Annotated in this window: 99 protein-coding genes (1 of these 99 cut by a window edge); 48 read left to right on the top strand and 51 right to left on the bottom strand. The window is 71.6% G+C overall.

Features of this window, described 5'->3' with window-relative positions:
• Positions 1-80: 80 nt before the first annotated feature.
• The 5 genes from aceB to uraD form a co-directional block, all read right to left on the bottom strand.
• Positions 81-1628 (bottom strand): malate synthase A, encoded by a 1548-nt coding sequence (gene aceB, locus QLQ12_RS23120; protein WP_282762404.1) that lies wholly within the window; start codon positions 1626-1628, stop codon positions 81-83.
• Positions 1629-1731: 103 nt separating this feature from the next.
• Complete coding sequence (locus QLQ12_RS23125) at positions 1732-3072, bottom strand: 8-oxoguanine deaminase (protein ID WP_282762405.1); 1341 nt, start codon at positions 3070-3072, stop codon at positions 1732-1734.
• On the bottom strand, positions 3072-3932 hold the full coding sequence (gene pucL / locus QLQ12_RS23130; protein ID WP_282762406.1) for a factor-independent urate hydroxylase: 861 nt from the start codon (positions 3930-3932) through the stop codon (positions 3072-3074). Before pucL ends, QLQ12_RS23125 begins: the two co-directional genes overlap by 1 nt.
• A 5-nt stretch (positions 3933-3937) precedes the next feature.
• Positions 3938-4297: a hydroxyisourate hydrolase gene (gene uraH, locus QLQ12_RS23135; protein WP_282762407.1), complete on the bottom strand. Its 360-nt coding sequence runs from the start codon at positions 4295-4297 to the stop codon at positions 3938-3940.
• Positions 4287-4793 carry a 2-oxo-4-hydroxy-4-carboxy-5-ureidoimidazoline decarboxylase gene (gene uraD / locus QLQ12_RS23140; protein WP_282762409.1) on the bottom strand — a complete coding sequence of 169 codons (507 nt, stop codon included), beginning with the start codon at positions 4791-4793 and terminating at the stop codon, positions 4287-4289. The genes uraH and uraD overlap by 11 nt, the downstream gene beginning before the upstream one ends.
• A gap of 308 nt (positions 4794-5101) precedes the next feature.
• Between uraD and QLQ12_RS23145 the strand changes: the two genes are divergently transcribed.
• On the top strand, positions 5102-7888 hold the full coding sequence (locus QLQ12_RS23145; RefSeq protein ID WP_282762410.1) for an ATP-dependent RNA helicase: 2787 nt from the start codon (positions 5102-5104) through the stop codon (positions 7886-7888).
• 638 nt (positions 7889-8526) lie between these two features.
• On the opposite strand, the gene QLQ12_RS23150 is transcribed toward QLQ12_RS23145, so the two are convergent.
• The 8 genes from QLQ12_RS23150 to glgX all read right to left on the bottom strand — a co-directional run bounded on the left by QLQ12_RS23150 (position 8527) and on the right by glgX (position 20999).
• Positions 8527-11346, bottom strand: coding sequence for a putative bifunctional diguanylate cyclase/phosphodiesterase (locus QLQ12_RS23150; protein WP_282762411.1), 2820 nt, complete (start codon positions 11344-11346; stop codon positions 8527-8529).
• 45 nt (positions 11347-11391) lie between these two features.
• Complete coding sequence (locus QLQ12_RS23155; RefSeq protein WP_282762412.1) at positions 11392-12114, bottom strand: PP2C family protein-serine/threonine phosphatase; 723 nt, start codon at positions 12112-12114, stop codon at positions 11392-11394.
• 81 nt (positions 12115-12195) lie between these two features.
• Positions 12196-13257 carry a hypothetical protein gene (locus QLQ12_RS23160; RefSeq protein ID WP_282762413.1) on the bottom strand — a complete coding sequence of 354 codons (1062 nt, stop codon included), beginning with the start codon at positions 13255-13257 and terminating at the stop codon, positions 12196-12198.
• A complete protein-coding gene (locus QLQ12_RS23165) occupies positions 13254-14435 on the bottom strand; it encodes a transporter substrate-binding domain-containing protein (RefSeq protein ID WP_282762414.1) in 1182 nt (393 codons plus the stop codon). Before QLQ12_RS23165 ends, QLQ12_RS23160 begins: the two co-directional genes overlap by 4 nt.
• Before the next feature lie 44 nt (positions 14436-14479).
• On the bottom strand, positions 14480-14854 hold the full coding sequence (yidD, locus tag QLQ12_RS23170; RefSeq protein WP_282762415.1) for a membrane protein insertion efficiency factor YidD: 375 nt from the start codon (positions 14852-14854) through the stop codon (positions 14480-14482).
• Positions 14855-14881: 27 nt separating this feature from the next.
• Positions 14882-16612 (bottom strand): malto-oligosyltrehalose trehalohydrolase, encoded by a 1731-nt coding sequence (gene treZ / locus QLQ12_RS23175; RefSeq protein WP_282762416.1) that lies wholly within the window; start codon positions 16610-16612, stop codon positions 14882-14884.
• Complete coding sequence (gene treY / locus QLQ12_RS23180) at positions 16609-18888, bottom strand: malto-oligosyltrehalose synthase (RefSeq protein ID WP_282762418.1); 2280 nt, start codon at positions 18886-18888, stop codon at positions 16609-16611. Before treY ends, treZ begins: the two co-directional genes overlap by 4 nt.
• Positions 18888-20999, bottom strand: coding sequence for a glycogen debranching protein GlgX (glgX, locus tag QLQ12_RS23185; protein WP_282762419.1), 2112 nt, complete (start codon positions 20997-20999; stop codon positions 18888-18890). The genes treY and glgX overlap by 1 nt, the downstream gene beginning before the upstream one ends.
• Before the next feature lie 208 nt (positions 21000-21207).
• On the opposite strand from glgX, the gene QLQ12_RS23190 reads away from it, so the two are divergent.
• Positions 21208-23256: an amylo-alpha-1,6-glucosidase gene (locus tag QLQ12_RS23190; protein ID WP_282762420.1), complete on the top strand. Its 2049-nt coding sequence runs from the start codon at positions 21208-21210 to the stop codon at positions 23254-23256.
• A gap of 115 nt (positions 23257-23371) precedes the next feature.
• Positions 23372-24679 carry a glycosyltransferase family 4 protein gene (locus QLQ12_RS23195; RefSeq protein WP_282762422.1) on the top strand — a complete coding sequence of 436 codons (1308 nt, stop codon included), beginning with the start codon at positions 23372-23374 and terminating at the stop codon, positions 24677-24679.
• A 128-nt stretch (positions 24680-24807) separates the two neighbouring features.
• Here the strand turns inward: QLQ12_RS23195 and QLQ12_RS23200 are convergent, their stop codons facing one another.
• Genes QLQ12_RS23200 through QLQ12_RS23220 form a run of 5 tightly spaced genes read right to left on the bottom strand, consistent with a single transcriptional unit; the run spans position 24808 to position 28833 of the window.
• Positions 24808-25740 (bottom strand): ketopantoate reductase family protein, encoded by a 933-nt coding sequence (locus tag QLQ12_RS23200; RefSeq protein ID WP_282762423.1) that lies wholly within the window; start codon positions 25738-25740, stop codon positions 24808-24810.
• Positions 25737-26000, bottom strand: coding sequence for a UBP-type zinc finger domain-containing protein (locus tag QLQ12_RS23205; protein WP_282762424.1), 264 nt, complete (start codon positions 25998-26000; stop codon positions 25737-25739). The genes QLQ12_RS23200 and QLQ12_RS23205 overlap by 4 nt, the downstream gene beginning before the upstream one ends.
• Positions 25997-27571, bottom strand: a complete 1575-nt coding sequence (locus QLQ12_RS23210) for a Na+/H+ antiporter (RefSeq protein ID WP_282762425.1) — start codon at positions 27569-27571, stop codon at positions 25997-25999. The genes QLQ12_RS23205 and QLQ12_RS23210 overlap by 4 nt, the downstream gene beginning before the upstream one ends.
• A 34-nt stretch (positions 27572-27605) precedes the next feature.
• Entirely contained in the window at positions 27606-28196 is a 591-nt protein-coding gene (locus QLQ12_RS23215) for a fibronectin type III domain-containing protein (RefSeq protein WP_282762427.1), read from the bottom strand.
• Positions 28197-28227: 31 nt separating this feature from the next.
• Positions 28228-28833, bottom strand: a complete 606-nt coding sequence (locus QLQ12_RS23220; protein ID WP_282762599.1) for an EcsC family protein — start codon at positions 28831-28833, stop codon at positions 28228-28230.
• A 283-nt stretch (positions 28834-29116) separates the two neighbouring features.
• Here QLQ12_RS23220 and QLQ12_RS23225 point away from each other — a divergent pair, with 283 nt between their 5' ends.
• Entirely contained in the window at positions 29117-30022 is a 906-nt protein-coding gene (locus tag QLQ12_RS23225; protein ID WP_282762428.1) for a proteasome assembly chaperone family protein, read from the top strand.
• A 21-nt stretch (positions 30023-30043) separates the two neighbouring features.
• Here the strand turns inward: QLQ12_RS23225 and QLQ12_RS23230 are convergent, their stop codons facing one another.
• Together QLQ12_RS23230 and QLQ12_RS23235 are read right to left on the bottom strand one after the other, a co-directional pair.
• On the bottom strand, positions 30044-30787 hold the full coding sequence (locus QLQ12_RS23230; protein WP_282762429.1) for an alpha/beta hydrolase: 744 nt from the start codon (positions 30785-30787) through the stop codon (positions 30044-30046).
• A gap of 169 nt (positions 30788-30956) precedes the next feature.
• The gene (locus QLQ12_RS23235) at positions 30957-31340 is read right to left on the bottom strand and encodes a nuclear transport factor 2 family protein (RefSeq protein ID WP_282762430.1); all 384 of its coding nucleotides are present in this window, start codon (positions 31338-31340) and stop codon (positions 30957-30959) included.
• A gap of 290 nt (positions 31341-31630) precedes the next feature.
• On the opposite strand from QLQ12_RS23235, the gene QLQ12_RS23240 reads away from it, so the two are divergent.
• From QLQ12_RS23240 to QLQ12_RS23265, 6 genes are all read left to right on the top strand, one after another.
• Positions 31631-32305, top strand: a complete 675-nt coding sequence (locus QLQ12_RS23240; RefSeq protein ID WP_407651542.1) for a hypothetical protein — start codon at positions 31631-31633, stop codon at positions 32303-32305.
• 378 nt (positions 32306-32683) lie between these two features.
• Positions 32684-33865, top strand: a complete 1182-nt coding sequence (locus QLQ12_RS23245) for an EamA family transporter (RefSeq protein WP_282762432.1) — start codon at positions 32684-32686, stop codon at positions 33863-33865.
• Positions 33866-34435: 570 nt separating this feature from the next.
• The gene (locus QLQ12_RS23250; RefSeq protein WP_282762433.1) at positions 34436-35722 is read left to right on the top strand and encodes a sensor histidine kinase; all 1287 of its coding nucleotides are present in this window, start codon (positions 34436-34438) and stop codon (positions 35720-35722) included.
• Positions 35719-36408: a response regulator transcription factor gene (locus tag QLQ12_RS23255; RefSeq protein WP_282762434.1), complete on the top strand. Its 690-nt coding sequence runs from the start codon at positions 35719-35721 to the stop codon at positions 36406-36408. The genes QLQ12_RS23250 and QLQ12_RS23255 overlap by 4 nt, the downstream gene beginning before the upstream one ends.
• A gap of 84 nt (positions 36409-36492) precedes the next feature.
• A complete protein-coding gene (locus QLQ12_RS23260; RefSeq protein WP_282762435.1) occupies positions 36493-36909 on the top strand; it encodes a DUF6463 family protein in 417 nt (138 codons plus the stop codon).
• Positions 36906-37502 (top strand): DUF2867 domain-containing protein, encoded by a 597-nt coding sequence (locus tag QLQ12_RS23265; RefSeq protein ID WP_282762436.1) that lies wholly within the window; start codon positions 36906-36908, stop codon positions 37500-37502. Before QLQ12_RS23260 ends, QLQ12_RS23265 begins: the two co-directional genes overlap by 4 nt.
• A 12-nt stretch (positions 37503-37514) precedes the next feature.
• On the opposite strand, the gene QLQ12_RS23270 is transcribed toward QLQ12_RS23265, so the two are convergent.
• Positions 37515-38168, bottom strand: coding sequence for a DNA-binding domain-containing protein (locus QLQ12_RS23270; protein WP_282762437.1), 654 nt, complete (start codon positions 38166-38168; stop codon positions 37515-37517).
• A 427-nt stretch (positions 38169-38595) separates the two neighbouring features.
• Between QLQ12_RS23270 and QLQ12_RS23275 the strand changes: the two genes are divergently transcribed.
• The 3 genes from QLQ12_RS23275 to QLQ12_RS23285 all read left to right on the top strand — a co-directional run bounded on the left by QLQ12_RS23275 (position 38596) and on the right by QLQ12_RS23285 (position 43178).
• A complete protein-coding gene (locus QLQ12_RS23275; protein ID WP_282762438.1) occupies positions 38596-39591 on the top strand; it encodes a TolB family protein in 996 nt (331 codons plus the stop codon).
• A 627-nt stretch (positions 39592-40218) separates the two neighbouring features.
• On the top strand, positions 40219-40836 hold the full coding sequence (trmB, locus tag QLQ12_RS23280) for a tRNA (guanosine(46)-N7)-methyltransferase TrmB (RefSeq protein WP_407651539.1): 618 nt from the start codon (positions 40219-40221) through the stop codon (positions 40834-40836).
• Positions 40837-40994: 158 nt separating this feature from the next.
• A complete protein-coding gene (locus tag QLQ12_RS23285) occupies positions 40995-43178 on the top strand; it encodes an ATP-binding protein (RefSeq protein WP_282762440.1) in 2184 nt (727 codons plus the stop codon).
• 101 nt (positions 43179-43279) lie between these two features.
• Here QLQ12_RS23285 and QLQ12_RS23290 read toward each other — a convergent pair whose 3' ends face one another.
• From QLQ12_RS23290 to QLQ12_RS23300, 3 genes are all read right to left on the bottom strand, one after another.
• Positions 43280-43864 (bottom strand): hypothetical protein, encoded by a 585-nt coding sequence (locus QLQ12_RS23290; protein ID WP_282762441.1) that lies wholly within the window; start codon positions 43862-43864, stop codon positions 43280-43282.
• Positions 43865-43923: 59 nt separating this feature from the next.
• Positions 43924-45720: a gamma-glutamyltransferase gene (ggt, locus tag QLQ12_RS23295; protein ID WP_282762442.1), complete on the bottom strand. Its 1797-nt coding sequence runs from the start codon at positions 45718-45720 to the stop codon at positions 43924-43926.
• 114 nt (positions 45721-45834) lie between these two features.
• The gene (locus QLQ12_RS23300; RefSeq protein ID WP_282762443.1) at positions 45835-47355 is read right to left on the bottom strand and encodes an alpha/beta hydrolase; all 1521 of its coding nucleotides are present in this window, start codon (positions 47353-47355) and stop codon (positions 45835-45837) included.
• Between the two features lie 106 nt (positions 47356-47461).
• On the opposite strand from QLQ12_RS23300, the gene QLQ12_RS23305 reads away from it, so the two are divergent.
• On the top strand, positions 47462-48556 hold the full coding sequence (locus tag QLQ12_RS23305; protein ID WP_282762444.1) for a PQQ-dependent sugar dehydrogenase: 1095 nt from the start codon (positions 47462-47464) through the stop codon (positions 48554-48556).
• Positions 48557-48560: 4 nt separating this feature from the next.
• Here QLQ12_RS23305 and QLQ12_RS23310 read toward each other — a convergent pair whose 3' ends face one another.
• From QLQ12_RS23310 to QLQ12_RS23325, 4 genes are all read right to left on the bottom strand, one after another.
• Positions 48561-48809: a hypothetical protein gene (locus tag QLQ12_RS23310; protein WP_282762445.1), complete on the bottom strand. Its 249-nt coding sequence runs from the start codon at positions 48807-48809 to the stop codon at positions 48561-48563.
• Between the two features lie 85 nt (positions 48810-48894).
• Positions 48895-49155, bottom strand: a complete 261-nt coding sequence (locus QLQ12_RS23315) for a hypothetical protein (RefSeq protein ID WP_282762446.1) — start codon at positions 49153-49155, stop codon at positions 48895-48897.
• Positions 49156-49168: 13 nt separating this feature from the next.
• Complete coding sequence (locus QLQ12_RS23320; protein WP_282762447.1) at positions 49169-50797, bottom strand: sodium:solute symporter family protein; 1629 nt, start codon at positions 50795-50797, stop codon at positions 49169-49171.
• A 60-nt stretch (positions 50798-50857) separates the two neighbouring features.
• The gene (locus QLQ12_RS23325) at positions 50858-51511 is read right to left on the bottom strand and encodes an HAD family hydrolase (protein ID WP_282762448.1); all 654 of its coding nucleotides are present in this window, start codon (positions 51509-51511) and stop codon (positions 50858-50860) included.
• Positions 51512-51750: 239 nt separating this feature from the next.
• On the opposite strand from QLQ12_RS23325, the gene QLQ12_RS23330 reads away from it, so the two are divergent.
• Positions 51751-53067, top strand: coding sequence for a glycosyltransferase (locus QLQ12_RS23330; protein WP_282762449.1), 1317 nt, complete (start codon positions 51751-51753; stop codon positions 53065-53067).
• A 15-nt stretch (positions 53068-53082) separates the two neighbouring features.
• On the opposite strand, the gene fgd is transcribed toward QLQ12_RS23330, so the two are convergent.
• The gene (gene fgd / locus QLQ12_RS23335; protein ID WP_282762450.1) at positions 53083-54081 is read right to left on the bottom strand and encodes a glucose-6-phosphate dehydrogenase (coenzyme-F420); all 999 of its coding nucleotides are present in this window, start codon (positions 54079-54081) and stop codon (positions 53083-53085) included.
• 118 nt (positions 54082-54199) lie between these two features.
• Positions 54200-56029, bottom strand: coding sequence for a sigma-70 family RNA polymerase sigma factor (locus QLQ12_RS23340; protein WP_282762451.1), 1830 nt, complete (start codon positions 56027-56029; stop codon positions 54200-54202).
• A gap of 137 nt (positions 56030-56166) precedes the next feature.
• On the opposite strand from QLQ12_RS23340, the gene QLQ12_RS23345 reads away from it, so the two are divergent.
• The 4 genes from QLQ12_RS23345 to QLQ12_RS23360 all read left to right on the top strand — a co-directional run bounded on the left by QLQ12_RS23345 (position 56167) and on the right by QLQ12_RS23360 (position 59273).
• Complete coding sequence (locus QLQ12_RS23345) at positions 56167-56559, top strand: ATP-binding protein (RefSeq protein WP_282762452.1); 393 nt, start codon at positions 56167-56169, stop codon at positions 56557-56559.
• Positions 56560-56699: 140 nt separating this feature from the next.
• Positions 56700-57842: a PP2C family protein-serine/threonine phosphatase gene (locus QLQ12_RS23350; protein ID WP_282762453.1), complete on the top strand. Its 1143-nt coding sequence runs from the start codon at positions 56700-56702 to the stop codon at positions 57840-57842.
• Positions 57843-57921: 79 nt separating this feature from the next.
• Positions 57922-58380: a MarR family transcriptional regulator gene (locus QLQ12_RS23355; RefSeq protein WP_282762454.1), complete on the top strand. Its 459-nt coding sequence runs from the start codon at positions 57922-57924 to the stop codon at positions 58378-58380.
• A 14-nt stretch (positions 58381-58394) separates the two neighbouring features.
• Complete coding sequence (locus QLQ12_RS23360) at positions 58395-59273, top strand: LLM class flavin-dependent oxidoreductase (RefSeq protein WP_282762455.1); 879 nt, start codon at positions 58395-58397, stop codon at positions 59271-59273.
• A gap of 158 nt (positions 59274-59431) precedes the next feature.
• Here QLQ12_RS23360 and QLQ12_RS23365 read toward each other — a convergent pair whose 3' ends face one another.
• Positions 59432-59782 carry a histone-like nucleoid-structuring protein Lsr2 gene (locus QLQ12_RS23365; RefSeq protein ID WP_282762601.1) on the bottom strand — a complete coding sequence of 117 codons (351 nt, stop codon included), beginning with the start codon at positions 59780-59782 and terminating at the stop codon, positions 59432-59434.
• A gap of 185 nt (positions 59783-59967) precedes the next feature.
• Here QLQ12_RS23365 and QLQ12_RS23370 point away from each other — a divergent pair, with 185 nt between their 5' ends.
• Complete coding sequence (locus tag QLQ12_RS23370) at positions 59968-60399, top strand: hypothetical protein (RefSeq protein WP_282762456.1); 432 nt, start codon at positions 59968-59970, stop codon at positions 60397-60399.
• The gene (locus tag QLQ12_RS23375) at positions 60396-61727 is read left to right on the top strand and encodes a D-alanyl-D-alanine carboxypeptidase family protein (RefSeq protein ID WP_282762457.1); all 1332 of its coding nucleotides are present in this window, start codon (positions 60396-60398) and stop codon (positions 61725-61727) included. The genes QLQ12_RS23370 and QLQ12_RS23375 overlap by 4 nt, the downstream gene beginning before the upstream one ends.
• Here the strand turns inward: QLQ12_RS23375 and QLQ12_RS23380 are convergent.
• Positions 61724-62224 (bottom strand): DUF456 domain-containing protein, encoded by a 501-nt coding sequence (locus QLQ12_RS23380; protein WP_282762458.1) that lies wholly within the window; start codon positions 62222-62224, stop codon positions 61724-61726. The two genes, QLQ12_RS23375 and QLQ12_RS23380, sit on opposite strands and share 4 nt — an antisense overlap.
• 204 nt (positions 62225-62428) lie before the next feature.
• Here QLQ12_RS23380 and QLQ12_RS23385 point away from each other — a divergent pair, with 204 nt between their 5' ends.
• Positions 62429-63355: a sigma-70 family RNA polymerase sigma factor gene (locus QLQ12_RS23385; RefSeq protein ID WP_282762459.1), complete on the top strand. Its 927-nt coding sequence runs from the start codon at positions 62429-62431 to the stop codon at positions 63353-63355.
• Between the two features lie 92 nt (positions 63356-63447).
• On the opposite strand, the gene QLQ12_RS23390 is transcribed toward QLQ12_RS23385, so the two are convergent.
• The gene (locus QLQ12_RS23390) at positions 63448-65769 is read right to left on the bottom strand and encodes a HelD family protein (protein ID WP_282762460.1); all 2322 of its coding nucleotides are present in this window, start codon (positions 65767-65769) and stop codon (positions 63448-63450) included.
• 238 nt (positions 65770-66007) lie between these two features.
• On the opposite strand from QLQ12_RS23390, the gene QLQ12_RS23395 reads away from it, so the two are divergent.
• Complete coding sequence (locus QLQ12_RS23395) at positions 66008-66526, top strand: hypothetical protein (RefSeq protein WP_282762461.1); 519 nt, start codon at positions 66008-66010, stop codon at positions 66524-66526.
• Between the two features lie 56 nt (positions 66527-66582).
• Here the strand turns inward: QLQ12_RS23395 and QLQ12_RS23400 are convergent, their stop codons facing one another.
• Positions 66583-67437, bottom strand: coding sequence for a sigma-70 family RNA polymerase sigma factor (locus QLQ12_RS23400; protein ID WP_282762462.1), 855 nt, complete (start codon positions 67435-67437; stop codon positions 66583-66585).
• Positions 67438-67596: 159 nt separating this feature from the next.
• Here QLQ12_RS23400 and QLQ12_RS23405 point away from each other — a divergent pair, with 159 nt between their 5' ends.
• On the top strand, positions 67597-69210 hold the full coding sequence (locus tag QLQ12_RS23405; RefSeq protein WP_282762463.1) for a DEAD/DEAH box helicase: 1614 nt from the start codon (positions 67597-67599) through the stop codon (positions 69208-69210).
• Between the two features lie 206 nt (positions 69211-69416).
• Here the strand turns inward: QLQ12_RS23405 and QLQ12_RS23410 are convergent, their stop codons facing one another.
• Positions 69417-70067, bottom strand: a complete 651-nt coding sequence (locus QLQ12_RS23410; protein WP_282762464.1) for a hypothetical protein — start codon at positions 70065-70067, stop codon at positions 69417-69419.
• Between the two features lie 17 nt (positions 70068-70084).
• Here QLQ12_RS23410 and QLQ12_RS23415 point away from each other — a divergent pair, with 17 nt between their 5' ends.
• Positions 70085-70261: a hypothetical protein gene (locus QLQ12_RS23415; protein ID WP_282762465.1), complete on the top strand. Its 177-nt coding sequence runs from the start codon at positions 70085-70087 to the stop codon at positions 70259-70261.
• A 16-nt stretch (positions 70262-70277) separates the two neighbouring features.
• Here the strand turns inward: QLQ12_RS23415 and QLQ12_RS23420 are convergent, their stop codons facing one another.
• The 3 genes from QLQ12_RS23420 to QLQ12_RS23430 form a co-directional block, all read right to left on the bottom strand.
• Positions 70278-71345, bottom strand: a complete 1068-nt coding sequence (locus tag QLQ12_RS23420; protein ID WP_282762466.1) for an App1 family protein — start codon at positions 71343-71345, stop codon at positions 70278-70280.
• 96 nt (positions 71346-71441) lie between these two features.
• Positions 71442-72140 (bottom strand): hypothetical protein, encoded by a 699-nt coding sequence (locus QLQ12_RS23425; protein WP_282762467.1) that lies wholly within the window; start codon positions 72138-72140, stop codon positions 71442-71444.
• Positions 72141-72197: 57 nt separating this feature from the next.
• Positions 72198-72530: a hypothetical protein gene (locus QLQ12_RS23430; protein WP_282762468.1), complete on the bottom strand. Its 333-nt coding sequence runs from the start codon at positions 72528-72530 to the stop codon at positions 72198-72200.
• Positions 72531-72636: 106 nt separating this feature from the next.
• On the opposite strand from QLQ12_RS23430, the gene QLQ12_RS23435 reads away from it, so the two are divergent.
• The 10 genes from QLQ12_RS23435 (at position 72637) to QLQ12_RS23480 (ending at position 83115) form a co-directional block, all read left to right on the top strand.
• A complete protein-coding gene (locus QLQ12_RS23435; protein WP_282762469.1) occupies positions 72637-73512 on the top strand; it encodes an NAD-dependent protein deacetylase in 876 nt (291 codons plus the stop codon).
• A gap of 112 nt (positions 73513-73624) precedes the next feature.
• On the top strand, positions 73625-74617 hold the full coding sequence (locus tag QLQ12_RS23440; protein WP_282762470.1) for a LacI family DNA-binding transcriptional regulator: 993 nt from the start codon (positions 73625-73627) through the stop codon (positions 74615-74617).
• Positions 74618-74785: 168 nt separating this feature from the next.
• Positions 74786-76474 (top strand): ABC transporter substrate-binding protein, encoded by a 1689-nt coding sequence (locus QLQ12_RS23445; RefSeq protein WP_282762472.1) that lies wholly within the window; start codon positions 74786-74788, stop codon positions 76472-76474.
• 81 nt (positions 76475-76555) lie between these two features.
• Positions 76556-77644, top strand: a complete 1089-nt coding sequence (locus tag QLQ12_RS23450; RefSeq protein ID WP_282762474.1) for an ABC transporter ATP-binding protein — start codon at positions 76556-76558, stop codon at positions 77642-77644.
• Positions 77641-78621 carry an ABC transporter permease gene (locus QLQ12_RS23455; protein ID WP_282762476.1) on the top strand — a complete coding sequence of 327 codons (981 nt, stop codon included), beginning with the start codon at positions 77641-77643 and terminating at the stop codon, positions 78619-78621. The genes QLQ12_RS23450 and QLQ12_RS23455 overlap by 4 nt, the downstream gene beginning before the upstream one ends.
• Before the next feature lie 3 nt (positions 78622-78624).
• Entirely contained in the window at positions 78625-79710 is a 1086-nt protein-coding gene (locus QLQ12_RS23460; RefSeq protein ID WP_282762478.1) for an ABC transporter permease, read from the top strand.
• Entirely contained in the window at positions 79707-80714 is a 1008-nt protein-coding gene (locus QLQ12_RS23465; protein ID WP_282762480.1) for an ABC transporter ATP-binding protein, read from the top strand. Before QLQ12_RS23460 ends, QLQ12_RS23465 begins: the two co-directional genes overlap by 4 nt.
• Positions 80714-82033, top strand: a complete 1320-nt coding sequence (locus tag QLQ12_RS23470; RefSeq protein WP_282762483.1) for a GH1 family beta-glucosidase — start codon at positions 80714-80716, stop codon at positions 82031-82033. Before QLQ12_RS23465 ends, QLQ12_RS23470 begins: the two co-directional genes overlap by 1 nt.
• Entirely contained in the window at positions 82030-82854 is an 825-nt protein-coding gene (locus QLQ12_RS23475; RefSeq protein WP_282762485.1) for a class I SAM-dependent methyltransferase, read from the top strand. Before QLQ12_RS23470 ends, QLQ12_RS23475 begins: the two co-directional genes overlap by 4 nt.
• A gap of 51 nt (positions 82855-82905) precedes the next feature.
• Positions 82906-83115: a hypothetical protein gene (locus QLQ12_RS23480; protein WP_282762487.1), complete on the top strand. Its 210-nt coding sequence runs from the start codon at positions 82906-82908 to the stop codon at positions 83113-83115.
• 10 nt (positions 83116-83125) lie between these two features.
• On the opposite strand, the gene QLQ12_RS23485 is transcribed toward QLQ12_RS23480, so the two are convergent.
• The gene (locus QLQ12_RS23485) at positions 83126-83614 is read right to left on the bottom strand and encodes a hypothetical protein (protein WP_282762489.1); all 489 of its coding nucleotides are present in this window, start codon (positions 83612-83614) and stop codon (positions 83126-83128) included.
• Positions 83615-83799: 185 nt separating this feature from the next.
• Here QLQ12_RS23485 and QLQ12_RS23490 point away from each other — a divergent pair, with 185 nt between their 5' ends.
• Positions 83800-84762: an aldo/keto reductase gene (locus tag QLQ12_RS23490; protein WP_282762491.1), complete on the top strand. Its 963-nt coding sequence runs from the start codon at positions 83800-83802 to the stop codon at positions 84760-84762.
• A gap of 27 nt (positions 84763-84789) precedes the next feature.
• On the opposite strand, the gene QLQ12_RS23495 is transcribed toward QLQ12_RS23490, so the two are convergent.
• On the bottom strand, positions 84790-85164 hold the full coding sequence (locus tag QLQ12_RS23495) for a cupin domain-containing protein (RefSeq protein WP_282762493.1): 375 nt from the start codon (positions 85162-85164) through the stop codon (positions 84790-84792).
• Between the two features lie 72 nt (positions 85165-85236).
• On the opposite strand from QLQ12_RS23495, the gene QLQ12_RS23500 reads away from it, so the two are divergent.
• Both QLQ12_RS23500 and QLQ12_RS23505 read left to right on the top strand, forming a co-directional pair.
• On the top strand, positions 85237-85680 hold the full coding sequence (locus QLQ12_RS23500; protein WP_282762495.1) for a MarR family winged helix-turn-helix transcriptional regulator: 444 nt from the start codon (positions 85237-85239) through the stop codon (positions 85678-85680).
• Positions 85681-85822: 142 nt separating this feature from the next.
• Entirely contained in the window at positions 85823-86872 is a 1050-nt protein-coding gene (locus QLQ12_RS23505) for a hypothetical protein (protein ID WP_282762497.1), read from the top strand.
• Positions 86873-86918: 46 nt separating this feature from the next.
• Here the strand turns inward: QLQ12_RS23505 and QLQ12_RS23510 are convergent, their stop codons facing one another.
• From QLQ12_RS23510 to QLQ12_RS23520, 3 genes are all read right to left on the bottom strand, one after another.
• Positions 86919-89438: a DNA gyrase/topoisomerase IV subunit A gene (locus QLQ12_RS23510; protein ID WP_282762499.1), complete on the bottom strand. Its 2520-nt coding sequence runs from the start codon at positions 89436-89438 to the stop codon at positions 86919-86921.
• A 14-nt stretch (positions 89439-89452) separates the two neighbouring features.
• Positions 89453-91510: a DNA gyrase/topoisomerase IV subunit B gene (locus QLQ12_RS23515; RefSeq protein ID WP_282762501.1), complete on the bottom strand. Its 2058-nt coding sequence runs from the start codon at positions 91508-91510 to the stop codon at positions 89453-89455.
• Between the two features lie 138 nt (positions 91511-91648).
• Positions 91649-92257, bottom strand: a complete 609-nt coding sequence (locus QLQ12_RS23520; protein WP_282762503.1) for an adenylate/guanylate cyclase domain-containing protein — start codon at positions 92255-92257, stop codon at positions 91649-91651.
• 175 nt (positions 92258-92432) lie between these two features.
• On the opposite strand from QLQ12_RS23520, the gene QLQ12_RS23525 reads away from it, so the two are divergent.
• Both QLQ12_RS23525 and QLQ12_RS23530 read left to right on the top strand, forming a co-directional pair.
• Positions 92433-95243 (top strand): ATP-binding protein, encoded by a 2811-nt coding sequence (locus QLQ12_RS23525; protein WP_282762505.1) that lies wholly within the window; start codon positions 92433-92435, stop codon positions 95241-95243.
• Positions 95244-95418: 175 nt separating this feature from the next.
• Positions 95419-96189, top strand: a complete 771-nt coding sequence (locus QLQ12_RS23530; protein WP_282762507.1) for a DUF5995 family protein — start codon at positions 95419-95421, stop codon at positions 96187-96189.
• A 2-nt stretch (positions 96190-96191) separates the two neighbouring features.
• Here the strand turns inward: QLQ12_RS23530 and QLQ12_RS23535 are convergent, their stop codons facing one another.
• From QLQ12_RS23535 to QLQ12_RS23545, 3 genes are read right to left on the bottom strand one after another with little or no spacing between them, the layout of a single operon-like run.
• Positions 96192-96692 (bottom strand): hypothetical protein, encoded by a 501-nt coding sequence (locus tag QLQ12_RS23535; protein WP_282762509.1) that lies wholly within the window; start codon positions 96690-96692, stop codon positions 96192-96194.
• Between the two features lie 35 nt (positions 96693-96727).
• On the bottom strand, positions 96728-98083 hold the full coding sequence (locus QLQ12_RS23540; protein WP_282762511.1) for a sensor histidine kinase: 1356 nt from the start codon (positions 98081-98083) through the stop codon (positions 96728-96730).
• Positions 98076-98765: a response regulator transcription factor gene (locus tag QLQ12_RS23545; RefSeq protein ID WP_282762513.1), complete on the bottom strand. Its 690-nt coding sequence runs from the start codon at positions 98763-98765 to the stop codon at positions 98076-98078. Before QLQ12_RS23545 ends, QLQ12_RS23540 begins: the two co-directional genes overlap by 8 nt.
• 600 nt (positions 98766-99365) lie before the next feature.
• Between QLQ12_RS23545 and QLQ12_RS23550 the strand changes: the two genes are divergently transcribed.
• Complete coding sequence (locus tag QLQ12_RS23550; protein WP_282762515.1) at positions 99366-100370, top strand: glutathione S-transferase family protein; 1005 nt, start codon at positions 99366-99368, stop codon at positions 100368-100370.
• A gap of 256 nt (positions 100371-100626) precedes the next feature.
• Here QLQ12_RS23550 and QLQ12_RS23555 read toward each other — a convergent pair whose 3' ends face one another.
• From QLQ12_RS23555 to QLQ12_RS23565, 3 genes are read right to left on the bottom strand one after another with little or no spacing between them, the layout of a single operon-like run.
• Complete coding sequence (locus QLQ12_RS23555) at positions 100627-101070, bottom strand: AAA family ATPase (RefSeq protein WP_328518302.1); 444 nt, start codon at positions 101068-101070, stop codon at positions 100627-100629.
• A 35-nt stretch (positions 101071-101105) separates the two neighbouring features.
• Positions 101106-101801, bottom strand: a complete 696-nt coding sequence (locus tag QLQ12_RS23560) for an AAA family ATPase (protein ID WP_282762605.1) — start codon at positions 101799-101801, stop codon at positions 101106-101108.
• A 10-nt stretch (positions 101802-101811) separates the two neighbouring features.
• Positions 101812-102303 (bottom strand): MarR family winged helix-turn-helix transcriptional regulator, encoded by a 492-nt coding sequence (locus tag QLQ12_RS23565; RefSeq protein WP_407651541.1) that lies wholly within the window; start codon positions 102301-102303, stop codon positions 101812-101814.
• 52 nt (positions 102304-102355) lie between these two features.
• Here QLQ12_RS23565 and QLQ12_RS23570 point away from each other — a divergent pair, with 52 nt between their 5' ends.
• The 6 genes from QLQ12_RS23570 (at position 102356) to QLQ12_RS23595 (ending at position 112409) form a co-directional block, all read left to right on the top strand.
• Positions 102356-103624 carry a DMT family transporter gene (locus tag QLQ12_RS23570; protein ID WP_282762519.1) on the top strand — a complete coding sequence of 423 codons (1269 nt, stop codon included), beginning with the start codon at positions 102356-102358 and terminating at the stop codon, positions 103622-103624.
• A 284-nt stretch (positions 103625-103908) separates the two neighbouring features.
• A complete protein-coding gene (locus QLQ12_RS23575) occupies positions 103909-106851 on the top strand; it encodes an SWIM zinc finger family protein (protein ID WP_282762521.1) in 2943 nt (980 codons plus the stop codon).
• Positions 106848-108002, top strand: a complete 1155-nt coding sequence (locus QLQ12_RS23580; RefSeq protein WP_282762523.1) for an ATP-binding protein — start codon at positions 106848-106850, stop codon at positions 108000-108002. The genes QLQ12_RS23575 and QLQ12_RS23580 overlap by 4 nt, the downstream gene beginning before the upstream one ends.
• Positions 107995-110274: a DUF5682 family protein gene (locus QLQ12_RS23585; RefSeq protein ID WP_282762525.1), complete on the top strand. Its 2280-nt coding sequence runs from the start codon at positions 107995-107997 to the stop codon at positions 110272-110274. The genes QLQ12_RS23580 and QLQ12_RS23585 overlap by 8 nt, the downstream gene beginning before the upstream one ends.
• Positions 110275-110361: 87 nt before the next feature.
• Positions 110362-111543, top strand: coding sequence for a VWA domain-containing protein (locus tag QLQ12_RS23590; RefSeq protein ID WP_282762527.1), 1182 nt, complete (start codon positions 110362-110364; stop codon positions 111541-111543).
• Between the two features lie 104 nt (positions 111544-111647).
• Positions 111648-112409: a class I SAM-dependent methyltransferase gene (locus QLQ12_RS23595; protein WP_282762530.1), complete on the top strand. Its 762-nt coding sequence runs from the start codon at positions 111648-111650 to the stop codon at positions 112407-112409.
• 45 nt (positions 112410-112454) lie between these two features.
• Here QLQ12_RS23595 and QLQ12_RS23600 read toward each other — a convergent pair whose 3' ends face one another.
• The gene (locus tag QLQ12_RS23600) at positions 112455-112685 is read right to left on the bottom strand and encodes a hypothetical protein (RefSeq protein ID WP_282762532.1); all 231 of its coding nucleotides are present in this window, start codon (positions 112683-112685) and stop codon (positions 112455-112457) included.
• A gap of 451 nt (positions 112686-113136) precedes the next feature.
• Between QLQ12_RS23600 and QLQ12_RS23605 the strand changes: the two genes are divergently transcribed.
• Positions 113137-113871, top strand: a complete 735-nt coding sequence (locus QLQ12_RS23605) for a hypothetical protein (protein WP_282762534.1) — start codon at positions 113137-113139, stop codon at positions 113869-113871.
• 66 nt (positions 113872-113937) lie between these two features.
• Here the strand turns inward: QLQ12_RS23605 and QLQ12_RS47400 are convergent, their stop codons facing one another.
• On the bottom strand, positions 113938-114930 hold the 3' portion of the coding sequence (locus QLQ12_RS47400) for a S8 family serine peptidase (protein ID WP_282762536.1). The gene runs 936 nt beyond the window's last position; only the last 993 of its 1929 coding nucleotides appear in the window; the start codon falls outside the window, past its right edge — the gene reads right to left on this strand; the stop codon is at positions 113938-113940.

Below are 114930 nucleotides of genomic sequence, written 5' to 3' on the forward strand. Positions count from 1 at the left end.
CGGGTCCCCCCCCCCCCCACCGCGCGCCTCGTCTGGCGGCGGGGGGGGGGGGGGGGGGCCCCCCCCCCCCCGCCGATCGGTCAGTCGATGGAGTCGTAAGCGGCGGTGGTGAGGAAGTCGGCGAAGTCGTCGGCGAGGGCCACCCGCTCGAACAGCTTGCGCGCGTCGTCATAACGGCCGGCGGTCCAGGCGGCGTCGCCGACCGTCTCGCGGATCTTCGCGAGTTCCTCGTCCTCGATCTGCCCGACCAGTTCGGCGGTGATCGGCGTGCCGTCCTCGAGCTTCACCCCGTTGTGGATCCACTGCCACACCTGGGACCGGGAGATCTCGGCGGTGGCGGCGTCCTCCATCAGGTTGTGGATCGCGACCGCGCCGTTGCCACGCAGCCACGCCTCCAGGTACTGCAGGGCCACATTGACGTTGTTGTGCAGGCCGGCCCGGGTGACCGCGCCGCCGGTGCCAGCCACGTCGAGCAGGTCGGCAGCGTCCACCGCGACGTCCGGCCGCTTCTTGGCGAGCTGGTTCGGCTTGTCGCCGAGCACCCGGCCGAAGATCTCCGCACAGACCGGCACCAGGTCGGGGTGAGCCACCCAGGAACCGTCGAAACCGTCGCCGGCCTCACGCTCCTTGTCCTCACGGACCTTGGTCAGGGCCACCTCGTTGACCGCCGGGTCGCGGCGGCTCGGAATGAACGCGGCCATCCCGCCCATCGCGAACGCGCCACGCTTGTGGCAGGTGGAGACGAGCAGTTCGGAGTACGCCCGCATGAACGGCGCCGTCATCGTCACGGCCGCCCGGTCCGGCAGGATCATGTTCGGGTTGTCGCGGAAGTACTTGATGATGCTGAACAGGTAGTCCCAGCGGCCGGCGTTGAGCCCGGAGATGTGCGGCCGCAGCGCGTGCAGGATCTCCTCCATCTCGAACGCGGCCGGAATGGTCTCGATCAGCACGGTGGCGCGGATGGTGCCGACCGGAATACCGAGGGCTTCCTGCGCGTGGGTGAACACGTCGTTCCAGAGGGCCGCCTCTTTGTGCGACTCCATCTTCGGCAGGTAGAAGTACGGGCCGGAGCCGCGTTCGAGCAGTTCCTTCGCGTTGTGGAAGAAGTACAGCCCGAAGTCGACCAGGGCGCCGACGGCCGGCTCGCCGTCGACCGGGAGGTGCCGCTCATCGAGGTGCCAGCCACGGGGCCGCATCACGATGGTCGGGTACGGGCCGCCGTTCAGCTCGTACGTCTTCTTCTCGGTCTCCAGGGTGATGGTGCGCCGGATCGCGTCGTAGAGGTTCTGCTGGCCGTCGACGACGTTCGACCAGTGCGGTGTGTTCGCGTCCTCCAGGTCGGCCAGCCACACCTTGGCGCCCGAGTTCAGCGCGTTGATCGTCATCTTCCGCTCGGTCGGGCCGGTGATCTCGACCCGCCGGTCCTGAAGGTCCGCCGGCGCGGGCGGGGCGGACCACTCGGCGGCACGAATGTCCGCCGTCTCCGCCAGGAAGCCCAGGGTGGCGCCGGCCGCGATCTCCGCACGGCGCGCGGCGCGCGCCTGGAGGAGCTCGTTACGGCGAGGCCGGAAGCGCCGGTTCAGGTCAGCGACGAACGCCACGGCCTCGTCGGACAGGATCTCGGTCATCGTTGACGATTCCTCTCAGTGTGGTTACTCCCCCGTACCGTAATCGAGCATTATTCATGCTCTCCTCCGGTCCACCACTACCCGGATCCTGTGGTGTTCTTCTCTAAGAAACGTCCAGGAGACGACGGTGTGCCCGGCGGGCCTCAGCGGTCAGGGTGTCGGCGTCGGCGTTGACGAGCTCGCCCCGCTCGACCACCGGGCGGCCGCCGACCAGCGCGAGATCGACCCGGGCCGGAGGGCCGAAGACCAGAGCCGCGACCTTGTCATCGATGCCCTCGTGGCCCAGCCCGTCGAGTTTCCACAACACCAGATCGGCCAGCTTGCCCACCTCGATCGAGCCGAGATCGTCCTGCCGGCCCAGGCAGCGGGCCCCGCCCATGGTGCCCAGGCGCAGCGCCTCCCGGGCGCCCATCGCTTTCGGGCCCCCGCGCAGCCGCGCGGTGTAGAGCGCCTGCCGCATCTCGGCGCCGAGATGCGAGACCTCCTGGGAGGCGGCGCCGTCAACCCCGAGCCCCACCGGTACGCCGTGGTCGAGCAACTCTCGGACCCGGGCCGAACCGGCGCCGAGACGGGCGTTCGAACTCGGGCAGTGCGCGACACCCGTGCCGGTGGCGCCGAGTCTGGCGATCGCCGAGTCGTCCAGGTGCACGCCGTGGGCCAGCCAGACGTCGTCGCCGAGCCAGCCGACGCGTTCCGCGTACTCCACCGGGGTGCAGCCGAACTGCTTGAGGCAGAACTCCTCCTCGTCGTCGGTCTCGGCGAGGTGGGTGTGCAGCCGGACCCCCTTGCGCCGGGCCAGCACCGCCGCCTCCTCCATCAGTCGGGTGGTGACCGAGAACGGCGAGCAGGGCGCCACCGCGATCTGCAGCATCGCGTCAGGTGACGGGTCGTGCCAGCGGTCGATGGCCGCCTCGGTGGCGGCCAGGGCCTCGTCGGTGTCCTCGACGACGTGGTCCGGCGGCAGGCCGCCGTCCTTACGGCTCAGGTCCATCGAACCGCGGGTCGGGTGGAACCGCAGGCCGATCGACCGCGCCGCCTCGATCTCCGCCGCCAGCACGTCGCCGCCGTCCCGCGGAAAGACGTAGTGGTGATCCATCGACGTGGTGCAACCGGAGAGCGCCAGCCAGCCCAGGCCCGCGCCGGCGGCCGCCCCGACGATCTCCGCGTCCAGCCGGCCCCAGATCGGGTAGAGCGTGGTCAGCCAGCCGAACAGGGTCTCGTCCAGCGCGAGGCCGCGGGTCGCCCACTGGTAGAGGTGGTGATGCGTGTTCACCAGGCCGGGGGTGACCAGGCAGCCGGCGCCGTCTCGCCGGGGGCCTTCCCGGTCCGACCGGCCGGGTCCGACCGCGAGGATCCGGCCGTCGTCGCCGACCACCACGTGACCGTTGGGGTACTCGGTGCCGGCCGCGTCGACCGTCGCGACGGTAACGTTCTCGATGATCATCACAGCCACCACTCCGCGCTCGCCGGGGGCGCGTCGTCGCGCGCCACAGTGCCTTCGATCAGTCCGTACGGCCGGTCGCCGGCGATGAACACCTCGTTCGGGTTCTCCAGCCCGAACGGCGACAGGTCGGCGAGATAGTGATGCTTGTTCGGCAGCGCCAGCCGCACCTCGGCCACCTCCGGACGGCTCTGGAGCACCTGAGCGCCCATCGCGTAGAGCGTCTGCTGCAACGAGTAGCTGTAAGTACCGGTGAACGCCGAGATCAGCGCTTCCAGCGCCCCCTCGAACGACTTCGCCCAGTCGGTGTCGTCACCGGCGTGCCGCCAGCGGGCATCAACCGCCGTCGCCAGGATCCGGTCGGTCACCGGTGGCAGGGTCGTGTAACCGTCCTGCACGAAGCCGTGGAACTCGGAATCCGTCGAGTTCAGCAGCACCAGGCCGGTGACACCGGAGACCACCTGCGTCGCCTCCTCGGTCACGGACACCACAGTGGTACGCACGTGGTCGGCCCGTTTCCGGAACGAGTGCGGCCCCAGCCTGTCCCAGGCGAACGACTCGACCGACACCTTCGCCCCGTGCACCTGCGGCTGGCTGCCGACGAAATGCCGGGCCAGGAGCAGGGCGAACGCCTCCGGCTCGCCGACGCCGTGTTCCTTGGCGAACGCGTACACCGTGTTCTTCATCGTGTCGGTCGGCAGGACACCGGAGTTGTCGCCGGTCAGGTGGGTCGCGGTCAGCTCGCCGGAGAGGGCGACACTGACGTTGAAGTCCACCAGACCGTGCGTGTCACCGTCTCGGTGCACCCGCACCAGACGGGTCTCCGCCTTGCCGTAGCGGTTCGGTCCGAGCACGATCCCCACGGTCGTCAGCTCCCTCGATAGGTGGTGTAGCCGTACCGGCTCAGCAGCAGCGGCACGTGGTAATGACGGTTCGGATCGTGGACGTGGAAGGCGATCGTGATCTCCGGGAAGAAACAGTCGCCACCCAAATAGGGCTCCACGTAGAAGAAGAGGCGGTAACCGCCGGCCTGCCACTCGTGCAGCGCCACCTCGTAGCGCAGCCGGCCGTCGTCGTCGGTGCGACCCTCGGCGATCGTGGCCCAGCCGTCCGCGTCGCGGCGCTCCAGCCGCACGTAGACATCCCTGGCCGGGTCACCGGTCACCGTGTCCAGGATGTGCGTCGAGATCCGCGCATGGAACTCGGCCGCCACGCCGTCAGAGGGCATCGAGCACCCGCTCCAGCCGGAGCAGCGCGATCTTGCGCAGCTCACCGGTCACGACGGCCCGCTCGGCCGCCTCGTCGTTGCCCAGCCGCTCACGTGCGGCGGCCAGGATCTCGGACTGGGTCCGGCCGCTCGCGAAGATCAGGAAGACGTGACCGAACCGGTCCTCATACGCCTTGTTGGCGGCGACCAACTCGGCCTTCGTCACCTCGTCCGCGCTCTGCGCCGCCGCCGACTGCTCGGCACGCGACCAGGCGGCCTCCGTGGACTCCCCGGCGGCCCGCTCGCCGATCCGTGGATGCGCGGACAGGCCCTGAAGCACCTCGGGCCAGCTCAGCTCACGGCCCGCGGCGTCAGCGGCGGCGAGGATCGCGGAACGGTCGGCATAGGGCCGCCCGGCGGCGATCACCGCGCCCCAGGCCGGCGCCGCGCAGCAGGCGAGCAACCGCTCCTCCAGTTGCTTCGCGGGGAGAGCGTTGAAGGTCTCCACCACACCCATCGGTCACCCCCTCGTCAATGGCGCCCAGTCAAGCAGGCCTCGTACGCGACACGCACGGGCGGCCCGAAGAATTAACAAGGCTCGCTCGTCACGCCACCCTGCCACGAAAGCACGCCGGAAATCTCGCCCTCCGCCAGGCCTGTGGACAACGCCCGCGACCAGCCGTTATCTCTCGGACGGTTGTCCACAACGCCGTTTCACCGCTGGTGAGGACCGCGATCCGCCCGCGATCTCCCCGTGATCATCCGGTGACCTGGCCCGCTGTGGGCGGCGACGAGAATGTCGGGGGTATGGGCCAGACTTGGCGCGTGCTCATCCCCGCCGGTTCCCTGCCCGACCTCCCGGTCCGTCCCGTCCTGGCCGAGGTGGCCGCCACTCTGGCCGACGCCGGGGCGGCGGTCCTGGTCGCGCCACCGGGCACCGGCAAGACCACCCTGGTCCCGCTGGCGCTCGCCGCACCGGGTCACCGGGTGATCGTGGCCGAGCCACGCCGTGTCGCCGCCCGCGCCGCCGCCCGGCGGATGGCCACGCTGCTCGGCGAGCCGGTCGGCCGGCGGGTCGGCTTCGCCGTGCGCGGCGAGCGTCAGGTCTCCCGGGAGACGCTGGTCGAGGTGGTGACCACCGGTCTGCTGGTCCGCCGTCTGCAGGGCGACCCCGAGCTGGCCGGAGCCACCACCGTGATTCTCGACGAGTGTCACGAGCGTCATCTCGACTCCGACCTGGCACTCGCCTTCCTGGTCGAGGTCCGGGCCGCGCTGCGCCCCGAGTTGCGGTTGCTCGCGACCTCCGCGACAGCCGACTCCGAGCGGCTCGCCGCGGTCCTCGGCGAGCCGGGCCACCCGGCGCCGGTCCTCACCGCGCACGCCCGCACCCACCCGGTCGAGGTGATCTGGGCGCCACCGGCCGGCACGATCACCCCGCCGCACGGCCTCCGGGTGGACCCGCGCCTGCTCGACCACGTGGCCGCGACGACCCGGCGGGCCCTCACCGAGGGCGACGGTGACGTGCTGGTCTTCCTGCCCGGCGCCCGCGAGATCGAGACGGTCGCCGGTCGTCTCGGCGGATCCGGCGTCGACGTGGTCACCCTGCACGGCCGTCAGGCCGGAGCGGCACAGGACGCCGCCCTGCGCGCCGGCCCGCACCGCCGGGTGGTGCTGGCCACCGCCGTCGCCGAGAGCAGCCTCACGGTCCCGGGGGTCCGCGCTGTCGTCGACGCCGGGCTCAGCCGGGTGCCCAGGATGGACCACGCCCGCGGCCTGGGTGCCCTGGCCACGGTGCCAGTGTCCCGGTCGAGCGCCGAGCAACGGGCCGGCCGGGCCGGCCGTGAGGCGCCCGGACGGGTCTACCGCTGCTGGTCACCGGCCCTGCATGACCGGCTGCCCGCCCAGCCGTCACCGGAGATCGCGGCCGCCGACCTCACCGGTTTCGCACTCGACCTGGCGCTGTGGGGCCATCCCGGCGGGCACGGCCTCGCCCTGCCCGACCAGCCACCGGCCGGAGCGCTCAGCGTCGCGACAGCGACCCTGCACGACCTCGGCGCGATCGACACCGACGGCCGGGTCACCTCCCGGGGCCGCGCCCTGGCCGGCGCCGGCCTGCACCCCCGGCTGGCCCGCGCCCTGCTCGACGGCGCGGCCACGCTGGGGGTGGCGCGGGCCGCCGAGATCGTCGCGGTCCTCGACGACGACCGCACCGCGACCGACGACGTGGTTACGGTGTGGCGCAACGCCCGCAACAGCAACGACTCCGGCTGGCGGGCCGAGGTCCGTCGCCTCACCCGCGCCGTCGACCGCGCCGGCGACCCCCCACCCACATCCCCACCCACACCCACTGACCGCCCCGCCCGGCGGCACGAAGCGCAGCCAGCGAGAACGCGGCCAGCCGACACCCACACTCCAAAAACCCGCCGACACGAAGCGCAACCAACAGGAACACGGCCAGCCGACACCCACACCCCAGAAACCCGCCGACACGAAGCGCAACCAACAGGAACACAGCCAGCCGACACCCACACCCCAGAAACCCGCCGACACGAAGCGCAACCAACAGGAACACGGCCAACCGACACCCACACCGCAGGAATTCCGCAGCAGGAGGGGCCGCCAGCGGGAGTGCGGCTGGCGGATGACCTGGCGGCAGGGCTGGTGATCGGGCTGGCCTATCCGGAGCGGGTGGCGCGGGTTCGGGAACCGGGCGGCCGGTCCTACCTGATGGCCGGCGGCACCGCGGCCGAACTGCCCGCCGGAAGTTCGCTCGCCGGGGCATCATGGCTCGCTGTGGCAAGCGCCGACCGGCCCGCCGGAGCGCGGGTGGCCCGGATCCGCAGCGCCGCCCCGCTCGACGAGGAGACGGCACGCGAGGTCGCCGCGCCGTTGCTCGGCGACGCCACCGAGATCGGTTGGAACGACGGCGACGTGGTGGCCCGGCGGGTGCAGCGGCTCGGCGCGATCACGCTGGTGTCGTCTCGGCTGGCCGACCCGGATCCGGTGCTGCTCCGAGCGGCGTTGGTCACCGGCCTGCGCCAGGAAGGGCTCGGCCTGCTCACATGGAGCCGGAACGCCGAGGACCTGCGGCGCCGGCTGGCCTTCGCGTGGGCGGCGATCGGCGAACCATGGCCGGACGTTTCCGACGCGGCTCTGCTGGAGAGCCCGGACGACTGGCTGGATCTCGGTTCGGCACGACGGCGGGCCGACCTCGCCAAGCTGGACGTGGCCACGGGACTACGACGCCTGGTGCCGTGGTCAGTGGCCGGGCGGCTGGACGAGATCGCACCGGAGCGGCTGCCGGTGCCGAGCGGGTCGCAGGTGCGAGTCGACTACAGCGACCCGGAGGCGCCGGTGCTCGCGGTGAAGGTGCAGGAGGCCTTCGGCTGGAAGGAGGCGCCACGTCTGGCCGACGGCCGGGTTCCGGTCCTGTTGCACCTACTGTCGCCCGCCGGGCGGCCGGTGGCGGTGACCCGCGATCTCGGTTCGTTCTGGGTACAGGGCTACCCGCAGGTGCGTGCCGAGATGCGCGGCCGCTACCCACGGCATCCCTGGCCGGAGGACCCGACCACCGCCCAGCCCACCCGCCGCCTCAACCCCCGCTCCCGCTAAACCGCCCCGCCCGCCGAAGCCCCGTTCCCGCTGCACCCCGCTCCCACCGAACGCCCCACTCCCGCTGAACCCCCACTCCCGCTGAACCCCCGCTTCCACCGAACCAACACCCGCGAAAAACTCAACACCCGCTGTAGGTGTGGGATACACCCGCAGCGGGTGTCAGGTTTCACGGAGGGGATGGGCCCGCACGGGCTACACAACGCAAACCCCGGCCTTCTGGAGCCGCTTGGGCGATGGGCTGACGACAACGGAAGCGGAGGGCGGCAGGCCCCGGACCCAACCCCGGGTTGAGATGAGCCCGCTGCAACCGCGGCCCCCACAGGCAGCCAGCCCGTTTCCGCGCGGCGCGGGCATCGCAGGACACAGGCAAACCGAGACGTGACCCGGGGCGTGGGCAACCCGCGCGCGGCAGGCCGGGGCGCAAAACAGGCCCGGACGCCAGAAGCCCAGGACGCGGATAGGCCCGAGACGCGAGCAGACCGAGACACGAGCAGACCGAGACACGAGCAGGCCGGGGAGCTGCGTTCGAGCAGCGGGCACGCGGCGGGGCTGGGAGATCGGGGCTGGGCTGCGCGCGGGTCGCATGTAGGGAGGAGCCCGGATGACCCGGCGGTGGCGGTACCGGTCGGCCGGGCTCAGTCGCTGGGCAACTGGCCCGGACCGGACAGCGGGGTCGGCGCGCCGTAGAGGTAACCCTGGCCGAGCGGGCAGCCGAGGGCGGCCATCGCACTGGCGCGATCCTCGGTCTCCAGGCCCTCCGCGACTACGGTGATGCCGAGTTCGGCGCAGATGGCCAGCACCGACCGGCACAGGGCTCCGGCACGGTCCGGTGAGGCGTCCACGTCGGTCAGGGTGGAGTCGAGCTTCACGATGTCGACCGGGATGGCGTGCAACTGCGCCAGCGCGTTGTAGCCGCTGCCGAAGTCGTCGAGCGCCACCCGTACGCCGAGGGATCGCAACCGCTCGACCAGGGCGGCCGCGCAGGGCAGGTCGGGGATGCGCAATGTCTCGGTGATCTCGATGATGAGTCTTGCGGGCTCCAGGTCGTACCGGTGCAGGGCGGCCCGGACCGAGTCTTCGACCCCCTGGCCGGCCAGGCGCCCGGCGGAGACGTTGACGTGCACGTCGATCGGCCGGCCGTAGAGCTCCGCCAGCGTGGCGGCGTCGGCGCAGGCGCGGTCCAGGACGAAGTCGTCGATGGCCGCGACCAGACCGGTGCGTTCGGCCATGGTGACGAAGACGTCGGGGTGCACAGGGCCGGCCACCGGATCGGTCCACCGGGCCAGGGCTTCCACGGCGACCGTCGCCCCGTCGCTGAGCCGGACGATCGGCTGGTAGTGGACGTCGAAGCCGGCGGCCGCGGGGCTGCCGCCGGACAGCGCGCCCGCCAGGAGGTGCGGCAGGTCGGCGTTGGGGCCGGAGTCGCGCGGACCGGTGTAGCGGATCAGTTCGCCCTTGCCGCGGCGTTTCACCGCGTACATGGCGGCGTCGGCGCGGCGCAGCAGCAGGTCGGCGGAGAGGCGGTCACCCGGCTCGGCGGTGACCAGGCCGATGCTGGCGCCGACGCCGACCGAGCGGCCGTCGATCACATAGGGCTCACGCAGCATCGCCAGGACCCGCTGTCCGACCGCCTCCGCCTCGGCGGCCCACGAATCCGACGAGACATCCGGAGAAGGAGCCGAGACGTCTGGAGAAGGAGCCGAGACGTCTGGAGAAGGGGAGGGAGCGGGAAGGGTGGGAGAGGAGAGCGGTGTGGAGGCCGACACCGCACCCACGGCAGGCGAACCGGAAAGCGGCGACCCCAGGCCCGAAACAGGCGAGCCGGAAACCGGCGACCCCGCGCCCGAGACAGGCGAAGCGGCAGCCAGCGGCCCCAAGCCCGAAACAGGCGAGGCCGAAACCGATGACCCCGGGCCTGAGTCAGGCGAAACGGAAGCCGGCAACCCAAGGCCCGGGTCAGGCGACGCGCCAGCCAGCGGCCCCAACCCCGAAACAGGCAATCCCAAGGTTGGGTCAGGCGACGCGGTCGGCGATGGGCCGGATGAGGAAGCCTCGGTGGCGCCGCTGGTGTAGGCGGCTTCGGAGACCCGTACCCCGGCTGCGGAAAGCACATATCGCCGCTGCCGCACCCCGCCGTCACCGCGGCGGCGCCAAGGTGCCCGGCGCCGTGGTGCCGGAACCGGGGCCGCGCCCTGGTCCAGCACGATGGCGAACTCGTCGCCGCCGAGCCGGGCCACCAGGTCCTGGGAGCGCACCCCGGCTCGCATCCGCTCGCCGACGGCCTGGAGGACGCGGTCTCCGATGGCGTGCCCGAAGGTGTCGTTGATCAGTTTGAAGTCGTCGAGGTCGGCGAAGAGCACGGCCACCGGCGTGCCGCGTTTCTGGTGGGCGTCGATCGCGTGGACGAGCCGCTCCCGGAAGAGGGCCCGGTTCGCCAGGCCGGTCAGCGGATCGTGGTAGGCCTGGTGGTGGAGGCGGCGCTGCGCGGTGGCGACCCGGTCGAAGAGGACCGTGTTGTCGATGATGGTGAGCATCTGCCGGGTGACGACGAGGGCCAGGCCGAGCCATCCGAGGTAGGCCTCGAACGGGGTGAGTGAGCCCTCGGCGACGATACGCACGACGAGCACCACCCCGGTGACGACGACCGGACCGTACGGGAGCAGCAACCGGAACCAGTCCCGCTCCAGCAGCTCGGGGTCGGGCCGTTGCGGGACGGGTCGGACCGGGCTGAGCGCTGCCATCGCGATGAACGCCGGCCCGAGCAGGTGCCCCAGGCCTTCGAGCCACAGCGGCCCGCTGCCGAGCAGCCGGACGGTGTCGGCGACCCCGAACGACAGCAGCGCCGATCCGACGAGCCGCAGCGGCCGCCGCCCGGCCGGTGAGTCGGGGCGGGTGGTGAGCAGGAGCACCACCATGGTGAACAGGACGAGGTCGACGACCAGGTAGAGAAGGGTGCGATCGCCCAGCGATGGCACGCCGGGCAGCACCGACCAGGTGAGGGCGAAGACCGACCCGGTGATGAGCACGCTGTCGATGAGAAGGGCGAGTTGGTCGCGCACGGGTGAGGTGGGCACCGGCAGGGGCCGGGTGCGCACGGCGCCGAGCAGTCCGACGAGCATGCAGGCGGGCAGCACGAAGAGGCTGAGGTCGGTGAACGCCTGTGGCGGGTCGACGCCGGCCCGCACGGGAAGATGGCCGGCCAGATCCTGCACCACCCACCAGAGGCGGTTGAGGGACCAGACGAGCAGGCCGCTGCCGGCGAGCAGCCGCCAGCGCCGTGGGAGGCCGCCACGGCGGCGTCCCACGGCCAGGCAGACGGCTGCCGCGGCAAGGCCGGCCAGCAGCTGGGCCGTGTCGGTGTAGAGGCGGGGGGTGCTCAGGACGAGTTCGCCGAAGGCGACCACACCCAGCGTGAGCGCCAGCGTGCCGATCAGTCGCGCCGTCGTGATCACCACCAGAATCCGGGCCGCGAGGCGTCGCGGCCGGAGTAAAGTACCCGCTCAGTCCCCCGCGGTCACGTCGGCGACGATCACGGTGATGTTGTCCGGCCCGCCGCCGCGCAGGGCGAGATCGATGAGCCTCTCCGCGCTGGACTTGGGGTCCGCAATGGTGCGCAGCTCTTCTTCGAGGATAGAGTCGGGCACCACGCCGGTGAGGCCGTCGCTGCAGAGCAGCCAGCGGTCGCCGCGCTGCGGTTCGACGATCACGTAGGCGGGAGTGACCGGCTCCCCCTGGAGGACCCGGGTGACGACGGCCCGCCGCGGGTGGGCGGCCGCTTCCTCCGGCTTGATCAGGCCCTGGTCGACGAGCATCTGGACGTACGTGTCGTCCTTGGTGAGCTGGTTGAGGCGGCCGGCGCGGAGCAGGTAGGCCCGGGAGTCGCCGACGTGGGCCATCGCCGCCCGCTCGCCGTTGAAGAGCACCGCCGTCAGCGTGGTGCCCATGCCCTGGAGTGAGGGGTCGGCGGCCACCTGTTCGGCGATCCGGCCGTTGGCGAGTTCGAGTGCGCGGTGCAGTGCGTCCATCTGGTACTCGGTGTCGATCGGCGTGTCGAGCGCGACCATGGCGTCGATGGCGATCCGGCTGGCCAGATCGCCGGCGGCCATGCCGCCCATGCCGTCCGCGACGACGAGAAGTTGATCACCGGCGTAGTGACAGTCCTCGTTGTTGCTCCGGACGTGTCCTTGGTCGGTGACGGCCGCCCACCGGAGGTGCAAGGTCATGGCGTGCAGCCTGCCAGGTCGGCGCCAACCTGTCTGCAGGTGGTGGGCGGCATGTCGCACATGTCGTTGCGGAAAATGCGCTCACTCCCCGGTGGAGAGCCGTTTGAGGGGCCGTCCGAGGCATCGCGGATCGATTTCCGTCACGGTCCGTGTCGGTGCGATCCACTCCAGTGCCGGGGCCTCGACGGCCCAGCCGTGGACGGTGATGCCGCTACGCTGCGCGTCGGCCGCCCGCGGGCAGAGCGTCTTGGACTTCACCTCGCCGTTGGAGATGAAGACCACTTCGCCGGTGGTCTGGAGCATCGTCGTGGAGGTGTCGTCGACGGAGATGAGCTGTCCCCGGACGACGCGGACGGCTTCACCCTGAGCCTCCGCCCCGGAGGTGGCGACCTCGATCGCGGTGTCCGGCAGGACGGGGGCGCGGAGGAAGGCGATCCCGACCATGAACGGCATGGCGAAGGCGACCATGACGGCCGGCCAGTGGGTGGCGATCCGGGCCCAGCGTTCCGGGACCGGGCCGGTCAGCACCGGGCCGAACAGTGGAGGCGCGGCGAGGAGCACGGCCGTCACGTGTTCGCCGGCACGCACGGCCTCGATCACCGCAGACCACACGAAGATCCACACCAGAAGGGCGGTGAGCACCGGTACGCCGAGCGTGATCCACCGCATCAGCCACGGCTCCCCCGGCTGGCCCTGTACCGCGGTCAGCCCGAGGATCGCCACGACCATCATCATCAGCAACGGCAGCATCCGCAGTTGCCAGGTGAAGGCGGCGATGCCGGCCGCGATCACCACCACCCAGCCGGGCATCCGCAGCGCGGCGACGGCCAGGAACGAGGTGCCGGTCCGCCCCGGAACGCTGACCAGCAGGATGCCGCCGAGCACCCGGACCAGCAGGATGCCGGCGGGCACGGTCCAGCTCAGCGTGATGAACAGCGCGCCGACCATGCCGAGCGGGTTGATGTACTGCACGAGCAGCAGCATGGTGGGCAGGTCCTGGCGGCTCAGGTACCACAGCCGCAGCACGAGCAGCAGCAGCGGGAACCCGGGCAGCACGGCGAGCAGCCAGTTCATCTCGGCGCGATAGCTCTGCCGCGGCAGCACCCGTTCTTTGGAGACCATTCCGGTCTGGATCTCCATCATCCCAGTGGGTCTTCCCACGGCAGCCGGCGCACTTCCGGCCGCTCCACCCGGGGCTGCTCGCCGACCGCGATCGGGGTCTTCTTCTCCGGGTCGGTCTCTATCTGGAGGTTGTCCTCGTACGCCGTCTCCCAGCGGTCGTCCTCGGGGTCGGCCCAGGAACGGTAGAGGGTGAGGTTGACCAGCGTCTCCAGGGCCGGGTTGTCGCCCACGTTGACGCCCCAGCGTTCGTTGGACTCCAGGCCGAGGTCCCAGTGCTCGTACTTGGCCGGGAACTCGTGCTTCCAGCCGGCCAGGATGGCGGCGTCGGTGCTGACCGCCTCGACCTCGCCCTTGTCGAGCGCCTCGAAGCATTCCCGCACCCGGTTCTTCTGGGTCACCACCGCCTCGGCCTCGTCCAGAGCGGTCTGGCTGGTGGAGGTGGAGAGGGTGCAGACCCGCTTGTCCTTGAGATCCTTGAGGGCGACGACGGGCTGGTGGCCCTTGAGCGTGATCACCGACTGCTCGGTGTAGAGGTAGGGCTGGGAGAACTTCACCCCGTCCGCCTTCCGCTCCTTGGTGATGCTGTAACTGGCGATCACCAATTGAACCGGCACCCGTTTGCCCTCGGCGTCGGTGGCCTGCATCCGCGCCCGGTCCTCGCTCTCCAGACCGAAGAAGCGCACGTCGTCGCGGCGGAAACCGAGGTCCTCGGCGATCATGTAGGCGATCTCGATGTCGAAGCCGGACCAGATCCCGCTCGGGTGGCGGTAGGCGGTGCCGTACTGGTCGTCCTTGACGCCGATGTTCAGCGTGGTCCAGGTGTCGACCTTGGCCTGAGCCCGCAACTCGGCCACCGACGGCGGCCCGCCGACGAGGAGCCGTCCCAGCGTGACCGCGATGGTCAGCACGATGAGCAGCCCGAGCCCGGCGAGCCGCCAGACCTTGAACCGGTACTCCCGGTCGCCGACGATCTCCCGCTCGACCTCGGAGATGACCTCCTCGATCACCTCCTGCTGGGTGATGTTCGCCGACGCGATCTCCTCGGCGGTCGGCTCGGGCCGGCCCGGCTCCGGCGGCGGCGGTGGAGTGCGCAGCAGCAGCCGGATCAGCTCCGGAGCCAGTTGCCGCGGCAGCCGCCACGGCGCCGGTGGCGGCGGCGGCTTCTCAGCCGGCTCGCCGCCGTTGGTGGTGTCGCCCATCGACCCGTCCTTCCGTCCCAGACGAGTCATGGTGCACGACAATCTCAGGGAACGGGATCCCCGGTCCCGAACGGGACACCCGGCCGGCACCGGGCCAGGCGGGCGGCGGTCAGCCACAGCCCGGCCCGCAGGCCGTGCCGCTCGATCGCGATCAGGGCATAGGCGCTGCAGGTGGGCGTGTAACGGCACCTGGTGGGCAACCGCGGCGAGATCACCCGATAGCCGCGGATCGCGCCGGTCACGGCCCGCTCGGCGCGGCCTTTCCGAGCGGGCGTACGGGTGAGCACCGCCATCAACCGCACCATGGCGCTCAGCGAGAAGCAGTCGCAGCCCGGAATGTCACAGTCGCAGTTGGGGGTGCACGCATCCAGCCACGAGGAGTGTGACTTCTTCTTCTTTCGCGATTTCCGCACGCTCACGATCACATGATGGCGGACGAGAGCCGGTCAGCGGACCGAGACCACCGCCGCGCTCTCCGGAGGCAGCACCAGCCGGTCGCGTTCGACGATGACGCCGGGCGAGGTGGCCAGCAGGACCGCGCGCGGCAGAGCCCGCACGCTGACCGTCTGCGGCGTCCCGGCCAGGTTCGCGGCGACCACACACGGACCGCGCCGGATGACCACGTGCTGGTCGCCGTGCCACACCTCGACCTGGTGCAGCCACGGGTCGGTGAGCCCGGGCGTGCTCCGGCGCAGCCTGATCAGCTTGCGGTAGAGGTCCAGCATCTCCGCGTGGCCGGGTTTCCCCAGCTCTGACCAGTCGAGTTTGGAACGCTCGAAGGTCGCCGGGTCCTGTGGGTCGGGCACCTCGGCCTCGTCCCAGCCGTGCGAGGCGAACTCTTTGCGGCGCCCGTTCTGCACGGCCGCGGCCAGGTCGGGCTCGGGGTGAGAGGTGAAGTACTGCCAGGGGCTGCTGGCCGCCCACTCCTCGCCCATGAAGAGCATCGGGGTGAACGGCGAGGTCAGCAGCAGCGTGGCGGCGACCTTGAGCAGACCGGGCGAGAGGGTCGCGGTGAGCCGGTCACCGATCGCCCGGTTGCCGATCTGGTCGTGGTTCTGCAGAAAGGCGACGAACCGGTGGCCGGGGGTGCGCTGCCGGTCGACCGGGCGGCCGTGCCGCCGGCCACGGAAGGACGACCAGGTGCCGGCGTGGAAGAAGGCGCCCTCCAGCACCGTCCGCAGGACGTCGAGCGAGCCGAAGTCGCCGTAGTAGCCCTGGCGTTCGCCGGTGAGCAGGGTGTGCAGGGCGTGGTGGACGTCGTCGTCCCACTGGGCGTGCAGGCCGTAACCGCCGCCCTCGCGCGGGGTGATCAGCTTGGCGTCGTTGAGGTCGGACTCGGCGATCAGCGACAGTGGCCGGCGCAGTTCGGTGGAGAGGCTCTCGACCTCGACAGCCATCTGTTCCAGCAGGTGCACGGCGCCTTCGTCGTGCAGGGCGTGCACGGCGTCCAGCCGCAGGCCGTCGACGTGGTAGTCGCGCAGCCACATCAGCACGCTGTCGATGATGTAGCGGCGCACCTGGTCGGAGCCGGGGCCGTCGAGGTTGACCGAGCTGCCCCAGGCGTTGCTGCCGCCGCCGAGGTAGGGGGCGAACATCGGCGCGTACGCCCCGCTCGGCCCGAAGTGGTTGTAGACCACGTCGAGGACCACGCCGAGGCCCTTGGCGTGCGCGGCGTCGACGAAGCGTTTGAGGCCGTCGGGGCCGCCGTACGCCTCGTGCGGCGCGAACCAGCAGACCCCGTCGTAACCCCAGTTGTAGGTGCCGTTGAACGCGTTGACCGGCAGCAGTTCCACCATGTCGACGCCGAGGTCGACGAGGTGGTCCAGCCGCTCGATCGCGGCGTCGAAGGTCCCGGCCGGGGTGAACGTGCCGATGTGCAGCTCGTAGAGCACCGAGCCGGGCAGTTGCCGACCGGTCCACGACCCGTCGGTCCAGGCGAAGGCGGAGTGGTCGTAGACCCGGCTCGGCCCGTGCACACCCCGCGGCTGCCAGGGCGAGCGCGGGTCGGGCAGCGGGTTGTCCGCGTCGGGCAGGAGGAACGCGTAGTCGGTGCCGGCGTCGGCGGACGGCACGTCGAGACGCCACCAGCCGTCCTCGGCGGACTCCATCTCGTGTTCCTGGCCGGCGACGACGACACGCACGGGCTTTTCCGGCGCCCAGACCGAGAAGAGAGTCATTCTTTCACCAGGAGAGCGACGGGGTAGGTGTGCAGCAGCTCAGCGACCGACAGGCGGTTCCCGCCGTAGCTGGTATTGGTGAACACTTCCGTCCAGCTGTGTCCGTCCAGTGACAGCGTGGTGTCCCCCCAGCCGCCGTGCCGTGACAATCCGACCGGCAGCCGGGTGGCGACCGCCACCACCCCGCCGCGGTCGAAGGCGAGCACGTGCTCGGGAACCCGCCCGTCGGCGAAGACCGGGCGGTAGCCGGCGAACAGTTCCGGACGCTCCCGGCGCAGCCGCAGCACCCGGCTGGTGACGAGCAGCTTGGCCGCGCCGGTCTCGTCGACCGGGGGCAGCCAGCCGTCGTCGAGGCGGCCGAGCAGCTCACGGCGCGCGCCGAAGTCGACCGGGCGGCGGTTGTCCGGGTCGACCAGCGAGTGGTCCCACAGCTCGGTGCCCTGGTAGACGTCCGGCACGCCGGGCATGGCGAGCTGCACCAGTTTCTGGCCGAGCGAGTTGGACCAGCCGGGCGGGGTGATCGACGCGGCGAAGTCGGCGACCTCACGGTGCACGGCCGGGTCGTCGTAGATCTTGTCGACCATCTGCCGCAGAGCGGTCTCGAACCCGGAGTCCGGTTTCAGCCACGACGTTCCCGTTCCGGCTTCCCGGGCCGCTTTCACGGCGTACGCCTGCAGTCGCTCTCGGGAGATCGGCCACGCGCCGACCGCGACCTGCCAGATGAGATGGGCCAGCGCCGGGTCCGGGAGCGGGGCGAACCGGACCCACCGGCGCACCACCTCGGTCCAGTCGCCGGGCACCTCGGCCAGGACCGCCAGGCGGGCCCGCACGTCCTCGCCGCGTTTGGTGTCGTGGGTGGAGAGCGAGGTCATGGTGTCCGGCCACTCGGCGAGCCGCTGCTCGGCGAAGTCGTGGAACTCGTCCACGGTGACGCCGAACTTGGCCGGGTCGTTGCCCACCTCGTTGCGGGCCACGAACCGGGTCCACCGGTAGAACGCGTTGTCCTCCACGCCCTTGGCCATCACCGCGCCGGTGAACTGCTGGAAGCGGATGGACAGCTCGTCGGCGGGGTTGCGCAGCCGAGCGGTGAGCTGGTCCAGGACCGGGATCAGATGCGGGCGGCGGCGACCCGCCTCGGAGCGGGCCACCGCCAGGTGGCGGCTGCCCGCGGGCAGGTAGGAGCGGTAGACCGGGAAGCAGGCGGCGAGTTCGGCGAGGCCCTGAGCCGCGTCCTCGATGTCGGGTGCGAGCCGCGCGAGCCGCCCCAGCTCGGCGGCCAGCACCTTGGTGGCGACGTCATGCTTGGCGGCGTGGACGAGGTCCTGCCACGAGGTCGTGGCGCCGGTCAGGTGGTGGTCGAGGGTGTCGAAGAAGGCTTCCGTGCCGGGGTCCACGAAAACCCCGTTGACCTCGGCCATCGCGTCGTACCCGGTGGTGCCGGCGACCGGCCAGGGCGGCAGCTTCTCGCCCGGCTCCAGGATCTTCTCGACCACGATCCAGGCGTCCGGGGCGGCGTCATGCAGCCGGTCGAAGTACCCGCCGGGGTCGCGCAGCCCGTCCGGGTGGTCGACCCGGATGCCCTGCACCAGGCCCTCGTTGTACCAGCGGAGGATCTCGGCGTGGGTGGCGGCGAAGACGTCCGGGTCCTCGACCCGCAGCCCGGCCAGATCGGTGATGGCGAAGAACCGCCGGTAGTTGATCTCGCGGTCCCCACGGGTCCAGTCGGCCAGCTCGTAGTGCTGCCGGTCGTGCACCTCGCGGGGGCTGCCGTCGCCGGTGCCGTCGGCGATCGGGTACCGCTTGTCGTGGTAACGCAGCTCACCGTCCTCGACGCGCAGGTCGTCGAGCGCGTCCGGGGAGTCGGCCAGGACCGGCAGCAGCACCCGCCCGCGCGACCAGTCGATGTCGTAGAAGCCCGCGAACTCGGACTTCTGGCCGTTCTTCAGAACGTCCCACCAGGTCGGGTTCGCCGCCGGCACGGCTACGCCGGCGTGGTTCGGGACGATGTCGACGACCAGACCCAGACCGGCGGCCTTGAGGGCGCGGTCGAGCGCGGCCAGCCCTTCGGCCCCACCGATCTCCGGGCCGACCCGCGAGTGGTCGGCCACGTCATAGCCGTGCTCCGAGCCGGGACCCGCGGTCAGCAGCGGCGCCGAGTAGAGGTGACCGGCCCCGAGATCGGCCAGGTAGTCGGCGATCTCGGCGGCGGCCGTCAACGGGAAGTCGGGGCGGACCTGAACGCGGTAGGTGCCACTGGGGCGGTTGGGCTGGGGCATCACACCGTCCTGTCGAGCACGATGAGGGATCGATCCGGCACGATGATCGTGTGTCCGGCCTCGACGACGGACGGATGATCAGGGTTGGGATCGGCGGTTTCGATGACCTTCTCCCACTTCTCCCCGTACTCCGTGGGAGGCGTGGTGAACTCCAGCGGCGCGTCGTGCGCGTTGAAGAACAGCAGGAACGAGCTGTCCACATGGCGCTGGCCGTACTGGCCGCGCTCACGGATGCCCTCGCCGTTGACGAAGAGCGCGACCGCCCGGCCGAAGTCGTTGCCCCAGTCGTCGCCGGCCATCTGCCGGCCGTCCGGGGTGAACCACTCCAGGTCGGGCAGCGGGTCGCCGCCACCGCGGGCGGTCACCGGCAGGCCGGTGAAGAAGCGGCGGCGCTGGAAGACCTGGTGCCGGTGCCGGAACGCGGTCAGCTTGCGGGCGAATTCGAGCAGTTGCTCGTCGGCGTTCTCCCAGTCGATCCAGCTGATCTCGTCGTCCTGGCAGTACGCGTTGTTGTTGCCCTGCTGGGTACGGCCCAGCTCGTCACCGTGCGAGATCATCGGCACGCCCTGGCTGAGCATCAGCGTGGCCAGGAAGTTGCGGCGCTGCCGGGCCCGCAGCGCCAGCACGTTCTCGTCCTCGGTGGGGCCCTCGATGCCGCAGTTCCAGGACCGGTTGTGACTCTCGCCGTCCCGGTTCTCCTCGCCGTTGGCCTCGTTGTGCTTGTCGTTGTAGGACACCAGGTCGTTGAGCGTGAACCCGTCGTGCGCCGTCACGAAGTTGATCGAGTGGAACGGCTTGCGCCCGTCGTCCTGGTAGAGGTCGGCCGAGCCGGTGATCCGGGACGCGAACTCGGCCAGGGTGGCCGGCTCACCGCGCCAGAAGTCACGGACCGTGTCGCGGTACTTCCCGTTCCACTCGGTCCAGTTCGGCGGGAAGTTGCCGACCTGGTAACCGCCCGGCCCGACGTCCCACGGCTCGGCGATCAGCTTCACCTGGCCGACCACCGGGTCCTGCTGCACCACCTCGAAGAACGTCGACAGCCGGTCCACGTCGTAGAACTCGCGGGCCAGCGTGGACGCCAGGTCGAAGCGGAACCCGTCGACGTGCATCTCGGTCACCCAGTACCGCAACGAGTCCATGATCAGCTGGAGGGACTGCGGGCTGCGCACGTTCAGGCTGTTACCCGTGCCGGTGTAATCCATGTAGAACTGCGGCTGGTCGTCGACGAGGCGGTAGTACGTCCGGTTGTCGATGCCCTTGAGGCTCAGCGTCGGGCCCAGGTGGTTGCCCTCGGCGGTGTGGTTGTAGACCACGTCGAGGATGACCTCCATGCCGGCCGCGTGCAGCGCCTTGACCATGCCCCGGAACTCCTGGGTCTGCTGGCCGAGCGAGCCCATCGCCGAATACCCGTGGTACGGCGCGAAGAAGCTCAGCGTGTTGTAACCCCAGTAGTTGCGCAGCCCCAGGTCGTGCAGCCGGTTGTCGTGCACGAATTGGTGGACCGGCATCAACTCGACCGCGGTCACACCGAGGCTCTTCAGGTGCTCGATGGTCGCCGGGTGGCCGATCGCGGAGTAGGTGCCGCGCATGTCCCGTGGGATCTCCGGGTGCCGCTGGGTGAGCCCCTTGACGTGCGTCTCGTAGATCACCGAGTGGTGGTACGGGATGTCCGGGCGCCGGTCGTTACCCCAGTCGAAGTACGGGTTCACCACCACGCCCTTGGGCATGTACGGGCCCGAGTCCAGCTCCGACATCTGATCCGGGTTGTTGAAGTCGTACGCGTACAGCGACGGGTGCCAGTCGATGTCACCGTCGACCGCTCGCGCGTACGGGTCGAGCAGGAGCTTGTGCGGGTTGCACCGCAAGCCGCGATGGGGCTCGTAGGGCCCGTAGACCCGGTAGCCGTATCGCTGCCCCGGCTCCACACCCGGCAGGTACGCGTGCCAGACGAACGCGTCCTGCTCGTGCAACAGCACTTTCCGCTCGTTGCCGGAGGGGTCGAACAGACACAACTCGACCGCCTCGGCGACCTCGGAGAAGATCGCGAAATTCGTGCCCGTCCCGTCGTAGGTGGCACCCAGTGGGTACCGGTGACCAGGCCAGACCTGCATAACCGTGCTCCTGCCCCTCGGCCGTCCCTGTGATCGCGGCCGGCGGAGGCTTGCTATGCCCGTCCGTGGGACCGGCTAATCCTGCCCGGCCGCGTCAGCGGTAATTCTCTCGGACTTCACTGCTAACGTCGGCCCGACTGTCCGGTTAGCCGCTGATATCTCCCCGTCCGGGGGTTTAGCCGGCCCGAGATTGAGCATTTGAGGCACCGTGCCGCGGAGTGATCCGATCATCTTTGGGCCGCAGATCTGCGGTTCGCTCGCCCATGACGCGGGCCGAGGACGGGAATGGCTGGTCACCGATGGGCTCGGCGGCTATGCGAGCGGCACCGTCAGCAACCTGCGTACGCGCCGCGAGCACGCGCTGCTGACCGTCCTCGACCATGTGGGATTGGCCACACTCGACCTCACCGTCACGTTGCCCTCCGGATCCAAAGTCCCGCTTTACACCCATGTCTGGGCATCCGGCGCCATCGAGCCGTCCGGGCACCGGCACCTGGAGACCTTCACCCTCCAGCAGGGCCTCCCCCGCTGGCGGTGGCGGATCGGCGACGTGGTCATCGAGCGGGAGTTGGCCATGCGCCACGGCCACCCGTCGCTCGCCGTCGTGTACCGGGTGGTCAGCGCGCCCGGCCCGATCGGCCTCGCCGTCGCCGCGATGTGCACCTGGCGGACCTCGCACACCACACGCCGCGCCACCGGCCCCGGCCTGATCGCCGAACAGGCCGCCGGCGGGGTGATCATCGACGGCGCCTACCGCCTCCACGGCCCCGGCTGGCAGCCCGCCGGCTCCTGGCACCTCGACGTGCGCACCGACGACGCCGTCGAGGACCTCTGGCACGCCGGAACCTTCTGCCGGCAGGCGGGCCCCGGCGGCACGCTGGAGATCTCCGCCTGGGCCGGCCGGATCGACCAGATCCCGCCACCGCCGCCGGTGGTCATCGCCGCCGAGCGCGAGCGCGCCCATCGCCTGGTCACCCTTTCCAAAGCCGAGGGGTACGCGGAAACGCTCGTCCTCGCCGCCGACAAGTTCATCGTCCGGGCCGCCGACGGACCCGACGTCGTGGCCGGCTATCCCGGGCAGGGCCGCTGGGCGGGCGACACGATGGCCGCCTACGAAGGGCTGTTCCTGGACACCGGCCGGGTCGACGAGGGCCGGGAGCTGCTGATCGCGCGGACCCGCGCGGCCGCCCGGGACTTGCGCACCCCGCCCGCGCCATGGCTCCGGCACGACCCGCTGGACGCGCCTTTGTGGCTGGTTCACGCGGTGGACCGGCACGTGTCGCGGACCGGTGACGGCGCTCTGGCCGCCAAACTGGCCGCGCCGCTGGGCCGCCTGCTGCGCCACCACCTCGGCGGCGCCGGGCCGCTCGCGGTGGATCCGGCCGACGGCCTGCTGCGCCTCTCCGCCCCGCCCGGCGCCGGCTCGGCGGTGACTTCCCCCGGCGTCCCGGACCAGCCCTCTGCCGGCGCCCCGGACCAGCCCTTCCCCGGCGCCCCGGACCAGCCATCTACCGGTGGCCCGGGCCAGCCCTTCCCCGGCGCCCCGGACCAGCCATCTACCGGTGGCCCGGGCCAGCCCTCCGCCGGCGCCTCGGACTGGAGCGAGGCGCCGCGGATCGGCAAGCCCGTGGAGATCAACGCGCTCTGGGTGAACGCCCTGGCCGCGATGTGTGACCTGCTCGCCGAGGCCGGCCGTGACGACGCCGAGCCGCGCGCCCGGCACACCCTGGCCCGCGCCTCGTTCGTGGCCCGCTTCCCCGCGCCCGAGGGCTGGCTCTACGACGTGATCGAAGGCCCCGCCACCACCTATCCGCTCGGCGCCGGCGCCCACCACGACGACCCGTCACTGCGGCCCCACCAACTGCTCGCCTGGTCCCTGCCGCACGCGCCGATGCGCGGCCACGGCGGTGCTGCCGTCCGTGCCGCCGGTGAAGCCCTACTCACCCCGCTCGGCCCGCGCACCCTGGCCCCCGGCGAGTACGGCTACCAGTCCCACCAGCCCGGCGCCCTCGACATGGCCCATCACCAGGGCACGGTGTGGACCTGGCTGATCGGCCCGTACGCGGATGCCCGCGCCGCCGTCGGACTGCCCGTGGAAGGCCTGCTCACCGCCCTGGACGCGCACCTGAGCGAGTGGGGCGCCGGTTCGATCAGCGAGACCGCCGAGGGCGACGCCCCGCACCGGGCGACCGGCGTCCCGTTCTCGGCCCGCTCGGTCGCCGAGGTCCTGCGAATCAAACAGAGGTACATGCCGTGACCGACCGCACCGAACGGCAGCCTGCCGCCGGGTCCCGCACCGAACGGCAGCCCGCCGCCGGGCCCCGCACCGAACGGCAGCCCGCCGCCGGGCCCCGCACCGGACGGCGGCCGGGATGCCCCGCGAGGGCGACGGGAGCCGGCCGGTGACCCGGATCCTCATGTTGAGCTGGGAATATCCGCCGCTGCTCGTGGGCGGGCTGGGCCGGCACGTGCACGCCCTGGCCACCAGCCTGGTCCAGGCCGGGCACGAGGTCACCGTGGTCACCCGGCACACCCCCGGCGCGCTCCTGGAGGAATACACCGAGGGTGTCCGGGTGGTCCGCGCCCCCGACGACCCGCCCGCCTTCGAGGTGGCCGACGGCAACCTGCTGGCCTGGGCGGTCGCCTTCAACCACACGCTCACCCGAGCCGCCCTGCGCGCCGCCCGCACCGGCGGCTTCGACGTGGTGCACGCCCACGACTGGCTGGTCGCGCACACCGCGGTCACCCTGCGCGACCACCTGGACGTGCCGCTGGTGGCCACCGTCCACGCCACCGAGTCCGGCCGCCACCAGGGCTGGCTGCCGGCCGCCCACAACCGCACCATCGACGACGTCGAACGCTGGCTGACCACCGAGTCGGTACGCGTGATCGTCTGCTCCGACTACATGAAACGCGAGGTCGGCCGGCTCTTCGAGGTGCCCGCCGGCCGTACCGACGTGGTCCGCAACGGCGTCGACGCGTTGCGCTGGCGGGCCCGGCCCCGCGCGGTCGCCGCCGCCCGCGCCCGCTACGCCGGGGACGGCCCGTTGATCAGTTACGCCGGCCGGCTCGTCTACGAGAAGGGCGTTCAGCACCTGCTCGCCGCCGTGCCGGTGCTCCGGGAACACCATCCGGGGCTGCGCGTGGTGATCGCGGGCGACGGCCCGTACCGGGAAGAACTGGAAGTCCTCGCCGCCGACGCCGCCGGGTCGGGGGTGACGTTCGCCGGTTTCCTCGGCGGCCACGAACTGACCGCGCTGATGGGCGCCTCGGACTGCTACGTGGTGCCGAGCATCTACGAGCCGTTCGGGATGGTCGCCCTGGAGGCCGCGGCCGCCGGCACCCCGGTCGCCGTCGCCGACACCGGCGGTCTGGCCGAGATCGTCGAACACGGCGTGACCGGGGTCAAGTTCGCCTCCGGTGACCCCCGGGCGCTGGCCGGGGCGGTCGGCGTGGTCTTGGCCGACCGTGACTACGCCCGTGCCCTGGCGTTGCGGGCCCACGAGCGGGTCCGCGCTGACTTCAACTGGCCGGCCATCGCCGGGCAGACCGCCGCCGTCTACGGACGGGTCCTCGACTCGGACGCCGGCCGCGTCTCCCGTGAGGCCGAACACGTGCTCGCCCACACCGGCAAGGTCAGAACCAGTGGGGACTCGCTACGGCCGCGACTGGGTGGGTAGGAGCCGCGCGACCACGTCGTGCCGGCCGCGACCTCGCGTGTCCCGGGACTTGCGCGTGAGTCGCGCTGCGGGCCGGCGCGGAGCGGACCTCGCGCGGATGCCACGGCGCCTGTGCTGGCCGTACAGACTCAGAGGGTTGACGAATAGACCGACAACCCGGTGTGCGCGGCGGACAGCAACGGCGCCGGGACCTGATGTTTCGCGGCCTCGGCGACCATGTCGCCGACGATCGCGTCGCCCTCGACCGGCAGGCCCTGGATGAGGTCGCGGTACATCGACGAGGTGGTCGGCTCGGTCGTGGCGATGGTGGCCTCCAGCATCGCCGCGGCCCTGCCCTGGATCGGGTGGCCGGCGGCGGCCGCGACCGCGGACGCCTCGGCGGCGATCGCGTGCAGGAACTCCGGCCCGCCGGGCGCCTTGTGGATCGCGCCGATCGAGCCGCGCAACAGGGTGGTGGCAGCCCCGAGGGTGGCCAGCATGACCCATTTGTCCCAGAGTTCCTGAACGATCGTGGTGGACGGCCGGGAGTCGAATCCGGCGCCGCTCAGCGCCTCGGTGACCGCCGCCAGCCGCCCGTCCTCATCCTGGCCGGAGGAGGCGGACCAGGAGGAGTCGCCGAGCGGACCGTAGGAGAGCCGGTGCAGCCCGCTCATCTGGACGACGTCGCCGTCCTCGTCGAGCGTGCCGTGGATCATGCAGACGCCACCCCAGGCCCGGTCGGCGCCGAACCGCTGGATCAGCTCGCCGATGTGCCGCATGCCGTTGAGCAGCGGCACGATCACGGCGTCCCGGCCGGCCGCGGGCGCGAGATCGGAGAGCGCCTGGTGCAGCGAGTAGCTCTTGACCGCGATCAGGATCAGGTCGTAGACGCCGTCGACCTCGGTGATCAGCCGCGGGGTGAGGACGGTCTCGCCGCCGGGGCTCTTGATGCGCAGGCCGCGCTCGGCGAGACGCCGCGCACGGCCCGGCCGGACCAGGAAGGTCACGTCCCGGCCGGCCTGGGCGAGGCGGCCGCCGAAGTAGCCGCCGGTCGCCCCGGCCCCGACCATGAGAATCCTCATCCCAGCTGCTCGTCCTCGTAGCACCAGCGCCAGGACTCCCCGGGCTCGAACGAGCGCATCACCGGGTGTCCGTCGGCGGCGTGGTGCGCGGTCATGTGCCGCCGCGGCGACGAGTCACAGCACGCCACCAGCCCGCAGGACAGGCAGAGGCGCAGGTGCACCCAGCTGCGGAAGCCGGCGGCCGCGCACTGCGGGCAACCGTCCTCGTACGCGCTCAGCGGCGCGGGCTCGGTCGTCTCCTGGAGATGCTGGCAGGTCAATCGTCACTCCGTTGCAGCTGGGACTCTTCGAGGTCGAGTTCGCGCTGGGCGCGCACCAGGACCTCCTCGGGGATGCGCCCCTCGTTCCGGGCGATCTTGAAGACGTGCCGTTCGGCTTTGATCATCTCGCGCCGGAGCCGGCCGTACGCCGCCGACGGGGTTTCCTGGTCCTGGCTGCCGAGCCGTTCCCAGGCGTTGTTGCCGCGGCTCTCCACCAGACCGCGCAGCCGGTCCACCACCGAGTCGGGCGCTCCGTCGGCGTGCTCGTCGAGCGCCTCCAGCGCGGCCCGGCCCGCCGCGTGCTGCACCCCGGCCTCGGCCAGGGCGTCCTGTGCGCTGCTGTCTTCCCGCACCTTCAGGCGGCGGGCCAGCCACGGCAGGGTGGTGCCCTGCACCAGCAGGGTCAGCACGATGACCGCGAACGCGACGAAGACGAACAGGTCACGCGGGTAGTCGGGGGCGTTGTCCTCACCGGGCATGGGCAGGATCTGGGCGGCGGCCAGGGTCACCACGCCGCGCATCCCGGCCCAGGCGATCACCGTGGGCACGGCCACCGGCGGCCGGGTCTCCCGATTGCGGATGCTCGGGATCAGCCGGGCCAGGTAGGTCGCCGGGTACATCCAGGCGAACCGGACGATCAGCAGGGCCGCGAAGACCACCCCGGTGACCCGCAGCGTGGTCGCCATGTCGGTCTCGATGTCGCCCACGACGGTGCGCAACTGCAGGCCGACCAGCAGGAAGACCACGCCTTCCAGCAGGAAGATGATCAGCCGCCAGACCGCCTCCATCTGCAGCCGGGAGGTGGCCGACAGCAGATAGGGGATGCGGTGGCCGAGGTAGAGGCCGGCGACGACGACGGCCACGACGCTGGACGTGTGCAGCTTCTCCGCGACGATCACGACGACGAACGGGGTGAGCAGCGCCACCGCGTCGTCCAGCAGCGGGTCCTCGATCTTCCGGTGCAGCCAGGCCAGCGCGGCCGCGAACGCCAGCCCGATCGCCAGGCCACCGCCGGCGGTCACCACCACGTCCTTGCTGATCTCCCAGAAACCGATCGCGGTCCCGGTCAGCGCGCCGATCGCGACCCGGACCATGACCAGCGCGGTCGCGTCGTTGAGCAGGCTCTCGCCCTCGAGGATGGTGACGACGCGCCGGGGCAGGCCCACCCGGCGGGCGATCGCCGTCGCGGAGACGGCGTCCGGCGGCGCGACGATCGCGCCGAGCGCGACGCACGCCGACAACGGCACAGCGGGCAGCAGCAGATGTACGAGAAAGCCCACCACCAGCGCGGTCAGCACCACCAGGCCCACCGCCAGGAGCAGGATGGGCCGCAGCGCGAGCCGGAACGCCGGCACCGAGGTCTGCAGCGCGGCCACGTAGAGCAGCGGCGGCAGGATCCCGATCAGCACGAGCTCGTGCTCCAGGTGGGCCTCGGGGAACCCGGGCACGTAGGACAGGCCGAGGCCGGCGAGGAGCAGCACCAGCGGCGCCACGAAACCGAGCCTGCGGGCCAGGGCCGCACCGACGACGGAGATCGCCACCAGCACGACTGTGTCGACGATCGTCTCCATGCCGGGAAGCTTAGAGAGTCGCCGGGGCGGTCCCCTACGTGGTGCTGACCACCCCGGACCGCGCGATCGTCTCGGTGTAGATGCCGTCCAGGCTGGGGTTCGACCGGGTCATCACCACGTCGACCGAGAAGACGTACGGCGTCTGCGGGTCCAGTCCGGTGACGGTGGCGCTGACGTCACCGCACTTGTCGGGGGCGCTGCGGGTCCAGCCGATCTCCTTCTGCGCCCCGACGACGAGGTCCTGGCTGATCGCGGTGACCCGGTAGTCGACGATGTTGTCGCCGCCCGGGTGGTACCAGGTCACCACCGCGCTGGTGCTGCCCGGCTCCACCGCCAGCCCGTTGATGGCCGTGATGCGCTGCATCGGCGTGCAGGTGGTGGCGGGCATGCCCGTCGGGGAGGAGCCGGTGGGCAGCGGCGGCAACGTGGTCTCCGGAGTCGGTGACGCCGTGCCGAACGTGGTCGTCGGCGAGGGGGTGGCCGCCCCCTCGTCGACCACGATCCAGCTCCGGCCCGCGTCGACCGTCTCCTCCCGGACCGAGCCGGACGAGGAGGAACAGCCTGCCAGCAGCAGCGGCAGCACGACGGCGGACAGGGCCACGGCGGACTTCCGATATCCCAGCACGACTGGTGGTTCGGGTCGCCGGAGCAGATCCTTAGGCGTTCCGGTAGTGCTCCTGGGCACGCTGGGCCAGGTCCTTGGTGGCCGCCGAATTGACCCAGGTGCCGAGGATCACGCCGGCGCCCGGGATCATCTTGGCGAACAGGCGCTTCGCGGCCCGCACGCCCGCCATCTGCGCCAGCTTCACACCGAGCCGGAACAGCACGCTCGCGAGCGGCCGCCCGGAGTCGCCGGTGAAGATCCGGGAGGCCCGTTCCCGGCCGGCGGCGACTCCGAGAGCCGTCCGGGCGGTCTCGGCGAGCCGGTGCACCCGCTGGAGCACCAGGATCTCGGTGGCGCGGTCGGGGTCGACCGGGTCGGCTCCGTGCGCGGCCGCGATGTGCAGCACCATGCGGGCCTGGGTCCAGGCGAGGACCCCGACGTCGAGAACCGCGCCGGGCAGGCCCGCCGCGCCGGAGACCGCGCCGGAGACCCGGGCCATGTTGGTGAAGCGTTTGACGGCGAGCGCGGCCAGTTCGTCGGGGCCGCTCTCAGGGCGTTCCTCGCTCATCCGGGCACGCCAGGCGGCGGCTTCCGGCCCGAGGCGGCGGACCGCTTCGAGAGCGAGGTGCTCAGGGGCGTACTGCGGGTCGGCTTTCATCCGGGCCCACAGCGTGCCGGGAGGGGCGGGGGTCTCTGTTTCCTGCTGTTGATTCAAAGATCACTCCGAGGAGGCGAGGAAGTGGATCCGCTTTCATTGTGGCGGGTGGGCGCACGTCCACGAGCAGTACGGCGTGTCCACCGTCACAGCACGGATTCCCGGCGACCCCGTAACCAGTCCCCGGTGCGCGATTATGGAAACGTGCCGGAATAAAGCCGCCGGCCGGCTGTTGGCACGGACAAGCCCGCGTCAGCGGGTGAGGCTCTTCGAGGAGGTTCACAGCGTGCTCGACCCACACGGGCTCTATGAGGTGACCGGTGACCTGCCGGCTCTGGACGGCCCGGTGCTCATCCAGGCGCTGACCGGTTTCGTCGACGCGGGGACAGCGATCCAGTTGGCCCGCGAGCATCTGCTGGAGCACCTGGAGAGCGAGGTCGTCGCCAGGTTCGACCTGGACCAGCTCCTCGACTACCGCTCCCGCCGTCCTCCGATGATCTTCGAGGCCGACCACTTCGAGAGCTACGAGGAGCCGAGCCTCGCCCTGCACCTGGTGAAAGACCAGCTCGGCAGCCCGTTCCTGCTGCTCGCCGGCCCCGAACCGGACCTGCAGTGGGAGCGTTTCATCGCCGCGGTGACCGCCCTGATCGACCAGCTCGGCGTCAGCGTCACCGTCGGCCTCAACGCGATCCCGATGGCCGTGCCGCACACCCGCCCGGTCGGCGTCACCGCGCACGCCACCGAGAAACGGCTGCTCGGCGAGCACGAGTCGTGGCTCCAGCGGGTTCAGGTGCCGGCCAGCGTCGGCAATCTCCTGGAGTTCCGGCTCGGCCGGTCCGGGCACGACGCCCTCGGCTATGCCGCGCACGTCCCGCACTACCTGGCCCAGACCGGTTACCCGGCCGCGGCCGAGGTTCTGCTCGACTCGGTGTCCGCGAGCACCGGCCTGGCGCTGCCCACCGGCGGGCTGCGCGAGTCGGCGAAACTGGTCCGCGACGAGGTGGACAAGCAGGTCTCCGACGACGAGCAGGCCTCCCGCCTGGTCACCTCCCTGGAGGCTCAGTACGACGCTTTCGTGCGCGGCCGCCAGGGCAACCTGCTCGCCGGCACGGACTCGCCACTGCCCACCGCCGAGGAGCTCGGCGCCGAGCTGGAGCGTTTCCTGGCCGAGCAGGGCCGCGACGACAACTGACCCCGCCGCGAGGCGCCGCCCTCATCGCTTGAGCAGCCACGCGAGCATGCCGGGAAGCTGCCGCTCCCAGTACTCCCAGGTGTGCTCGCCCGGCTCGAACGCGGCGTCGAGATCGATGCGCGCGGTCGTGCAGGCGGCCACGAAACGGCGGTTCTGCGCCACCAGGTGATCGTCGGCGCCGCAGCGCAGCATCAGCCGCGGCAGCGCCGCCGGGTCCGCGACGCGGACCAGGTGCATCAGGTCCTCGTCACCGCCGGCGACGATCCGGTCGGCGAAGACCCGGGCCACCAGGGCGCGGATGTGCGGCCTTCGATCATGTTCATAGATGTACGCCAGATCGAGCGCCCCGGACAACGTCGCGGCGGCGGCGAACCGCTCCGGCTCCCGCAGCGCCCACTTGATCGCCCCGTAGCCACCCATCGACAGCCCGGCGACGAAGGTGTCCTCCCGATGCGGCGAGACCCGGAAGAACTGGGCGACCCGCTCCGGGAGTTCCGCCGACAGGAAGTCCCAGAACCGCATCCCGTACGCCTCGTTGGCGTAGAAACTGCGGTCCGCGGACGGCATGACCACCGCGAGTCCGAGCTCTTCCGCGTAACGCTCCACGGAGCTGAACCTGGTCCACGCGGTGTGGTCGTCGGTCAGCCCGTGCAGCAGGTAGAGCACCGGCGGCGGGTCGGCGGCGTCTCCGCCGGGCAGGATCACCGTCATCGAGGTGCCCATCTCGAGCGCCTCGGAGTAGAAGTCACACCGGATCAGTGCCATCGCCACATCATCCGCTCAATCGAGATCCACGGCCCGCCGTGCGCCCGTTTCACCGCCGTGTCCCTTCACCGGCGTGCGTCCCCTCATCGGTGCGCGTCCACGCCGGGCCGTCCCGGTACAGCCTCCGCCGGACCTCGCGGACGGGCGGCCGCGGCCTCACCCGCGCCGGTCACCAGCGCTCCACGAGGTGCTCGCGGCCCGCGGGTGGCTCGTACGCCTCCGGCCAGTAGTCGGTGATCCGGGCGATCCGGCCCTGATCGCCCACCTCCAGCCAGACGCACGCGTCCTGTCCGTCGTCACCGACCCGCACGTCCAGCCGGAGGGCGGCGTGACGGCCGTCGGCGACCACCCGGCGCACCCGCAGATGCCAGTCACCCGGGTATTCCACATTGAACCGGACGTACGTGTCCCGGCCCCGGATCCGCTCCCGGGTCTGCGGCATCTCATAGACCACGTCCTCGGCGAGCAGCGTGGCGAGCCGGTCCCAGTCGCGCTCTTCCAAAGCGTCGACGTACGCCGTAGCGATCCGTCTCGTCTCAGCGGTGTCGTCCACGTCGCGACGCTACCCGCCGGCGTCGACAGCCGCGGCCCCGCCGATTCAGTGCCGGGACACATGGCGGGCGCCGTACAGCGACGGGCGGGCCGGCCCGATCGGGACCAGCACTCCACACGCCGGACAGCCGGTCGAACCGGACAGCAGGAGGGGCGTCCGTCGCGTTGGGAATGTCGTACCCGTCGATTAGAATGTATGTACGAAAGAGGGGACCTGAGCTGCGGATCTTCGCCAGGATTTCGGTCCTGTGCGCCTTTCGCAGCATGAGTGAGGAGACGACGTTGACCACGATCTCGACCACCACCCCCGTGCCCGTGATCCCTCCGTATGCGACGATGCTCGGCTTCACCCGCTATGTCTCCCGCACCGGCCCCGCCAAGGCCACCTTCGTCGGCGGGCTGCGCCGCCAGCGGGAGCGGCGAAGCGGTTTCAACCCGCACGGCCAGTTGGTGAAGGCACTGAAGGCGGACATCGCTTTCCGCACCGGCGGCAGCTACCTCGGCGGCGTGGTCGATGTGGTGAAAGACCGCTGGAAGCCGCTGTACGGAGCGTTGCGCGCCGGCGCCCGCACCTATCTGGCCTCGCTCGGCGACCCCGAGAAGGTCAACCTCGCGCAGACCCGCGACGCCATCGCCACGGTCGGCCCACTGGCCGTGAAGATCAACCCACACTTCGGCCTACGCTACGAGGACGGCCGCCGCGAAGCCGTCCGCCTGCACTTCGACGAGGAGCCGCCGAGCCCGGAGTCGGCGACCGCGATGCTCCACCTGATGGCCCGCCACATGGACCAGATCCTGCCCAACGCCGAGCCGGTCCTGGTCGACCTGCGCCGCGGTGTCACTCATCGCATCGACCCGGCGGCGCGGCCGGGTGACGTCGAGAGCTGGCTCGCCGGCGAGGCCGCCGCCTTCACCGCCATGTGGGCGGCCACCGCGACCACGACCTCCACCGCTACGGCCGCCTGACCTTCCTCACATCCGACCTTCCCCGGCACCACGGCCGGGCACGCCAACCCACCCCAGCGTGCCCGGCCACCTGCCGCCGCCCCGCCACCTGCCGCTGACCCGCCACGTGACACCACCGCCTGCGGCTTGGCGCCTTCCGAATCGGTCGCGCTGGGGTGGGCGGCGGCGGGGCTGTTGACGTTGTGACTCGTGTCGCGGCTGGGATCGGCGGGTTCGAGGAGCCGCTAAGCTGCCTGGCGTGAGTCCGTTCCCCGGCGTTCTACCGCCCCCGCGCTCCTGACCGGAGCGCCGCCTCGCCGATCGAGCCCTGCTTGATCGGCGGTTTCGCCTTGCGCTCCGTCGCCGCTCGTTGACGACTCACTTCCTTTCGGAGCGCACGTGTTCACATCGTTCTTCTCGTCTGCCTTCTCCTCCGCCGCGACCGGTGCCCGGCTGAGTCTTCTTCAGGTGTCCGCCGCCGGAATCCTGTGGGGCACCACCGGCGTCATCGTTCAGGTCGTCGCCGAGCGCACCGGGCTCGGCGCCCTGGCCATCGGGTTCTACCGGCTGGCCGTTGCCGCGGTGGTTCTGCTGCTCATCGGCCTTCCGGCCCGGCGCCGGATCTGGGCGGCGTTCCGTGCCGCACCCGTCGCGGTGACCACGGCGGGCGTCGGGCTCGCCGTCTACCAGGCGCTCTACTTCGTGGCCGTCCGGCTGGGCGGAGTCAGTATCGCGACCGTAGTCAGCCTGGGCATCGCGCCGGTGTTGCTGAGCGCCTGGGAGACCTTCCGCACCCGGCAGCGGCCGGGAACCGCCACCCTCGCGGCTTCGGCCGCGGCGATCGCCGGGCTGATCCTGATCGCCGGGGCGACCGTCGAACCCGGCGCGACCACCGCCGCCGGTCTCGGGCTCCTCGCCGCCATCGGGTCGGGCATCGTCTACGCCGCGTCTACCGGGATCAGCCGGCACACCGCCCAGGGGGTGGAGCCGCTCACCCTCACCACCCTGTCGTGCGTCATCGGCGCGATCACGCTGCTGCCTCTGGCGGCCGCCGAGGGCCTGGCCTTCACCCCGGAGGCGGCTCCGGTGGCGCTGCTGATCTACGCGGGCGCGGTCACCACCGCTCTGGCGTACGCGCTGTTCTACACCGGGCTCCGCCGCATCTCCGGCAGCGTCGCCGTGGTGGTCACCCTGCTCGAACCCCTCACCGCGGCGCTGCTCGCGGTGCTGCTGATCGACGAGCCGCTCGGTCTGACCACCGTCGTCGGCGGTGGGCTGCTGCTGGGTGCGGTCGCAGCCCTGTACCTGGGCGCCGGCGACACCGCCAGGGACACAGCGCCGCTTCCCATCACTACTCCAGTCCGCCCGGCCAACCCGGCGGACGCCACCCATCCGGCGGAGGCCACCCACCCGGCGGAGGCCGCCGACGCGGCGCGCAACCAAACGTCCGCGGCAACGGCTCACCCGGCGGGCATCGGTGACCGGGCCGCCGGGCGGGAGCCCATCGACAAGGTCGGCGCGAAACCATCGGCGTCCACTGGCCAAGGCGCTCCTGCCGGGAGTGCCCCGACAACGGTGTAGCGCGGCAGCTACCTCGCCCGTGGCCTACCCTCGCGAGTTGATCTGCTGGCCGTTCGAAAGCGCTGTCTCGCGTCCGTTTTGTCCGCGCATTCTCACGGCTAGCAGATCCATAACGGCGAGGGCAGCGGCGATCATGGGACGTTCCCGGACCAGAGGCGGGTTGGCCTGTCCTTCGGCTGATCATGATGGCCGACTCAGAGTCGGTCATCACCGCAGCTCAGGACAGTCGGCCGTGATCGGCTTCGGCCGACGTCCGCCCATGGGCTGACACTCGCAGCAGGGGTGGAACGCGTTGCCGGCGCCCGCGTGACCGTCCCGGCGCAGTGTGTCGGTAGGCCGTTCAAGCCGCACCTGCCACCGAACCAGGCCGGCAGTTGAAGCCGGGTCGGCGGCCGCAACCGGGTCAGCCGCCGAAATCTGGCCAGCCGCTCAAACTGTCAATGTCCGAAGTCATGTGCACGGATGCCCGTAGTCCTCTGCACGCGTGGGTGGGAGTGGGGCGAGATCGCCAGTGTTTGTACTGCGAGATCCCGCCCCAGCGCATTGCGCGGGGCCGTTTAGGCTTGCGCCGTGGTGAGCCTGCGGAACGGGACGTCGCCCGAGCAGGTGTACACCTGGGCCCGGGAGCATCCGTGGCTGGCGGACGCGCTGCTCGCGGCGGTCCTCTCGGCACTCCTGCTGCCGACGTCGGTGATGATGATCGCGCCGTCGGTCCCGCCCGGGTGGTGGGTGATGCTGTGCGCCAGCCTGCTGGCGGTGCACGCCGCGCTGTTCGTGCGCCGGGTCCGTCCGGTCGTCTCGTTCACCGTGGTCAGCGCCGCGCTGGCGGTTCAGACGCTGGCGCCGCTGTCCGCGTACCGGTACGACTCGGCATTTCTGGCCTCGGCCGCCGCGTTCCCGGTCGTGCTGTACTCGCTCTGCGCCTACGGTCCGCCCTGGTGCCGCGGGCTTGGGGTGGCCGTGGGTGTTACCGGGTCGGTTCTGCTGATGGTGCGGGCGGTCCGGGTCTTCCCGTCCGACACGGCCACGACGCCGGGCGGCCCGGCGGCCTGGGCGTTCCTGCTGGGGGTGCTCCTGGTGGTGGTGCTCGCCTCGTGGGGCCTGGCCCGGCTGCGACAGGTCCGGCTCGCGTACTTCGACCTGCTGGAGGAGCGGGCGCGGCGGGCCGAGGCGGACCGGGAGGGGCGGGCCCGGGTCACCGTCATCCAGGAGCGCGCACGCATCGCCCGGGAGATGCACGACATCGTGGCCCACTCACTGGCCGTGATCGTGACCCAGGCCCAGGGCGGGGAGCTGGTCGCGGCGAAGTCGCCGGAGCGCGCGGCCATCGCACTGGGCACGATCGCCACGACCGGCCGGCTCGCACTGGCCGACATGCGGCGGCTGCTAGGCGTGCTGCGGGCCGAGGGCCCAGGGTCGACCGGCTCGGGGCCGCAGCCCACCCTCGCCGACCTGCCGCAGTTGCTGGACCAGGTCCGGGCCGCGGGCCTGACCGTGCGCCGCACCGACGACGGGACACCGAGACCGGTCGGGTCGGCCACCGAGCTGACGGCGTACCGGCTGGTGCAGGAGAGCCTGACGAATACGCTGCGCCACGCCGGGTCCAGCGCCTGCGCCGACCTGCGCCTGACCTGGAGTGCCCACGAGCTGATCGTGACCGTCGGTGACGACGGGCGCGGCGCGACGACACCCGGCAACACTGCCGGGCATGGGCTGATCGGCATGCGGGAACGGGTCGCGGTTCTCGACGGCAAGCTCACCGCCGGCCCGAAGCCCGGCGGCGGCTTCGAGGTACGCGCGGTGTTACCCACGGCGTATATCGCGGCCGCCGACGGGGCGAACGGGCAGCAGCGATGATCCGGGTCTTCATCGTGGACGACCAGGCCCTGATCCGGGCCGGCCTGGCGATGGTGGTCGAGGCGCAGGAGGACATGGTCGTCGCCGGCGAGGCCGGTGACGGCGCACAGGCCCTTGACCGGTTGGCCGGAAGCACCGCGGACGTGGTTCTGATGGACATCCGGATGCCCGTACTGGACGGGGTGGAGGCCACCCAGCGGTTGACCGCCAGGCCGGCGGCACCGAAGGTGCTAGTGCTGACGACGTTCGACCTGGACGAGTACGCGTTCGCCGCCCTACGCGCCGGAGCGAGCGGGTTCCTGCTCAAGGACGCCCTCGCCGGGGAACTGTGCGCGGCGATCCGCACCGTGTACCGAGGCGACGCGGTGCTTGCCCCGCCGACCACCCGGCGCCTGGTCGACCACATGCTGGCCGACCTGCCGGTACCCGAGCTCGGCCCCGACCCGCTCGCCCCGCTGACTGGACGGGAGCGGGAGGTGCTGCTGGCGATGGCGCGCGGGGAGTCCAACACGGAGATCGCTGGCCGGCTGTACCTGTCCGAGGCCACCGTCAAGACCCATGTCGGGCGGGTGCTGGCGAAACTGGGGCTCCGCGGCCGGGTCCAGGCGGTGATCTGGGCGTACGAGCGGCGCCTGATCCGCCCCGGCCATCCGCCGGAACAGCCGTCATCCTCGAGGATGACCTGAGACCCGAAAAATCCGGCTGCGGTAGCGGACGCCGACGACCCCCGAGCGACGCGCCGCTCTCCCCGGCGCGGGCACGATCCAGGCATGACCAACGCCTCGACCCTGACTCGCTGGGTCCCCCGACTGATCATGGGGCTCGCCTGCGGGCACACACTCTTCGGGCTCTTCGTACTGCCCGCGTCCCTGGATCCGAACCCGCTCGCCGGGATCGTCGACGACGGCTTTGTCAACGCCATCGACGGGAACACGGACCGCGCGGTGACCTTCTGGTTCCTCGCCACCGGTGTCGTCTTGTTCAACGTCGGGCACCTCACCCACTGGGTGATCCGCCGGACCGGCCGCATCCCCGCCCTGGTGGGCTGGTGGACCCTCGGGTTCGCCGTGCCGTCGCTGGTGCTTCTGCCCACCTCCCCGTTCTGGCTGGCCCTGGCCCTCGGGATTCTCGCGCTCCTCGCCGCCCGCCGCGACGACCGGGCGACCGTCGCACTGGCGACGTCATGAGGATCCCGCAGACCGCGCACACCTCTAGGTCCTGGCGGATCCACGAGATCGCCCACGACTTCCGCCTGGAGGACGTGTGGGCGTTGCCGACACCGGGCGGCCCCGACGACTTCCCGCGGCTGGTACGGCAGACCGCCATGCGCGACAGGTCGACCACCCGGTCCCCGGCCGCCCGCGCACTCTTCGCGACCCGCTGGCGGCTCGGGACACTCCTCGGCTGGGACGGCCCGGACTCCGGAGTCGGCACCCGGGTGCCGACGCTGCGCGACCGGCTGCCGGCCGACCTGCGCGACGCGCCGGCCGGGCCGGGGTTCGAAGCCCTCTCCTTCACCCCGGTCTACCTGACCGACGACGAGTGGGCCGCGGAGTTGGCCAACCGGACCGTGCACGCGGTGCTGCACCTGAGTTGGGTCCCGGACGGTGCCGGCGGCCACCGCGGCCAGATGGCGGTGCTGGTGAAGCCGAACGGGCTCTTCGGGACGATCTACATGGCCGCGATCGCACCGTTCCGCCACCTCGTCGTGTACCCGGCGCTGATGCAGTCCATCGGACAACGCTGGCGGGACGACCCCGCGCGGCCGGACCAGACCTGACCGCCGACGGCGCTACTTCGATCTTGCGACTGTCGTCCGCGCTGGTGTCGGTTTGGGGTACGGCCGGCCGATCGGCAGCCGGTGCCGGTCGTCGACCACGATCAGGTCCACCGGGGTGTGATCCATCTGCACCTGCTGCAGGATCGCGGTCGCCGGCGGCGGCTCCCCACCGGCCTCCTGCAAAGCCCGCGCGGCGTCCGGGCCCTGCCGTGCGGTCGTGGTGGCCACCGGATCCAGCCGCGTCGCACGGCGAGTGAGGGTGCCCCGCGACGGCACCCGCAACCCCTGGGCGCGGCACCGGCGGACGACCTCGCGGTAGACCGCCGCCAGTGACCTGCGCTGCCGGGACACGTACTTACTACGCAGCACCTCGCGCATCACCGTCTCGACCGGCTCCGGCAGCAACTCGCGGCCCCGGCCGCCGCTGGACCGGCCCGAAATCAGATCGGATGCCAGACCGGAACCGGTCCGCCAGCGGGCCAGCATCGCGTACACCTGCCGTCGCGGCACCCCGAGTTCCGCCGCGGCCGAATCCGCGGCGGCGTGCCCGACCGTCCTCCCGGCGGCCAGCCGGCCGATCACCTCGGCTCTGCGCACCGCCAGGTTCCAGGCCTCCATGGGTGCGGTCAGCACACCCCGTTCGAGTAACGCTGGCTCATCGACCATGCCCAGACCCTCACTGCCGTGCACAGGAGTACGGAGCAAATCGACCGTAGTGCACACGAACCCAGGCCAGCGGAAGTTCACACTCCCGTGCACGGCACCCGGTCAACCCCGGGGCTTCGTACAGAGGACCGCGGAAACTGACACAAACCGGGTCGGCCGCTCAAACCGGGGTGGCACCTCAACCTGGGGCCGCCGGTCACACCGGGGCCGGCGGTTCGAGCGAATCGGGCGTTGAACCCGGTGATCCGCGTGTTTGACCGTCGGATTCGGGTGGGCTGAGCGCTTGCGGAACCGTTCGGGTGAAGTGACATACCCGGAACGGCAAGATTTTTCCGGGTTTCGGCGCGGTTACGGCTTAGGCATGGGTCGGTTGCGACGATGACTTCAGATGTAGGCGGTGGGCGGGAACAACGGGGGGCGTTCGGCCATGAGGATTTCCGGTCGGGTGGCGGGCAGCGTGGCATTGGCGGCGGCGGTAGGCCTGGGCGGTTCACTGGTCCCGCCGGCATCGGCGGAAGCGGCGGCGGCCGAGGCGGCGGCGCAGAGCCTGCCCAGCCTGGTGGCATATGTCCGGGGCGGTGACGTCTACGTCAGCAAGGGTGCCACGGAGCAGCGCCTGACCACCGGGGGCGGACATGCCCGGCCACGCTGGTCGCCGAACGGGCAGCAACTCGCGTTCCTGAAGAAGGGACAGCTCTGGGCCATGAAGGCGGACGGCACCGGGCAGCGCCAGCTCGCCACCCGGACCGCGGCCGGCCCGTCCTGGTCGCCCGACGGCAAGTGGATCGCCTTCGCGTCGATGTCCTGCACCGGCGGGCCCGGCGTGTACCGGATCGCGGCGACGACGGCCGGCGCCAAGCCGGAGGTGTTGTTCCCCTCCAGCTGCCGGGAGGAGGACCTGCCCGAGGAAGCGGCGACGGACAGCCCGGCCACCGGATCACTGAACGACCGGCTCCGCACCGATGATGCGGTGGCCTGGTCGCCCGACGGGACGCGGGTGGCGTTCCGGGGTGGCGACTGCGAGTCGACGTACGACGCCTGCCTGAGCATCGGGACGGTGGCGACCGGCGAGGAGAAGACGGTCGCGTCGTACGGTGGCGGCGGTTCGCAGAACAGCGGCTTCGCGGTGGTGCCGAGCTGGCGGTCGGACGGCGCGAAGCTGTCCTGGACCGCCTACCAGGAGGGCGAGACACCCGCCGAGACCAAGCCGGTCCACCTGGTGGAATACGACACCGTCAGCGGTACGAAGCGGACCGTCGGCGGCGCCCTCGACCGCGAACTCTCCTACGTCGACGCCGGACGCGCCGTGATCACCAGCCAGAACAAGGGTGGTTCCTGGCTGGCCGTCCTGGGCCTGGCGACCGGGACACGCACCCTGCTCCGCTCGGGTTCCCAGCCCAGCGTCCAGCCGCTCCCCCGCTGACCCCGGCCGGCCTGCCGCATCCCGGCCGCGCGCCGACCGAAGAGAACCGCGCCGAAGCAGCCGGCAATCCACGCGGAACGAACCTGCACTCCGAGCCGAAGAACCAGGCAGGACGGACCGGCACTCCCCCGGCCGGACAACCACGGGGAGTGCGTGGGCAACGAGGTGAACACGACAGCGACCCGCGGCCACCGACTTCTCGAGTGAGTTGATCTGCTGGCCGTACGAATCCGCGCTCGAACCGGACGTGAGACAGCGCTTTCGTACGGCCAGCAGGTCAACAACGGGCGAGAGAGTGGGAAGCACTCGAACCGGGGTGCCGCCTCGACGCATTCACCGACGGCGCTCCCGGCCTGCCAGCCGGTAGCCCCGGCCACCGTGCGCCCCGTGGACGGACACCCCCGACCACGCGGACCGGCCCGGAGCCCCGGCCGGAGGGACACCTGGGAACGGGGCGGTGCTTCGGGCGTACGTGCGAAGGGTGTGATGGAGACCGCTCGCGAAGGCGACGGTGCGGACCGGGATTTCGCCGCCGGGCCGGAGGGGTTCTATGGTTGGCGCGCCATGAGTGAGACCGGGACCGCCGAAGCCAGGCCGATTCGCACATTCCATCCGCGGCGTGGGCGGATGAGCAGCCGCCACGCCGACGCGCATGCCGCGTTGTGGCCGCGGCTGGGGTTGACCGTGACCGATGGCGATCGAACGCCGCTGGATCTGGCGGAGCTGTTCGGCGGGCCGGTGCCGGTGGTGCTGGAGATCGGTTTCGGGATGGGAGACGCCACCGCGGCGATGGCGGCGGCCGACCCGGGGCGGGGCTATCTCGGGGTCGAGGTGCACACGCCGGGGATCGGGAACCTGCTGGCCCTCGCCGGGGAGTTGGAGCTCGGCAACCTGCGGGTGGCCCGCGGTGACGCGATGGAGCTGGTGCACCGGATCGCGCCGGGCGCCCTCGACGCGGTGCACGTGTTCTTTCCGGACCCGTGGCCGAAGGCCCGGCATCACAAGCGGCGGCTGATCCGGCCGGGAAACGTCGCCCTGCTGCGGGAGAGACTGCGCCCGGGTGGGGTGCTGCACTGCGCCACCGACTGGCCGGAGTACGCGGTGGCCATGGCGGAGACCCTGGACGCCGACCCCGGGCTGCGGCCGCTTCCGGCCGCGCCGCACGGCCGGCCGGAGACGAAGTTCGAACGGCGCGGGTCCGCCGCGGGCCGGCCCATAACCGATTTGCGGTACGCGCGGAGCTGAGCCCATCTGCGGCACGCGCGGAGCTGAGCCGACCGGCGCCACTGCCCGGAGCTGACGCGCCGTGACAAGGTGCCGGCGGCCAATAACTGTCACCATGAGCCGATGATTTGCCGCTTTTAACCTATTAGCCCCTCTAGGCTGAAGCGTGGAGGTCGGCCATGCGGCGAGATGACCCCGGCGGTGCCGGGCAGTCCGGAAGGGCGCACGCGGCGGAAGCCGCAGCCCACGCGCGCGCGGCCGTGCCTCACGGGGGGACGGCCGTCGACGAGCATCCATTCTCGCCGGCGGCCGCCGACGGAGCATCGGCCGGTTTCTTCCCAGCGACGCTTTACCCGGGAGCGGAACTCCACCGCGGCGTCCTGACCAGCGGCTCCGCCGACCAACTGGCGGCGCTGACGGCACGGGCCGCGGGCGCGCCGAGCGCCTGCATCCGGTTCGTCGAGGGCGAACGGTTGCGGCTCTACGGTGGCTGGGGACCCTCCTCCGACGAGGACGAGGCGACCCACACCGGCCTCGACGACTCGCTGGGCGGCTTCGTGGTGCGCACCGGTGACGCGCTGACGGTCCGCGACGTGCGGCAGGACGAGCGGATACCGGAGGAGGCCCGGCGAGCGCGGAGCGGCGCCTACCTGGGCTATCCGGTGCACGACCGGATGGGCCTGGTGATCGGGGTGTGCTGCGCCTATGACCACCGGCCGCGGGAGTGGACGCCCGGGCAGGTCGCGGCGGTGGCCGAGGCCGCCGAGGTGGCGACCCTGCTGATCGGCGAGCAGATGGCCCGGTACGAACTGGAGCAGCAGCACCGGTTCCTCGACGCGGTGCTGGACAGCCTGCACGACGGGGTCTCGGCGTGCGACGCGGACGGCCGGGTGGTCTTCGTCAACGAGCGGATGCGCCGGCTCTGGGGCGACTCCCCGGTGGAGGACGTGACCGGGTTGGCCGACGCCTCGGGACAGCCGATGCGCCGCGATGAGCTGGGACTGTTCCGGGCGCTGCGCGGCGAGGCGGTGCGTGACGTCCCGATCGCGGCGCAGGGCCGCAGCCGGCGGACCCGGTTCTTCCTGATGGACGCGCAGCCGATCCACGGGCTCGACGGCCGGGTGGTCGGCGCGGTGCAGGCGGTGCAGGACGTGACCCGGCAGCGGCGGGCCGAACGGTTCCGGAGCTGCGAGCTGGCGGTGACCACGGCGCTGGCGGAGGCGCCGAGCATCGAGGCGGCCGGGCCGCGCGTGCTGGAGGCGGTGGTCGCGACCCTGGACTGGGTGCACGCCGAACTGTGGATGGTCGACGACGGCACGATCCGGGCGGTCGCACGGTGGAGCGCGCCGGGCTGGCCGACGGGGATTCCGGTGCCGGTGCGGCTGGCGTACGGGCAGGGTCTGGCCGGCCGGGCCTGGCAGGTGGACAAGCCGCTCTGGATCCGGGACGTGGGCCGGCCGCAGAGCCTGATCTCCCCGGACACCTCGGCGGACCGGCTGCACACCGCCCTGGCGATCCCGGTGCATGACGGGTCGGGGCCGATCGGGGTGCTGACAGTGTTCGCCGACGCGGTGGAGGACCCGGAGGACGAACTGGTCGCCCTGATGTCGGGGATCGCCGCCCATATCGGGCAGTGCGTGGAGCGGCTCCGGGTGGAGGACCTGCAGCGGCAGCTGACCAGGAGCAAGAACGAGTACCTGGCGCTGATCGGGCACGAGTTGCGCACCCCGCTGACCTCGATCAGCGCCTACACCGAGCTGTTACGGGAGGCGGACGAGGCGACCCTGGTGCGGGACGGGCCACGGTTGATCGCGGTGATCGAGCGGAACTCCTTTCAGCTCCGGGAGATCATCAACGAGTTGCTGGAACTGTCGGCGCTGGATGCCGGGCACGCGGACGTACGGCGTACCCCGATGGATCTCGCCGCCGTCGTCCGGGAGGTGGTGGACCGGGCGCGGGCCGCGATCGACGGCGCCCCGGTGGTGATCGACACCGATCTGCCGGGTGAGCTGATCGTGCCCGGCGACCGGGACCGGCTGCGGCACATCGTGGAGAACCTGCTGGGCAGCGCGGTCCGGTACAGCCCGGACGGCGGGCACGTGGGGGTGTCGTTGCGCAGCACCGGCAGGGCCGCGGAGCTCGCCGTCTCGGACGCCGCCGGTGATGTGCCGCGGGCCGAGCGGGAGCAGATGTTCACCGGCCATTTCCGGATCGCGCGAGCCAACGACCGGATGATCCCGGGCAGCGGTCTGGGCCTGACCCTGAGCCGCGCCGTGGTGGAGAAGCATCACGGCAGCATCGAACTGACCGGCGGGGACGCGGGCACCACGGTGCTGGTCCGGATTCCGCTCGAGGTTCACTGAGCCGCACCCGGGTGATCAGGACGCCGACCACCAGGGCCGCCCGTGGCGAGCCCGACGACGAGACCGGCCCACGCGACGACGACGGCCGCGATCAGCAGGGCTCAATCGGTGGGGCGGCCCCGTCGTTCGATGTCGCGATGCACCTCGGGGTCCCATCGGGAGGCGTCCCAGTCGTCACCGGTCACGATCGACCGGTGGCGGCCACCCAGGTCGGAGCGGCCGGTCTCGCGGCGGATCCGGGCGCGGGCGCCCACCACGCCGAAGATCAGCGCGACCCACCCGCCGAGACGCAGTCCCGCGCCGGCCAGGTCGGCGATCGGCAGGACGTAGCTCAGGGTGATCAACAGCAGGGTCACGAACAGCCCGCCGTAGCCGGCGGCGCCGGGACCGGTCGGCGACACCCGGTGCGCGCTGACGATCCACACGATCGTGGAGATCAGCAGGCCGATCACGCAGACCCACGTGACGAGGTTGACGACCAGGCTGGTGACCAGGAAGGAGGCCTGGGTGCCGGGCGCCATCGGATCGACCGCCCCGCTGCGCAGCGCGCTGACGCCGGCCACCACGAGCAGCGCCACGAGCACCGAGAGGGCCAGGAAGGCCACGCTGAAACGGATCACCCGGCGGGTGGCCAGGGAGAAGGTCTCCAGGTTGGCCTCGTGCGGCGGGTGACTTTCGAAGCTCATGGGTCCTCCCCGGTCGAAGAGGAACATGATGGCCGATCGACCGGGGAGTTCGCAGGTTGTCAGCGCGTGGGACGCACCACTGCGGCGACGCCCCCGCCGCGCCGGGACGGCTCGGACGCGGCGATGAACCCGCCACCGCGGGTGAACTCGATCGCGGTCGCCGCGCCGAGTTCGGCGACGTCGGCCGCGAACGTGTGGCCCAGCGGGGTGAGCTGCGGACCGTACCGCGCCCGGAACGCGGGCTCCGCCTGGATCCCGGCGCTGTTGCGCTGCGAGGCGCGCGGCGCGGCCATCGCCTCGGGCAGGGTCATGCCGAGGTCGACGCGGTTGAGCAGCACCTGGAGCACGGTGGTGATGATGGTCGCGCCGCCGGGCGAGCCGAGCGCCAGGAACGGCTTGCCGTCCTTCAGCACGATCGTCGGCGACATCGAGCTGCGCGGCCGCTTGCCCGGCCCGGGCAGGTTGGGGTCGGGCGCGGCGCCCTGGGTCGGCGCGAAGTTGAAGTCGGTCAGCTCGTTGTTGAGGATGAAGCCGCGACCCGGCACGACCATGGTGTTGCCGCCGGTCGCCTCGATGGTGAAGGTGTACTCGACGATGTTGCCCCACCGGTCGGCGACGGTCAGGTTGGTGGTGCTCTGCCCCTGCTCGACCTCGGCTCCGGCGGCGGCCGTGGCGCATCCCGCGCCGTTCAGGTCGCCCGGCGCCACCGGCTTCACCAGGGCTTTCGTGCGGTCGATCACGCAGGCGCGCTGCGCCGCCCAGCGATCGGAGATCAACTTCTTGAGGACCTTGGGATCGGTGTACGCCCCGACGTACCGATTCCGGTCGGCGAAGGCCAGCGCCGACGCCTCCAGGTAGTAATGCAGCTTGTCGGTGGTGGTCGCCGAGGTGGGCAGCCCCGCCTCGATGATGTTCAGCGCCTCGCCGACCGCGGTGCCGCCGCTGGACGGGGTGGACATGCCGTACACGGTCAGGCCGCGGTAGTCGGACCGGGTCGGCTCGGGGAACCGCAGCCGGTAGGCGGCCAGGTCGGCCTTGGTGAGCACGCCGGGCCGGATCGGGTACGCCCAGGCGCCGGCCGGGTCGTCGGCGAGCGGCGGATGCTGGATCGTCTCGACGATGTCGTCGGCGACGGCTCCGCGGTAGAAGACCCCGGGGCCTTTCTTGGCGATCAGCCGGTAGGTGGCCGCCAGGTCCGGGTTGCGCTGGATCGTGCCGACCGCCGGCGGCGCCCCGCCCGGCAGGTAGAGCGCCCGGCTCGACTCGAACTGGCCGAACGCCGCGGCGTTGTCGGCGACCTGCTGACGGAATGTGGCGTCGACTCCGAAGCCGCGCTCGGCGAGCCGCGCGGCGGGCAGCAGGGAGGCGGCCAGTGACCGGGTGCCCCACCGGTCGAGCGCCGCCTCCCAGGTGGCGACGGTGCCGGGCACGCCGGCGGAGAGGCCGCTGACCCGGGCTTCGGTGAAGTCGTACGGCAGCCCGTCCGCGGGATCGATGAAGTACCTGTCGGTGGCGGCCGCCGGCGCCGTCTCCCGCCCGTCGATGGTGGAGACGCGCCGGGTGCGGGCGTCGTAGTGGACGAAGAAACCGCCACCGCCGATGCCGGCCGAGAACGGCTCGGTGACACCGAGCGCGGCCGCGGCGGCGACGGCGGCGTCCACCGCGTTCCCGCCGCGTTTGAGCACTTCCAGGCCGATGGCGGTGGCGTCGGCGTCGACGGTGGCGACAGCGCCGCCGTAACCGGTGGCGGTCGGGCCGGGCGTGGCGTGCCGGCCGCCGGCCAGCGCGGGTGGGGACGTGACCACGAGTCCGAGGGTGGTCAGTGACAGCGCTGTCAGCGCGGGCAGGAGCCGCATCAGTCCTCCAGGTTGGACATTCTCGGTCGTCCATATCTGCCTACCGGCGCGCGGCCGGATGCGCAATGAAACCTTTCCCCGGAGCGAGCGCCGGCCCGCCCGGCGCCGCACGGATCAGCCGACGCCGAAGGGTTTCGGCTCGATCGCGGGGCAGGTCGCGCCCGCGGCCGGCAGAGCCAGGTCGGTGAGGTACCGGTCGACCGCCGCGCTCACACAGTCACTGTGGCTGTAGGCGACGTGCCCCCAGCCCTGATAGGTGAGCAGCCGGGCGGACGGGCCGAGTTGCCGGGCCACCTGCTGCGCCCACGGGTACGCGGTGGCCGGGTCGTAGCGGGCGTTGACCACGAGCACCGGCCCGGCCGCCCGCGCGATCGGGCGCTGCGGGTTGACCGGGGCCGCCGGCCGCCCGATGCAGCCGGAGACCGCTGTCAGCGCCAGCGGCGAGACCCGCATCTGCGGGGCCCGGGTCGCCAGGGCCCGCAGCCGGTCGCGGTATCCGGTGAAGCCGTTCACCGGCAGCGCCCAGTCCTGGCAGATGACCGCGGGAAAGCTGTGCGGGGTGAGGTCCTCCAGCCGCGGGACGGCCCGGCGGGCCAGCGGGGTGGGCGCCGGCTCGTACGCCTCCTTGAGGTAGTGGGCGAACGAGTACCACTGCGGGTCGTAGAAGGCACTGAACGCCGCCGAGATCAGGTCCCAGGCGCCGATCCGGCTCGGCGGGTCGTACGGATCGATCAGCTTCCCGGCGCCGGCCCGTTCCATCAGCGTCGACCAGATCTGCCGGACGTCACGCCCGCGCAGCACACACTTGGCGTCGCGGCCACACCAGGCGACGAACTGGTCGAACGCCGCCTGCACGGCCTCCGCGGTCTGGGACAGGAAGGCGTCCACCCCGGCACTGTGGTCCATCACGCTGTCCAGGACCAGGCCGCGCAGCCGATCCGGGTAGCGCTCGGCGTAGAGCTGGCCGATCAGGGTGCCGTAGGAGGCGCCGAAGAAGCTGATCCGCTCCTCGCCGAGAGCGAGCCGGACCGCCTCCATGTCGCGAACCACACTGATCGTGTCGGCGTACTCGTAGACCGGCCCGCTGCGGCCGGCGCAGTCCGCGGCCAGCCGCCGGTTGTAGTCCTCGGCCTGCCGGAACTCCGTCTCGGTGGCGAACAGCGGCGGCGGTTTTGCGTCGACCAGGTCCTGGCTGCAGAGGATCGGAGCGCTGCGGCCGACGCCACGGGGGTCGATGCCGACGACGTCGAAGCGGCGCAGCACCGCGGGCCCGAAGAATTCGTGATCGAGGGCGAGGTTCATCGCCGACACACCGGGACCGCCGGGGTTGACCATCAGCGTGCCGATCCGGGTGGCCGGGTCGGTGGCGGGACGGCGGGCCAGGTTCAGCTCGATCTGCGGGCCCAGCGGCACGGTCCAGTCGACCGGCACGAGCATCGCCCCGCACTGCACCTTCTCGTCCTCGGGACAGGGCTGCCAGTCGATCGGGCCGACGGCGCCGGCGTACCGGAGCGTCCGGGGCGGCACACCCAGGGCCCGGTCGGCACGGGCGGGCTGCGGCGCGTACCCGAGAAGGGTTGTGAGGGTGAGAATCGCGGCCGTGACCGACCGCCCTGAAGCTCCGAAGACCCGCACGGCACCATCTTGATCGACCCGGCCCGCCAATTCCGGCAAACGACAGCATTTAGCACGTATTGGGCACAGTTCGGCAGCTTGGGACGGATCGTGGCACGGTTGAGCGATGACCATCCGCCGTTTCGCCCTCGCCGCGGCCGGAGCGGCCGTGCTCACCGCCGGCTGTTCCGCCAACGGGGACGCGGCGCCTCCCACGGTCGCGCCCGTGCCCTCGGTCTCCACACCCCCGGCGGCCTCGGCCGCCACCGCGGCGCCTACCGGAACCCCCGACCTGGGCGCCCCGGAAACCGTCGCCACCGGCCTCACGGTCCCGTGGGGCCTCGCCTTCCAGCCCGACGGCAGCGCGCTGGTGGCCGAACGCAACAGCGCCCGCGTCCTGCGGGTCACGCGAGGGAGCGAGCCGCGCGAGGTGTACCGGGTGCCCGGTGTCGCGGCCGGCGGCGAGGGCGGCCTGCTCGGCCTGGCCGTGCGCGACGACTGGGTGTACGCCTACTTCACCGCGGCCGGCGACAACCGGATCGTCCGGTTCAAGCTCTCCGGCGGCAGCCCGGAAGTGATCTTCGACGGGATTCCGCGGGGGTCCAGGCACAACGGGGGGCGGATCGCGTTCGGCCCTGACGGCATGCTCTACGTGGGCACCGGGGACGCGAGCGAGAAACCACGGTCACAGGACCGGAACGATCCGGGCGGCAAGATCCTGCGGCTCACCCCGGACGGCGACCCGGCGCCGGGCAACCCGTGGCCGGGATCGCCGGTGTGGAGCCTCGGCCACCGCAACGTGCAGGGCCTGGCCTGGGACGCGCAGGGCCGGATGTACGGCATCGAGTTCGGGCAGGACCGGTGGGACGAGGTCAACCTGATCGAGGCGGGGAAGAACTACGGGTGGCCCGAGGTCGAAGGACGGGCCGGCAACGGGAAATACACCGACCCGATGGTGCAGTGGGGCACTGACGACGCCTCCCCGAGCGGGGCGGCCGTAGCCGGCGGCACCCTCTACGTCGCCGGCCTGAAAGGCGAACGACTGTGGACGGTGCCGCTCGGCGGGGGGACGGCCAGGGCGGAGTTCACCGGGAGATACGGGCGGCTCCGCACGGTCGCCGTGGCGCCGGACGGTTCGCTGTGGCTGACCACCTCGAACACCGACGGCCGCGGCGACACGCGCGACGGAGACGACCGGATTCTGCGCTTCCCGGCGCGCTGACGGCTCAGCCTCTCGTCGGCAGTTGAGGCAGCGCCGAGATGGCGGTCGCGTACTGCGACACCTGGCGTTTGTTGGGGACCACGCCATAGACCCGGAGCTGGTCGTGGATGGCCTGCTTGACCTGGTCCTCGGGCTTGCCGCGATGCGTCTGCATCACCTGGTTGACGACGTAGTCGACGCGGAGTTGGACCTGCCAGCCGATCGGCCGGCGACCGGACTCGGAGAGTCCGCTGATGGAGGAGAGAGGTTGCATGTCCCGGTAATCGTCGCCCGGAGGCCCGGCTTGATGAATCCTGGCTGGACAACCCGACCGCAACCAGGGCACACCCTCCCGGACATCAAACCTCCCGGTCCGCCTCCCCGGCGGGTTCCTCCCCCGGCTCCGGCGGCGGGTTCAACCGCAGCCAGAGCAGCATCAGCAGCCCCAGAGCGAGCATGCCGAGACCCATCCAGAGATTGATTCGTACGCCCTGCGCCTTCTCCAGTTCGGACGGGCCGTCGAAGACGCCGATCAGGGTGACGATCAGGCCGTAGACCACGAACAGGCCACCGATCACCCGCCGTACGTCGAACAGCCGCGCCAGTTTGCGTTCCGCCATGGATCCGGCCTCCTTACCAGACGGGGATGTACAGGGCGATGGCCAACGCCACGGCGATCACACCGAGCACCACCGGGTTGCGCCACCACACGTTGTCGGCGGCCAGGGCGTCGCCCGACCCGTACACCAGGCCACGCAGTTCGTCGTCGCTCTTGCCCGGAGTGAACGGCGTGATCAGCAGAGCCACCACCACCGCGGTCACGAAGGCGAGCCCGGCGCCCCAGAAGCTCTGCTCCAGGTCGGAGTTGAACTTCAGCACCTCGGTCAGGTGCAGGATGTAGAGCGCGAACGCGGCCAGGAAGCCCAGCAGCAGCGACCAGAAACCGGCCCAGGCGGACATCCGCTTCCAGAACATGCCGACGATGAACGTGGCGAACAGCGGGGCGTTGAACAGGGAGAACAAGGCCTGGATGTAGTTCATGATGTTGTCGAAACCGGCCGCGATGAACGCCGTACCGATACCGACCACGATGCCGGCGACCGTCGCGATCCGGCCCACCCGCAGGTAGTAGTCGTCGCTGCGGTCCTTGCGGACGTAGGTCTGCCAAATGTCGTAGGTGAAGACGGTGTTGAAGCCACTCACGTTCGCCGCCATACCGGCCATGAACGACGCCACCAGACCGGTCACCGCGACCCCCAGGACGCCGTTCGGCAGCAGGTCGCGCATCAGCAGCGGGATCGCATTGTTGTAGGTCGCCTCCCCGGTGCCCAGGCCCTGGACGGTGACCAGGGCGATCAGACCCGGGATCACGGTCACGGCGGGGATCATCAGCTTCGGGAAGGCGCCGATGATCGGGGTACGCCGGGCCGCGCTCATGTCCTTGGCGCTCAGTGCCCGCTGCACCTCGGCGAAGTTCGTCGTCCAGTAGCCGAACGACAACACGAAACCGAGCCCGAAGACGATGCCGATCCAACTCGCGCCCAGCGGGTTCTCGGTGCCGCCGGTGCCCGCCCAGGTGTGCAGTCCGGGATCACCGAGCGGAGTCTGGCGCACCTTCTCGAACAGGCCGTCGATGCCACCGACCTTGACCAGGCCGATGATGGTGATCGGCAACAGGCCGGCGATGATCACGAAGAACTGGAGCACCTCGTTGTAGATCGCCGAGGACAGCCCGCCCAGGGTGATGTAGGCCAGCACGATCGCGGCGCCAATCACGATCGACATCCAGAGCGGCCAGCCGAGCAGGGCCTGCAGGATCAGGGCCAGGGCGTACAGGTTGACGCCGGCGATCAGCACCTGCGCCACCGCGAAGCTCGCCGCGTTGAACAGGTGGGTGGGCCGGTTGAAACGCAGCCTCAGGAACTCGGGGACGCTGCGCACCTTGGAGCCGTAGTAGAACGGCATCATCACGATGCCGAGGAAGACCATGGCCGGCACCGCGCCGATCCAGTAGTAGTGCAGGGTCATCAGGCCGTACTGGGCGCCGTTCGCGGCCATGCCGACGATCTCCAGGGCGCCCAGGTTGGCCGAGATGAAGGCCAGACCGGTCACCCACGCGGGCATCGACCGGCCGGAGAGGAAGAAGTCGGCGCTGGATTTGATCGCCCGCCGGGCCGCGAACCCGACGCCCAGCACGGTGACGAAATAGATCGCCAGAATCAGATAGTCGACGAACCCCACGTCGAGCCGCAGTCCCGCCACGGGCCACCTCCATGAGTGTGGCCCGCGTCGTACCCCTAACGAATAACTTTCACACCAACCTCACAGGTTGGCGATCGCCTCCGGCGTGACGTCAGTGACTGCCTGCACCACCAGACGCGCCCCAGCCAGGGCGTCCTCGGCCGGCGGGTAGACACCGTGCGGGACGGCGATCACGGTGAGACCGGCCGCGGCCGCCGAACGCAGACCGTTGCTGGAGTCCTCGACCGCGGCACAGACCTCCGGGGTGAGGCCCAGCTTGGCGACCGCCGTCAGATAGACGTCGGGCGCGGGCTTGCCGCGTGGCACCTCCTCGGTGGAGAGGGTGACCTCGAAGGCGTCCGTCAGGCCCGCGGTCGCCAGCACCTGGTCGATCAGGATCCGCGCCGACGAACTGGCCAGAGCCAGGCGGTACCGGGCGCCGAGAGCACGGACCGTCTCCACCGACCCGGGGATCAACGGGAGGGCCGTCCGGTAACGGCCGGCCATCCGGCCGAGCACGTCCGCGGCGACCTCCTCAGCGGTCCGCGGCACGCCCACCTCATCGGCCAGGTGCGCCGACCACTCCGGCGTGCTCATGCCCATCATCCGGTCCTGGGAGTCGGGCCGGAACTCCCGGCCGAACTCGGCGACATAGCCCCGCCGGACCTCCTCCCACACCTCCTCGGTGTCGATGATGACGCCGTCCAGGTCGAACACGACCGCCTCGATGCTCACATCGATCACCCTACCCCGTTAATGTACGTTCGGTGACGGCCCCGCGACCCGCACGAGTGGTCGCGGCCGGTTCGGCCAGGGTTCGGTCCGCGCGAATGATCACCATCAACCGATAGGCCAGGGTGCAGGCCGGTTGCGGGCCGGTAGCTTCGGGCACAGCCACGCCGCCGAGCCGGGAGCCGTCCTAGATGTCAGTGCCGAGCCACCCCGGAGACCATCCGCCGTCACCGTCCGTGAGCGTGGTGATTCCGGTCCCCTCCGGTGAGCGGCTGTCGCCGCTGTTCGCCGGCCTGCCTCCGGTCCACGAGGTGATCGTGGTCGTCGCGCCGGGCGCGGAGGCCATGCCGGCCCTGCCGCGAGCCGCCCGGGTGATCCGGCAGACCCGGCACGGCGTCGGCAACGCGGTCGCCTGCGGAGTCGCCGCGGCGACCGGGGACGTGGTGGTCACACTGCCCGGCGACGGCTCCTGCGACCCGGCCGAACTCCCCCGCCTCACCGAGGCGCTCCGCACCGGCGCCGACGTCGCCGAGGGGGTCCGCTACCGCCCGGCCCCGCCCGAAACCGGCCCGTCGTCCGCGACCGGCGCGTTCCCTGATACCGACCGTTCGGAGCGCCGGGCGCGGTACGGCGACCTGATCCTGCTCTGGTTCATGAACGTCCTGTTCGGCTGCCGCCCCGCCGATCCCGGATCGGGGTTCCGGGCCTTCCGGCGAGACCGCGCCGACCGGCTCGGCTTGCCCAGGGTCGCCGGGACCTCGACGGCCCGCGGCGACGGCCGGGACGGCGAGCCACTGCTGATCGTGCGGTCCCGGGCTGCCGGGCTGCGCGTCGCCGAGGTGCCCGTCACCGCTCTCCCGGGCGCCGGCAGCAGTCCGCTGATGACCGGCATGCACGCGTTGACCAGGGAGTATCTGGCCCGCCGCCGGAACACCCGGGCCGCCGCGACGGACAGCATCGTGATCCTGACCGGCGGCGGGCCGGCAGCGGGCCTCCCCGAGCCCGGCTCCCCGCGCAGCGCGGGGAGTCACGTCGACGGGACGCTCGGCCGCACCCGGATCAACCTGCCGGGCGTCAACCCCGCCCGGACGACGCTGCCGGACCGGCACGCCGCCTATGAACAGGGCCCACGCCGGTGGCCCGCCCCGAACCAGGCGCTCGCCCTGAACCATGCGGGTTCCGGGGGCTTCGACCATCCGAACAGCCCCGGCCTCGGCTTCCCCGACCGCCGTGGCACGGAACGCCGCGGCCCGGACCGCCGCCGCACCGACTCCGCCTCTGATCGCTGGATCACCGGCTCCGGCCGCCCGGCGGTCCCCGGCGCGCAGGGCCGCCCGCCGGTCACCGGCGGGCGCGGCCAGGCCGTCCCCCACGGCCGCCAGGGCAACGACCGCCTGCTGGGTGGCGTGGTGAACCGGCGCCGCTGGCGGGACGACCACGGCGACGGCCGTCCGCGCTCGCAGGGCCGGCCCAACCTGCGTGTGATCAACGGCGAGGGCGGCGGCTCAGACGGCAGCCGCGGTCAGCTGCGCCCGGTCCCCCGCCCTGACCAGCCCTGAGCCCGGCGCGCGGGGTCAGGAGCGGGAACGCAACTGCGGCAGGATCTGCTCCGAGTAGAGGCGCAGGAAGCGCTCCTGGTCGGGGCCGGGCGCGTGGAAGACCAGGTGCTTGAAGCCCATGTCGAGGTATTCCGCGACCTTGGCGGCGTGCTCCTGCGGGTCGGAGGAGACGATCCACCGCGAGGCGGTGCGCTCCACCGGCAGGTCGTCGGCGAGGCGCTGCATCTCGATCGGGTCCTCGACGCCGGTCTTCTCCTCCGGGGAGAGCGCGAGCGCTCCCCAGTACCGAGTGTCGTTGCGGGCCTTGTCGAGGTCGTCGTCGAAGGACACCTTGACCTCGATCAGCAGGTCCAGGTCGTCGACCTTGCGGCCGGCCTTCTCGGCGCCCTCGGTCACGGCCGGCAGCAGCGTGTCGGTGTAGAGGGCGCTGCCCTTGCCGCTGGTCGTGATGAACCCGTCGGCGATCCGCCCGGCGAGCCGGGTCGCGGCCGGCCCGGAGGCACCGATGTAGATCGGCACGGGAGTGGACGGCTTGTCATAGATGGTGGCGTTCTCGGTCTTGTAGAACTGCCCCTCGTGCGTCACCCGGTCCTCGGCCCACAACTGCTTGATCAGCAGGACCGCCTCCTTGAGCCGGGCGAACCGCTCCTTGCCGTCGGGCCACTCGAGGCCGAGCGGCACCTCGTTCAGCGACTCACCGGAGCCGACCCCGAGGATCGCGCGCCCCGGCGCCAGGCAACCGAGCGTGGCGAACGCCTGCGCGACCACGGCCGGGTGGTAACGGAAGGTCGGCGTCAGCACGCTGGTGCCGATCAGCACCTTCTCGGTACGCGCCGCGAGCGCCCCCAGCCAGGGCAGGGCCGCCGGGGCGTGGCCGCCGTCGTGCCGCCACGGCTGCAGGTGGTCGCTGACGAAGACCGAGTCGAAGCCCACCTCCTCCGCCAGGATGCCGTACTTGAGCAGTTCAGCCGGCGCGAACTGCTCCGCCGACGCCTTGTACCCGAACCGAATCATGAACGAAGACTAACCCCGGGTGGTCCCGTTCTCCGGGGTTAGTCTTCGTGTCCCGAAGCACGGCAGTCTCCCCTGTGGACCCACGGCCGGGGTTCTGGCGCGCAGCGAAGCGGGGCGATCAGATACCGCGGTAGGCCTTGCCGGCTTCCGTGGGGCTGTCACCGTCGAGGTAGAGGCCGAAGTCCACGCTGTCGCCCACGGCGGGCAGCCCGAACCAGGCATACCGCTCGACGTACGAACGTTTCTCCAGCCCCGCGGCGGCCCCCTGGATGAACCGGACCTTCTGCGCGTCGTTCGGGTATCTCGGCGACCCACCGAAGTCGATCAAGCCGAACTCGGTGACCCAGACCGGTTTGCCGTAACGCTCGTGGACGGCGTCGACATAGCCGAGGAACTGGTTCACGGCGGCGGCGCTGAAGTCGGAGCCGTACCAGTGCAGGGCTATCGCGTCGACCCGCAGCCCTGCGCCGGCCGCGCCGGTCATGAAGCGGTCGAGCCAGCCGCCGGGGGTGTCCGCGCCGACGGCGACGGCCGGACTGACCAGCCTCATCCCGGTCGCCTGGAGGCGTGGCCAGGCGGCGAGCGCGGCTTCGACGGTCATGTTCGACTGCTCGGGCAGGTCCGGCTCGTTGAAGCCGAGCAGCACGTCGCCTTCGGCCGCGGCCCGCTTGAGGGTGGCGTCGGTGACGTCGGCGGCGCCCCAGATCATCGGCACGAACTCGACCCCGGCCGGGCCGGGCACCTCGTCGTCGCTGGGCGCCCAGTCGTAGTACCAGCCGGCGCCGACGTCCTTGAGCGCCGCCTCCGCGCCGGCGAACCTCCACACCCCGGCGCCCTTCTTCACCGAGACCGGGGCCGCGGACGGTTTCCGGGTGGCGGCTGGGTTCCGGGTGGCGGACGGCGACGCGGACCGGGAGGGCGAGGGCACGGCGGAGGCGGGCGCGGACGGCACCGCCGGGGGCGGGGAGACCGGCGGGGCTTGCGGTGCGACGACGGCGGCGGGCGCGATCGGCTCCGCCGGTTCCCGGTACGCCTGGACGGCCACCCCGGCCCCGGCGACCGCCGCCGCGGCGAGCACGCCGGCGAGCGCCTTCCACGTCAGGGGGACACCGGCCTTCGCCGCGAGTTTCGCCGGGACGGCCTGCGCTGCGGTGGTGGAAGGTGTGGCCGTACCGGAAAGGGTGTTGATGGTGGAAAGACCGAGATGCGGGGGAAGTGGCACCAGCGCCATGCCGGCGAGGAGCCGCTCGGCCGCGACGAGGTCCTGCCAGGCGGGCGCACAGTCCCGGCAGTCGCGGGTGTGCCTGGCGATGCGCTTGCGCCAGAGCGGTCCGGGACGCCCGTCCCACCCGGTGAGCACCCCGGCGAGGTCGGGGCAGTGTGGCGGGCGCAGCGCCCGGACCACCACGCGGGCCGTTTCGAGCTGACCCTTCATCCGCTGGACGCGGACCGCCGCGTGCTGGCGGCCGACACCGGTGGCCTCGACGATCTCGTCACGGGTGAGTTCGCCGGAGGCCTCCAGCCACCAGAGCGCGAGGAGTTCCCGATTGTCCTCGTCGAGCCAGCGGGTCGCCTCGGCGGTCTCCCGGCGCTGGCCGGAGAGTTCCAGGCGGGTGATCGCCAGATCGGTGAAGTCGGCGCCGGGATCGCGCAGGTCGGGGTCGAGGGGGACGGCCGGCGGCCGTCCGCGAAAGCGTTCCCGCACCTGGCGCACGGTGATCGCGACCAGCCAAGAGCGGAAGGCCGCGGGATCGCGGAGCTCGCCGAGGTTGCGCAGCACCCGCAGCATGACGTCCTGGACCACGTCGTCGACGTCGGCGTGACCCTCCAGTGCCCGGCCCACGATGGTGTAGACGAGCGGCAGGTATCCGGCCACCAGCCGGTCGACCGCCGCCGGGTCTCCGGCGCGGGCGGCCGCCACGGTCCCGGTGTCGGGTTGTCCCACCATCTCTCTCGCACTCCTCGCTGCCCGCCCGTCGGCGCGCCGTGAAGGGAGACGTGCGCGGCCCACCTGGATAACACGAAACGGGGAGCGGATCACCCGCCCACGGTTAGCCGGCCGGTGGATCGGGCACAGAAAGCGGCATGCGCATGTCGGTTCGGCTCAACCTTCCCCGCGAGGTGGACAGCGTTCCCGCCGTGCGCAGGCTGTTGCGTTGCGCTCTGACGACCCTGCGGGTGGACCGTCAGGCCGGCGCCGATCTGGAGATCGCCCTTACCGAGGCGTGCGCCAACGTGGTCACGCACGCCACTGGGGTGGAGAACTTCGAGGTTCGGCTGGACGTCGGCGAGGACCACTGCGCCATCGACGTGGTGGACCACGGCGCCGGCTTCGACCTGGACAACGAGACCATCCCGGAGCCCACTAGCGAGCGTGGGCGCGGGCTGCTCCTGATCAGGGCGCTGGGCGAGAACGTGCGCATGCACTCCAGCCCGCGCAGTGGCAGCCTGATCCACTTCGAGAAGTCCTTCGCCTGAGGCCGTCGCGCGGTCGCCCGTGCGGGTGGGCCCGGCGCCACTTACTTGCCGTATTACAAATGATCGGTCGCGGCCATTCTGCTGGCCGTGCCGCCCTGTCGTCGTCGCCCGGTTCACGTCGCCGGTGAGAGGAGTCCGGAATGTCTGACCAACCGGCGTCTCTCGGCTCGCTGCTGCGGGCCGCGCCTCCCGACCGGCTGCCCGAGGTCGCCGCCGAACACCTGCGCGGGCAGTACTCCGCCGGCACGGTCGAGGTGCTGGTGCCCGACCTGACCGGCACTCGTCTCCGCCCGCTGCTGGGATCGGACGAGCCGTCCGCCGAGGCGTCCGCCATGCGCTGCTTCGGCAGCCAGCGGCCCGGCGCCGATCACTCCCCGGCCGGCCCGGTCCGGCTGCACCTGCCGCTGAACTGCTGGGGCGAGCGGGTCGGCGTGCTCCGCGTGGAGCTGCCCGAGCCGCCCGGCGACGACCTCACCGAACGGCTCGCCGCCGACAGCGACGACCTCGCCACCGCGCTGCGCGCGGCCGGGACGGCCACCGACCGCTATCGGCGGGCCCAGCGCCGCTCCCGGATGACCATGGCGGCCGAACTGCAGTGGGACCTGCTGCCGGGCCGGTCGCTCGGTGACGACCGGTTCCTGGTCGCGGGGCAGTTGGAGCCGGCGTACGACGTCCGCGGCGACCACTTCGACTGGGCGCTCAGCGGCGACCTGCTGACCGTGACCGTGCTCAACGGCCACGGCGACGGCACGGAGTCCGCCCTGCTGACCTCACTGGCCGTCAACGCCATGCGCAACGCCCGCCGCTGTGGCGCGGACATCGTCGAGCAGGCCGAACTCGCCTCCGACGCGATCCACTCCCGGTACGGCGGCGCCGCGCACACCGCCACGCTGCTCCTGGAGATCGACCTGGTGGGCGGAGGCGTGGCCGCGGTCGACGCCGGTTCGCCGCACTGCCTCATCGCCCGTGCCGGCGGCGTCGAGCCAGTGCCCCTGGAACAGCAGCTGCCGCTCGGCATGTTCGGGGAGGCGCACTACGAGAAACAGCGGTTCCGGCTCGAACCCGGCGACCGGATGCTGGTCGTCAGTGACGGCGTGCATGCGGCCGCTCCCGGCGGGCTCCCCAGTTTCGGCGAATCCGCCCTGGTCAGCGCGCTGCGCCGGACACGGTTGCAGCCCGCCACCGAGGCGGTCGGTACCGTGATGCGAAGCCTGCACGAGTACCACCGCGGGGCCGATCCCGAAGACGACGCGGTCATGGTCTGCCTGGACTGGCGCCGTTGACCATGTTTGCGGGGGCGTGCGGCGGGGTAACCGTGTAGGTTCACGGGTCCGCCGAGTTCTGCGACGACGGGGAAACGAGATGGATCGTGCCACCGAGATCGCCGCGGCTGTCGAGTCGGCGGTGGAGTCGCTGGTGGCTGTCGTCGAGCAGGCCCGGCTGGCCCAGCAGCCCACGGTCCCGCCCGCTCAGCTTCGGGTCCTGGCCATCATCGCGAGCAACCGGCACACCAACATGAGCCGGCTGGCCGAGGCGCTGGACGTGGTGCCGTCGTCGGCCAGCCGCCTCTGCGACCGGCTGGAGGCGACCGGTCTGCTGCGCCGGGTCGCCGACCCCCGCGACCGCCGTGAGGTGCGGCTGGTGCTCACCTCGGCGGCCCGCCGGCTCCTCACCGACCTGCGCGAACGCCGCCGGGCCGCGCTCGCCGAGGTGCTGGAGCGGATGCCGCCCGCCGCCCGGCAGGATCTGCTCCGCGCGCTGCAGGCGTTCGAGGCCGCCGCCGCGGATCCGCCGTCCGAGGTCGACCGGCAGACCGCCTGACGTAGGCTTCGCCGGTGCGTATCGGCGTCGTGATCCTCCCCGACCAACCCTGGGCAACCGCGAGCCGGCGCTGGAGACTCGCCGAGGAGTACGGCTTCGACCACGCCTGGACGTACGACCACCTGGGCTGGCGCGACCTCGTGACCGGCCCGTGGTTCGACGCGGTGCCGACCCTGACCGCGGCCGCCATGGTCACCTCGCGGATCCGCCTCGGGACGTATGTCGCCTCGCCGAACTTCCGGCATCCGGTGCACTTCGCCAGGGAGACGACCGCACTCGACGACATCTCCGGCGGGCGGCTCATGCTCGGCCTCGGCGCCGGCGGCACCGGATTCGACTCAGCTGTCCTCGGCGTCGCGGAACTCACCCCGCGCGCCCGGGTGGACCGGTTCGCCGAGTTCCTGGAACTGTTCGACACCATCCTGCGCAAGCCCGAGACCACCTGGTCCGGCGCCTGGTTCTCGGCGGTCGACGCCCGCAGCACCCCCGGCGCCGTGCAGCAGCCACGGCCGCCGTTCGTGGTCGCCGCCAACGGTCCCCGGACGCTGCGGCTCGCCGTGGGGTACGGCGACGGCTGGGTCACCACCGGGCCGCAGGCGGACAGCCCCGAACAGTGGTGGCGGGAGGTGGCCGTGATCCGGGACCGCTTCGTGGCGACGCTGGAAGCCGCCGGGCGCCCACTGGACACGATCGACCGATACCTGAATCTGGACTCGTCGCCGATCTACTCGATGAGCAGCGTGGATGCCTTCACCGACGCGGTCGGCCGGGCCCGCGAACTCGGATTCACTGATGTGATCACGCACTGGCCGCGGGAATCGAGCTGGTACGCGGGCGACGAGAAGGTGCTGGACGCGGTGGCGGCCGAGCTGCCCCGCCTGCGTCGCGACTGAGCCCGAAAAGCAATTCCGGCGGCCGTGATCGGGGGCGATTTCTCCCGTGACCCACCGGCCGTCCGTTTACCACCCGTTATCGCCGGTACGGGTGCAGCACGGGACGCGGTCACGCGCCGTGCCGGTGTAGCACCGGCACGGCGACAACCGTCGCGGAATCAGCGGCCGTGTGCCGCCCGGTAGGCGTTGCTGACCTCCTGCGGAATGCGGCCCCGCTCGGAGATTTTGTGCCCGTTGCTGATCGCCCACTCGCGGACCAGCCGGTTCTCGTCACGCGAACCGGCGGTGCGCACCGGAGCGGCGCCACGCGACGGGATACGCCCCGACGTGGTGCGACCCAGGCGCGTGCCCGCACTGATGAACGGGTCCAGCGCCTTACGCAGCTTTCCGGCATTGGCCTCGGAAAGGTCGATCGTGTAGCCGACGCCGTCGAGACTGAACTCGACCGTCCGATCCGCCTTGTTGCCGTCCAGATCGTCGATCAGGGTGGTGATTACCTGCCGCGCCATAACGACTCCCGAGAAGAATAATTCAACCGCGCCCAGTCTGGCGCGCGACAGGTCCACCGCGCAACTCCTGACCGCGATCCGGCAATTCTTTCCCACCAGTTATCGGAATGGGGCCGGGAATGGGCGCCGAATCCGCCGAAAGCCCGGTTGGCCGTCGCCGGGGGTCCCACGTTAGGGTCGGCGCCATGCAGGAGGAGCAGGCTTCCTGGCGCGAGGAGCAGCGGCGGGCCGTCGCCGTCCGCGCCGCCGCCCTGGAAGCGGACCGGACCGCGGAGGCGCGCCGCGCCGAGGCGCTGCTCGACGAGTTCGTCCACCAGGCCGGCGAGCGTGGGCTGCGGCCGCACGCGCTGACCGCCCGCAGCCTGGACGGCCGGTCGACGTACCAGACACACGTCCGCGGGTGGTACCTGAAATCCGACCGCTCGGTGGCCGTCGGCGAGGACGGGGAGTACTACGTCCTGACCGTCGCCCCGTCGTTGCGGGCCCGGTTCGTCGGCGCCGACCTGTCGCCGAGTCTGGCGCGCCTGATCGTCGGCGCGGGCGGGGGCGACGGGGAGACGATTCCGTTGCAGACCCTGCTGGACCGGCGGCTGGCCGCCGGAGATCGCTGGCCGTGAAAGCCGTCGTGGCCGCGGTGACCGCCGCGCTTACCGCCGCCCTGCTGACCGTGCCCGCTCCCGCCGCCGCTTCCGCGAACAAGGCCGGCCTCACGCACGGCGCCGGACCGGCGAAGAGCGCCGTCGCCCCCGAGATCCCCTGCCCCAAGCCCAAAGTGGCGTTGCCGAGCATGCCGCCCCGGCCCACCCCGCCGGCCGAGGTCGCCGATGACATGGCGGTCGGCGGTCCGGCCCTCGCCACGCACGGCCTGGTCGTTCCCGAGGGCAGCCCGCCGCCGCCCGCGCTCACCGCGACCACCTGGCTGGTCGCCGACCTCGGTTCCGGCCAGGTGCTCGGCGCGTGCGGCCCGCACGTGCACCAGACCCCGGCCAGCGTGCAGAAGATGCTCCTGGCCGCGACCGCGATCAATCAGCTCGACCCGGCCCAGAAGATGACCGTCACCCGGGGCGATCTGAACATCGAGCCGGGCAGTTCAGCGGTCGGCCTGGTGGTCGGCGGCACCTACCAGATCTCGACGCTCTGGCTCGGTCTGATGCTCAACTCCGGCAACGACGCCGCCAACGCCCTCGCCCGGCTGGCCGGTGGTGGCGGCGACGACGGGCAGGCCCGGACCGTCGCGGCCATGAACGCCAAGGCGGCCGAGATCGGCGCCCGCCAGACCCATGCGGTGACTCCGTCCGGATTGGACGGCCAAGGACAATTCACCAGCGCGTACGATCTCGCGCTGATCGCCCGGGTGTGTTTCGCCAGCGACGATTTCCGCAGGTACGTGCTGACGCGGATCGCGAAGATGCCCGCCCAGACGAAACCGAAGGTGGGCGGTTTCCAGTTCCAGAACGAGAACAAACTGATCTACAACTACCCGGGGGCGCTCGGCGGCAAGACCGGGTTCACGACCCTGGCCCGGCACAGTTACGTGGGCGCCGCCACCCGCAACGGGCGGACTCTGGTGGCCACCCTGCTCGGGGCCGAGGCGCGTCCGCTGCGCGGCTGGGAACAGGGCGCCGCACTGCTGGACTGGGGTTTCGCTCTGCCGTCCGGTTCCTCGGTGGGACATCTGGTCACCCCGGAGGAGGTGGCCGCCGCGTCGGCGGCGGTTTCCGCGAGCCCCGCGGCGAGCGGGGACGGCCAGGCCGCCGAGGCAGCCGGCGCCGCACACCCGTCCGGGCCGACCGGGTTCACCGTGGTCGCGGCGGTGTCGGTGGCGGCCACGCTGACCGCCGTCCCGCTCCTGCTGCTGCTCACCCAGCGACGCCGGCGCCGCCTGACCCGCGAAGCCGGCGAGACCCGCGGCGATTCCAGGCCCGGTGAAGCCCGGGCCGGTTAGGCGAAGGCCAGGCCGAAGAGCCAGACCACCGCGATCAGCAGCGCCGAGGCCAACTCCACCAGCAGTGACAGGCCGACCGCGGCGATCGCGGAGCGGGTCGACGGCCAGGCGCGCTCCGAACCCAGGCGGTTGAGCTCGACCAGCCACACGCCGAGCACGAAGCCCAGCACGAGGCCGACGAACGGCACCACGAAGAAGCCGACCAGGCCCAGCACGCCGCCGGCCATCACGGCGCGGGCCGGCACACCGGTGTCCTTGAGCTTCTTGCCGGGCCACAGGAATTTGATCACCAACCCGGCGCCGGCGATCACCGTGGCGACCACCGCGACGGTCAGCCGCGCGCCCCCGGAGCCGTCGCCGAGGATCGCCCAGATCAACACTCCCACCCAGGTGAGCAGCAGTCCGGGAAGCACCGGCACGAGCACACCGATCACCCCGGTCAAGACCACGAGGCCGGAGATGAGGGTGACGGCCGCACCCGTGTCGCTCAGATCCATGCCGACACCTTGCCCCACCTCCGGCAGAAGCCTCAACCAGCCGCCTCGCGCGCCGATGGAAGGCCATCGCGAGGTACAGCGATCCGATGCAACCGGTACGCAACTGTCCGTGACCGGAACGTGCACCCTCCGAGGTTGAAAGTTTCTCTTGTCAGCCGGTGCCACCCAGCCAGGGGCGCCGACGAGCAACCGGGGGAAACAAAAATGACCAGCACCGTGACGACCGCTGCCGACATGATCGCCGACACCGCTTCCGCCACGCCCGTGCTCTCCGTCGCGGAGCAGGAGGAACTGATCCGCACGCACATGCCGCTGGTCGGCCACCTGGTGCGGGACATGCTCAGCCGTATCCCCAACCACATCCACCGCGACGACCTGACCAGCGCCGGCCTGCACGCCCTGGTCACCGCCGCCCGCAGCTGGGACCCGGCCCGCGGCGTCCCCTTCAACCGCTTCGCCGGCACCCGGATCCGCGGCGGCCTGCTCGACGAGCTGCGCGCCCTGGACTGGGCGACCCGCTCGGTGCGGTCCAAGGCCCGTAACACCGACGTGACCCGCCAGCAGCTCACCACCACGCTGGGCCGTCAGCCGTCGCCGGAGGAGCTGGCGCAGGCGCTCGGCACCACCACCACCGAGCTGCACCAGACCGACACCGACGTGCAGCGCGCCACCGTGCTCTCGCTGCAGGGCTTCACCACCAGCAGCGCCGACGACCTGGTCACCGAGCGCGACCCGGGCCCGGAGGAGATGCTGCTGCGCCGCGAGCAGATCGGCTACCTGCACCACGCCATCGGCTCGCTGCCGGAGCGCCTGCAGACCGTCGTCAACGAGTACTTCCTCCAGGAGCGCCCGATGGCGGACATCGCCGCCGACCTGGGTGTCACCGAGTCGCGCGTGTCGCAGCTGCGCGCCGAGGCCCTGTCGCTGCTGCGCGACGGCCTCAACACCCACCTCAACCCGGAGATGGCGCCGGTCCCGGACAACCCGGAGAGCATCACGGCCCGCCGCCGCGCCTCCTACTACGCCAACATCGCCAGCAACACCACCATGCAGAGCCGTCTGGCGATGACCAACGCCCACGGTCACACCGCGATCGGCCGTGGCTTCAAGCCGGTCCAGCAGGTCGCCTGACACCTTCATGAACATGGGCTCGGCGTCTTCTCGACGCCGAGCCCATCGTCATGCCCACGGAGCGCGCCCGGCCGGCACGCGGGTGAGCGGGGTCAGGCCAGGGAGGACAGCACCTTGGGCAGGTCGGTGGTGTGCAGGATGCCGAGACGGCGGGTGGCACGGGTGACGGCGACGTAGAGGTCGGACAGGCCGCGCGGCGACTCGGCGATGATCTCGTCCGGGGCGACCACCAGCACCGAGTCGAACTCGAGGCCCTTGGCCTGCCGAACGGTCATCAGGACGACGTGGTTGAGCAGGTCGGGCTGCTCCCCCACGGCCGCGCCGGGAACCGAGGCGACCAGCTCGGCGCCGAGCGAGGCCTCCAGACTCTCCGGCACCAGAATGCCGAGGCGGCCCTCCTCGCTGAGGGCGGCCTCCTTGCGGACGTCCGCGATCAGCTCGACGGCGAGAGCGGCCGGCGCCACCCGCCGCGCCCACGGCGACACACCCGCCGAACGGACCGACCGGGGCGGCCGCAGCGCGGGGTCGACGGCGGCGAGCACGTCGGCCGCGACCGCCATCACCTCGGACGGGGTCCGGTAGTTGACGCTCAGTTCGACCAGTCGCCAGCGCTGCGCCACGTACGGCTCGAAGACCTGCTCCCAGGTGGTGGTGCCGGCCAGCTCGGAGGTCTGGGCGACGTCGCCGACCGCGGTCATCGACCGGCTCGGGCACCGTCGCATGAGCAGCCGCCAGGCCATCGGCGAGAGCTCCTGCGCCTCGTCGACGATCACGTGCCCGAACACCCAGGTGCGGTCGGCCGCCGCCCGCTCGGCCGCGGTCCGGGTGTCGATCACCTCGTGCCGCTCGACGAACGCGCCGGCGTCGACGACGTCGAGCGCGGACAGGATCTCGTCCTTCTCAGCGCCCTCGTCCTCGAAGTCGAGCGACCGGGAACCCTCGACGATCTCCAGGACGCCTTCGGCGTACTCGATGGCGGCCCTTCTCTGACGCTGCTGCTCGCGCACCTTGAGGGTGTCGTCGATGCCGAGGAGTTCGGCGAGCTCGTCGAGCAGCGGCACGTCGGCCGGCGTCCAGCCGGCCGACCGGTCGCGCAGCAGCAGCGCGCGTTCCTCCGGTGTGCAGCCGGCCGACTCCAGGCGGTCGGCGTCGCTGAGCAGGTCACGCAGCACCTGGCGCGGGGTGAGCACCGGCCAGAACTCGAAGAGCGCGGCCTGCACGTCGACGTCCTCGCGCAGTTCCCGGCGGGTCTCGGCGAGGTCGGCCTCGGAGAGCAGGTTCTCGCCGCCGAGCGGGTCGGCGCCGATCCGCTCGGCGATCTGCCGAGAGAGCTGGTGGATGGCCTCGGTGACGAAGATCTGCCGGGCCACGTTGTGCGGACGCTCCGAGCGGCGGGCCGCGGAGCGGGCGTCCTCCAGCACGGCGCGGTCGATGCGCAGCGGGTAGCCGTCGTGGTCGACCTCGACGAACTCGTCCGGCACGGTCTGCCGGTCGGCGACCGCGTTGTCCAGCACGTCCAGCATGTGCAGCGAGCCCTTGAGAGCGGCGGTGGCCGGCGGCTCGACGGCGCGGGCGCGGACCCCGGGGAACATGTCGCCGAGGGTGGCCAGCAGCACACCGGTCTCGGCCAGTGACGGCAGCACCTGGGAGATGTAGCGCAGGAAGGTGGTGTTCGGCCCGAGGATCAGCACACCGGTGCGGGTGAGCTGCTCGCGATAGGTGTAGAGCAGGTACGCCGCCCGGTGCAGGGCGACCGCGGTCTTGCCCGTGCCCGGCCCGCCCTGCACGACCAGCACACCCGGCAGCCCGGAGCGGATCACCTCGTCCTGCTCGGCCTGGATGGTCTCGACGATGTCGCGCATCCGGCCGGTCCGGTTCGCGGTCAGCGCGGAGAGCAGCGCCGCCTCACCCGTCACGTCCTCGCGGCCGGTGCCGTCGCCGGCGGAGATATCGAGGACCTCGTCGTCGATGCCGGTCAGCACGCGCCCGCGCGTGCGCAGGTGCCGCCGCCGCCGGACACCGTCGGGGTTGACCGCGGTGGCGAGATAGAACGACCGGGCGGCCGGGGCGCGCCAGTCCACCAGAAGGGGGTCCCGGTCGCGGTCCTCGGCGAAGAGCCCGATCCGGCCGATGTAGCGGGGATGCGGGGCCGTCGAGAAATCGAGGCGCCCGAACAGGAGGCCGTTCTCGACGGAATTGAACTGTGCCAGTTGCTCGGCATAGTGGGCGCGGGTGGCCTCCCGCTGGGTCCGGCCCTGCGGGGTGCCGCCCGCCTCCAGCAGGATCCCGCGTAACCGGTTGTCGGCCTGCTCACGCAATTGATCCAGTCTCTGGTAGAGCGCGGTCAAGTACGCCTGCTCGGAATCGACGTCGGCGTTCGAGCTTGACAAAGTCGCCCCTTTTCGTGCTATCATTCCGGCGTCCGGCAGCCATTCTTATGGTTGCCTTCTGTGTTTCTGGGAAGACCTTCGGTGCCTCTGGGGATACATTCCGTGTTTCCGTGAATACATTCTGTATTAGCCGCGAAGCGATCGGCAAACGACCAGAATAGCCGAGGCCCGACGGGTTACGGTCCGGGGCACAAGTGTCCGGAACCCGTCAACGACACGCCGGGCCCGTTACGCGTAGCGGCCGCGAGACATTAACCGGGACATGGACAACCACCTCCCGTACCGACGTCTCGGCGCCCTGGCCCTCGCCGCGGTTGCCACCCTCACCTTCTCCGCCGCCTGCTCCGAGGAGAGCAAGGAACCCGCCGGCGACACCGCCGCCGCGGCCGCCGCCGGAGGACCTGAGCAGAAGACCCTGGAAGGCGCGAAGAACGCCGCGCAGACGGTGTTCGACCGGTTCAGCGGGGGCGACTTCGCCGGCGCGTGGGAGATGTACACCTCGGCCGGCAAGCAGTCGATCAGCAAGGACGACTACGTCAAGCTGAACACCGCCTGCTCGCGCAAGGGGCTGGCGATCCAGCTCACCAGCGCCCGGATGGAGGGCACCGACAAGGCCATCGTGATCGCGAAGCAGCTGGTCGCGGCCCAGTCGTACGTCATGGTCTACGAGCAGGACGCCTGGAAGCTGGAGCCGGCCAAGGAGGGCCTCGCCCTCTACAAGATGGGCGCCGAGAAGGCGATCGCCGCCCAGAAGAAGGCCGGCACCTGCGCCAACGCATGAGTTTTTCGGGGCCCGCCACGAACCGCGGCGGGCCCCGCACCACCGGTGAAGTCCTTTTAGCCGACCGCTACCGGCAAGCCGTCCAGGCTGGTCATGGCGAGCCGGGACCGCAGGGTGCCCCGATTCGCGATCTTGTCGTAGTACGCGGCACGCCGACGGGCCACGCAGCCCTCCTTCGGCGGGTTCTCCGCCGCCAGCGCCGGGTCGAGGTGGGTGTTCAGCCCGTCCCGGAGCAGGACCAGCGCCTCCGCCCGCAACTGCGACACCCGGGACTCGCTGACGCCGAGGTCGGCGGCGATCTGGGCCATCGGGCGCTCCTCGAAGAAGTAACCGGACACCACCACCCGCAGCCGTTCCGGCAGCGCGTCGACGGCGTGCCGCAGGTAGCCGAACCGTTCCCGGCGCAGCAGCATCTCCTCCGGGCCGGCGCCCGGCTCGGTGACGATGTCGTCGGCCGTCGTCGTCGCGAACCCCTGGAGGCTGAAGACGGTGGCGCGGTGCACATCGCCCTCACCGTGCTCGATGTCCTCCACGGTGCAGCCGAGCTTGTCGGCCACCTCCTGCACGGTCGGGGTGCGGCCCAGTTCGGCCGTCAGCTCCTGCCGGGCGGCGTCGGTACGCCGGGCCCGCTGCCGTACCGACCGGCTGGCCCAGTCCAGACCGCGCAACTCGTCCAGCAGCGCGCCGCGTACCCTGGCCGCCGCGAACCGCGGGAAGGGCACGCCGCGCTCCGGGTCGAAGCCGCGAGCGGCGGCCACCAGGGCGGCGTAACCTGCCGACAGAAGGTCATCTCGGTTGACGTGCGCGGGAACGCGAGCGAGCATTTCCCGGACCAGGTGCCCGACGAGCGGCATGTTCGCCCGGACGATGTCCTCGCCACGCCGCTCGATGGCCGGTGTCTCACCGCTCATCAGAGGTCTCCTCAGGTACCGGCCGGTGGGGGGATCTCCGGCGCTGAGGAAAAGATGAATGGTGCTGAGTGCCACGAGGTTCGCCTCGAGGTGCGAGGCGGTTGCAGAGTGTGCCGAGCTACAGTGATCAGCAGTCGACCATCCGGAGTTTCCATTTTTATGACGACCTTCACCGAGCTCGGCGTGCCCGCCGTCCTCAACACGGCACTCACGCGGCTCGGGATCACCACCCCGTTCCCCATCCAGGCGGCCACCCTGCCCGACACACTGGCCGGCCGCGACGTTCTGGGACGGGGGCGCACCGGATCGGGCAAGACGTATGCGTTCGTGATCCCTCTGGTGGCCCGCCTGGCCACCTCCAAGACCCCGACACGGCCCGGCCGCCCGCGGGCGCTGATCCTCGCGCCCACCCGCGAGCTGGCCACCCAGATCGAGGCGACGCTGCGCCCGCTCGCTGACGCGGCCGGGCTGCGCACTCTCGTGGTGTTCGGCGGCGTCGGGCCGAACCCGCAGATCAAGGCCCTGAAAGCGGGCGTCGACGTGCTGGTGGCCTGTCCGGGCCGGCTCGACGACCACATCCGCAGCGGGCACGCCTCACTCGACGCGGTCGAGGTGACCGTGCTCGACGAGGCCGACCACATGGCCGACCTCGGCTTCCTTCCGGTGGTGCGGCGGCTGATGTCGCAGACCCCGGCCGGCGGCCAGCGGCTGCTCTTCTCGGCCACCCTGGACAACGGGGTGGACGTGCTGGTGCAGAAATTCATGCGCAAGCCGGTCACGCACCACGTCGACTCGGCTGCCCAGGCACCGGTCGAGATGGACCACCACGTGCTGCACGTCCGCGACGACGACCGGCTCAACATCCTGGTCGAGCTGCTGTCGGCGCCCGGGCGCACGGTGGTGTTCACCCGCACCAAGCGGCGCGCCAAGGTGCTCACCCGGCAGCTGAACGCGGCCGGGGTCCCGGCCGTCGAGTTGCACGGCAACCTGGCGCAGAACGCCCGCAACCGCAACCTGTCGGCGTTCTCCGACGGCACCGCGGGCACCCTGGTCGCCACCGACATCGCGGCCCGGGGCATTCACGTCGACGACGTGAGCCTGGTCATCCACGCCGACCCGCCGGTCGAGCACAAGGCCTACCTGCACCGGTCCGGCCGGACCGCGCGGGCCGGCAACCGCGGCACGGTCATCACGCTGATGTCCGACGAGCAGCAGGCCGACGTGCGCGACCTGACGCGCAAGGCGGGCATCCGGCCGGTCACCACCCGTACCCGGCCGGGCGACACCCTGCTCGCCGAGCTGGCACCGGGCGAGCGCGTCTTCGTCACCCCGGCGCCCGCGGCGCCGGAGAGCCGTCAGGCGGGTCCCGCCCGCCGGAACGAATCCGCGGACTCACCGGCGGAGGACAACTCACGGGCTCGCTCACGCCGGCCCCGCCGCGGCGCCGGCACCGGCGCCTCGCCGGGTTCCTCCGCCACCGGTTCCCAGGGCGGCCAGGGGCGCGGCACACGCCAGAACAACGTCGGCGACCAGGGTGCGGGCAAGCCGCGAGGCGCCGGCCAGGAACGCGGCGGCGAACGGGCGGCCGGCACGGGTCAGGCCCGCGGGACAGGCCGGGCCCAGCGCGGCCCGGCACGGGCGGCCGGTTCCGGGCAGACCCGTGCATCCGGTTCGGACCACCGATCGGGTACGCCCCAGCAGCGTCCCACCTCGGCCGGTGGCGGAGCGGCAGCGTTCTCGTCCCGGGGTGGCGGCCGGCGCACCGGTCGCTGACCGGACCACCGTTTCAGCTCAGTCAAAGTTCGGCCGTCGCTCACGCGGCGGCCGAACTGCTTTCCGCCCCACCTTCGGCGTTCGGCCTGCCGGCGCCCCGTTCGGAGCGCCGGTCAGCCGGCCGGGACGGCGTAGAGGTCGAGTTCGATCCGGACGGTGCGGGCGCACGCGTACCCATGGGGTCATTCTGCGCCGCTCGCGGCGGGTCAGGCTTCGGGCACGCGGACCGCGATCTCCTCCCCCAGGGTGAATCCGGCGCAGAGTTCCAGTTCGTCGCCGCTCCAGAAGCGGCCCGGGTCGTACCAGTTGGCCTTGCGCCCGCGCGGCAGCAACCCCATGTCCTCGTAGGTGACCGCGACCACTTCGGCGCAGTACGCCTTCTCCAGGGTCGCGTCGCTGGGTCGCCGGTCCTGCCAGGGCAGCCGGATCTGCGGCACCCGGCCGCGCGCCCACCGGAGGGCCAGGTGCGAGGTCGACGGGAACGGGGTGCCGTCCAGGCGGGCGACGGTCTTCAGCGCCTTGTCCTCCATCACCCGGGTCACGCCGGGGTCGAGTTGCCGCAGCCAGCCGCGCTGGCCGTACCGCCGGGCCCACACCGTGACTGCGTCACGCAGATCGTGCAGCTGGACGCCGCGCTGGAATCCCCCGGACCACATGTCCGGCAACGATCTGCCGAGCTCGGCGTGCCACATCAGCGGTGGCATGTCCTCGATCACCAGGGACATGCCGACGTGGTTCACCGGGCTGTTGGTCAGGGTCTGGATGGCCCGGTCCGGGCCCGAACGGCCGCGAAAGATCCAGATGTCGCCCGTACGGGTCAGGTCGATGGCCTCATCAAGGCTGAGTTCTGCTCCCACATGTCTATTCTCGGCTGATGCGTTGGTGGAAGATAGCGGGACTGGCGGGGCTGGCGGGAGTCGCGGCGACGGGTGCGGTGATCGCACGCGCTGAGCGGAAGCGCCGGGCGTACACACCGGACGAGATCCGGGGCCGGTTGCACGAGCGGCTGGCCGAGGCGGCCACCAAACCTGAGCTGGAGGACCCCGCCTGATCACTGGCTTCCGCGATCAGTGGCTCTTCTGGCTTTTCGGCACCAGGTGGGTGTCGCGCAGCAGCGACCAGAGCCCGGCGCCGTCGGGGGCCGAGAACCAGGTCTTGCCGCCGGACGGCACGACCTCGGCGGTCTCCGACGGGCCGGGGATCGCGCCGGCCAGCACGGCCTGGGTCGGAGACAGCCGGCGGATCGCCACGGCGGCCACGTTCTCCGGGTGCTCGCGGGCGAACTCGGAGTAGATCTCCTGGTCGTGCTGGCCGTCGTCGCCGATGAGCAGCCAGCGGACGTCCGGGAACTCCTCGGCGAGACGGCGCAGCGACTTGCGCTTGTGCTCCTGGCCGCTGCGGAACCAGCGGTCCGGGGTGGGACCCCAGTCGGTGAGCAGGATCGGTCCGGCCGGGTAGAGGTGGCGGCTGAGGAACCGGGTCAGGGTGGGCGCCACGTTCCACGCGCCGGTGGAGAGGTAGACCACGGGCGAGCCGGGGTTCGCGTTGGCCAGCCGCTCGTAGAGCACGGCCATGCCGGGGACGGCGGCGCGCGCGTGCTCGTCGAGGACGAACGTGTTCCAGGCGGCGAGCAGGGGACGCGGCAGGGTGGTCACCATGACCGTGTCGTCGATGTCGGAGACGACGCCGAACTTGACCGCCGGATCGATCACCCGGATCGGCGCCTCGATGGGGACGGTGCCCTCGGTGGAGAGCCGGGCGCAGCCCCAGCCGGGATCGAGGTCACCCTTGACCTTGACGTCGAGGTAGCCGCTGCGGTCGGTCCGTGCCTCGGTGACGGTGTCGCCGAGTTCGATGCGGACCAGGGCGCTGCTCACCGGGGTGGTGGTGAAGCTGCGCCAGCCGCGGACCTTCTCCCGGCGCCTGCTGACGGTGCCGGGACGGGCCAGCAGCACGCGGGCCATCACCCGGGCCCAGCCGGGAGCGCCGTAACCGGTGTACGCGGTGATGTACGGCTTCCAGCCGCGCACGCGCAGGCGGCGCTCGACCATCTCGTGGACGGCGTCCTCGATCAGGGCGGCCCGGTGCACCCGGACCACAGGCGAGGATCCACCCGCCGGAGTTATCGTCACCATCGCCTCCTCGCCGATCACCGCCGCCGCCCCGCCCGGCCACGTTACCCGGCGGCTGTCACAGTCCGCTGGGAACGGTGCGCGGCTCCGGGGTGGACGTCAGGCGGCGGCGGGCAGTTCCGTGGGTGTCCACTGCTCGGTCCGCCGCTGGTCGGCCTGTTCCGCCTCGGGGCCGCGCAGGCGGGCGGCGGCCGCGTCGGCACGCAGACCGCGCAGCGTCTCGGCGGCGGCCTCGGCGCCGCGCCAGGCGGCGCGTTCGGTCTCGACGGCCTGCCGGTACGCCTCGAAGCGGTGCTCGCGGACGGCGTTGTAGAGGGCCGCCTCCTGCTGCACCGGGTGCAGCCGGGGGTTCCAGCCGCGGTGTGCGAACACGTCGTTGAGCTGGGCGATCGACAGGTCCTGGGTCCGGCACAGTTCGGTGGCGGCCCGATGCAGGTAGCGCTGCCGGTCGATGTTGTCGCCCGGCTTGCGGCGGCGGCTCATCAGTGGGAACGCGGTGGTGGCGGCCATCCGGCGGGTCGTCTCGGACGCCTGCTCGTAGGCCGCCCAGGTCTCGTCGACCGCCTGCTGGGCGGCCAGCCACTCGGCGCGGCGGCGGGCGGCCGCCTCGGCCGCCTCGGCCGCCTCGGCCTCCAGTAGTGCGGCGAACCGGTTCTCCTCGGTGGCCGGTTCGGGCGCGTGGACGCCGCGGGGCACGGCCGCGGCGGCGACCGCGACGGCCAGGGCGAGCAGGATGGTGAGCCAGATCGCGGTGGCCTGCGGCACCGCGCTCAGAAAGGCTTGCAGGACGGATTCCATGGAGCACCCCCAGTTAGGTCGGTCGACAGCCGGCGGCGACGGGTCCGGGTGGACCCGTCAGAGGGCCGGGGGCGCGCGGGAGCCGGTGGCCCCCGGCATCTCGCCACGGGGGATACGGGTGGTGAACGTCACCGTCGCGGCGTCGGCGACGGCGATCGGAGCGGGCTCGGACTCGACCCGGTCCGCTTCGTAGGTCTCCGGATCGGGGGCCGCGACCTCGGCCACCGTCGCCACGACGGCCGGCGCGGCGGGAGCCGCCGTGGCGACGGGAATCGCCGGTGCGGGCAGGCGCAGGGTGACCGCGAGGGCCAGCATCGCCAGTCCGGTGAGGAAACGCAGAATCCGCTGCCCGTCCCAGGGACGAGCGGCCGGCTGCGAGACCGTGATCACATTTGTCAACCTACTCGCATGCCCCTGCACGCGCACCGGTGGAACGCGTCACCGCCACCCTTACGGGGTGCTCGCACGGTCACCCGAGGGAGGGACCATTGTGGGTATGGACCTTCAGGTGGTGGAGCAGCTGGCGCTGCTGGACGCGTGGGTCGCCGAGGGCGGCGTGGCCGTGCTCAGTGGCGCGGGCCTCTCGACCGACTCGGGGATCCCGGACTACCGGGGTCCTTCCGGGACGGCCCGGCGTGGCTCGCCGATGACCTACCAGACCTTCACCGGCGACCCGCTGGCCCGGCGCCGCTACTGGGCGCGCAGCCATCTGGGCTGGCGGACCATCGGCGGGGCCCGCGCCAACGACGGGCACCGGGCGGTGACCCGCCTCCAGGAGCGGGGCCTGCTGGCCGGGGTGATCACGCAGAACGTGGACGGGCTGCACCAGGCGGCCGGCGCGCGGGACGTGATCGAGCTGCACGGCAATCTGGCCCGGGTCGTCTGCCTCGGTTGCGGTGAGCTGTCCGGGCGCGCCGACCTGGAGGAGCGGCTGACCGCGGCGAACCCGGGCTTCGCGGCGGTGGCCGCGGGCGTGAACCCGGACGGCGACGTGGAGCTCGACGACGCCGAGGTGGACGGATTCCGGGTGGTCGACTGCCGGTCCTGCGGCGGGGTCCTCAAGCCGGACGTGGTCTATTTCGGCGAGACCGTGCCGCCGGACCGGGTGTCGCGGGCGTTCTCGCTGGTCGCGGGCGCGCGGACGCTGCTCGTTCTGGGGTCGTCGCTGACCGTCATGTCGGGTCGCCGGTTCGTGCTGCGGGCGGTCCGGGACGGGATCCGGGTGGCGATCGTGAACCGAGGCGTGACCCGCGGCGAACCTTATGCGGATCTGGTGATCGACGCCCCGCTCGGGGTGGTTCTCCCGAATCTAGCGATGGTTACTGATAAAGGTGGATTCACCAACGCGGTTACCGTCTTGAAATCGAAATAGGTCGCTCGGCACGTTGACGTGACCGCCCTCACTGCGGTTGACTGCCGAAACCGGTCCCGAAACCGGTTCCGAAACCCAAAGGCAACACCACTGGCAACACCTAGGAGCGAGCGTGCCTATCACCATCGCCGACGTGGCGGCCCGGGCCCAGGTCAGCAAGACCACTGTGTCCCGGGTTCTCAACGGCAAGGGTGAGCTGGACGAGTCGACGGCCGCGCGGGTCCGGGCGGTCATCGAGGAACTCGGTTACGTCCCCAGCTCGCGGGCGGTCAACCTGGCCCGGGGGCGGACGCGGGTGGTGGCCATGCTCGTCCCCTCACTGACCTGGCCGTGGATGGGCGAGGTGGTGCAGGGCGCGGTCGACGTCCTCGAAGCGGAGGAGTACGGCCTGCTCCTGTTCACCTGCAACCGCGGCGCCGACTCGATGCGCCAGTTCACCGCGCAGGTGGCGTCCAAGTCCTTCGACGGACTGCTGGTGATCGAGCCGGAGGGAACCCTCGACTACATCGCCACCCTGCACGCCCGGGGCCTGCCGATGGTGCTGATCGACGACCGCGACCAGATGTCCGGGCAGATTCCCAGCGTCGGCACGACCAACCACAGCGGCGCGGGCTCGGCCGCCCGGCACCTTCTCCAGGTCGGGCGCCAGCGGCCCCTCATGATCACCGGCCCATCCCGGTTCGGCTGCACCCAGCAGCGCCGCGACGGGTTCACCGCGGCCTACGCCGACGCCGGCCACCCGGTCACCGAGGACCGGATCCTGCTCGGCGACTTCACCTTCGAGCGCGGCGCCGACGCGATCCAGCAGGCCATCGCGAACGGTGTCGAGTTCGACGCCGTCTTCTGCCACAACGACATCTCCGCGGCCGGCGCCATGCAGGCGCTCCTGGAGGCCGGCCGGCGCATCCCGGAGGACGTCTCGGTCGTCGGCTTCGACGACATCCCGATGGCGGCGCACACCCAGCCGCCGCTCACCACGGTCCACCAGCCCATGCGCGAGATGGGCGAGGCGGCGGCCCGCACGCTGCTCGCCCACTTCGAGGGCACGCCGCTGCCGAACCGGCCGACGATCATCCCGGCGACCTTCACCGTCCGCGAGTCCTAGACCTCTCCGCCACTCCAGCAGGTTCGCACCGTTCACCGGCCGCCCACGGCCGGAACTCGATGGCACCCGTGACCGGCCCCACGCCGGCCGCGCGATGCCGCACGCCTCCGGGCAGCCCTCACCCCTCTCACCCCTTCACCCGCCATGACTTTCCCGAGGAGTATCTCGATGCAGAGAAGAAGGCTTTTCGCGGTCGCCCTGGCCGGCGTACTCGCCAGCGGCGGGCTCACAGCCTGCAGCAGCGACTCGCCGAACGCCAACCGGAACGCCGAGAACAGCAAGCAGGCCGGATTCCTGTCGATCGGCATGCCGAACGGCACGGTCACCGAGAGCAACAACCCGTTCGTCCAGACCTCGGCCGCCGCCTCGCTCGGCTACCGGTGGATGCTCTACGAGCCCCTCGGCCAGTGGAACAACACCAAGCCGTCCGACCCGCTGACCCCGTGGCTGGCCAGCTCGATCACCTGGTCCGCCGACTACAAGACGGTGGACCTGGTCATCCGCGACGGCGCCACCTGGTCCGACGGCAAGCCGCTGACGGCCGAGGACGTGGTGTTCACCCACAACCTGATCAAGAGCAACGAGGCGCTCAACCTCTTCGCCATTCCGTACGACCAGATCACCGCCGAGGGCAACAAGGTCAAGATGACCTTCACGTCCTCCCAGTTCACCACGCACCACAAGGTCATCGGGCAGACCCCGATCGTGCCGAAGCACGTCTGGGAGAAGATCGCGGACCCGGCCGCCGACCCGATCAAGGACCCAGTCGGCAGTGGCCCGTACACCCTGAAGTCGTTCAGCCAGCAGGCGGCGATCCTCGGCGCCCGTGAGAGCGGTTACTGGGGCACCGCGCCGAAGGTGAAGGAGCTGCGCTACACCTCCTACGCCGACAACAACGCGCAGGCCACCGCCCTGGCCAGCGGGCAGTCCGAGTGGAGCTTCGTCTTCATCCCGAACTACCAGCAGACCTTCGTCTCCAAGGACCCGGAGCACTACAAGGTGTGGGCGCCGGGCGTGCTGGGCATCCACGGCCTCTACCTCAACACCACGAAGAAGCCGTTCGACGACCCGGCCCTGCGCCGCGCGATGAACATGGTGATCAACCGGAACGACATCTTCGTCCAGGCCGAGGCCGGCTACTTCCACCCGGAGATCAAGAGCGTCACGGGCCTGCCGGAGGGCGCGGGTGACGCTTACATCGCCGACGAGTACAAGGGCAAGACCTTCACGGTCGACGTCGAGGGCGCCAAGAAGCTGCTGACCGAGTCCGGCTACCAGCTGGAGGGCACCACCCTCAAGGACAAGAGCGGCCAGCCGGTCACCATCAAGCTCTCCGACCCGGCGCCGTGGTCCGACTACCAGACCACGCTGGAGATCATCAAGAGCAACCTGGCTGAGATCGGCATCGCCGCGACGGTGGAGAAGCCGAACCAGACCGTCTGGGACGCCAACGTGCAGAAGGGCGACTTCGAGGGCTCGGTGCGGTGGACCAACGGTGGCTCGACGCCGTTCGACATCTACCAGACGGTGATGGACGGCGACCTCTACAAGCCGCTCGGCACCCCCGCGCAGCAGGGCAACTTCGGCCGCTTCCAGAGCCCGGAGGCGACCGCGGCGCTGAAGGCGTACTCGAACGCCACCGACGAGACGGCCCGCAAGACCGCCCTCGCCACGATCCAGAAGATCTTCGTGGAGCAGGCTCCGATGCTGCCGATCGGCTCGGACAACGTCGGCGCCGCGTACAGCACCAAGAACTGGATCGGCTGGCCCACGGACGCGGACTCGTACGCGCCCGCGCAGCCCACGCAGGCCGCCTCGCTGATGGTCGTCCTGAAGCTGCAGCCCGCCAACTCCTGATCGCCTCGTGGGCGCCCCGAGGAACCTCCGGGGCGCCCACTTCCCCGTGCACGAGAACTGTGCTGTTCAAAGGACACCGGCATGACGTCGATCCCGGAAGCCAAGGCGCCGGCCGACGAGGTGGTGCTCGAGGCGATCGGCCTGACCAAGCACTTCCCCGTCCGCCGCCGGCTGCGCGACCTCTTCTCCTCACGGCACGACGCGGTTCACGCCGTCGATGACGTGTCCCTCATGCTCCGCCGTGGCCAGGTGGTGGCTCTGGTCGGCGAGTCCGGCTCGGGCAAGTCCACCGTGGCCCGGCTGCTCGCCCAGCTCTATCCCCGTACCGATGGCGACATCCGGCTGCACGGCGTGTCGACGAAGGTCACGTCGGGCGCGGCGTTCCGGAGGTACTGCTCGCGAGTTCAGATGATCTTCCAGGATCCGTTCGCCTCGCTGAACCCCGTGCACACCATCAGATACCACCTGACCCGGGCCCTCAAGATCCACGACAACGCCGGGAAGACCGCCGCCGACCTGGAGCAGGCTCTGCACGCGCTGTTGGAGCGCGTCTCGCTCACCCCGCCGGAGCGGTACCTGGACAAGTTCCCGCACGAGCTCTCCGGCGGCCAGCGGCAACGCGTCGCGATCGCCCGGGCGCTCGGCGCCGAGCCCGAGGCGCTGCTCGCCGACGAGCCGGTGTCCATGCTCGACGTCTCCATCCGGCTCGGTGTGCTGAACCTGTTGCGCGACCTCAAGAACCGCCTCAACCTGGCGATCCTCTACATCACCCACGACATCGCCTCGGCCCGCTACTTCGCCGACGAGACCATGGTGATGTACGCCGGGCGCATGGTGGAGGGCGGCGACAGCGAGACCGTCACCCAGTCGCCGGCCCACCCGTACACCCGGCTTCTGATCGACTCCGCCCCGGACCCGGACCGGCTCACCGGCGACGTCGACGTCGCGGAGGAGGACCGCGGCAACGGCGAGCCGCCGAGCCTGATCCACCCGCCGAGTGGGTGCCGCTTCCACCCGAGATGCCCGATGGCGATGCCGCGCTGCACCACCGACCTGCCGGTCCGCCTCACCATCGGCGACGCGCCCGGCCACTGGGCCGCCTGCTGGCTGTACGACGAGGCCACGGTCGCCGCCGAGCGGCCCGGCTCCGCCGCGGGGGTGGCCTCGTGAAGTACTTCCTCCAGCGCCTCGCGTTCTACCTGTTCACCGCGTGGGCCGCGATCACGCTGAACTTCTTCATCCCCCGGATGATCCCGGGCGACCCGGTGCAGGCGCTGGTCACCAAGTACCAGGGCCAGCTGAGCAGCAAGGCGATCGAGTCGCTCTACGTGCTGTTCGGCCTGGACAAGGAAGCCGGCATCTGGGACGAGTACGTCAGCTACTGGAAGCAGCTGCTCAGCGGCGATCTGGGGCTGTCGTTCACGTTCTTCCCCACCCCGGTCTCGGAGATCATCAGCGAGAGCCTCCCGTGGACGCTGCTGCTGGTCGGCATCACCACGGTGATCAGCTTCTTCCTCGGCACCGGGCTGGGCGTGCTGGCCGGCTGGCGGCGCGGCTCGTGGACCGACGGCCTGCTGCCGGTGACGACGTTCCTCTCATCGGTGCCCTACTTCTGGCTCGGCATCATCGCGATCTACCTGCTGACCGGCCCGGACAGCTTCTTCCCGTCCTCCGGCGGCTTCGACAGCGGCCTGGTGCCGGCCTGGGACCAGTACTTCGTCCCGAGCGCGATCCAGCACAGCCTGCTGCCCGCGCTGACCATCCTGATCTCGTCGGTCAGCGGCTGGATCCTCAGCATGCGCAACATGATGGTGACCGTGTCGTCCGAGGACTACATCACCGTCGCGCACGCCAAGGGCCTGTCCGACCGGCGGGTGGCGTTGAGCTACGCGGCACGCAACGCGCTGCTGCCCAACGTCTCCGGCTTCGCGCTCTCGCTGGGGTTCATCGTCGGCGGCACGCTGCTGGTGGAGATCGTCTTCTCCTACCCGGGCGTCGGCTTCGCGCTGTTCCAGGCGCTGGGCGCCTCCGACTACCCACTCATGCAGGGCGTCTTCCTGATCATCACGATCTCGGTGCTGGTGGCGAACCTGCTGGCGGACATCGCCTACCTGCTCCTCGACCCGCGCACCCGCAAGGAGGGCTGACCTATGACGATCCCCACCTCGAGCATCGAGCAGGTCATCCCCGGCCAGGGGTCGATGGCCCAGCCCGAGACCGGCAGACCCGCCAAGGCGAAACGGCAGCGGTTCCGGTTCGTCTCCAACCGCAAGGCCACCACCGGACTGGTGATCCTGGGCGTCTACGTACTGCTGGCGATCATCGGGCCGTGGATCGCGCCGTACGATCCGGGCGCACGCGGCGGCAACCTCGTCCAGCCACCGTCGGCCGACCACTGGATGGGCACCACCCACCTGGGCCAGGATGTCTTCAGCCAGTTGCTGGTGGGCACCCGCAGCGTCATGTTCGTCGGCTTCTTCGCCGGCATCGTGGCGACCGTGCTCTCGGTGCTCATCGGGGTCACCGCCGGATATGTCGGCGGCAAGACCGACGAGGGCCTCTCCGCGCTCTCCAACGTCTTCCTGGTGATCCCCGCGCTGCCTCTGATCATCATCATCACGTCCACCCTGGAGAACGCCGAGGACTGGCTGATCGCGCTGGTGATCGGCCTGACCTCGTGGTCCTGGAACGCCCGGGTGCTGCGCGCGCAGACCCTGTCGCTGCGCCGGCGTGACTTCGTCGAGGCGTCCCGTGCCAGTGGCGAACGGACCTGGCGGGTGATCGGCTTCGAACTGCTGCCCAACCTGACCGCGGTGATCGCCTCCGGCTTCGTCGGCACGGTCATCTTCGCGGTGCTCTCCGAGATCACCCTGGCCTTCATCGGCGTCACCTCGAACACCACCTGGAACTGGGGCACGATCCTGTTCTGGGCGCAGGGCCAGCAGGCGCTGGCGCAGTCGGCCTGGTGGTGGTTCGTGCCGGCCGGCCTGGCGATCGCGCTCCTCGGCACCGCGCTCTCCCTGATCAACTTCGGGATCGACGAGTTCGTCAGCCCGCGGCTACGCAGCGCCGGCAAGACCAGGATCAAGACCACGTCAGGGCGGACGGTACGGATGCGTATCGGCTTCACCCCCGTGCTCAGCAACTCGCCCGAACCGCACACCCGCGCCCGGCCGGTCCCGGGCGTCGACCCGCACGGCGCGACGCCGGTCGTACGCAAGGAGGTCGCACCATGACCCAGCCGGTCCTGGAGATCCGCAACCTGAACGTCGAGTACGGCCTCGGCGAGCAGGCCGTCCGCGCGGTCCGAGACGTCAACCTGACCCTCCACCGCGGCGAGGTGCTCGGCCTCGCCGGTGAGAGCGGCTCCGGCAAGTCCACCCTCGCCTACGGGCTGACCCGGCTGCTCGCCCCGCCCGGCGTCATCACCGGCGGCCAGGTCGTCTACCACCCGGAGAAGGGCGACCCCTACGACGTCCTCGGGCTCAGCGACCGGGAGCTGCGGTCCTTCCGGTGGGCCGAGACGGCGATCGTGTTCCAGGGCGCGATGAACTCCCTCAACCCGGTACACAAGATCTCCACCCAGCTCACCGACGTGCTCCGGGCGCACGAGCCGACGATGAGCGAGCACAGCCGCAACGCCCGGGCCCGGGAGATGCTCAAGCTGGTCGGCATCTCACCGGACCGGATGGACGCCTACCCCCACCAGCTCTCCGGCGGCATGCGGCAGCGCGTGATGATCGGCATGGCGCTGATCCTGCAGCCACAGGTCGTCATCATGGACGAGCCGACCACCGCCCTCGACGTGGTGATGCAGCGGCAGATCCTCGGCCAGCTCATCGAACTGCGCGAACGGCTCGGCTTCTCGGTCATCTTCATCACCCACGACCTGTCGCTGCTGGTGGAGTTCTCCAACCGGATCGCGATCATGTACGGCGGGCGGATCGTCGAGGAGGCCCCGGCCGGCTCCATCTATCGGGACGCGCTCCACCCGTACTCGAAGGGTCTGCTGGGGTCCTTTCCGGCCCTGCGCGGGCCGCGCCGTGAGCTGACCGGCATCCCCGGGTCGCCGCCCGACCTGAAGGGCATGCCGACCGGCTGCTCGTTCCACCCGCGGTGCCCGAAGGCGTTCGATCCGTGCGCCGGGAACATCCCGGTGCTCGGCCGGCCGGGCACCCCGGACGGCTCGGCCCGGACCGTCGCGTGCTGGCTGCATCCGACCGAGCAGCCGGTGGGCTGATGGACTTCACCTGGGGCGTGGCCACCTCGGCCTATCAGATCGAGGGCGCGGCCGCCGAGGACGGGCGAACCCCGTCGATCTGGGACACGTTCGCCCGGCGGGTCGTCGGCGAGACCGGCGACGTGGCCTGCGACCACTACCACCGGATGCCGTCGGATGTGCGGCTGATCAAGAGCCTCGGCGTGAACGCCTACCGGTTCTCGACCTCCTGGACGCGGGTGCAGCCCGGCGGGCGCGGTCCGGCCAACCCGAAAGGCCTGGCGTTCTACGACCGACTGGTGGACGAGTTGCTGGCCGACGGCATCGAGCCGTGGCTGACGCTCTACCACTGGGACCTGCCGCAGGAGCTGGAGGACGCCGGCGGCTGGCCGAACCGGGACACCGCCTACCGGTTCGCCGACTACTCGCAACTCGTCGTCTCCGCTCTCGGTGACCGGGTCCGCAACTGGGGAACCGTCAACGAGCCGTGGTGCGTGGCCTATCTCGGCTACGAGTACGGCGTGTTCGCGCCGGGGCGCAAGGACACCGGCGCGGCCGTCGCCGCCACCCACCACCTGCTGCTCGGGCACGGACTGGTGGCCAACGCGATCAAGACGCCGGACAACACCGTCTGCATCCCGCTCAACATCGGCACCGCCACCCCCGCCTCGGACGATCCGCTGGACATGGCGGCGGCCTGGCGGGCCGACGGCAACGTCGCCCGGATCTTCCTCGACCCGCTCCGTCACGGGCGCTACCCGGCGGACGTCGTCGAGGACCTCGCGGCCCGCGGCCACCAGCTGCCGGTCCGCGACAGCGACCTGGAGATCATCTCGCGGACGCCGATCGACCTTCTCGGGGTCAACTTCTACTTCGGGCAGGACTTCGCCGGGCGCGACCTCGACGGCAACACGGTGGACGCGGACGGGCGGCCGGTGGTGCGGGAGATCAAGCCGGACGCGCCGCAGACCGACCTGGGCTGGCCGATCACCCCGGACCGGTTCACCACGCTGCTGCTGCGGCTGCACCGGGACTACGGGTTCCCGCTGGTGGTCACCGAGAACGGGGCGGTCTTCCCGGACCGGCCCGACGCCGGCGGGTTCGTCGACGACGTGGACCGGACGGCGTACCTCGCCGCTCACGTCGACGCGGTCGCCGCCGCCCGCGCTCAGGGCGCGGACGTGCGCGGGTACTTCGCCTGGTCGCTGATGGACAACTTCGAATGGGCCGAGGGGTACGCGAAACGCTTCGGCCTGGTGCATGTCGATTACGAGACCCAGCGGCGTACGCCTAAACGCAGTGCGCTCTGGTTCTCGAATCGCATACTGTCCGCGCCATGACCGACTACCTCGAAATCAACCGGGCCAACTGGGACGAACGGGCGGCGCCCCACGCGGCGTCGCCCGGCTACCAGGTGCAGAAGTTCGTCGACGACCCGTCCTACCTGAGCGACGTGGTCCGTTTCGACCTACCGCGGCTCGGCGACGTGGCCGGGCTGCGCGGCGTGCACCTGCAGTGCCACATCGGCACCGACACCCTCTCGCTGAGCCGGCTCGGGGCGACCATGACCGGGCTGGACTTCTCCGGCGCGTCCCTGGAGCAGGCCCGGTCCCTCGCCGCCCGCGCCGGCGCGTCGATCGACTACGTCCAGAGTGACGTCTATTCCGCCCGTTCCGTTCTGGACGGCGAGTTCGACCTCGTCTTCACCGGGATCGGCGCCCTCGGCTGGCTGCCCGACGTCAAACGGTGGGCGCGGACCGTCGCATCGCTGCTCGCCCCGGGTGGACGGCTGTTCATCCGGGAGGGGCACCCGGTGCTGTGGGCTCTCGACTACTACCGGACCGACGGGGTGCTCGCTCTCACCGAGCCCTACTTCGAGCACGTCGAGCCGCAGATCTACGACGAGCCCGGCACCTATGTGGAGACCGGCCACGAGTTCAAGCACACCGTGACGCACGAGTGGAACCACGGCCTCGGCGAGATCGTCACCGCCGTCCTGGAAGCCGGCCTGACTCTGACCGGGCTCGAGGAGCACCAGAGCGTGCCGTGGGAGGCGCTGCCCGGCCGGATGCGCCAGATCGACAACAAGGAGTGGCAGCTCACCGAGAAACCTTCGCGCCTTCCGCACACCTACACCCTGCAGGCCCGCCGGCCCGTTTAGTGATCGCCTCCACCGGGGTATCTGCCGCTCATCCCGGTTATGGAGGCTCTCATGCGTATCGGTGCGGTCATTGTCGTCATCTGGCTCGTGCTCGGCGTCATCGCCGCGTACGAGCGTGGCTACTTCTCCGACAGCAAGGACGCCAGTTGCGCGGAAGCGGGCACGGTCATCGTCACCACCGTCGCCGGCCCGCTCAACTGGATGGGCGTCAACCCGAAGATCACCTGCGACGTGCCCGACGTGCCCGAGCCGAGCAAGTAAGGCGGCCGCGTCACCGCAGGAAACCGCGTTCATCGACGTGGCGTGTGGGCTCGCCGAAGAACAGCTCCGGATCGGCCGGGCCCACCGCGATGTTGAGGGTGTCCTGGCGGTACTCCCACCGGCCGCCTTCGATCAGCGGCCACGACATCCGATAGTTCACCTGCCAGCGCAGCCACTGGCCCGGGCCCAGCCACACCGCCGGTGGGCGGCGGGTCCGGCCGGGGGCGCCGTGGCGGGCCAGGAGCAACTCGACGCGCACACCCCTGTCAGCGCGGACCAGCCGCAGACCGGACCGGGTGAAACCCGGCTCGCGGTCCGGCGGGATGATGTCGATCGACTCAACGGGAACGAAGTCGTTACTCTCCGCGACGTATATCTCGTGCACCAGGCCGGTCCGGCGGGCCGGGAGACGAAATTGCACGGGCACCGCGTTGCGGAGCGCGGCGCCCTGGCCGCCTCGGGAGCGCTTGGTCCACTCGGTGCTCACCCACTGCGTCACGACATCCACCGCTCTCCCTCCCGCCACGCCATCGTCGACGTTCCAGCGCGTGGAAGCACGGATTATTCACCTGGTGGACACCGGAGCGGCGACTACGCGCCGAGGAGTTCCGGGGTCGCGCTTGATCGGGAGCGCGCTCCAGGTTCTACGGTCGGGGTGACCGATGCCGACGATGGAGGACCATAATGGAACTGCGGAACTTCGGCTCGCTGGGACACGTCAGCGCACTCACTCTCGGTGGCGGTGGCATCGCCGGGGTGTGGGGCGGCACCGACCGGAGCGAGGCGGTCGCGACCGTCCACGCCGCCCTCGACTCCGGCGTCACCATGCTCGACCTGGCGCCCAGTTACGGCACCGGTTTCGAATCGGAGTACGCCGTCGCCGAGGCCCTGCGCCTCCGCCCCGCCCCCGACGTGATGATCACCAGCAAGGTGCAGCTGCCCGACGACGACGGGCGCGACTTCGCCGCCCGCATCCGCCGCAGCCTGCACGACAGCCTCCGCCGCCTGGGCCGCGACCACCTCGACGTGTTCCTGCTGCACACCCAGTTCCGCCGGGCGGGGCAGACACTGCCGGGCACCGTCGACCCGGCCGGCTACCGCGACGAGATCGTGCCGACCTTCGAGAGCCTGCGCGGCGAGGGCCGGATCCGCGCCTGGGGCGTCACCGCCGTCGGCGACCCGGTCCCGCTTACGGACGCCCTCTCCGCGTCGCCGCGCCCCGACGCTGCCCAGATCGTCGTGAACGCCCTCGATCAGAGCGGTGACCTGTGGATCCACGGCGACACGGTGCGCCCGGACAACGCCGCCCTGATCCGCGCCGCCGGAGACGCCGGCGTCGCGGTGATCGGTATCCGCGTCGTCGCCGCCGGGTCGCTGACCAGCGCCCTCGATCGCCAGGTCCCGCCCACGCATCCCGCGGCGATCGACTTCGCCCGCGCCCGGCCCTTCCGCGACCTGGCCGCGGAGCTCGGCGAGTCCCCGGCGGCGCTGGCGCACCGTTACGCCCTCAGCGTCCCCGGCGTCGCCACCGTCGTGCTGGGCGTCAAGAACCGCACCGAACTCGCCGAGTGCCTCGCCGCCGAGGCCCGCGGCCCCCTCACCGACGCGGAGCTGAAGGCCGTGGCCGGCCTCCGCCCGGCGGCCTGACCGCCCGCCTGACCGCCGCTGGGCGGGTCAGCTCGCCCAGGGCGGGGTGAGGGTGGTGCCGTCGGGCAGGACGGCCGCGAACCCGGCGCTCGTGGTCACCCAGGCCTCCGCGGGCGCCGGCCCGTCGTTGTCCACCCGGAACTCGGTTCCCGACGGCACGAGCAGCACGTCGCCCGCCTCGACTCGGTCCACGACCCCGTCGAGGCTGACCGACAGGCTGCCCGACGAGATCATCAGCACCTCGTCGCGGCCCACCCGGTGCGGCACGCCGGCCGTGCCGGCAGCGACCTCGATCCGCCAGGCACACAGCTCGGCGCTGCCGGTCGACGGTGAGGCGAAGGCGCGAAAGACCGTCCCGTGCATCCGGTGCTCGGTGGCGTCAGCGCTGCGATAGATCGGCATGTCTCCTCCAGAATTAGTCAAGCTGCTTGACCAAATAGTCAACCAACTTGACCTCTATGTCAAACTCATTCGGTGCGACGAGATCTCCAAGACCTTCCGGTGCTCCTGCTCAGCGCGGCCCGCGCGCTGGTCGACGGCATCGACGCCGGGGTGCGGGCCAGCGGTTTCACCGGCCTGCGGCCCGCACACGGTTACGCCTTCGCCCGGCTCTCCGGCGCCGGCGCCACCGTGACCGAGCTCGCCGAACACCTGGAGATCACCAAGCAGGCGGCCAGCCAGATGGCCGACGAGCTCGTCCAGAAGGGCTATGTGGAGCGCCGCCCGCACCCCACCGACGCCCGCGCCCGGCTCCTGGTCCTCACCCCACAGGGCGAGGCCTGCACCCGGGCCGCCGACGCCGCCGCCGAACAGACTCTCCGGCCGTGGGCCGAGTCGCTGACCCCGGCCGAGCTGGCAGGACTCCGCGCCGCCCTGGCCCGGCTCGCCACACCCGGCCGGATCCGCCCCACCTGGTGATCCCGCCCCGGCAGCGCGGGCCGAAAGTCGGCGCCCCCCTCCGATGCCGTCGACTTTGGTATCGACAAACATCTACCTGGGACCGGCGCGACATCTACCGTGGGCTGACGCGCGCATCCGAGCCGGTTCATAGCGTCGAGCCATGACCGAAACCGCCAGAGACCGGTCGGCATCGCTCCCGCGACCCGGGCGGCGGGGGAAGACCCTGCGCCGGATCGCTCCGGCGATCGGATTGTTCTTCCTCGCTCCCCTGTTCGGCGAGTACCTGCTCGGCAACCAGAAGTTCTCCGAGCTCGCCCTGCTCCCCATCCTCGCGACGCTGTACGGCGCCGGCGCCCTGCTCCTGCGCGAGATCGCCCGCCGATTCGGCCGCGGATCCGTGGCGATGCTGACACTCGGTGTCGCCTACGCGCTGTTCGAAGAGGGACTGGTCGACCAGATGCTGTTCAACCACTCCTACTTCGCCGGTCAGGCCGAGTCCAGCGACACCGTCATCACCGCGCTGGGTGTGGACGCCTGGCTGACGATCATCGTGGTCGCCATGCACGCGGTGTGGAGCATCTACATCCCCATCACGATCGTCGAGGCTCTCGTCCCGCACCGGCGGACCACACCGTGGCTCGGCGCCATCGGCACGGCCGTCACCGCCGTCGTGTTCGTCGCCGGCTCGGCCGTGCTGTGTCGCATGGTCTACACCGAGACCAAGTTCATCGCCTCGGTGCCACAGTTGACCGGCACGGCCGTGGTCATCGCGGGACTGATCGCCGCGGCCTTCCTGGTCCGGGACCCCGTGGCGGCCGCCGACCGGGGCGCGGCCCCTCGTCCGTGGATCGCCGGCGCCTCGTCGCTGGTCGCCTCCAGCCTGTTCATGCTCACCGAGTCGCTGCCCGGATGGACCGAGGTGGCCGGGTGCCTGTTCCTGCTCGCCGCCTTCTCCGCCCTGGTGCGGAGGTGGTCACGCGGCACCGGCTGGGGGCCCGTCCATCGGCTCGCGCTCGTCGGCGGCGCAGTCGGCACCTACGCCTGGCTGGGCATGGTCATGGAGCCCGAATCCGGGCCTCGAACCGTCCTCGACCATGTCGGCGGCGGCATGATCGCCATCGCCGCGCTCGGCCTGCTGGTGCTGGCCGGCCGGCGCCTGAGCTCGTGGGACCGTCACCAAGCCCGGGAGCACACCGTCACCACACCCTGAGGTGGTTCCGGCGAGGCCGCACCGGGGTACGGCCTCGCCGGAGACGTCAGTCGCGCTCGATCAGGTGGCCGATGAGCTGGGGGCCCATGATGACCGCGTTGCCGGAACCGTCGCGGCGCGCGTCCGGCTCGGGGAGCTCGACCGGGTCGCCGGTGCTGCTGGCCCCCACCGGGCGGGGACCGACCCAGGCGATCTCCAGGCGCGTCTCCCCCCGGAGGAATCGCTGCACGCGGACGCCGCCGGTGGCCCGGCCCTTGGCCGGGTAGGAGGCGAACGGCGAGACCTTCACCTGGGTGCCGGTGGAGGTCACCACCATCGGCTCGCCGTGCTCGTGGTCGGAGGTGAGGACCGCGTTGAACGAGATCACCTCGGCGTCGGCGGCGAGGTTGACACCGGCCATGCCACCGCCCTTGAGGCCCTGCGGCCGCACCAGCTTGGCGGGGAACCGCAGCAGGTTCGCGTCGGAGGTGACGAAGACCAGCGACTCGGAGCCGTCGGTGAGCCAGGTCGCCTGGAGCACCTCGTCACCCTCCTTGAGGGTGATCACCTCGAACTCGTCGGACCGCACCGGCCACTCCGGCGCGCACACCTTGATGATGCCCATCCGGGTGCCCATCGCGATGCCCGGTGAGTCGCCCGGGGTGAGCGGCGCCATGCCGACCACGGTCTCGCCCTTGTGCAGCGGCACCACCTCGGACGCGGACATGCCGCCGCGCAGCGACACCGTGCCGGACTGCTCGGGCAGCACCGGCAGCGTCAGGACGTCGGTCTTGAACGCCCGCCCACGGTTGGTGATCAGCAGGATGCGCCCGCGGGCGGTGGAGTGGATGACCGCGCGGACGGCGTCGTGTTTGCCCCGGCCGCTGCGCTTGCGCGCCTCGGTGGACTCCTCGCTCTCGGCCGCGGTCCGGGCGATCAGCCCACTGGCCGAGAGGATGACCTGGCAGGGGTCGTCGGCGACCTCGAGCGGGCCGGCCGGCACCGACGCGGCTAGGACCTCTTTGAGGTCACCGTCGATGAGCGTGGTGCGGCGGGCCGCGCCGAAGTCCTTGGCGACCGCGGCCAGCTCGTCGGAGACGACCTTCTTGAGGACGTTCTCGTCGTCGAGGATGCGGCTCAGTTCGGCGATCTCGCCGCGCAGCCTGTCCTGCTCGGCTTCCAGCTCGATCCGGTCGAACCGGGTGAGCCGCCGCAGCGGGGTGTCGAGGATGTAGGTGGCCTGGATGTCGGAGAGCCCGAATTCACTCATCAGGCCGGCCTTGGCGGCGGCCGCGTCGTCGCTGGCGCGGATCAGCGCGACCACGCGGTCGATGTCGATGAGGGCGATGAGCAGGCCGTCGACCAGGTGCAGCCGGTCCTCGCGCTTGGTCCGCCGGTACGTCGTGCGCCGGGTGACCACCTCGTAGCGGTGCTGCACGAAGACCTCGAGCAGCGCCTTGAGCCCGAGGGTGCGCGGCTGCCCCTCGACCAGCACCAGATTGTTGATGCCGAACGAGCTCTCCAGCGGGGTGAGGCGGTAGAGGTCGGCGAGCAGGGCCTGCGGGTTGACGCCGACCTTGCACTCGATGACGAGGCGGGTGCCGTGCTCGCGGTCGGTGAGGTCCTTGACGTCGGCGATGCCCACCAGACGGGCCGCCTGGCGCTGGCCGCGCCGCGGGCCGGAGGTGATCACCTTGCCCTTCACCTCGTCGGTGATCGCCTCGATGATCTTCTCGGCGCCGACGCCGTAGGGCAGCTCGGTGACCGTGATCGCCTGCCGGCCGCGACCGCCCTCCAGCAGGCCGGTCTCGGCGCGGGCCCGGACGCGGACCACGCCACGGCCGGTCTCGTAGGCCCGGCGGACCTCGTCGAGGCCGAGCAGCTGCCCGCCGGTCGGCAGGTCGGGGCCGGGCACGAAGCGCATCAGCTCGTCGAGGCCGGCCTCCGGCTTCTTGATCAGATGCCGGGCGGCGGCGACGACCTCGCCCAGGTTGTGCGGGATCATGTTGGTCGCCATGCCGACCGCGATGCCGGACGTGCCGTTGACCAGCAGGTTGGGGAAGGCCGCGGGCAGCACCTTGGGCTCCTGTTCGGAGCCGTCATAGGTGGGCTTGAAGTCGACCGTGCCCTCACCCAGCTCGCCGACCAGCAGCATCGCCTCGCGGGACATGCGGGCTTCGGTGTACCGGGCGGCGGCCGGGCCGTCGTCGGGGGAGCCGAAGTTGCCGTGCCCGTCGATGAGCGGGGTGTTGAGGGAGAAGTCCTGGGCGAGCCGGACCAGGGCGTCATAGATCGCGACGTCACCGTGCGGGTGGTACTTACCCATCACGTCGCCGACCACGCGGGCCGACTTCACGTAGGGGCGGTCCGGCCGCTGGTTCTGCTCGGACATCGACCAGAGGATCCGTCGGTGAACCGGCTTGAGCCCGTCGCGGGCGTCCGGCAGCGCCCGTGAGTGGATCACCGAGTAGGCGTACTCCAGGTAGGAGTCCTCCACCTCGGTGGTGAGCGGGTTGTCGATGACCCGGGCGCCGGCCTGGTCGAAAGCGGAAAGGTCGACGCGCTTCTCGGATTTTCGGCGTGCCATTGGTAGCGGACCTCTCAGGCGTCGATCGTCTCTTGGTCGATCCGGCCGGCGGCCTCGATCAACCAGTTCTTCCGGGGTTCGACCCGCTCACCCATGAGCAGTTCGAGGGTGGCCTCGGCTTTTTCGGCATCCTCGATGGTGATCCGCCGGACGGTCCGCTCGGCCGGGTTCATCGTGGTGTCCCACAGCTCGTCGGCGTCCATCTCGCCGAGGCCCTTGAATCGGGGCACCGGTTTCTGCACCTGCCGGCCACCACGCTCGAGACGGGAGACGGTGTTCTCCATCTCCTGCTGGGTGTAGGTGTAGAGGGTCTCGGCGTTGCGGCCCTTGACGACCACCTTGTGGAGCGGGGGCATGGCGGCGAAGAGGCGGCCGTGCTCGATCACCGGCCGCATGTACTTCGCGAAGAGGGTGATCAGCAGCGTCCGGATGTGCGAGCCGTCGACGTCGGCGTCCGCCATGATCATGACGCGGCCGTACCGCATCGAGCCGATGTCGAAGGTGCGGCCCGAGCCGGCGCCGAGGACCTGGACGATCGCCGAGCACTCGGCGTTGTCGAGGACCTGCTGGAGGCTCGCCTTCTGCACGTTGAGGATCTTGCCGCGGATCGGCAGGAGCGCCTGGTATTCGGAGGAGCGGGCCATCCGGGCGGTGCCGAGCGCGGAGTCACCCTCGACGATGAACAGCTCGGAACGGTCGATGCCGATGGCCCGGCAGTCGACCAGTTTGGCCGGCATCGACGCGCCCTCCAGGGCGGTCTTGCGGCGGGCCGCGTCCTTCTGCTGTTTCTGGGTGAGGCGGACGCGGGCCGCGTCCACCACTTTCTGCAGGACGGTGCGGGCCTCGGTCTTGGTGCGGCGGCCGTCGACCCACTCTTTCAGGTAGGTCTCGACGAGCGTCTGCATCACGCGGGCGACCCCGGCGGTGGACAGCTCGTCCTTGGTCTGCGAGGTGAACTGCGGCTCCGGCACCCGGACGTGGATGACCGCGGTCATGCCCTCCAGGAGGTCGTCCAGGACGGGCGGCTCCTCCTTGGGCTTGAGCAGGCCGCGGGCGTTGCGGATGGCCTCGGTCAGCGCCCGGACCAGAGCGCGCTCGAATCCCTTGCGGTGGGTGCCGCCGTGCATGTTGCGGATGGTGTTGGTGAAGCACTCGACGGTGCGCTCGTAACCGGTGCCCCAGCGGAAGGCGACCTCGATCTGGGCGTGCCGGACGACGTTGGACTGCATGACGCCGTTGGCGTCGGCGGCGTTCTCCTTGTAGGTGCCCTCGCCGGTGACCATCAGGACGCCGGAGACCGGCTTGTCCGAGGCCGGGGTGAGGAACTCCACCATGTCGGTGAGGCCGTTGGGGTAGTGGAACTGCTCGGTGGCCGGCTCCTCGGCGGTCGCGTCGAAGAGCGAGTACTGCACGCCGGGGACCAGGAAGGCGGTGTTGCGCAGCTTGGTCCGGACGGCGTCGACGTCGAGCCGGGCGCCGGTCTCGAAGTAGCGGGCGTCGTACCAGTACCGGATGGCGGTGCCGGTGGGCTCGCCGCGCTTCATCCGCCGGGCGACCCGCAGGCCGGGCTGGGGGGTGAACGGCGCGTCCGGACCGGAGCCGTCGAAGACGCCGGGCACGCCACGCTGGAACGAGATCTCGTGGACCTTGCCGTCACGCTTGACGGTGACGTCGAAACGCAGCGACAGGGCGTTGACCGCGGACGCGCCGACACCGTGCAGGCCGCCGGAGGTCTTGTAGCCGGAGCCGCCGAACTTGCCGCCGGCGTGCAGCCGGGTCAGCACCAGCTCGACACCGCTGATGCCGGACTTGGCGTGCACGTCGGTCGGGATGCCCCGGCCGTCGTCGTCGACCTGGACCGAGCCGTCGCTGTGCAGGGTGATGGCGATGCGGGTGGCGTGGCCACCGACGCCCTCGTCCGTGCAGTTGTCGATGATCTCGTTGGCCAGGTGGTTGATGCCCCGGCTGTCCGTGGACCCGATGTACATGCCTGGGCGTTTCCGGACAGCGTCCAGCCCTTCCAGGTGCGTGAGGTCGTCAGCCCCATACAAGGTCTCTGGCTGTGCGGTCACGAGGCGGCATCTCCCGATCGGCCATGGTGGTCAAGGACGGCGCGAGCCTACCCGGCCCCTCCGACACTTCTGCCCCAGGCGAGGCAGGTCTAGACCATGCCGTATCCAAAATCGGGATAATCTGCCCGAAAAAGTAGTCTAAGACACAGTCGCCAGCGGCGCGGCCTGCGGCTGCAGTGCCCGCCAGAGGTCCAGCGGGTAGGACTTGCCCGGAACCGACACCGGCGGCAGTTCCTGGTAAGCGATGAGCGCGTCGGTCACCTCGCGGGTGGCCGAGCAGACCACCACGGTGCCGTGCGGCGCGTAGGCCTGGAGCCGTGCGGCCGTGCTCACCACGCTGCCACTGATCATCGCGTAACCGCCGTCGAACGCCGCCATCGGGTCCACGATCACCTCCCCGGTGGCCAGCCCCACGCGGGTCCGGACTCCGAACCTGCCGGCCAGGAGCCGCCCCCTCAACGCCTCCTGGACCGACAGGCCCGCCTGCACCGCGGCGGCGGCGGCCTGGGGGCCGAACCCGTTCTCCGCGGCGCCGAACACCGCCATCACCGCATCGCCGACGTACTTCTCGACGATGCCGCCGTGCTCCCGGACCACCTCGGCGACGGCCGAGAAGTAGTCCTTCTGCAGCGCGCGAACCTCCGCACAGTCCAGCCGGTCCACCATCGTGGTGAAGCCGACGATGTCGATGAACAGCACGGTTACGGTCTGACGCCGCTCCTGGACGGCACTCGTGACAGCGGTCATGTCTCACGCTCCCCCAGATCACTGCGTTGACCGGGAGTACGGTGCCAGCACTGGCGCAGCCGCGGATCCGCAGAACGACGTATCTCTGGGCGCATCGAATTCCGTCGTTTTTGTGACGCAGAACAGTCCGAACCGCCGACAACCCCATAGGCCGATACGGATTAGGCTGCCGGGCATGGCCAGACAGGGGGACGACGGGCCGCTTGTCGGGCGCACCGGCACGCTGACCGACATACAGTCCAACCTGCGCAACGTCGGCCCCGGTGGAACGGCCGCGGTGTTCGTGACCGGGGAGAGCGGCGTCGGCAAGAGCCGGCTGCTGCGTGAGACCGCCGACGCCCTGCGCGGAACGGGCTTCTCAGTGCTGTTCGGCACGTGCCTCGACATCGGTGACGCATCGCCACTGCACCCGGTGCTCCAGGCGTTGCGCCGCCAGGACGGCGGCGCCCCGGCCGCGGCAGCCGACGATGCCGGCGCCCTGCTCGAGCGGGTGTCGCGCGACCTGCGCGCCATCGCCGGGGACCAGCAGCTCCTGCTCGTCCTCGACGACCTGCAGTGGGCCGACCGCAGCACCCGCCAGCTCCTGCTCTATCTGCTCGCCGGCCTGGGTGACGTGCGGGTCTCGGTGCTCGCCGCGATCCGGGCGGAGGCCCTGCACGGCACCCACCCGCTGCGCCGGGTCCTGGCCGAGCTGCGCCGGCTGCGCTCGGTGCGGGTCGTCGACCTGGCCCCGCTCAACCAGGACCAGACGCGCGAGCTGGTGGCGGCCATCGTCGGCAAGACCGTGGCCCTGGAAGACGCCGACCGGGTCTTCAAGCGCAGTGGCGGCAACCCGTTCGTGGCCGAGGAACTGGCCCGTGACCTGCGCGACGGCCGGGTCGAGCTCTCCGACACGCTGCGCGAGATCTTCCTGTCCCGGGTGGACGAGCTGCCACCGAACGCGCACACCGTGGTGCACGCCATCGCGGCCGGTGTGGAGCCGGTCGAGCACGCCGTGCTGGGCCGGGTCGTGCCGCTGCCCGAGGAGCAGCTGATCGAGGCGGTCCGGGCGGCCGTCACCCACCGTTTCGTGGCCAGCGACCGCGACGGTTACAAGCTGCGGCACCGCCTGGTCGCCGAGGTCTTGGAACAGGAGGTGCTGCCGGCCGAGGCCGCCTCCCTGCACCGCCGGTACGCGGAGGCCCTGGAGTCGGCCGACGGCGAGCCGGACAACGCCCGCCTGGCCTTCCACTGGCAGCGGGCCGGCGAACCGGACCGCGCGCTGGCCCCGGTGGTGGCCGCGGCCCGCGCCGCCGAGCGGATGTACGGCTTCGCCGAGGCCCACCGGTACTGGACGATCGCGCTGCAACTGTCCACCGAGACCGACCCGCGCCGCACCGAGCTGCTGGGCCACGCCGCCGAGTCGGCCCACCAGTGCGGTGAGCATCTGCTGGCGCTGGCCCGGCTGGAGGAGCTGGCCGGCCGGCCGGACGCGCCCGGCCAGTCCGACGTGCATCTGCGCCGGGCCCGTTACCTGGCGGCGGCCGGCCGCTCGGCGACCGCCGAGGTGGAGTACCAGCGCGCCCTGGAGGCGCCCGACTGCACCCCGCGGCGGCGCGCCTCGGCGGCCGCCTACCTGGCCGAGCTGCTGCTGCACCTGGGCCGGTACGCCGACGCCAACCAGCACGCCCGCGAGGCCCTGGAACTGGCCGCGGTGAACGGGGCGACCACCGACCTGGTCCGGGCCAGCGCCGCGCTGGGTTTCAGCGCCGCCTTCCGCGAGGACCCGGACGCCGGCCTGGCCGTCATCCGGCACGCCGTGGAGATCGCCGAGCGGTCCGGCCACCCGGACGACCTGGGCGTCGCCTACCTGCACCTGGCCGAGCTGCTGACCGGCCCGCTGAACAGCATCGAGGAAGGCGTGCTGGTGGCCCGCCGCGGCGCCGACCGGCTCGCCTCGCTGGGTGTCGGCCGCACCTATCAGACCCGGCTGCTGGCCATCGCGGCGAACGGCCTGTTCCGGATCGGTCAGTGGGCCGAGGCCGATCAGGTGCTCGACACCGCGATGCGCAACCGCCCGTCCGGCGCCGACGCGGTGGAGCTGCTGCTGGCCCGCTGCCGCCTGTGGGTGGGTTTCGGCGAGGTCGACAACGCCCGCCGTGACCTGGACGCGGTGGCGACCCTGCTGGCCGGTGGCGGCGCCCGGCACGTGCTGCCGATGCTGACGCTGCGGGCCGGCCTGGCGATGTGGCAGGGCGAGCACGCCGACGCCCGGGCGGCGGTGCAGCGGGGCGTGACCGAGACCCGTTCCGACGACCTGGTTCTGCTCGGGGTGCTGGCCTGGCACGGCCTGCGCGCCGAGGCGGAGGCGCACGTGGCCGGCCAGCCGGTCGACCCGGGCGCGATCCGCCGCCTGCGGATGGTGATGGACCGCCTGGTCAAGGGAGTGGTGGACGCGCCGCCCGCGGTCCGGGCGGTGGTCGACGGCTACCTGGACCTGTGCACCGCGGAGCTGAGCCGGGTCGAGGACCGCCACGATCCCGAGCCGTGGGCGCGGGCGGCCTCGATCTGGGACCGGCGCCAGCAGCCGTACCCGGCGGCCTATGCGCGCCTCCGGCACGCCGAGGCCTCCCTGCAGCGCAAGGTCCGCCGGGCCGCCGCGATCAACGGGCTCCGCCAGGCGTACGCGACGGCGACCGCCATGGGCGCCCGCCCGTTCGCCAACGAGATCGTGGGGGTGGCCCAGCGGTTCCGGGTCGCGCTGGCCGACGACGCGCAGACGGTGCCGATGGTCGCGCCGGACCGGACGGCGGACGAGCTGTCCGCGCTGACCGGCCGGGAGCGCGAGGTGCTGGCGGCCGTCGCCGAGGGTCTGACGAACCGGGAGATCGGTGAGTTGCTGTTCATCAGCGAGCGCACCGTCGGCGTTCATTTAGGACATATCTTCGACAAGCTCCAGGTACGCAGTCGCGTACAGGCCAGCCGCGTGTACCTGACAGCGGCGTGACCAGGCGATCGTTATTCCGCCGTTACATACGTACGCGGAATACGTCGTTCTACCGATCCGGTCGCGGAGCCCCGGTGGAAGTGTGGCTTTCACGGGGGAGCACCGCCCGGCGACCTGTTTCGCCGGGCGGTGCTGAGGGCCCTCCGCAGTATTTGCATCACCGACGGAGGATCCGATGACCCAGCCCATCTGGGGCCCCGTTCAGCAGGAGATGTCCGACATCCTGCAACGGCACCCCGACGACGTGCCCGGTGTTGTCGACCAGCTGGCAAAGCTCCAGGATGCCCTGTGTCGCGTGCCGCCTCTGCTGCACGGCAACCCGCTGGCCGACTTCAACAAGCTCTATCTGACCATCACCGAGAACGTGCTGGAGCGTCTCTACGCCGGCAAGTTCAAGGACCCGGCGTTCCTGGCGCGCCTCGACGTCGAGTTCGCGGCGCGCTACTTCGACGCTCTGCGGTACTGGACCGAGGCGAGTCCGGCGTGCCCGGGCGTGTGGGCCGGCCTGTTCTGCCGGGTCCCCGGCCCGGACGCGCGCGCCCTCCCCTCGGCGGTCGCGGGGGTGAACGCGCACATCAACTTCGATCTGCCGTTCGCCCTGGTCACCACGTTCGACCACCTGGGCAGCGACCCGGTCGACGGCAGCGACCAGCACCACGACTACCTGCAGGTCAACGACATCTTCGCCGAGGAGATCCCGGGTCTGCGCCGGGGTTACCTGGACCGTTGGCAGCTGCTCATCGACACGATGAACGGCGACCTGGACGACTGGTGGCAGGGCGAGATGGTGGAGTACACCCGCAATGTCGCCTGGCGCAACGCGCAGAAGATCTGGGCGATCCGGCACGACATGATCGCGCTCGACAAGGAACGGCGGCGGCTCGACAACACCGCCACCGGCCTCGGCAAGTTGCTGCTGTCACCGTTCGGCGGTTTTCTTCAGTAGCCTCAGCCGACGACGACCAGGCGGGCCGTGACGGCCGTACCCTCGCGGACCCCGCCGGCGCCGACCTTCACGCCGATCTTCACGGCGCTCCGTTCGGCCTTCTCGCGGTCCTGGACGACACGCGACTTCTCGCCGTACGCCCAGGTCAGCTCGAAGCCGTCGGACGATTTGACGGTGAACCCCGAGGCGTCCGCGGCGGTCACCTCGCCACGCTGCACGACCACGGTGCGGTCCACTCCGTCGCGGCCACGCACCACCACCTCACCGTGCAGCGTGTTCTTTCGCAGCAGCTTGCGCACCAGGCGCGGCCTGGCGGCCGTCTCCGCGCCGGTGCCGGCGGCCTCTTCGCCGGTGTCGGCCGTGGTGTAGCCCACGGCCTCCAGAGCGACGCTCTCCAGGGCCACGGCCTCCGCGGCGACGTCGCCGGCCGGTGCGGCGCCGCATCCGGTCACGGCCAGAGCCAGAGCGAGGGACAGGATCAGAGCCTTCGGTGTACGAGTCATACGAGCGATCCTGAGCCCGCGGCGATCGAGCCGGGTCAGGCCGATGTTCGAGTTCGGTAAGGAAGCTCGACGGTGAACATCGCGCCGCCCTCGGGCGCGTGGGCGGCGCTGATCCGGCCGCCGAGCCGGGTCACCAGCCGGGCGGCGAGAGCCAGGCCGAGACCACTGCCGACCTTGCGCACGCCGCGATAGCGCCGGTTCAGCTCGCCCCGCTCGAACGCGACGGCCAGGTCGTCGTCGGTGAATCCGGGGCCGCCGTCGCGCACCTGCAGGATCCCGCTCTCCTCGCCGGCCCGGACCGCCAGGACCAGTGGCGCACCGGCCGGAACCACCCGCAGCGCGTTCTCGCAGAGACCGTCGAGCACCTGACGGATGCGGCCCGGGTCGGTGTGCACGGTCACCGGGTCGTCCGGCGCCTCCACCGACAGGGCCGGGCCGTCGGCGGCGCACCGGGCCTCCCACGCCCGGCCCGCCTCCCGGACGAGCTCGGCCAGGTCCACCTCGGTGACGTCGAGCGGCAGGTCGGCGGCCTCCAGGCGGGAGAGCACCAGCAGGTCGGAGATCAGCCGGTCCAGACGTTGCGCCTCGGCGAGCATGGTCGAGCCGGCCGGGGCCACGTCGCCGTCGGTGATCACCCGGTCGGCGAGGGCCTCGGCGTAGCCGCGGATGGTGGCCAACGGCGTACGCAACTCGTGCGAGACCGACAGCAGGAAGTCCCGCTCGCGGCCTTCGCTGGTCTGCAGGGCCGTCGCCAGCTCGTTGAACGAGTCGGCGAGCCGGACCGCCTCGGCGGGGCCGTGCCGGGCGATCCGCACCGACCGGTCCCCGGCGGAGAGACGGCCGGCGGCGGCCGCGGCCAACCTGATCGGCCCAGCCACGAAACGGGCCAGCAGGGCGCCGGCCAGGATGCCGCCGGACAGGCCGGCGAGCAGGGCGATCCAGACACCGCTGAGGACGCGCATCGCGGTGCCGGTCGCCTCCTTCCTGGTCAGCACGACGCCGCTGGAGACGCCGGGCAGCGGGCGGCCGGCGACGAACGACCGACGGCCGCCGACCTGGGCCCGAAGATCGACCGTCTCCCCCGCGATCACCTGCCGCACGACCCGTGGCGGAAGCCCGGCACGGTCCACGCGGCCGTTCCTGATCAGGTAGATCTCCACGTCCTCGGCGCGCAGCCGCTCGGCGATCCGGGCCCGCGCCGCCGGCCGCTCATCGGTGAGCAGCTCGACCGCGAGAACGGTCTTGTCCACCAGCTCGGCCCGGATCTGGGTGTTCACCGAACGGATCGCGAACGGGACCGCCACCAGGGCGGTCACGATCACGGCGACCACGGCGGTCGCGGCGGTCACCAGGACGGTGCGGCCGGTCAGCGTACGGAAGAAGTCACGCATCGGCGGTGTATCCGACGCCGCGGACGGTGCGGATCAGCGAGGCCGCCGCCCCGAGCTTGGCCCGCACCTGTGCCACGTGCACGTCGACGGTGCGGGTGCCGGCGTGCGAGGCGTAGCCCCAGACCGCGGCCAGCAGCTCCTCCCGGGTGAAGACCCGGCCCGGACGGCCCAGCAGATGCGCGAGCAGGTCGAACTCGGTGGCCGTCAGGGTCAGCGGGCGCCCGTCCAGGGTGACGGCCCGGCGCCCGGGATCGAGAGCCAGAGGACCGAGGACGCGGGCCCGATCGGGTTCGGCGGAGACCGCGGCCCGGCGCAGCAGCGCCTTGACCCGCGTCACCAGCTCGCGGGGACTGAACGGCTTCGTCACGTAATCGTCGCCGCCCAGCTCCAGCCCGAGGATCCGGTCGACCTCGTCGTCGCGGGCGGTCAGGAAGACCACCGGGGTCCAGTCGCCGTCGGCGCGCAGGAGGCGGCAGATCTCGGTGCCGGGAAGGCCCGGCAGCGCGATGTCGAGGATGCACGCGACCGGGCGCAGCCGGCGGGCGGCGGCCAGCCCGGCCGTCCCGTCGTGCTCGACCTGCACGCCGAAGCCCTCCCGGCTCAGATAGAGGCGGACCAGGTCGGCGATCGGCCGTTCGTCCTCGACCACGAGGACCAGTCCCCTGCCCGGCGCGTCCGTCACCGCCCCATCATGCCGCCGTGCCGCGCCCGGTGATGTTCGGAGAACGTAAGAGCGCCACCCAACTCGACCGGGTGACCCGTGCGTGTCCCACCGGTTCGCCGGACATCGACGGTTCTCGGGTGGCGAGCAGCGGCCGGCGGCGGCCGGGCGCGCTCCCACGAACGCTCTGGAAGCGCTTTCGTCGCGTGCTATAAAGGCGAAAGCGCCAGGCCCGCGGGCGCGGTCACCCGCGAGTCCACACGCGCATCTGACCGCCACGTGCCGGGCGAGGCGTCGAACACGGGGGGATGCCTCGCCCACCTGGCGCCGTCCCCGCGCCCGAGCCGTGACCGCGCCCGCGCCGTCACCCCCGCCGTCTTAGCCCCCGCCCGTGCGGTCGCCACACACCCCGCGCCGTCTCAGCCCAGCCGTACCTTCGCCGCGCGCCCCGGGCCGTCTCCGCGCAGCAGCCCGGTGGGCGCGCCGCGGCCGTGAGCGGGCCGGGCCTCGCGGGGACCGCCACGGGAGGCGTGGATTTCGGTGGGGCGGCCCACGGCGTACCGGAGAAGCGGTTTCAGGTTTTGAGGTGAGGCGGACCCGAAGCGGGGAAGGATTGACCGCATGACCTACGTGAATCCGGCGGGGGAGTTCACCCGCGACCAGCGGTACATCGCCACCCGGATCACCGCGGACGGGCGGGACGGCTTCCCGGTCGAGGCCGGGCGATATCGGCTGGTGGTCAGCCGGGCGTGCCCGTGGGCGAACCGGTCGATCATCGTGCGGCGGCTCCTCGGGCTGGAGGACGCCCTGTCGATGGGCATCGCCGGGCCGACGCACGACGAACGGAGCTGGTCCTTCGACCTGGACCCGGAGGGTCGCGATCCGGTGCTGGGAATCGAACGGCTCCAGGAGGCCTTCCTGGCCCGCTTTCCCGACTACGACAAGGGGATCACCGTTCCCGCCCTCGTCGACGTGCCCACCGGAAAGGTCGTCACCAACGACTTCCCGCAGATCACCATCGATCTGTCGCTGGAGTGGACGCGATTTCACCGGCCCGGGGCGCCGCAGCTGTATCCGGAGACCCTGCGGGGCGAGATCGACGACGTCAACGAGGTCGTCTTCAAAGACGTGAACAACGGCGTCTACCGGGCTGGTTTCGCCGGCTCACAGGAGGCCTACGAGAAGGCGTTCGAGCGTTTGTTCAACCGCCTCGACTGGCTCTCCGCACGGCTGGAGGGACAGCGTTACCTGGTCGGCGACACGATTACCGAGGCCGACGTGCGGCTGTTCACGACGCTCGCCCGGTTCGACGCCGTCTATCACGGCCATTTCAAGTGCAACCGGCAGAAACTCAACGAGATGCCGGTGCTGTGGGCCTATGCGCGCGACCTCTTCCAGACGCCCGGATTCGGCGACACGATCGACTTCGTGCACATCAAACGGCACTACTACGAGGTGCACCGCGACATCAACCCGACCGGCGTCGTCCCGGTGGGCCCGGACCTCAGCGGCTGGCTGACGCCGCACGGCCGCGAGCGGCTGGGCGGCCGCCCCTTCGGCGACGGCACTCCCCCGCCCCCGCCGTCACCGGCCGAAACCGTCCCCGCCGCCCACCGTGCCGGGTGACTTCAGGTTCCGCGAATCAGGTCCACCGGCCCCGTTTGGCGTCGCGTTCGTCGCGCTTCTTCGCGGCCACCGCGTGCTCGACCAGTTGAAGGGGCCCGTCGCGAAACGGATCGATCGTGACCAGGACGCGGTCTCGATGCCGCCTCGCCCCAGTAGGTCAGATAGCGTTCCTCCGTCTCGCGGCCTTCGACGAAGGCGAGGATCTCGCGCCGCTGAGCTTTGGCGGTCACGTGCCGGACAGGTGGTCCCGAGCACCTCACCGGCTGTGCTCGGCGGTCGCGGGGCGCACCGCGTCGGCGAATTGCTGCCGCGACAGGATGGGCACCGCACCGTACCGTCCGGCCAGGTATCGACGACCGATCGCCTCCTCCTTGCGCGGCGCCAGATCGGCCAATCCGTAGAGGCGGGAACCGCCGTCGTCCCGTTTCTCCGTGAACCACACCTGGTCCCGGCCAAGGGGAGAGACGGTGCCCGGTTCACCGAGCAGAGCAGCGTCGTGCGAATTGAAGATCAGCTGCGCGCGGGCGGGATTGGTGGCGGGGTCCTGGAAGAGCCGGACCAGTTCGACGACCAGGGCCGGGTGAAGACTGGCGTCCAGTTCATGGGCGAGCAGCACGGAACCCTCCGCGAGCGCGGTGAGTACCGGGCCTGCCAATCCGAACCAGACCAGTGTCCCCCGCGATTCGTCGTCAACGCTCATGGCGACATCCGCATCGGCTCCGCGATGGGTGAGCATCACCCGAACGACGCGACGCCGGCGCTGTCGGCGGTCTGCTCGGACTCTTCCTCCTGACCGAGGATGATGCGTACGGCCCGTTGCATCCGTTCCCGCGTGACCGGATCCGGCTCGATCTGCTGGGCACCGGTGACGCCGAGGCCCGCCGCCTTCAGGAACGCGAGGACTCGGTCACGCGAGGCGGGATCGTCCAGAAGCTGTGCGGTCAGGGCCTGCCGGAATTGACGGCTGCCTGCCTCGGCGATCAACAGGTTCCGCTCGAACCACGCGTAGAGCGGCAGGAGCGCGGCATGGTTCGCCGAGGCAGCGGTGGACAGGAACAGCGCATTCGGGCGCAGCAACTCGACGATGGCCCGGCCCTTGGCCCGTTCCACCGAGCCCAGATCGACAACATCGCCGCGACGATGAAACAGCAGCGCGGGACGACCGCGTGGATGGCGGTACGCCCACTCCTCCACGATCCGCGTGTCGTCCAGGACGAATCCGTACTCATGGCGGACGCCGTTGAGGACGATGTCGATCTCGAAGCGGGACGGTGCGGACCGTGTGGACGGATCCAGCAGGTAGGGCCGCCGGGTGACACCGCCGGTGGGGTTGCCGAACCGGAGGGACTGGATGACATGCAGGCGCATGTCATGCATCGCCCGGAGCACGTTGCTCTTGCCGGTGGCGTTCGCCCCGAAGACCCCGGCCAGGAGATGGCACTCAAAGCCCGTTCAGGAGGTCTCGTAACAGGGTGGTGAGCTGGGCCGCCCGCTCCGGCGGAAGGTGGGACAGCAGGCGCTGCTGTTCGGCGAGGCCGGCGGTCACCGCCTCGTCGGCGAGGGCGTGACCCTGCGGGGTGAGGCGGACCAGGATGCCGCGCCGGTCGTGGGGGTCCGGGGAGCGGGCGACGAGACCGGCTCGCTCCAGGCGGTCGAGGCGGGCGGTGGTGCCGCCGGTGCTGAGCATCATCGACGCGGCGAGGGCGCCCGGCGAGAGCTGGAACGGGTCGCCGGACCGGCGGAGCGTGGCGAGGACGTCGAACTCGGCCCGGGCGATGCCGAACCGCGCGTAGGCGCGCTCGGTGGCGTCGCCGGCCAGTTTCGACAGGCGGAAGATGCGGCCGAAGACGCCCATCGCCTCGGTGTCGAGGTCGGGACGCTCGCGGGCCCACTGGCCGAGGATCCGGTCGATGTCGTCGGTCACGTTCCCCATTCTCTTGATGACAAGCTTCTCGAACAAGTTTATCTTTGCGTCGAGATACTTGATGTCGAGGGAGATGGCGCCGATGCGGGTCCTGCTGATCACGGCGATCACCCCGATGCTGTGGGGAACGACCTATGCGGTGACGACCGAGTTCCTGCCACCCGGGCGCCCGCTGCTCAGCGGGCTGCTGCGGGCGCTGCCCGCCGGGCTGGCCCTGCTCGCGATCACCCGGGAGCTGCCCCGCGGCGCCTGGTGGTGGAAGTCCGCGGTGCTCGGGGCGCTCAACATCGGGATCTTCTTCGCGCTGCTCTTCGTGACCGCCTACCGGCTGCCGGGCGGCATGGCGGCCGTGCTCGGGGCGGTGCAGCCGCTGCTGGTCGCCGGGCTCAGCGTGCTCCTGCTGGCGGAGCGCGTCTCTCTGCGTACCGTGCTGGCGGGGTTGATCGGCGCGACGGGCGTAGCCCTCGCCGTGCTGACCAGCGCCGCCCACCTCGACCCGGTCGGGGTTGTCGCCGGCCTCGCCGGCGCCGGCACCATGGCGGTCGGCCTGGTGCTCACCAAACGCTGGGGGCGTCCCGCGGTCTCGCTGCTCACCGCCACCGGCTGGCAGCTCACGGCGGGAGGTCTGCTGCTGGTCCCGGTCACCCTCCTGGCGGAGGGCCCGCCGCCCGCACTGTCCATGACAAACCTCGCGGGGTACGCCTACCTGTCGCTGATCGGGACGGCCCTGGCCTACACGCTCTGGTTCCGCGGGCTGGAACTGCTGCCGGCCACCCGGGTGTCGCTGCTCAGCCTGCTCGCCCCGCTCACCGCGACGGTGGCCGGCTGGGCCGCTCTCGGCCAGGCGCTGACGCCGGTGCAGCTGGCCGGCATGGCCATCGCGTTCGGCGCGGTGTTGTGGGGCCAGTCATCGCATGTCGGCCGTGGTGACCACCCGGCTCGGAAAACCGGTGCGGGCCGCCCGCAGCATGGCCCGGCCCACCTCGCCGGTGGTGGTGACGAAGCGCGGCGCGACCCGGCGGATCATCGGGACCAGCGGCGCGAGCAGCGTGTAAGCGGTGTTGTGCCAGCCGGTCTTCGAGCGGACCCCGTGAGTCGGCTGGATGAAGCCGGGGCGGAACGCGTAACCGTTGCGGAAGAGGTCCATGACCTCGCGCTCGGTGCGGGCCTTGACCCGCGACCACATCAGCCGGCTGTGCGCGTCGGTGCCCTCGCCGGAGACGTAGACGAAGGTCACGTCCGGGTTGAGCGGGGCCAGGGCGCGGGCCGCGGCGAGCGGGAAGTCGTAGGACACGCGGGTGTAGGCCGCCTCGTCCATCCCCACCGATGACACGCCCAGACAGTAGAAGCAGGCGTCGTAACCGCCGAGGTCGCCCTCGACCGGGGTGAGATCGGTGAAGTCGGCGAGCGTCACCTCGCGCAGTTTCGGGTGCTGGACACCGGTCGGGCCGCGGGTCACCACCAGCACGCCGGTCACGTCCGGAGCGAGCAGGCACTCGCGCAGGACGCCCTGGCCGACCATCCCGGTGGCGCCGAACACGATCACCCGCATGCCTCCATTGTGCCGCTCGCGGGGGGCGGAAAACGTCGTACCCCGGGCCTAGGGTCTTTGACGTGCCCGTTGAACGATGGTCCACCGCTCAGGTCGAGGCGCTCGCGCCCGACCCCGGCTCGCTGCGCAACGCGCGCGGCGTCACCGGCCAGTTCACCGCCACCGGCCTGACCGGCGACGTCCTCTGGGGACTCTGCCGGGGCTATCAGGTCGCCGCCGATCTGGCCGGGCCGGCGTTCACATGCTCCTGCCCCAGTCGCAAGATTCCCTGCAAGCACGTGCTCGGCCTGCTGCTGCACTGGTCCTCCTCCGGGGCCGGCGACCATCCGGCGCCACCGTTCGCCACCGGCTGGCAGACCTCCCGTGCCGCCCGGGCCAAGGCCAGGGCCTCGGTGCCCGACCCGGTGGCCGCGGCGAAACGGGCCCAGGGCCGCGCCGACCGGGTCGCCGGCGGCATGGCCGAGTTGCGGCGCTGGCTCGACGACCAGATCGAGCAGGGGCTGGCCGCCGCCGGGCGGTCCGGGCCACAGGCGTTCGAGGCGATGGCGGCCCGGCTGGTCGACGCACAGGCGCCCGGGGTGGCCGGGGCGGTGCGACGGCTCGGCGGCGTCGCGGGCATCGGCCCCCACTGGGCCGACCGGCTCCTCGGCGAGCTGGCCCTGCTGCGGCTGCTCGTCTCCGGCCACTCCCGGCTCGACACGCTCGATCCGGCGCTGGCGGCCACCGTCCGGTCCCGCATCGGCTTCCCGACCACGACCGAGGAGGTCTTGGCCGGCCCCCAGGTGACCGACCGATGGCAGGTCCTCGGCCAGGTGGAGTCCGACGACGGCGCTCTGACCAGCCGGCGGACCTGGTTGCACGGCTCCGGCAGCGGGCGGTTCGCGCTGCTCCTGTCGTTCGCCGCGCCCGGCCAGCCGCTGCCGCCCGACCCCGTGCCGGGCACCGAGTTCCGCGGCGCTCTCTGCTTCTATCCGGGCGCGGCCCCGCTGCGGGCGCTCGTCGCCGACCAGACCTCCGCGGCTTCGCCGTTCGGCTCGCCCGCCGGCGCCGGGACCATCCGGGCCGCTCTCTCGCGGTCGGCCGCACTTCTGGCCGCTGAGCCCTGGCGGTTCGACGCTCCGATGCTCCTGTCTGACGTGACTCCCGCGGCCGGCGGCCACCTGGTGGACGCCGAGGGCTCCGCGCTGCCACTGGCCCCGGGCCATCGGGAGCCGTGGTGGCTGCTCGCGGCGGCCGGGGCGACGCCCGCGACGGTCGCGGCGGAGTGGTCGCCGAACGGGTTGCGGCCGCTGGCCGCCTGGGTGGACGGGGCGTTCATGCCGGCCGGGCCGCCGGCGCCCGATCCCGGGTCGCGCCGCGAAGCCGAGCTCCCGCCGGAGCTGTTGACGGCGGCACTGGTCGGGACCGGGCGGCGGCCGTGGGCCGGGCGGTCGGTGCGGGTCGGTTCGTTGAGCATTGATCTGGGGTCCGATGCCGGGGCGGCGTCCCGGCCCGCCGCGGTCCTTGCCGCTGACCCTGCCGCCGCTCCCGGGCCCACGCCTGCCGCGACTCCCGCTCCCACCAACCCTGCCGCCGCTCCGGTGCCCGCGGCCGGCGCGGCTTTCGTTCCCGGGGAAGCGGTCGAGTCGCCGGCTGCGGCGTTGCTGGAGGCGGCGGCTGTCGCGCTGACCTGCCGACGGGCCGGGGTGGAGCCGGCAACCGGGCATGAACCGCTGCCGGCGGCGCCCGCCGAGACCGACGGCCCGCTGCCGGCAGCCGCCTCGGCGCGGCTGGCCCGGATACTCGACGGCGGCGCGCCCGGCGGCGGCCACCACGAGCAGGAACTGCTGGCTCAGTGGCTGACCGCGGCGGCGGCCCGGGGCGGCATCGTCCCCCCGGCGATCCTTCCCGGTCTGCTGGACGCCGGACGCCGCAACACCTCGGTCCGGCCCGAGCTGGCCCGGGTGGCCGGCCGGCGCGGCGCCTGGCTCGCCGGGCAGCGCGCCGACTGGCGCTGGCTGCTCACCGAGGCGGCGCCCGCCCTCGCCGGTGACTGGGCGACCGCGAGCACCGCCGAACGCCTCGGCCACCTGGCCGCGCTGCGGCACACCGACCCCGGTGCCGCACGTGAGCTGCTGGAGAGCACCTGGGCCGAGGAGTCCTCGGAGACCCGTGCCCGGTTCCTCGGCACGTTCGGCGCCGGCCTGTCACCGCAGGACGAACCGCTGCTGGAGCGCGCCCTCGACGACCGCCGCAAGGAAGTCCGTGAGGTCGCCCTCGACCTGCTGCGCCACCTGCCCGGCGCCGAGCTCGGCCGGCGGATGGCGACCCGGGCGCACGCCGCGGTCCGCCTCGACGGCTCCGGCCGGCTGACCGTCGAACCGCCCACCGAACTCGACCGGGACCTGCGCCGCGACGGCGTCGGCGCCACACCGATCCGCGGCATCGGGGTGGGCGCCTGGCTGCTGGAAGAGGTCGTCGCCGGCACACCGCTCGACACGTGGACCGGCCTCGACCCGGCCGGCTGGCTCGCCGCGGCCCGCGGCCACGACTGGGCGAACCCCCTGCTGCACGGCTGGGCCAAGGCGGCGGTTCTGCAGCGGGACGCGTCATGGGCGTCGGCGTTGCTCGCCGTCGACAGCGGCATCCTGCGCGAGGCGGTCCGGTGGGACCTGCACCTGGTGCTGCCACCGGACCGGCTGGCCCGGCTCGCCGCCGAGGCGCTGCGCTCCGAGGACGGCTCCGCCCAGCGGCTGCTGGCACTGCATCCGGGGCCGTGGCCGGACGGTCTGTCGGTCGCCGTCCTGGAGTCGGTGGAGCAGCGTGCGCGTACCGACCGGCACACCTGGCAGCTCGGCGAACTCTGCCGGGCGGCCGGCCTCGCGATGCCGCCGGACTATGCCGACCTGGCCGGGCGCCTCGCCGCCCGGCTCGATCAGATCGTCGACCCGACCAGGGTGCGGCCGGTGACCGAGCTGGCCCGCACCCTCACCTTCCGACACGAGATGCTTCAGGAGCTCCGTTGAACGCTTTTCAGCCCGGCACCGAGCCCGACGGTGCGATGCCGTCGGCCAGCGACACGCAGTCCCGGCCTCGTCACGTCGAGGAGAGTTCAGCGACCGCTCTGCGACCGCACGCCGAGGACCAGTACGCCGAGGAGCTGGCCCTGCTCGCCGCCGCCGACGACCGGCCCCGCCCGCCGGGCTGGAAACTGTCGCCGCAGGCCGTCGTCACCTATCTGCTCGGCGACGGCGCGAAGATCACCCCGAAGTATGTGGGCCCCCGCCGCCTCATGGAGGTGGCCGTCTCCACGCTCGCCACCGACCGGGCGCTGCTGCTGCTCGGCGTCCCCGGCACCGCGAAGACATGGGTGTCCGAACACCTGGCGGCGGCCGTCTCCGGCGACTCGACGCTGCTGGTGCAGGGCACCGCCGGCACCGCCGAGGAGGCCATCCGGTACGGCTGGAACTACGCCCGTCTGCTCGCCGAGGGCCCGACCGCCGCCGCCCTGGTGCCGAGCCCGATCATGCGCGCCATGCGCACCGGTGCGATCGCCCGGCTGGAGGAGCTGACCCGGGTGCCGTCCGACGTGCAGGACGCCCTGATCACCATCCTGTCCGAGAAGACCCTGCCGGTGCCCGAGCTCGGCACCGAGGTGCAGGCGGTGCGCGGATTCAACCTGATCGCCACCGCCAACGACCGGGACCGCGGGGTCAACGAGCTGTCCAGCGCCCTGCGCCGCCGGTTCAACACGGTGGTGCTGCCGATGCCGGCCAGCGCCGACGACGAGGTGGAGATCGTCGCGCGGCGGGTGGCCCAGCTCGGCCGGGCCCTGGAACTGCCCGAGGTGCCGGCGGCGCTGGAGGAGATCCGCCGGGTGGTGACGATCTTCCGGGAGCTGCGGTCCGGGATGACCGAGGACAGGCGGACCAAGCTGAAGTCGCCGACCGGGACCCTCTCCACCGCCGAGGCCATCTCGGTGATCACGAACGGGATGGCGCTGGCCGCCCACTTCGGTGACGGCACGCTGCACCCCGCCGACGTGGCCTCGGGCATCGCCGGCGCGGTCATCAAGGACCCGGTCTCCGACGGGGTCGTCTGGCGGGAATACCTGGAGACGGTGGTGCGGGAGCGGTCCGGGTGGCTCGACTTCTACCGGGCCGCGCGCGATGCCTGAGCGGATCTACGGGGTCCGGCATCACGGGCCCGGTTCGGCGCGGGCGGTGGTGCGCGCGCTGGCCGCCCATCCGCCGGAGGTGCTGCTCGTCGAGGGGCCGCCGGAGGCCGACGAGTTGGTTCGGTGGGTGGCGGACGGTGGCCTGGAACCGCCGGTCGCGCTGCTCGGCTATGCGGTGGACGATCCGGGGCGGGCCGCGTTCTGGCCGTTCGCGGTCTTCTCCCCGGAGTGGCAGGCGATCCGGTGGGCGGTCGAGCACGGGGTGCGGGTCCGCTTCTTCGACCTTCCGTACGCATACCGCGTCGCCCCGGAGCCGGCCGCCGGCCCGGCCGTCGCATCACCCGTCGCGGATGACCTGGGTGGGGCCGAGGCGGGCGGGGGCGAGGCGGGCGGCGGGGCGCCTCGCCCGGTGCGGCCGGTGGACCCGATCGGAGAACTGGCCGCGGCGGCCGGATACGACGATCCGGAGCGATGGTGGGAGGACGTCGTCGAGCATCGCGGGGCGCCGGTGTTCGAGGCGATCGCCGAGGCGATGACGGCGATCCGGGAAACCGCGCCGGAGGACCCCGACGACCTGCTGCGCGAGGCGTACATGCGGACCGTGCTGCGGGAGGAGCGGCGGCGGCACGAGGAGATCGCCGTGGTCTGTGGAGCCTGGCACGTGCCGGCGCTGACCCGGAAAGTGCCGGTGAAGGACGACACCGCGCTGCTCAGGGGCCGGCGTAAGGGGAAGGTGGCGTTCACCTGGGTGCCGTGGACATATGGGCGGCTGGCGTCCTGGTCCGGGTACGGGGCCGGGGTGCGGTCCCCCGGCTGGTACCACCACCTGTTCACGTCGGTCGACGACGTGGTGGCGCGGTGGCTGGTCGACGCGGCCGGGGTGTTGCGCGCGGAGGGCGTACCCACGTCGTCGGCGCATGTGATCGAGGCCGTGCGCCTCGCCGAGTCCCTGGCGACGCTGCGCGGCCGCCCGCTCGCCGGGCTGGCCGAGGTGACCGAGGCCGCCGAGGCGGTGATGTGTGACGGCGAGCCGCTGCGGTCCGAGTTGATCGCCCGTCGCCTGGTCGTCGGGGAGCGTCTCGGCGCGGTGCCGGACGACATGCCGGCCGTGCCGCTGGCCCGGGATCTGGCCGTCCAGCAGCGCTCGTTGCGGCTCCGGCCGGAGGCCGGGGAACGCGCTCTCGACCTGGACCTGCGGCAGGAGAACGACCTGCGGCGCAGCCGCCTGCTGCATCGCCTCGGCGTTCTCGGCGTGCCGTGGGGTGAGCGGGCCGCCACCCAGCGCGGCACCGGCACGTTCCGTGAGCAGTGGCGGCTGGCGTGGCAGCCCGAGTTCGCGGTCCGCCTGGTCGAGGGCGGCATGTGGGGCACGACCGTGGTGTCCGCCGCGGCCGCCCGGGTGACCCGCCGCGCCCAGGACGCCGGCACCCTGGCCGAGGTCACCGCACTGGTGGAGGTCTGCCTGCTCGCCGACCTGGCCGAGGCCTACCCACCGGTGCTCGCCGCCCTGGACACCCGTGGCGCGCTCGACGCCGACGTGCATCACCTGATGGCGGCGATTCCCGCGCTGGCCCGCACGCTGCGGTACGGCGATGTGCGCCGGACCGACGTCGCCGGGCTGGCGACGGTGACCGCGAGTCTGCTGAGCCGGGTCTGCGCGGCCCTGCCGTCCGCCGCCGGCTCGCTCTCCGACGAGGCGGCGCGGCACCTGCGGGACGGCATGGACGGCGTGCACCAGGCCGTCGGCCTGCTCGCCGACGAGTCATCGCGGGAGCGCTGGCTCGGCACGATCGAGTCGCTGGCGTCGCGTTCCGGTCTGCACGGTCTTCCCGCCGGTCGGCTGACGCGGTTGCTGCTGGACGCCGGCCGGCTGGACGGCGCCGAGGTTCGCCGGCGGCTCCGGCTGCCGCTGACCGTCGGCACGCCCCCGGCGCACGCGGCGGCCTGGGTGGAGGGCTTCCTGTCCGGCGGCGGGCTGCTGCTCGTGCATGACGAGGCGCTGTTGTCGCTGGTGGACGACTGGCTGGCGGACATCCCGGCGGACGCGTTCGACAACGTGCTGCCGCTGCTGCGACGCACGTTCGGCGGCTTCGACGCCGGGGAGCGGCGGGCCATCGGCGAGCGGGTGGCCGGGGGCCGGGCGGACGCGGCCGGGTCCAGCACCGCGATCGACGTGGACCGGGCCTCCGCTCCGCTGCCGACGTTGAGCGCCCTGCTCGGCCGCCCTATGAAAGCGATCCGGGAAAGCAGTCCCGTGAAGACGGTCCCGTAAAGACGGTCCCGTGAAAACCGTCCCATGAAAGCAGTCCCGTGCAAGCAGTCCCGTGAACTCACCGGTGAGATTCGAGTCGGAGGCATTGTGACCAGCGAGAACGAGGCAACGCGGGAGCGGCTGCGGCGGTGGCGCCTGGTCCTCGGCGGCGAGGCCGCCGAGGCGCTCGGTCAGGCCGAGGGGCGGGACGGGGCGATGGACGCCGCGCTGGCCGCGCTCTACGACGCCGGGCCGCCGGACGAGCGGCCGGCCGGGCGGTCCGCCGGGCTGGGCGGTTCGGCGCCGAAGGTGGCGCGCTGGCTCGGCGACATCCGGGAGTACTTCCCGAGCACGGTGGTCCAGGTGATGCAGGCCGACGCCATCGAGCGGCTCGATCTGACCCGCCTGCTGCTGGAGCCCGAGATGCTCGCCGCGGTGGAACCCGACGTGCATCTGGTCGGCACGCTGCTCTCCCTGAACCGGGTCATGCCGGACACCGCCCGGGAGGCGGCACGGCAGGTGGTGCGGACCGTCGTCGACGAGTTGGAGCGGCGGATCGCGCAGCAGACCAGGGCGGCGGTGAGTGGCGCGCTGAACCGGGCCGCCCGGATCAGCCGGCCCCGGCACGCCGACATCGACTGGGACCGGACCATTCGCGCGAACCTCAAGCACTACGTGCCGGAACACCGGACGGTGATCCCGGAGCGGCTGGTCGGGTACGGCCGGCGCAGCACCGCGATCCAGCGGGACGTGGTGCTCTGCGTCGACCAGTCCGGCTCGATGGCCGCCTCGGTGGTGTTCTCCGGGGTGTTCGCCGCGGTGCTGGCGTCGATGCGGTCGCTGCGCACGTCGCTGGTCGTCTTCGACACCGCGGTCGTGGACCTGACCGATCAGCTCGCCGATCCGGTGGAGGTGCTGTTCGGCACCCAGCTCGGCGGCGGGACGGACATCAACCGGGCGATCGCCTACTCCCAGCAGCTGATCACCAGGCCGCGGGACAGCATCTTCGTGCTGATCAGCGATCTGTACGAGGGCGGGGCCCGGGAGGAGATGCTGCGCCGGGTCGCGGAGATGACGGCCGCGGGGGTGCAGGTCGTGGCGCTGCTCGCGCTCTCCGACGAGGGCGCGCCCGCCTTCGACCACGAGAACGCGGCAGCGCTCGCGGCGCTCGGTGTGCCCGCGTTCGCCTGCACTCCGGACGCGTTCCCCGATCTGATGGCCGCGGCGATCGAGCGCCGTGATCTGCGCGCCTTCGCCGAACGCAGCGCCGATCAGGGCTCCGGCGCCTGACCTGCCCGATCGCCGTGGCCCGTCCCGGTCGACGGAACCGGGGCCTGTGGGACCGGTTCGGAGGAGGGCTTGCATACCGCTCGGATGTAACTACCGTAGTCGACATGAGTGCTTACCTGAAGAACTCCCTGACGTGGCAGGAGAGCTGGGACCGACAGCAGCAGGCGTTCATGCCGGACCGGGAGGAGCGGTTCGCGGCGATGCTGACCGCCGTCGCCGCGGTCACCGGCGGCGAGCCGCCCCGGCTGCTCGACCTGGCCGGCGGCACCGGGGCCATCTCGCTGCGCACACTGGCCCGTTTCCCCGGCGCCCAGGTCACCGTGCTGGACCAGGACCCGGTGCTGCTGACCATCGCGGAGTCCTCGCTGCGGGACCGCGCGACGATCGTCGACGCCGATCTCGGCGACCCCGGCTGGCGGGCCAAACTGCCGCCGGAGCCGTTCGACGCGGTGCTGACCGCGACCGCGCTGCACTGGCTGCCGGTCGAGCGGGTGAGCGCGCTCTACGCGGAGGTCCGTGAGGTGCTGCGGCCCGGCGGCGTCTTCGCGAACGCCGACCGCATGGAGGAGGAGGGCCTGCCGGAGCTCTCCCGCAAACTTCATGATCATGCCGAGGCGGAACGTGAGGCCCGGTACGCGACCGGCGCCGCCACCTCCTGGGCGCAGTGGTGGGCTCTGGCCGCCGCCGACGAGTGCCTGGCACCGAAGGCCGCCGAACGGGAGCGGATCTACCCGTCCGACCGGCACAGTCAGGAGTGGACTCCGCCCGCGTCCTGGCACGTCGAGACGTTGCGTGCGGCCGGTTTCCGGGAGGCGGGCCTGATCTGGCGCGGCGGCATGGACGCCGCGGTCGCGGCCATCCGCTGACCCGTCCGGTCCCGCGAAAGGCCGGCATGCCCGCCGGGAGGCGGGTCAGTCCGTCCAGCGGAGGAAACGGTCGAAGAGCTCGGAGGCGGGCGTGTGGGGCATCTCCCGGGCCGCCTCCTCAAGCTGGTCCCACATCAGCACCGCCAGTTCCACCCGGCCGTGCTCCCGCACCAGCCGCTCCCGGGCCGGGTCGCACGGCCAGGGCCGGCCGCACGAACGACAGTCCCAGGACGGCCGGTCGGGGGTGTGTTCCGCGTGGTCCTCGAACCCGGTCATCGCCGGGACACCACCCGGGGCGGAGCCCCCGGCCGGGCCGGCGGGCCCGGAGCTCCGGATCTGAGCCGGTTCCGCTGCGCACGGTGCCGCACGAGGCCGCTCCTTCCCTGGTGCGGGCATGATGGACGGCTGCCGGGTCCGCCCGCCGTCGCACCCGCGTGCTCCACACATTGCGCGCGCATCGCGCGACGGTCAACCGCCCTGGGGCCTCGCTCGCTTGTCCGGGTGACGCCCGGCCGAGGCATCGGCACCGGTCGTTCCGGACCGCTCACGGTCGGTCGCCACCCGCGCGGCAGGCGGCGGCGGTGACGCGATCCCGACAGTGCCGTTCTCGTCGATGAAAGGGAATTCCGCCCGATATGTACCGTTCTTTGGGAGCATGAGGCGAGACGACCCGCCCGCGACGCGCGACCCGGAGACCCTGAGACCCTGAGACCCTGAGGACGGTGACATGGCCTACGACGAGCACGATCATCCGGCATCCGAGGGCGGCCTGTACGCCTCCTCGACCGCGGCGAATCCGCAGCGTTCGGCGCAGCGCCGCAAACAGGCCGCGGTGGGTGTCGCCGGCGCTGTCGCGGTGCTGGCCGGCGCCGGTTTCCTGGTCACCCAGCTCATGAACGAGCAGCAGCCGAGTCTTCCCGAGCCGGCCGCCCTGGCGCCGCGAACGGCGCCGGTGACGGGCGAGTCCACACCGGAGGAGACGGAACCGCCGGTCACCCGTACGCCGAAGATCATGAAGCAGGCCGCGCCCGTGGAGCGCAGCCCGGCGCCCTCGGTGGCGGTGAGCCGTGAGGCGAGCCCTGACCCGGGCCAGGTTCTCGCCTCGGCCGCGGCTGGTGGGCTGCGGGAGCGTCTCGGTCTGGGCGGGGGCGCGCGGGTCACCGAGCGGACGGAGATCCTGGGCGACGGCTCGATCCGGATCATGAGCGCCCGGCGGGACATGTCCGGTGAGCGGCCGTTGACCCTGGCCGCCGACGACGGCGAGCCGGCCGGGGACGGGGTGCGGTGCACGAGCGAGATCCGGCACGAAGCAGACGTCCCGTCGGCGGCCCCGGCGACCCTGTTGTGCTGGCGGACATCGGCGTCCCGCAGCGTGATCACGGTGGCGTCGGCCTCGGAGGACGATTCCCTGACGGCCGAGAGCGTCGAGGTCATCACCCGCGAATGGGCCAGACTGAACTGACAGCCAGACGGACGGAAACCGCGGCGGGACCTCGAGGGTCCCGCCGCGGCTGTCGTCAAGCGAGGGTCAGGCGACGATCGGGGCGCTGCTGACACCGGCGATCGCGGTGCTGGCCGGAACCACCACGCGGTAGGTCTGGCCGGTCCGCAGGCCGGTCACCATGATCTTGGCCGGCGAGGACGGCGCCGCGTAGGTGCCGACGGTCCGCCAGACGCCGCTGACCTGCTGCTGGATCTCGGTGGTCTGGCCGGCCGCTCCGGTGAGGGTGACCGAGAGCTGGCCGTAGGCCGCACGGACGACGGTGACCGCCGCACGCACCTTGTAGCTGACCGTCGCCGAGGTCGCGGCCTCGCTCGCCGGGGTGGCCGTGGCCTTCAGGACGAGCTGGTAGGACGCCTTGGCGGCGCGGTCCACCCGCACGTTGCCGGTGGCACCGGTGACGGTGTCGGTGCACTGCTGCGCGGCGCCGGCCTCGGTCACGCAGATCTGCATCGGCTTGTTCGCCCACACCTGCCCGGCGGCCTGGACGGTGAACGTGGTGCTGGTGACCGTTCCGTAGATCGCCTCGGCCGAGGTGACGTTGGCGGTGATCACCGGCGTGACCTTGACCGGGGCGGTGGTCTGGCCCGGTGACGGCGCGGCGGGCGCGGGGCTCGACGTGGTCGGCGCGGTCGTCGGGGCAGTGGTCGGAGCCGTGGTGGGCACGCCGGCCGTGGGGGCGGTCGTCGGCGCCTTGGTCGGAGCCGTGGTGGGAGCCGTGGTCGGCGGGGTGGTCGGGGCCGTGGTGGCCGGGGCGACCGCGTTCAGCGCGGCGACCGCGTCGATGCGGCCGTGACCGTAGTCGATGTCGAAGCCGGCGGCGCCCAGGTCGACCGAGGACTTCTCCAGGGCGACCTCGATCTGGTCCGGCGTGAGCGCGCCCTGGTAGCTCTTGAGCAGCGCGGCGACCGCGGCGACGTGCGGCGCCGCCATCGAGGTGCCGTTCATCGTCTTGTACGACGAGCCCAGCGCCGACGGGTAGGTGCTGACGATGTTGCTGCCCGGCGCGGCGACGTCGAC

The organism is Actinoplanes sandaracinus (assembly GCF_030009775.1).
GTDB classification, from domain to species: Bacteria; Actinomycetota; Actinomycetes; order Mycobacteriales; family Micromonosporaceae; genus Actinoplanes; species Actinoplanes sandaracinus.

Coding starts and splice junctions, on each gene's coding strand:
- QLQ12_RS23125 (WP_282762405.1), bottom strand. CDS start 3,072: ATGATCATCGAGAACGTTACCGTCGCGACGGTCGACGCGGCCGGCACC.
- QLQ12_RS23550 (WP_282762515.1), top strand. CDS start 99,366: ATGACCTACGTGAATCCGGCGGGGGAGTTCACCCGCGACCAGCGGTAC.
- QLQ12_RS23160 (WP_282762413.1), bottom strand. CDS start 13,257: ATGATGGAGATCCAGACCGGAATGGTCTCCAAAGAACGGGTGCTGCCG.
- QLQ12_RS23255 (WP_282762434.1), top strand. CDS start 35,719: ATGATCCGGGTCTTCATCGTGGACGACCAGGCCCTGATCCGGGCCGGC.
- QLQ12_RS23305 (WP_282762444.1), top strand. CDS start 47,462: ATGACCATCCGCCGTTTCGCCCTCGCCGCGGCCGGAGCGGCCGTGCTC.
- QLQ12_RS23290 (WP_282762441.1), bottom strand. CDS start 43,864: ATGAGCTTCGAAAGTCACCCGCCGCACGAGGCCAACCTGGAGACCTTC.
- QLQ12_RS23380 (WP_282762458.1), bottom strand. CDS start 62,224: ATGGATCTGAGCGACACGGGTGCGGCCGTCACCCTCATCTCCGGCCTC.
- QLQ12_RS23420 (WP_282762466.1), bottom strand. CDS start 71,345: ATGGTGACGATAACTCCGGCGGGTGGATCCTCGCCTGTGGTCCGGGTG.
- QLQ12_RS23195 (WP_282762422.1), top strand. CDS start 23,372: ATGCCCCGCGAGGGCGACGGGAGCCGGCCGGTGACCCGGATCCTCATG.
- fgd (WP_282762450.1), bottom strand. CDS start 54,081: ATGATTCGGTTCGGGTACAAGGCGTCGGCGGAGCAGTTCGCGCCGGCT.
- QLQ12_RS23490 (WP_282762491.1), top strand. CDS start 83,800: ATGGAACTGCGGAACTTCGGCTCGCTGGGACACGTCAGCGCACTCACT.
- QLQ12_RS23450 (WP_282762474.1), top strand. CDS start 76,556: ATGACGTCGATCCCGGAAGCCAAGGCGCCGGCCGACGAGGTGGTGCTC.
- QLQ12_RS23510 (WP_282762499.1), bottom strand. CDS start 89,438: ATGGCACGCCGAAAATCCGAGAAGCGCGTCGACCTTTCCGCTTTCGAC.
- QLQ12_RS23535 (WP_282762509.1), bottom strand. CDS start 96,692: ATGACTCGTACACCGAAGGCTCTGATCCTGTCCCTCGCTCTGGCTCTG.
- QLQ12_RS23260 (WP_282762435.1), top strand. CDS start 36,493: ATGACCAACGCCTCGACCCTGACTCGCTGGGTCCCCCGACTGATCATG.
- QLQ12_RS23210 (WP_282762425.1), bottom strand. CDS start 27,571: ATGGAGACGATCGTCGACACAGTCGTGCTGGTGGCGATCTCCGTCGTC.
- QLQ12_RS23395 (WP_282762461.1), top strand. CDS start 66,008: ATGGACAACCACCTCCCGTACCGACGTCTCGGCGCCCTGGCCCTCGCC.
- glgX (WP_282762419.1), bottom strand. CDS start 20,999: ATGCAGGTCTGGCCTGGTCACCGGTACCCACTGGGTGCCACCTACGAC.
- QLQ12_RS23155 (WP_282762412.1), bottom strand. CDS start 12,114: ATGACCTTGCACCTCCGGTGGGCGGCCGTCACCGACCAAGGACACGTC.
- QLQ12_RS23350 (WP_282762453.1), top strand. CDS start 56,700: ATGTCTGACCAACCGGCGTCTCTCGGCTCGCTGCTGCGGGCCGCGCCT.
- QLQ12_RS23425 (WP_282762467.1), bottom strand. CDS start 72,140: ATGGAATCCGTCCTGCAAGCCTTTCTGAGCGCGGTGCCGCAGGCCACC.
- QLQ12_RS23270 (WP_282762437.1), bottom strand. CDS start 38,168: ATGGTCGATGAGCCAGCGTTACTCGAACGGGGTGTGCTGACCGCACCC.
- QLQ12_RS23460 (WP_282762478.1), top strand. CDS start 78,625: ATGACGATCCCCACCTCGAGCATCGAGCAGGTCATCCCCGGCCAGGGG.
- QLQ12_RS23265 (WP_282762436.1), top strand. CDS start 36,906: ATGAGGATCCCGCAGACCGCGCACACCTCTAGGTCCTGGCGGATCCAC.
- QLQ12_RS23525 (WP_282762505.1), top strand. CDS start 92,433: ATGGCCAGACAGGGGGACGACGGGCCGCTTGTCGGGCGCACCGGCACG.
- QLQ12_RS23445 (WP_282762472.1), top strand. CDS start 74,786: ATGCAGAGAAGAAGGCTTTTCGCGGTCGCCCTGGCCGGCGTACTCGCC.
- aceB (WP_282762404.1), bottom strand. CDS start 1,628: ATGACCGAGATCCTGTCCGACGAGGCCGTGGCGTTCGTCGCTGACCTG.
- QLQ12_RS23540 (WP_282762511.1), bottom strand. CDS start 98,083: ATGCGTGACTTCTTCCGTACGCTGACCGGCCGCACCGTCCTGGTGACC.
- QLQ12_RS23370 (WP_282762456.1), top strand. CDS start 59,968: ATGCAGGAGGAGCAGGCTTCCTGGCGCGAGGAGCAGCGGCGGGCCGTC.
- QLQ12_RS23600 (WP_282762532.1), bottom strand. CDS start 112,685: ATGACCGGGTTCGAGGACCACGCGGAACACACCCCCGACCGGCCGTCC.
- uraH (WP_282762407.1), bottom strand. CDS start 4,297: ATGCCCTCTGACGGCGTGGCGGCCGAGTTCCATGCGCGGATCTCGACG.
- QLQ12_RS23345 (WP_282762452.1), top strand. CDS start 56,167: ATGCGCATGTCGGTTCGGCTCAACCTTCCCCGCGAGGTGGACAGCGTT.
- QLQ12_RS23355 (WP_282762454.1), top strand. CDS start 57,922: ATGGATCGTGCCACCGAGATCGCCGCGGCTGTCGAGTCGGCGGTGGAG.
- QLQ12_RS23200 (WP_282762423.1), bottom strand. CDS start 25,740: ATGAGGATTCTCATGGTCGGGGCCGGGGCGACCGGCGGCTACTTCGGC.
- QLQ12_RS23530 (WP_282762507.1), top strand. CDS start 95,419: ATGACCCAGCCCATCTGGGGCCCCGTTCAGCAGGAGATGTCCGACATC.
- QLQ12_RS23405 (WP_282762463.1), top strand. CDS start 67,597: ATGACGACCTTCACCGAGCTCGGCGTGCCCGCCGTCCTCAACACGGCA.
- QLQ12_RS23165 (WP_282762414.1), bottom strand. CDS start 14,435: ATGGGCGACACCACCAACGGCGGCGAGCCGGCTGAGAAGCCGCCGCCG.
- treY (WP_282762418.1), bottom strand. CDS start 18,888: ATGCCCCAGCCCAACCGCCCCAGTGGCACCTACCGCGTTCAGGTCCGC.
- QLQ12_RS23585 (WP_282762525.1), top strand. CDS start 107,995: ATGCCTGAGCGGATCTACGGGGTCCGGCATCACGGGCCCGGTTCGGCG.
- QLQ12_RS23520 (WP_282762503.1), bottom strand. CDS start 92,257: ATGACCGCTGTCACGAGTGCCGTCCAGGAGCGGCGTCAGACCGTAACC.
- QLQ12_RS23435 (WP_282762469.1), top strand. CDS start 72,637: ATGGACCTTCAGGTGGTGGAGCAGCTGGCGCTGCTGGACGCGTGGGTC.
- QLQ12_RS23555 (WP_328518302.1), bottom strand. CDS start 101,070: ATGAGCGTTGACGACGAATCGCGGGGGACACTGGTCTGGTTCGGATTG.
- QLQ12_RS23605 (WP_282762534.1), top strand. CDS start 113,137: ATGGCCTACGACGAGCACGATCATCCGGCATCCGAGGGCGGCCTGTAC.
- QLQ12_RS23220 (WP_282762599.1), bottom strand. CDS start 28,833: ATGAAAGCCGACCCGCAGTACGCCCCTGAGCACCTCGCTCTCGAAGCG.
- QLQ12_RS23470 (WP_282762483.1), top strand. CDS start 80,714: ATGGACTTCACCTGGGGCGTGGCCACCTCGGCCTATCAGATCGAGGGC.
- QLQ12_RS23505 (WP_282762497.1), top strand. CDS start 85,823: ATGACCGAAACCGCCAGAGACCGGTCGGCATCGCTCCCGCGACCCGGG.
- QLQ12_RS23275 (WP_282762438.1), top strand. CDS start 38,596: ATGAGGATTTCCGGTCGGGTGGCGGGCAGCGTGGCATTGGCGGCGGCG.
- uraD (WP_282762409.1), bottom strand. CDS start 4,793: ATGGGTGTGGTGGAGACCTTCAACGCTCTCCCCGCGAAGCAACTGGAG.
- QLQ12_RS23385 (WP_282762459.1), top strand. CDS start 62,429: ATGACCAGCACCGTGACGACCGCTGCCGACATGATCGCCGACACCGCT.
- trmB (WP_407651539.1), top strand. CDS start 40,219: ATGAGCAGCCGCCACGCCGACGCGCATGCCGCGTTGTGGCCGCGGCTG.
- QLQ12_RS23365 (WP_282762601.1), bottom strand. CDS start 59,782: ATGGCGCGGCAGGTAATCACCACCCTGATCGACGATCTGGACGGCAAC.
- QLQ12_RS23340 (WP_282762451.1), bottom strand. CDS start 56,029: ATGGTGGGACAACCCGACACCGGGACCGTGGCGGCCGCCCGCGCCGGA.
- QLQ12_RS23310 (WP_282762445.1), bottom strand. CDS start 48,809: ATGCAACCTCTCTCCTCCATCAGCGGACTCTCCGAGTCCGGTCGCCGG.
- QLQ12_RS23480 (WP_282762487.1), top strand. CDS start 82,906: ATGCGTATCGGTGCGGTCATTGTCGTCATCTGGCTCGTGCTCGGCGTC.
- treZ (WP_282762416.1), bottom strand. CDS start 16,612: ATGACTCTCTTCTCGGTCTGGGCGCCGGAAAAGCCCGTGCGTGTCGTC.
- QLQ12_RS23565 (WP_407651541.1), bottom strand. CDS start 102,303: ATGGGGAACGTGACCGACGACATCGACCGGATCCTCGGCCAGTGGGCC.
- QLQ12_RS23285 (WP_282762440.1), top strand. CDS start 40,995: ATGCGGCGAGATGACCCCGGCGGTGCCGGGCAGTCCGGAAGGGCGCAC.
- QLQ12_RS23495 (WP_282762493.1), bottom strand. CDS start 85,164: ATGCCGATCTATCGCAGCGCTGACGCCACCGAGCACCGGATGCACGGG.
- QLQ12_RS23390 (WP_282762460.1), bottom strand. CDS start 65,769: ATGATAGCACGAAAAGGGGCGACTTTGTCAAGCTCGAACGCCGACGTC.
- QLQ12_RS23315 (WP_282762446.1), bottom strand. CDS start 49,155: ATGGCGGAACGCAAACTGGCGCGGCTGTTCGACGTACGGCGGGTGATC.
- QLQ12_RS23415 (WP_282762465.1), top strand. CDS start 70,085: ATGCGTTGGTGGAAGATAGCGGGACTGGCGGGGCTGGCGGGAGTCGCG.
- QLQ12_RS23475 (WP_282762485.1), top strand. CDS start 82,030: ATGACCGACTACCTCGAAATCAACCGGGCCAACTGGGACGAACGGGCG.
- QLQ12_RS23570 (WP_282762519.1), top strand. CDS start 102,356: ATGTCGAGGGAGATGGCGCCGATGCGGGTCCTGCTGATCACGGCGATC.
- QLQ12_RS23230 (WP_282762429.1), bottom strand. CDS start 30,787: ATGGCACTGATCCGGTGTGACTTCTACTCCGAGGCGCTCGAGATGGGC.
- ggt (WP_282762442.1), bottom strand. CDS start 45,720: ATGCGGCTCCTGCCCGCGCTGACAGCGCTGTCACTGACCACCCTCGGA.
- QLQ12_RS23595 (WP_282762530.1), top strand. CDS start 111,648: ATGAGTGCTTACCTGAAGAACTCCCTGACGTGGCAGGAGAGCTGGGAC.
- QLQ12_RS23400 (WP_282762462.1), bottom strand. CDS start 67,437: ATGAGCGGTGAGACACCGGCCATCGAGCGGCGTGGCGAGGACATCGTC.
- QLQ12_RS23465 (WP_282762480.1), top strand. CDS start 79,707: ATGACCCAGCCGGTCCTGGAGATCCGCAACCTGAACGTCGAGTACGGC.